We start from the raw sequence: 115343 nt of genomic DNA, 5'->3' as shown, positions 1-115343 counted from the left end.
GCGCCGGCAGGGCGCCACCGTGTTCAGCTCCGGCCGCGTGTTCAATGACTGGCTCACACGCACGCGCGCCGACATCGCGCTGCTGACGACGGATCTGGAGACGGGGCCATACCCATATGCCGGCATCCCGTGGTTTTCGACGGCTTTCGGCCGCGATGGCGTCATTTCCGCCTTGCAGATGCTCTGGCTCAATCCCGAGCTTGCCCGTGGGGTACTGGCCTATCTTGCCCACTATCAGTCGACCGACACCTCTGTGTTCGATGATGCCGAACCCGGCAAAATCATGCATGAAACCCGCAAGGGAGAAATGGCCGTGCTGCGCGAACTGCCGTTCGGCCGCTACTATGGCGGCGTCGACACCACGCCACTCTATGTCTACCTGGCTTCGTCCTACGCCGATCGCACCGGAGACGAGGCGTTTGTGGATCGCATGTGGGACTCGCTGGGCGCTGCCACCGCGTGGATGGAAGAGGTCGGAGCTCGCAACGGGGAAGGCTTTGTAACCTACAACAGGGCCGCCGACACGGGTCTGTTCAACCAAGGCTGGAAGGACAGTTCCGATGCCGTCTTCCATGCCGACGGCACCATCCCCATAGGGCCGATCGCATTGGTCGAGGTGCAAGGTTATGCCTTCGCCGCCTACCAAGGGATGGCGGCGCTGGCCGCCAGGCGCGGCGACGACGCCAAGGCGGCGCACTGGAGCGCCCTGGCAGAGAGGATCCGTCATGCGGTCGAGACGCATTTCTGGATGCCGGACCGCGATTTCTATGCTTTGGCGATCGACGGAGAAGGCAAGCAATGCGCGGTCCGCACGTCGAACGCCGGTCACCTGCTTTATGTCGGGCTGCCGTCGGCGGAACGGGCGCAGGCACTTGCCAGCCAGTTGCTCTCTGCTCATCTTCATAGTGGCTGGGGCGTTCGCACACTGGCCGACGACGAGATCCCATTCAACCCGATGTCATATCATAATGGCTCGATCTGGCCGCACGACACCGCGCTCTGCGCCTCCGGGCTCGCCCGCTATCACGAACGCGACAGCGTCGTGAAGCTGATGAGCGGTATGTTCGAGGCGGCGGTCCGTTTCAACATGCGGCTGCCAGAGCTGTTTTGCGGCTTTACGCGTGCGGCCAGCGATTCACCGGTGGCCTACCCGGTCGCCTGTCTGCCGCAAGCCTGGTCGGCTGGCTCCGCTTTCATGATGCTGCAGGCTTGCCTGGGCATTCGGGTCGACGGCTGGAAACGCGAGATCACTGTGGAACGCCCGCGGCTGCCTATCGGCATCGACAACATCGTTATCCGCCACCTGGCCATTGGCGAGGCGAAAGTCGATCTCATCTTCGAGCGCATTGGCGACCGTGTTGTGTGTTATCTCGACCACCGCCATGAGGGTCTGGTGCCTCTGGTGGTGCGCTCATAACTTTGGCCGGCAAGTGGCCACTGGCGTCAGCCGCTGTCGGCAGAGGGCCAGCAACGGTGCGCGCCGCCCAGGCTCGTCTTGAACCACCTCCCGGAACGCAATGTTGCGGCAAACGTTGCCAAGACAATCGATTGTCTTTGAGGGATGCCATGGCGATCCGTCGAAAAGCTGAGGAAGCTGGTATTTTCGATCCGTCCGAGTTGGCTCTGCTGGCTCGAGCGTTCGAACAACTCAAGCTTGAAGGTCAATCGACTGGTCAGCGTGAGGCGCTCGCGTCTCGGATTATTGCCAATTACATGGCCGGCGTGATCGACGAGACAGAACTGATTTCCCTATCCAGGCAGCCGTTGGGCCGATAGCGCCGCCCGCCCTGCTAGGCGGGCCGTCGCTGCTCATGCGGCGGGGTGAGGGCGCGTAGCGGCTGCCCAGCGAATAGCGGCTGCCGCCATAGGTGAGCTTGTTGACGGTGGCAACGGCCGCGCCCGACCAGCAGGCCGGCTCCCCATGTGCTCCGTGATGCACACTGCCATCAATGACTACGGCGCAACTGATACCTGCGCCGATCGCCAGCGTCCGTGCGGCATCTGCGAGCGCTGGATTGAGTCGCGCCTGGATGAGCCCTCGATCCAGGGTAAGTCGCAATCTGAAGGAATGGCATACACAGCCAGCGCAAACCTGTACGGCGAATCCGCCTGAAGCTCCTTCGGAGCTATGGCTTTCGAGCGCATTGATTGGCCGTGAGTTTAGTTGGTCTTCAACTGGCCGACGCGGTTTTCGGCAATCCAGCGGGCGGCAAGCACCAATGCGCCCATACTGAAATCCTTGCCGTGTTTGGCCACCATTTCTTCCGACAGCTTGGCGAGCCGTTCGAAGAATTCGTCCTTGCTCTCGTCCTCGGGGGTGGGTTCGGTTTGCATTTTGTGCTCCTTTTGCATGCGGCTGCCTTTGCTATTTGAACATCTGTGCGGGAAAGGTCACGATCGCGGCGGTGCCGTCGACTGCGCCCACTGCTAGGTGGCGTCCGTCGCCGGACCAGGCAAGCGCGGTCACCGCGCTGCCCAGCGGCCTGACGAGGAGTTCGTCTCGCGCGCCGATCTGGGCGATGGTGATCCGGCCGTTGGCATAGCCGGCCGCGATCAGTTTTTTCTCCGGGTGCGCAGCCACTGTCTCGACCGGAACCAGCCCGGCTCGGCCAGTCTCCAGCGCGCCCGAGGTGTCGCCGTCAAGTGGCGGAGCGGTCATCGACCAGCCGGCGATCCGGAAGGCGCCCGACGCAAACAGCGCATTCTCCGGCAGGCTCCAGCACAGTGTCCGGACCGGCGATGGAAATCCCTCGACAAGGTCAATCCGGCCATCGGCCGCGCTGACCAGGGCAAAGCCTCCGGCTTCGAGCCCACAGGCCAGCCATGTGCCGTCTCCACTCCAGCGGATCGATACCGGGCGCGCCGAAAAAGAAACGTCGCGTATCGGGGTAGCGTCGCCGTCGACCGCCCAGATCGACAATCCGTCGCCTAGGCCATGGGCGAGGCGCCTTCCGCCTGGCGAAAAGGCAAGCGCATCCGTGGACGGTGTCGCATCGTGTCGCAGTCGTACTGCATCGCCTTGGCCGCGTGCCAGGAAGACATCCTGCCGGTTGCTGACGGCTGTTATGGCCGTCCGGGGGTTGTGGTCGACGGCGACGACCGGCCCGTCGATCTTGACCAACGTCTCCATCATATTGCCGTCCGCGGCCAGATGCACCGCTTCGCCAGCCGCCGTTCCAACGAGGAAGCCGGAGGAAAGGTAGCTGGCGAGCGGGACGTCTCCATCCGCCAACGCAGCGGTCGCGATCAATGGTGCCTGTGGCCTCTCTCGCGGGCGGATCGTTGTCCGGCCGAGATCGCCGCTCACCCTGATCCGCGACTCCGGCGGCTCCTGGTCCGCGACTGCGGCAATTGCGACCGTTCCATCCACGCACGTGAAGGCGACGGTCGAGCCATCGGCGCTGAAGCGCAGGTCGGCGATCGCCGACGGGCGACGCCAGCTTCGCGCCAGCAGGTCGAACAAGGTCAGGTTCTGTATCGCGTGCTGGTTCATGACCATTCCCTTCGTCAGTTACCCACCGTCGCCGCGAGGCTGCGGTCGACGTCCTCGACCTCACCCTCCGCGGCGGCGATGCGTTGCTCGCACCTTGCGCCTTCCTGCATGACCGCCGCGGCTCTCTCCTCCGCCTCATGCAAATCCTGCACCAGTTGCGCGCTGGCGCCGCTCCTGCCGATTTCGAGTTCCAGGCGCAGCACATCCATCTCGATACCGGCGCGTTTCTGATCGAGCCGCAGCGCCTCGGCAGTCAGCGCGGAGACGTTGGCGACAAGATCGAGCCGGCGAGCGAGCAACATGTCACGCTTGGCAGTATCGGACCCTCCTGTCATTTTTCGCTCCCCAAAGATCCGGGCGGTTTTTCGAAAGCCGACAGCAATTTTGGCAATGTGCCGGCCTGCGACTGGAACTGTTTTTCGGCCGTTTCGATGTGGCTCTTGAGCTGATCCCAGATGTCGACGCGGATCATCGATGTCGTATCGCCGGTAAGGCGCTCGATCTCCTCGACGCGGAACTGCCGCGACAGCGAAACGCCGGAAAACACGAAGTCGCGCAACAGGATCGCATGGTTCTCGATGAACAGATGGATCATCGGATGCGTTTCCGTGGTGACGCCGCCGGCGGCAAGCTCGGCCCGGATGAAGTCCTGGAAGTGGCTCTGGAGGCGATGTTGGCTCTCGCCCATAAAGCGCATGACAAAGACCAGATCGCGCTGCATCAGCCTGACAAGATCGCCGGTGACGCCGTCGGTCTGACTGGACATTGGCTCGGGTGGCCCCCGGCTGTCTTTATCGTTTGGCATGGTCTCTCTCCAGCGCGAGGCCCGTCCATGGGCCGTCACCCCCAAATAGTGGAGAAAGACGAAGAATTGAATAGATGATATTCGTTTTTGTACTTGCTGCGCTTGCTAACTAAATATATTGCAGTTGCGAATAGGCGTTAAATATTACAGACGTACGTTACAACTGTAAAAGAATGTTACAGTTGACCATCTGCTTATGTGCCGAAAGAGCAGCGATTTTGTTTTGAGCCCTTGCCATGGGTGCTATTTTCAAGTTGGCACGGCGCTTGCGTTGCTCATTTTCACAAGAAGCCCATCGCGCTTTTGACGCGGTGCCAAAAGAACGAAGGAACGGAGGAAGCAGGTCACGTCCGCTTCGATACGCCCATCGCATATGCGGTTGGCGCCGCGGTCCCTGCCAGATGCCTCGAGAACCTTTGCCACGATCCACTTGAATGGCCGGACCATGAGTCGCGCCTGAACGCGCAACCCTTTGTCGTGCCGTTCGCACTCTCACTAGCGGTGCTGTGCGCCGCTCCATGCCGGGGTCAAGGGACTTGCGGCTCAAACCTGGTGGAGGCTTATGACCATGACGTCTCTGACGCTCAACAAGATTACCTCGCAACGCGGAATTTCCGTCGGCGAGGCAACCAAGAAGATTGCCGATCTCGGCTGGAATCCTTCCTACGTTCAGGAAGCGATGACGTTTCCGACGGACTACAAGATCAACAAGACACCGCGCGACCCGATGAAACAGGTCCTGCGGTCCTACTTCCCGATGCAGGAAGAGAAGGACAACCGGGTCTACGGCGCGCTGGATGCGGCGCTGCGCGGCGACATGTTCCGCAATGTCGAACCGCGCTGGGTCGAGTGGATGAAACTCTTTCTGGCGATCATTCCCTTCCCGGAAATCTCGGCTGCCCGCTCGATGGCGATGGTCGCCCGTATCGCTCCTGGCGAGGAACTCAGGACCGGTTTCACGATGCAGATGATCGACGAGTTCCGGCACTCGACGATCCAGATGAACCTGAAGAAATGGTACATGGAGAACTACATCGATCCGGCTGGCTTCGACATCACCGAGGAAGCCTTCGGCAAATGCTACGCCACGACTATTGGCCGGCAGTTCGCGGAAGGCTTCATCACCGGCGACACCATGACTGCCGCCTGCATGTACCTGACGGTGGTGGCCGAAACCGCCTTTACCAACACGCTCTTTGTCGCCATGCCTTCGGAAGCCGCCCGCAACGGCGACTATGCGCTGCCGACCGTCTTCCTGTCGGTGCAGTCCGACGAGAGCCGGCATATCGGTAATGGCCACTCACTGCTGATGGCGGCTCTCAAGGAGCCGGAAAATCATCTGCTGCTCGAGCGCGACCTGCGCTATGCCTTCTGGCAGAACCACGCGATCGTCGATGCGGCCATAGGCACCTTCATCGAATACGGCACCACCAACCGCGACAAGAACAAGGAGTCTTACGCGGAAATGTGGCACCGCTGGATCTATGAAGACTACTACCGCACCTACATGCTGCCGCTCGAGAAATACGGCATCAAGGTCCATCACGACGACGTCCAGGCGGCCTGGGAACGCATCACCAAGAAGAATTACGTCCACAAGGTCGGGCAGTTCTTCGCGGTCGGCTGGCCGGTCAACTTCTGGCGCATCGAAGCTCAGACCGACAAGGACTTCGAGTGGTTCGAGCACAAGTATCCGGGCTGGTACGCCGAATTCGGCGACTTCTGGAAATGGTACGCCAAGCTCAGCCACAAGGGCGAGAAGGTGCTGCTGTTCAACAGCGACGTCGGCTACGTCTACCCGCACCGCTGCTGGTCCTGTCTCGTACCCTGCCTGATCCGCGAGGACATGGTGGTCGGCGAGATCTACGGCCAGTTGCACACCTTCGCCCACGAACTCGACAAGTGGACTGCTACCGTGGCGTTCGCCGACGAATATCAGGGCCGTCCGACGCCCGCGATGGGCCGCTTCAGCGGCAAGCGCGAATGGGAGACGCTCTATGACGGCTGGGATCTGGCCGATGCCATCAAGGACCTGAACTTCGTCCGCTCCGACGGCAAGACGCTGGTCCCGCAGCCACATATGCGTTTCGACGACAAAGAGATGTGGACGCTGGACGACGTGCGCGGCAACAAGCTCGGGTCGCCGCTCAACGCGCTGCGTGCCATGTCACCCGCGGACCGTGAGAAGCACCTGGCGGAATACCGGGCCGGCTTCACGATCAATCCCTGCAACTGATCAGGCCAAAGGGGGCGGGTTCGTCCCGCCTCTTCCTTTCACTGGAGGTCCGTATGTCGGAAACCCACACGGTCAGGCTCAGCCCGGTCGGCGTCGAATTCGATGTCGAGCATGGCGAAACGGTGCTCAACGCTGCGTTCCGCCAGGGCATCGCCCTGCCGCACGGCTGCAAGGAAGGGCAATGCTCGGCCTGCAAGAGCGTGTTGCTCGATGGCGAAGTCGACATGCTGAAATACTCGACTTTCGCGCTGAACGACATGGAGAAGGAGAGCGGCCACGTCCTTTTGTGCCGCTGCATCGCCTACTCCGATCTGGAAGTCGAGCTTCTCAACTACGACGAGGAGATTTTGGCGAAAGCGATCGCCGTGAAGACGTTCAACGGCCGGATTGCTCTGATCGAGCACCTGACCCACGACATTCGCGGCATCGAGATCGAACTCGGCTCGCCGATAAAGTTCTGGGCGGGGCAATATGTCGACATCACGGTTACCACGGAAAAAGGGGAGACGATTACGCGCTCGTTCTCCATGGCAAATACGCCGGACCAAACCGAAAAACTCTGCTTCATCATCAAAAAATACCCTGAGGGAAAGTTCTCTGGAGAACTCGATTCCGGAGGAATCAAGGTTGGAGCCGAAGTTACCGTCGTCGGACCCTACGGAACCTGTTTCCGTCGGGAAGAACGGCAAGGACCCCTAGTCCTGGTCGGCGCCGGCTCAGGCATGTCGCCGATCTGGTCGATCCTCAACGACCATCTGAAGAGCGGCGAGAAACGTCCGGTCTATTTCTTCTACGGTGCCAGGACCCGCAACGACCTGTTCTATCTCGACAGGATCGCCGAGCTGATCGGCCAGCATTCGGATGTCACTTTCATTCCCGTGCTGTCGCACGCGACTGATGACGCCGAATGGGAAGGCGAACGCGGTTTCGTACACCAGAGTGTCGACGCCAAGCTCAAGCAACTTGCGGTCGACGGGCAGGGCGATGTCCATGCCTGTGGCCCGCCACCGATGATTGATGCGCTTCAGCCGGTTCTGTTCATGAACGGGTTCGAGACTGAGCGGATCTTCTTCGACAAGTTCACCACATCGACAGGTGCTACGCCGACCCACTGAAGGGACGGCCACGCAACTGCAACCACAACTGCAACAAGGGAGTGAAGACTATGCCAGCTATCTCGAGTTCAGTCGGATCCGGAGCCGCCGGCGCGGCGATCTTTGCCGATTCCGACAGCCGGAAGTACCGGTATTTCGACCCGAAGGGCCAGCGCGCCACGCACTACGAAGACATGACGGTCGACGTACAGCCTGACCCGGAGCGTTACCTGATCCAGGACTGGATAATCTCCTTTGCCGACGGCAAGGGCGCTTATGTCAAGCAGAACACTGCTGCGCAGAGCTCCAACTGGCATGCCTTTCGCGCCCCCGATCAGGAGTGGGAACGCACGCACTACCAGCGCCAGTCGAAAATCGAGACGATGGTGCAGAGCGTCATCAACAACGCCCGCAAGTCGGGGGCACCCAAGACCTTCGACAAGGCCTGGGTCAAGATTCTGCAGACGCAACTCGGCGCCTGGAAGCACTCCGAATTCGGGCTCGGCACCTCGCTGATGCAGGCGCAGCGTTACGGCTACACCCAGATGATCAACAACGCGACGCTGACCAACTCGTCCTACAAGCTGCGGCTTGCCCAGGACATCACGCTCTACCTTGCCGAGATCGGCATGGACCTTCCCGGCTGGGACGACGAACTTGGCAAGAAGGCCTGGCTCGAGGACAACAACTGGCAAGGTACCCGCGAGGCGGTCGAAACCATCATGGGCGCGACCGACTATCTCGAACAGTATTTCGCCATCAACATCGTCTTCGAGCCGCTGGTCGGGGAAGCATTCCGCTCAGGCTTCCTGATGCAGATCGCCGCCGCCAACCACGACTTCATAACGCCGGCGGTGATCTCGGCAGCCGAGGCCGACTACGAACGCAACCTCGCCAACACGATCGACCTCATGCACATGCTCGCCAACGACGAGAAGCACGGCGCGGCGAACAAGAAGCTCTTCCAGGGCTGGGTAGAGAAACACGGCGCGCTCGCCGACAAGGCAGCCACCGGCCTGCAGCCGATCTGGTCGATGCCGCATTCCAAGCCGGTCGCCTTTGCGGATGTCCGTGCCAAATCCGAGGAACGGATTGGTCAGATACTCCGCGAACTTGGCCTCAAGCGCTGACACAGGGAGAAACCGTCATGTCAACTGCAGCACGCGACGCATCGCAATCCAACATCTTCAGGGCGATGAAGGACATCACCTTCGAACAGACGATTTCGCATCAGTGCGGCGTCACCATGAACGACTCGGTGGAAGCCAGGGCCATCGCTGAATTCATGGGCCTGAAGCCGAACGTAACCGTAACCTACCAACCGGCGATGATCCGGATCGACGGCACCGGCAAACTGATCTTCAAAATGGACGAGATCAGCGAATATCTCGGCCGCGAGATGACGGCGGAAACCTTCGAGGTCAACAGCTCGACCCACTACGGGCGGATGGTGCGCATCGACGACAACACCGTGATCTTGTTCGGCAACATGGACGAGATGTTCGAATACATCGAATAGCGGCAAAAAATCAGGCGTGCCGCCTGATTGCGGCACGCCGAACCGATCAACACGCATCTTGCGGAGGAAAGAATGTTTAGGACACCGGAAGGCAAGGATATTTTCGTGGTCGACGGCCACACCCATTTCTGGGACGGCAGCCCGGACAACCAGAAAAATGTCCACGGCAAGCAGTTCATCGATTGCTTCTACGCCTATCACACGGGGCTGAGCCCCAAGGACCAGCTGTGGGAGAAGAGCAAGTTCGAGAAGTACAGCGCCGACGATCTCTATCGCGACCTGTTCATCGACGGTCCAGATGACATGGCGATCGTCCAGTCGACCTATCTCAAGGACTTCTACAAGAACGGCTTCAACACGATCGAACGCAACGCCGAGGTGGCCAAGCGTTATCCGGAGCGTTTCATCGTCAACGGCGCCTTCGATCCGCGCGACGGTGAGAAGGCGCTTGAGTACATCCATTTCCTCAAGGAGACCTACAACGTCAAGGGCGTGAAGATGTACACGGCCGAATGGAACGGCGCCTCCAAGGGCTGGAAGCTTACCGACCCCGATGCCTACAAATGCTTCGAACTCTGCGACAAGCTTGGCATCAGGAACATCCACGTCCACAAGGGCCCGACGATCCTGCCGCTCAGCAAGGATGCGTTCGACGTGCATGACGTCGATCATGCGGCGACGGATTTCCAGGGCCTCAACTGGATCATCGAGCATTGCGGCTTGCCGCGTCTTGACGATTTCTGCTGGATCGCGACCCAGGAAACCAACGTCTATGGCGGGCTTGCGGTAGCGCTGCCCTTCATCCATTCCCGCCCGCGCTATTTCGGCGAGGTCATCGCCGAACTGCTGTTCTGGATCGGGCCGGAGAAAATCCTGTTCGGTTCCGACTACGCGATCTGGACGCCACGCTGGCTGGTCGAGAAATTCTGGGCCTACCAGATCCCCGACGACATCGCCGCAGAACGCGGCGTGCAGCTGACCGACGAGATCAAGGAGAAGATCCTCGGTCTTAATGCCGCGCGTCTCTACAACATCGACATCGCAGCCAAGAAGAAGGCGCTCGCCAGTTCGCCCTTCAGCATCGCGGCGGAGTAGGGGCCATGGCAACCGCCGCCAGCGTTTCCGGCAACCGCGAGAAGGAGCTCTGGCGGTGCCTTGGTGAGGTCAACGACCCCGAACTCGACGAACCGATTACCGAGATGGGCTTCGTCGAGCGAGCCGTGATGACGGGCGATGGCAGCGTGGAGATAGATTTCCGCCTGCCGACCTACTGGTGCTCGCCCAACTTCGCGTTCCTGATGCTGGACGGCGTCCGCAAGGCGCTCGACCAACTCTCATGGTCGCCGGCCTATCGCGTCAAGCTGCACGACCACATGTTCGCGGAAGAGGTCAATTGCGGCATGGCAGCCGGCAAGACATTCGGCGATATTTTCGCTGAACTTGCCGAGGATCAGGATCTCGGCGCCTTGCGCGAAACCTTCAGGATGAAGGCATTCAAGCGGCGCCAGGAGGCGGTTTTGCGGGGCCTCCGGCAGCATGGTCTGACGGATCGGGAAATCCTCGGCATGGACCTGCCGGCATACGACGTCGCGCGGCTCGAGGCGGGCGAAGCGGCCAAACAGAAGCCGAGATACCGGGCGGCTCTGATCGAGCGTTTTCCCGACCGCCGGGCGGATGATCCCGTCTTCGTGACCTGGGAAGGGCAACGCATACCGACTGCCGCACTCGGCGCCCATCTCGCTGAACTGCGCGGTGTGCGCGTCAATATGGAGTTCAACGGCGCGCTTTGCCGTGGGCTCAAGCAGACCAGATACAAGGAACTGGATGTGGTCGACGGCGAACCGACACTGGTCGATTTCATCATGGATCGCGTGCCGGCACGAGCCGCGCCGACCGCCTGAAGCAGAGCCGAAAACAACGGCCTCCCTCGCACGAGGCCCCTAACCAACAACCCGCCCGTAAGGCGGAAGGAGGAATCATGCCCAAAGTAATGCTTCACAACTCCGACGCCCGCCGCGCTCTCGCCCGTGGCGTCTTTCGGCTGGCCGCTGCCGTCGAGCCGACGCTTGGCCCCAAAGGCATGAACGCCATGATCGACCGGCCGATCGGCACGCCGATGGTGACCCGTGACGGTGTCAGCATCGCCTCCGAGATCGAATTGCACGACCGTTTCGAAAACATGGGCGCGCAGGTCGTTCGCGAAGTGTCGATGCAAACCAACGAGGTCGCCGGCGACGGTACCACGACTGCCATCGTGCTCGCCAACGCTCTCATCCAGGGCGGTGTGGAGGCGAATGAACGCGGCGTGAAATCCGTCGATCTGTGCAAGGGCATCGACCTTGCCGTGACAGCGGTAGTGGCGGCGCTCAAGGCTTCGGCCAAGCCGGCCAAGGGCAACGGAATTCTCGCCTCGGTCGCCAACATCGCGGCGACCAATGCCAAGCTTGGCGCACTGGTGGCCGAAGCCCATCAGCGGGTAGGGGCCGAAGGCGTCATCACCACTGACTTCAGCGTGACGACCGAGACCACGCTTGACGTGGTCGAGGGCATGTCCTTCGAACGCGGCTATCTCTCGCACCACATGGTGACCGATCAGGAGAAGATGGAGGCGGTTCTCGAACGGCCCTACATCCTGATGACCGATCTCAAGATCAAGGAGCCCGAGGCGCTGGATGCGGCTCGCCGCATTGCCGACGAGGCCGGTCGGCCGCTGCTGATCGTGTCCGAGGAAATGTCGCCGGAAGTCGTGGTGACGCTGCTCGGCAGGCAGGGACCTGGAAAATACCTTGTCGTCCATCCGCCGGAATATGGCCATTGGCGCAAGGCGATGATGGAGGATCTGGCGATCATCACCGGCGGCAAGGTGATCGCGCGCGACCTCGGCGGCCGGCTGGAGGACATCACCGCCGACGACCTCGGAACGGCTGACCGGGTGAAGACCAGTTCGTCTTACACCTCGATCATCCGCGGCGGCGGCGACCACGCGGCAATCGCGTCGCGTCGCGCTCAGGTGCAGCGGCAGTATGAAGCTTCGCCGCCGAATATCGATCAGGACAAGCTGCGCGAACGCCTGGCCAAGCTTTCTGGCGGCACTGCGATTCTCTATGCCGGCGGTGTCACGCCGGTCGAGCAGAAGCGAACCATTCAGCTCATCGAGGATTCGCTGAATGCGGTGCGCGCCGCATCCGAAGAGGGCGTGGTCGCCGGAGGTGGCTCGGCGCTTGCCCAGATCGCGCCGCTGCTCGACAAGGTAGCGGCAGGCGTCGACGGCGATGTCGCCGAAGGCGTGCGCCTGGTGCGATCGGTGCTGTCGCGGCCGCTCTGGCGCATAGCCGTCAACGCCGGCGCCGATCCCGAGGCAGTGGTGGCGGAAGTCACGCGCATCAACGGCGGCTACGGCTACAACGCGTCTGCCGGCAGCTACCAGAACATGTTCGAGGCAGGGATCATTGATCCGGTCCGCGTCACCTACACAGCACTCGCCAACGCAGCTTCGGTGGCGACGCTGATCCTGACCACCGAAACGCTGATCGGCCATCTCGCCGAGGACGAGGACCCGACGGCCGGACCGGCTCGCGGTGGCGGCTCTGAAAAGCTCGGCCGCGCCTGAAGCAATCCGAACAATCTCGACGTTGAAAGGATACGACGATGAAAGCTGCCAGACTGTACGAATACGACCCAAAGATGAACGTCCAGCTCAGGATCGAGGAGGTCAGGGCACCGACTATCACTGCCCCCGACGAGGTGATCGTGCGGGTCGGCGCCGCCGGCCTGTGCCGCACCGATCTCCACATCATAGAAGGTGTATGGAAGCCGACCATGGACCCCGAAGGCACGCTGTTGCCCTACATCATGGGTCACGAGAATGCCGGCTGGGTCGAGGAGGTCGGCAGCGGCGTCAGGTCGGTCAAGCGCGGTGACGCCGTGATCTGCCACCCCTTCCGCTCGTGCGGCATCTGCCTCAACTGCCGCCACGGCGAGGATATGTACTGCGATAACGGCCAATTTCCGGGCCTCGGCATGAATGGCGGTTTCGCGGAGTATTTCATCACCAGCGAGCGTTCGTTGATCAAGCTGAACGCTAACGTCACGCCGATCGAGGTGGCGCCGCTGGCTGACGCCGGCATCACTGCCTACCGCGCCGCCAAGCGGGCGGCCAAGCTGCTAAGGCCAGGGAGTCACTGTGTGCTGCTCGGCATAGGCGGGCTCGGCCACATCGCGCTGCAATCGCTGCACGCGATCTCGGGCTGCCGCATCATCGCCGTCGATCGCGAGCCGGCAGCACAGGTGCTGGCCAAGGATCTCGGCGCCGACTTCGTCCTCGATGGTGGCCCGAACATCGTCGAGGAGGTCAGCCAAATCACCGGCGGCGGCGCCCATGTCGTCATCGATTTCGTCGGTGAACTCGGTGTCGAGAACATCTGCTGGAAGATGGTGCGCAAGGGCGGGCAACTGTTCGTCGTCGGCTATGGCGGCAATATCAACGTACCGACCGCGCATCTCGTCATCGAGGAGATCAACATCGGCGGCAGCCTCGTCGGCAACTTCACCGAGCTTGTCGAACTGATGGAGCTGAACGCCGATGGCAAGGTGAAGATGCACTACACCGAGTACAATCTCGCCAGCATCAACACCGCACTCGACGATTTCAAGAACCGGCGGTTCACCGGCCGCGGCGTCATCGTGCCCTGAAATATATGGACCGGATTTCGCGCGGACGGGTGCGGTGTCCGGTCACATTTTGAGGGAGAGAAAGGGTCCAAGCGGCATCACCAGATCGGCGCTGCTGTGGTGATTTCGCTGGCCTTGGCATGACTTCCCCCCACCCAGCGGCGCGAATGCTGCGGGGCTTTTTCGTCGCCGGTGACGGATTCTGATCCTAGAGGAAACCCCGCCGGATGCCGTATTGGTCGAGTTTGCGATAGAGCGTCGGCCGGGAAATGCCGAGCCGCCGCGCGACCCGACTGAGATTGCCGCCCTCGGCTGCCAAAGCGTTCTTCATCGCCTGGCGTTCCGCCTCGACGAGTGTGCCTCCAGGCAACTCGGCCGACAGGGTCTTACCATCATCGGACGTGGCGCTGGGCGCCGCGATTTCACCGGGGAGATCGTGGAGCCCGATATCTCGGCCCCGCGCCAGGACATGTAACCGCCCGATCAGGTTCTTCAGTTCGCGTACATTGCCCGGCCAATGATAGGCGAGCAGGGCATCGAGCGCTTCTTGCGAAAATTCCAGCGGCTCCTCGCCAGCTGCGGTGGCGATCTGCCGGTTGAAATGTTCGACCAGCAGCAGCACATCCTCGCCGCGCGCGCGCAGCGGTGGAACAGTGATCGAAACCGCGCCAATTCGATAGTAGAGATCGCGGCGGAAACGGCCTGCGTCAATTTCGTGCTTGAGATCGCGATTGGTCGAGGCGACCAGGCGCACATCCACCGGGCGGCCCCGGCTGTCGCCAATGCGGTTGACCACGCGCTCTTCCAGGACACGCAGCAGAAACGGCTGGATCTCGAGCGGCAATTCGCCGATCTCGTCGAGACTGAGGACGCCGCCATGGGCGAGCTCGAAAACCCCCAGTTTGCCTTCACGCGAGGCGCCGGTAAAGGCGCCGGCGACATGGCCGAACAACTCGCTGCCGAACAGGTCCCTGGTGATCGCCCCGCAATTCATGGCGATGAACGGATCGTTCGCCGTGCGCCGGCTGCCGGCATGGACAAGCCGCGCAAACAGCTCTTTCCCGACCCCTGTTTCACCTTCGACCAACAGCGATGTTACGCTGCTCGACCGGGCGACGCGGCAGGCGACGTCGATGGCGGCATGCAGCGCTTCGCTTTCGCCGACGATCATGGCGACAGCATCTTGAAGATGCTTGTTCACTTCCCGGTGGACCACCGCCGCGCTGGAGACTGCCGGCACGGAGGGGAACACCAGCGCCGCGCCGCGGAGGTCGCCATCGAGCTTGAGCGGGGTGATATGGCAGGATCGCAGATGGGCCGGCAGCGCCCTGGCAAGGTCGGCTTCGGAGCCGGAGGACGGAAGGTTCATCAGCCAGCGGCCACGGCCTGGCTCCATCGGGCCGTCCATCATCTCAGTGGCCTCGCCATCAGGCACATTGTTGCAGAAGATGGCACGACCGCGGTGGTCGACGATTACCAGCCCGTCCTTTCGACGGTAGCCGGGAGCCGATGAAATGAAAGCTTCGAGCAGGCGCGTGCGCTGTTCCTGCTGCTGTTCGGCCAATGCCTTTTCGATCTGCCGGGCTGTCGCGGCGACGAGCGCGGTGTTGTGCGGCCTGAAGATCGGCGAATAGCCTGACAGGTCGACCACACCGATGATCTTGCCGTCCAACGGGTCGCGAATCGGCGCGCCGGCGCAGGTCCAGGATTTGATGCCGGCGCAGAAATGCTCGGCCGCATGCACGAAAGTCGGCTCGCCGGTCCACAGCGCCGTACCGATGCCGTTCGTCCCGACGGCATCCTCGTTCCATTTGCCGCCGATGGCAAGGTGGATATCCATGCCGTCATGCAGCGTCTTCTTGTCGCCGATGGCGTCGATCAGCACGCCGTCGCTGTCGGCCAGAACCAGCATCGCGCCGGTCCCGTCCAGTAACTGGCCAAGCGAGGCGAACGACCGCCGCGCCGCCGAAAGCAGTTCTGCATTGGCCCGAGTCAGATATTCGATCGCGTCGCGATCACTGCTCAGCGGCGCTTCAATGCCTTGAGCGTTGATGCCGCCGGTGGCACTGCGGTACCAGGAATCGTGAATGAGGGAGCGGACGTGGCTTGGGACAGGATCGCCGGCGCATTTGGGCTCGTCAGCCAGAAAACTTTCCCAGGCGCGCATGGTGGCACGCTCGTCATAGTCGATGTTGCTCAGAGCCATTTGGCCGGTGGCCAGCGAAGTACGCGCCGGAGGGGCATCGATCTTCATCTGATTGGGGGCTATCTCGCGTTTCATTCAGTCATCACAGAACCTTTGAGGTATGCCATTTCTGTATGATGTCGCGGTCGTAGGCTGCCGCGGAGTGGACGTGAGGAAGCACGCCCATGCCTGTCGCTCAGTCGATGCCGAGTTTCGCGCCGATGTCGGCGGCAAGCTGCTCTTCGGTATAGGTGGCAGCGAGGCGGGATCCGTCCATGTCGGCAAGCGCCTCGGCAACGATTTCGTCAACCGGCGAGAAGAAGCCATTCTGCTTTGTTGCCAGCACGAAGACCTGGTCGCCGCCGCGGTTTCGGATATCGCCGAGGTGATGAAGTTGGCGGCCGGTGTTCTGATCCTTCGAGATGACGCGGCCGTTCATGGTGACATGGATGGACGGTTTGGCTTCGGTCACAGGCGCGGCACTGCCGCCGACATGGATGATCAGACCTTCCGCCTTTGGTTGCTGGCGTGGCTTCCTGGAAGCTGAATAGCCGCCACCGCTGATCTGGTCGGCAAGGCGGACGATGGTCGACCGGTTCTGCTCGATCAGTCTTTTGACTTGTGCGTCCTCGCGCCGCGGGCCATCCCGCTTGGAGATAATCTCGACCATGAATCCTCCCAGATTCGCCCCGCGTCGCCGTTTCTTCGTTTGAGGTGAACCCTACACCGCCTCGGCGAAGTTCGCCATTCATATCAGATAGCGCCAAAATTTGCTTTGCTGGTAGCAGGTGGCTGCTACACGGGATTTCCGATATCGGACGTTTTGAGTAATGCCCGCTTGTCAGGCTGCCTTGTTCGTCAAATTCCGAGGGTTTGCTGTCGAGTTGTTGCCTGTCGCGCACGTCACGCTTTCGCACGACGCCTTCGGCTAGGCCTCGCTCCTACAGTTCGATCACCACGCCCGAACGGGGCGAAACGCCCGCTTGCTCAAATGCACGCCCGCTGCCATGCCGGCCTCGGCATGCGGCTTGGCTTCATTGAGGCGGCGGTGAAAGGCGAGAGGCTCGATTTGCGACGGACTATCTGCTCGCCAGCGTCGCTACAAGATCGCTGAAGCGTTCGCCCTGGATGCTGACATGCTGGCGCAGCAGCGTGCGCGCCTGCTCCGCGTCGCCGGCGAGGATTGCTTCCACGATCGCGCCATGCTCGGCGAACGAGGTGGCAACGCGGTTGCGCACGCGCAGTTGGAGACGCCTGTAGGGCTGCAGACGGCGATGCAGTGCGACGCACTGCTCGGCCAGAAAACCACTGTGGCTGGCAGCGTAGATAGCTTTGTGAAAGCGCTCGTTATCGTAATAGTAGGCGTCGCTGTTGCCGGCCGAAAACGAACGCTCGCAATCTGCATGCGCGGCCAGGATGGTTGTGCGATCGGCATCGGTGAACCGTCGCGCGGCCAGCGAACCGGCCAAGCCTTCAAGTTCCGCCATCACCTCGAACATTTCGAAAATGCGGTGCGGTCCCGGATCGATCACCACGGCACCCCGGCGCGGCCGGATCTCCACCAGCCCGATTGCGTTCAACTGCATCAGCGCCTCGCGCACCGGCGTTCTCGACACGCCGAAGCGTGTTGCCAATTGCACCTCGTCTAGTCGTGCACCGGGGGCGAAGTCGTTCGAGATTATGCCGTTTTCAATCTCGTCACGTAGGCGCTGAACGACATTCTCCGACATTTTTTGGGCCTTTCAATGCAAGATGATAAATCTTGTATGCAAGAATGTTGACTTTGCGTACAAGGTTGTCTAATAACGATACCACAAAAGGCAAGTTGCACACAAATGGGTGGGCGCATCCGAGCACCAGCACGCGTCGAGACCGCGCGGCGGGTCTGCTTGCGCCGATTTCGATTTTGCCAGGAGGGGCTCCGACATGGCAGGCATCTCGTTCTTTAGCGATATGGTGCAAAGCATTACCGATCGCGGCCGCAGGCTGCTTGCGGCAGGGGCGCGCAGCGAGCCGGTCCAAGCCGAAACGAGTATCGAAACCCTCTGCGACATGCTTTTGTCGAGCCGGGGCGAAGCCTCGGGCATGGCGTTGGCCGCCGAGGTCCTTCAGCGCTGGGCTCAACTGGACGCTGCCGGTCAGCAAGACTTCGTGCGAATGCTGCACGAACAGTTCGGCCCAGACATGGCCAAGCTTGACAAAGCCATCGAGCGCTACCGCAGCGACAGGAGTTCGGACGCCGTCATCGAACTGCACCAGGCCGCCGAGCCGCGTCGGCAGGAACTGGTGCGCAGACTCAACCTGGCCCCCAAAGGCACGGCAAGACTGGTAGAGATGCGCGAGCGCCTGTTAGCCATGAAGGATGCGACAGAACCGTTTCGCGCCGTCGATGCCGACTTCGCCCACCTGTTCGGCTCATGGTTCAACCGCGGTTTTCTGACCCTGCGTCCGATCGACTGGTCGACGCCAGCCGACATCCTGGAGAAGATCATCAGATACGAGGCAGTGCATGAAATCGCCGGCTGGGAGGAACTGCGGCGGAGGCTAGCTCCAGCCGACCGCAGGTGCTTTGCGTTCTTCCACCCGCGTCTCGCAGACGATCCGCTGATCTTCGTTGAGGTTGCGCTGACCCGGGCGATTCCGTCTGCCATCGCTGATGTGCTCGATGTAAACCGTTCGCCGATCACGGCCCAGGATGCCACCACCGCTGTCTTCTATTCGATCTCCAACTGCCAGGACGGACTGCGTGGCATCTCTTTCGGGAACTTTCTGATCAAGCAGGTGGTGGAGGATTTGCGCCGCGACTTGCCTGGCTTGAAGACCTTCGTGACGCTGTCGCCGGTTCCGGGTTTCGCTGGCTGGCTGGCAAGACTGCGCAAGGCGGCCGATGCCAGCCTCGATGATCGGACCCTCAAGACGCTCGAGCTGCTGGACGATCCGAGCTGGGCGGACAATCCGCAGAAGGCACGGGTCGTCGAGGCTGTGCTCCTCCCGCTCGCCGCACGCTATTTCATTAGGGAACGAGCCGCCGGCAGACGGCCTGTCGACCCTGTGGCGCGTTTTCATTTGGGCAACGGCGCTCGCCTTGAACGGCTGAACTTCCTCGCCGATCGCTCCGCCAAGGCGATGCGGCAGTCCCACGGCTTGATGGTCAACTACTTTTACAAGTTGGACGACATCGAGGCGAACCACGAAGCCTTGGCGCAGCATGGCGAGATCGCTGCTTCGCCGGAGGTCAGAAAACTGGCGGCAACCGCTTCGACCGACACCGATATCGGCGCCCCGGTTCGTCGACGCCGCACCGAAATGCAGAAAACCTAATAAGCAAGTTGGGAGGAGTTCAATGAGCAATCACCTGTTCGACGCCATGCGAGCATCCGCCAAGTCAGGCGAGTCGATTTTCATCGAGACTATTGATGGTCGGCGTTGGAACTATGCAGATGCGCTGCGGCTCTCCGGACAGATCGCCAGCGCAATTGATGTGCTCGGCGTTCGCCCGGGCGACCGCGTCGCGGTCCAGGTGGACAAGAGCCCGCAGGCTCTGATGCTCTATCTCGCATGCGTGCGCTGCGGGGCGATCTATCTGCCGCTGAATACCGCCTATACGCTGGTTGAACTCGACTATTTTATCGGTGACGCCGAACCGCGGCTCGTCATCGTCTCCTCGAAGTCGCGAACTGATGTCGAAAGGATCGCGCACGGCTACGGCGCGATTGTCGAAACACTCGATGCCGACGGCACCGGGTCGCTCATGGAGTTGGCCCGGGACGAGTCTGCCGATTTTCTCGACGCGGCGCGCGCGCCTCACGATCTCGCCGCGATCCTGTACACATCTGGGACCACCGGCCGTTCCAAGGGCGCAATGCTGACGCACGACAATCTTTTGTCCAATGCAATAGCACTGCGCGAATGCTGGCAGGTGACGGCAGCCGACCGGCTGATCCACGCGCTGCCGATTTTTCACACGCATGGGCTCTTCGTGGCGACCAATGTCACGCTGATTTCCGGCGCCTCGATGTTTCTGCTGCCAAAGTTCGAGCCCGAGGAAATCCTATCTCTGATGCCGCGGGCGACGCTGATGATGGGCGTGCCGACCTTCTATGTCCGGTTGCTTCAGCATGAGGGCCTGAACCGGGAGACGGTCGCCAATATCAGGCTGTTCATCTCCGGCTCCGCGCCGCTGCTCGCTGAAACGCACGCCGCATTCAAACAGCGCACCGGTCACGCCATTCTCGAACGCTACGGCATGACCGAAACCAACATGAACACCTCAAACCCCTATGACGGCGAGCGAAGGGCAGGAACAGTCGGTTTCCCACTCCCGGGCGTGTCGGTGAGGGTCACCGATCCGGCCACCGGCGAGACGCTCGGACCAGGCAAAACCGGCATGATCGAGATCAAGGGCCCGAACGTTTTCCGGGGTTATTGGCGGATGCCTGAAAAGACGGCGGCGGAGTTCACCGAGGACGGCTATTTCATCAGCGGCGACCTCGGCAAGATCGATGAGGCGGGCTATCTCCACATCGTCGGCCGCGACAAGGACCTGGTGATCTCCGGCGGCTACAACATCTACCCGAAGGAAGTCGAGGGTGAGATCGATCAACTCGACGGTGTCGCCGAGAGCGCGGTCATCGGCATCGCACATCCGGATTTCGGCGAGGGGGTGACGGCCGTCGTGGTGCTCAAGCCCGGTGCCACGATGGACGAAAAGGCCGTGCTGAACGCGCTGCGCGACCGCCTCGCGCGCTACAAGCAGCCGAAACGGGTGATCTTCGCCGAGGACCTTCCGCGCAACACCATGGGAAAGGTGCAGAAGAACCTTCTGCGCGACCGGTTCAGCAACCTTTACATGCCCGCCTCCTAGGAGGCGCTGACGACCCTGCGTTGGTGCTTGGGAGCGAGACCAACGCAGGCTGATCTACCACCGATGGAAATGAGAACGGGCGCCTGAAGGCGTTTCCCGAGGGAGGAAGCTATGAACATCCAGATTCTGTCGATTGCGCTGCTGGTCGGCATGTTCGTGATCGCCACCATGCAGCCGATCAATATGGGCGCGCTCGCCTTCGCGTGCGCCTTTCTGGTCGGCTCGCTCATCATGGCCATGAAGCCGGCGGAAATATTTGCTGGCTTTCCGAGCGACCTCTTCCTGACACTGGTCGGCATTACCTACCTGTTCGCCATCGCCCAGATCAACGGCACTATCGATTGGCTGGTCGAGGGCGCGGTCAAACTGGTGCGCGGACATGTGGCGTGGATTCCCTGGGTCATGTTCCTGGTCGCCGCCGTCATCACCGGCTTCGGTGCGCTCGGACCTGCGGCGGTCGCCATCCTGGCCCCGGTGGCGCTGGGTTTTGCGTTCCAGTACCGCATCAATCCGGTCATGATGGGATTGATGGTTATTCACGGTGCGCAGGCGGGCGGCTTTTCGCCGATCAGCGTCTATGGCGGCATCACCAACCAGATCGTCGAAAAGGCGGGGTTGCCGTTCGCGCCGACATCACTGTTTCTCTCCAGCTTCTTCTTCAACCTGGCCATCGCCGTCCTCGTATTCTTCGTCTTCGGCGGCTCGAAGGTGCTGCGTAAGTATTCGGTCGCCTCGGGACCGCTGCCTGACCTCCACCCCGAGGGCGTGACGCAGTCAATCGTCGGCCACGGCGGCACGCCGGCTACTCCGATCAGCCATCACGTCTTTGAGGAGCAGACAAAAAATGTGTCGGCGCTTTCCGGCCTGACTACGGAAAGGTTGACGACATTAGTCGGCCTAACCGCGCTCGCGGTCGGCGCACTTGTCTTAAAATTCAATGTCGGCCTGGTGGCGATCACTGTCGCGGTCGCGCTCGCGCTCCTCTCGCCGAAGACCCAAAAGGCAGCGATCGACAAGGTCAGCTGGTCGACGGTGCTCCTGATCGCCGGCATCATCACCTATGTCGGCGTCATGGAGAAGATCGGCACGATCGACTACGTCGCCCACGGCATTTCAAGCCTGGGCATGCCGCTGCTGGTTGCACTCCTCCTCTGCTTCACCGGCGCCATTGTATCGGCATTCGCCTCGTCCACGGCATTGCTGGGAGCCATCATTCCACTGGCCGTGCCCTTCCTCCTGCAGGGACAGATCAGTGCCATAGGTGTGGTTGCCGCCATCGCGATCTCCACCACCATCGTTGACACCAGTCCGTTTTCGACCAACGGGGCGCTGGTCGTCGCCAATGCCCGGGAAGCAGAGCGCGAGAGCGTGCTGAAGGCGTTGCTGATCTACAGCGCGCTTATCGCCATCATCGGCCCTGTCATCGCCTGGCTGGTTTTCGTGGTCCCCGGGTTGGTTTGAACGGTCGGCCGCTTCCCGGACATTCCCAATCAGTCTGGCCGCTCCGGTGCAACTTGACCGGCGGCCAGGCTTGACACCCGAACCGGATCTGGTCGGCGTCAACAAGAAAAACGGCGGCGCAGCCAGAACCGGTTCCCTATCAAGGCAGCCGTTGGGCCGATAGCGCCGCCCGCCCTGCCTGGCGGGCCGTCGCTGCTCATGCAGCGGGTGAGGGCGCGTAGCGGCTGCCCAGCGAATAGCGGCTGCCGACATAGGTGAGCTTGTTGACGGTGGCGACCGCCGCGCCCGACCAGGTCCGCCGATGCAGGAGCAGGCAGGGGTCGCCGGGTCGGATCATCAAATGGCGGGCCGCCGTCTCTTCTGCCGCGACGGCCGAGATCACATGCTCCACTTCCGTCAGCGGCGTCGCCCGCTGCAGGTAGTCGTAGGTGGTGGTCGCCACGAAATCTTGCCGAAGGTAGTCCGGTGCGAGCGCCGGATTGACAAAGCGTTCCTCGAGCTGGACGGGCACATCGTCCTCGAAATGCACGATGATCGAATGGGCGACCGGTCTGCGGCGCGTGAACTCGAAGGCGACGACGAGGTCCAGCGCCGGATTGCGGATCTTCTCGAGGACGACGACTTCGGCCCTGTGGCGTGCGCCGCGCGCGGCGATCTCGCCGGCGATGTTCCTGATTTCGATGAGGGCCGATTGCGGTTTCGGCGGCGCCACAAACGTGCCTACGCCCTGGATGCGCAGGAGGTGGCCTTCCGAGGTCAGTTCCCTCAGCGCCCGGTGCACCGTCATCCTCGAGACGCCGAGCGTGCTGACCAGCTCGTTTTCGGAAGGCAGCCTGCGGTCCTTCGGCCAGTTGCCGCTGCCGATATTGCCGAGCACGTAGTCCTTGACCTTTTCGTAGAGCGGCCCGGCGGTTTCGGTAAGCCTGATCATCGTCCGCTCTCCATCCGGACGATGGTCTTCAACCCGCCGCTCGCGCCGGCGATCAGGCGCTGGTAGGCGGCGGGAATTTCGCCGATCGCGATCTCGTCGGAGACGAAGCGCGACAGCGAGGCGGCAAGATCGCCAAGCATCGCGACGGCCGGCGCAAGCTCGTCGGCGAAGGCGTGGCAGCCGACAAGCGCGATCTCGCGCTCGACCAGCAAGTTGGGGTCGAGGTCGAGGCGGCCATGCGAAATGCCGACCAGCGCCAGCGTGCCGCCGCCGGCCAAGACATCGAGCAGCCGCGCCATCACCGCCACGCTGCCCGTCGCGTCGATGGCATGGCGCAGATTGGGATCGCAGGGCAGGGCGTCCAGGTCGACGACGGTCGCGCCGCTCACCTTGGCCACAAGCTCAGCACGTGCGCCATTGCGGTCGGCGACGAGGACCTGTCTCTCGCCCGGCCGCGACAGCAGCAGCGCAGCCAATCCGCCGATCGGGCCGCAACCAGCGATAAGCACCGGCGCTCCGGCCGGCGCCGCCAGCCGCCGCACCGCGTGCAGGGCGACCGCCAGCGGCTCCGCCATGGCGGCGGTCGCGGGATCGAGCGTGGGGTCGTGGCGCACAAGCAGCCGCGCCGGCAGCTGCGTCTCTTCCGCGAAGCCGCCGTCGCAGACCTCGCCTACAAAGCCAAGTCTGGCACAGACGTTATGCCGGCCGGCCCGGCAGGCAGGACACTCGCCGCACCAGAAGCGCGAATCGGCCACAACCCGGTCTCCGAGCGCAAACTGGGACACGCCGGCCCCCACGGCGATCACTTCGCCGGCGAACTCATGCCCGGCGACGCTCGGCGCGCGGCTGATCCACTGACCGGTGCGGAAGTTGTGGAGGTCGGAGCCGCAAATGCCGGCGGCCGTCACCTTGAGCCGCACCCAGCCAGGCGCTGGTTCGCCGGGAGATGGCACGTCCTCAACCCGCAAATCGCCCGCCGCATGGAGTCTGGCCGCCTTCATCATCCGCTACCGCACCAGATATCGGTCGCGCACGTCGGAAACGGCGTGTTCGTGCGAGGAAAAGCCTTCATAGCGGGCAAGCGTACGGGCATGACGCGCGAATTCCGGATAGGCCGTCGCCGTCACGTAGCCGATGGAAGAGCGCTTGACGAAATCCGTGACCGAGAGCGGTCCACAGGTACGCGCCCAGCGGCTGGTCGGCAGCACGGCGTTCGGGCCCAGCCCGAAATTGCCGATCGAAACCGGCGTGTGCGGCCCCATCAGGATCTCGGCGGCTTCGGTGATGTGGCCAAGGTGCGCAAAGGGATCGGTGGAGAGGATCTCCAGATGCTCAGGTGCGTAGTCGTTGATGAAACGGTAGCTCTCCTCGATCGATGCCGTCAGCACGATGCCGCCACAGGCACCGGTCAGCACCGCGGTGGAGAACGCTACCCGCTGATCGGTCATGCGCGCCCAGTGCTCGGGCAGCGCCGCCAGTGCCTCCTCCGCCACGCGGCGGCTGTGGGTCACCAGGTAGGCCGACGAGTCCGGCCCGTGCTCCGCCTCGATGAGGAGGTCGAGCGCGGCCAGTCCGCCATGCACGCTGTCATCGGCGAGGATAATCGCTTCCGACGGACCAGCGGGAAGCCCGGGATCGATGACTCCCGCAAGCAGCCGCTTGGCCGCAACCACCCAGGGGCTGCCTGGACCGACGATCTTCAGCGCGGCCTTGATCGTCTCCGTGCCGTAGGCGACCGCGGCGACCGCCTGCGCGCCGCCGCATTTGTAGACCGTTTCGACGCCGGCGAGGCGCGCCGCAACCAGTGTCGCTGCGTCCACCGAACCATCGGCCGCTGGCGGCGTCATGATAGCAAGCTCCGGGACGCCCGCCACGACGGCGGGCACTGCGGTCATCATTGTCACCGAAGGGAACGCCCCCTTGCCGCGCGGGACATAGAGTGCCACCGAGCGGATCGGCGTGAAGCGGTCCCCGGCATAGGCGCCGGGCCGCATTTCCTTAAGCCACATCGCTTCCGGCTTCTGCTCTTCGTGGAAATGCCGGATGTTGTCGATGCCGAAGCGAATGGCGGCGACCACGTCCTCATCCACCATGCCGAAGGCCGCGTCGAACTCGGCGGGGCTGACCTTCAGCCGCGCGGCATCGAGATCTGCCTTGTCCAAGTCGCGGGCGAAGCGGACGAGCGCGGCGTCGCCTTCTGTTCGGACCGCCTCGATGATCGGTGCGGCCTTCTCCATAAAGCCGGAGAGATCTGTCTCTGAGCGCCGCATCAGTGCCGCTCGACTGGCGGCGTCGAGTTGGCTCAAGTCGTGGAACGATACGTTTGGCATAGGATTTCCTTTTCGACCCGGCGGGCCGGCATTCCTCATTTCGATTTCAGGAAGATGTCGAGCCCGACCAGCCTGTCGAGCAGGAAGACGGCGACAGCCGAGCAGGCGATGAAGACCACGGAGATCGCGGCAAGATCCGGCGTGATGATCGAGCGGATGGAGTTGTAGATCAGCACCGGCAGCGTCACGATGCGGGCATCGACGAGCAGCAGGCTGACCAGGAACTCGTTGAGCGCAAGGATGAACATCAGCAGCGAGCCGGTGATCACCCCCGGCATAACCGCCGGCAGGGTGACGGAGAAGAACACCTGGAGCGGCGGCGCGCCGCAATTGGCGGCGGCCAGTTCAAGGTCCGGGTCAAGCCCGGTGGCACTCGCCGTCACCGCCCAGATCATGAAGGGAAGGTTGATGACGCAGCAGGCGATGCCGACCGGCCAGAGCTGGCCGAGAATGCCGGCGTTGCCGAAAATCAGCATGAGGCCGATGCCCGATCCGATCAGCGGGATGGTAAAGGGCAGCAGCAGATAGATCTGGATCGTCTTCTCAAAACGCACCGCATATTTCGCCAGCGCGATGCCAGCCAGCGTGCCCACGGGAATGGCAACGATCGTACAGACCGTCGCAACCTGGAGCGTGCGCAGGAAAGCGTTGCGCAGGTCGGAGGCCTGCGAGATGCGCGCATACCACCGCAGCGACAGCCCGTCCGGCGGAAACGTGATGATGTTGCCGCCGGTGAAGGAAGCGCCGAGCACGACGACCGTCGGCGCCGAAAGCGTCACCAGGGCGATCGTCACCAGGGTCCACAGAACAACCGATTTGCTGCGCGAGCCGCTCACGCCCGTGACCTCCCCATCGCAAGCGTTCCGGCTCCGAACAGCGCGAACACCAAGCCGACGAGGATTGACCCGAGCGCGACCAGCATAAGCGCCAGCGTCGCGCCAAGGCCCTGATCGGACGTTCGGAAGAACTGGTCGTAGATGGCGTTGGCGATGAAGTCCTGAGAGCCGCCGCCAAGGATCGCGGGGACTGCGAAATCGGTGAGCGAAAGCGTCAGCACCACCACGCCGGCGCCGATAAAGCCCGGACGAGCGAGTGGCAACACGACATGGATGAACGTGCGAACCCAGCTCGCGCCGAGCGATCCAGCGGCCGCCTCCAGTTCTTCGGGAATGGCGGTGAGTGCCGGCGCCAGCATCAGTACGGCGAAGGGCAGCATGTACTGGACGAGGCCGAACAGCACGGCGGGATAGTTGTAGATGAGCCGCATCGGGGCGACCCCGACAAGGCCGAGCGCCTCGTTTACCATGCCCTGGTTGCCGAGGATGATCAGCCAGCCATAGGCACGCACAACCTGGCCGATGAAGAACGGCAGGAACAGCGCAATCAGCAGGAATTTGCGCAATCCTGGCGAACGCGTGCGCACCATCAGATAGGCGTAGGGAAAGGCGAAGACGAGTGTCACAGTGGTGACGATCAGGGCGGCGATGAGGCTGCGCTGCGCGACAACCAGGAACAGCGGCTCTGTCAGCGCCCGCCGGAAGTTGGCGATGGAATAGTTGTCCGAGAATTGGAAGGTGGTGGTGTCGAGCGTGCGCAGGCTTGCGTCCGCGATCTGGATGAGACCGAGCACGAGCAGTCCGACCAGCAGCACCGCCGGAAGCAGCATCAGATAGGGCGTAGCGCGCCGGAACCGCGCCGGCCAGATGGCGGCGGCAACACCTTCCAGCGTATCCATGATGCGCCATTTGAGGGGATAGGCTGTCCTGGCTGCCCGCATGAGAAAATCCGTTTCCGACGTCGTGAAGGAGCCGGTGCCGCCAGCGCAGCACCGGCCGACCCGGCGTCAACCCTGCATGATCGCCTTGAACTTGGAAAACCACTCGCTCTCATTCTCAACCTGGATCTTCGACGAGATGCGGATGAGGCGCTGGAAATCCGCTTCGGTGGTCGGATAGGACGGATCGCCCACCAGATCCTTCGGCGGCGTGAGGCCCGGCACCACGCCCGGCAAGCCGAGGCCGTCCAGCCAGACCTGCTGGGCTTCCTTGGTCAGCGCATGGTTGATGTATTGCTTGGCCCAGTAGAGTTCGTTTTCTGGCAGGCCCTTGGGAATCCACAAACCGTCCGTGTCGAATTTCGCACCCTCCTCCGGCACGACCCACTCGATTTTGACCCCGTTCTTGCGGGCCTCTCGGGCGTTGGTCGAGATGGTGCAGGCGGCATCGATCTCGCCGTTCTGGAACCAGGTGGTGAAGTCGGGATCTTCGCCCAGCAGCGGCTGCTGCGCCTTCATCTTGGTAATGAAATCCCAAGCCGGCTGCATGTTGCCGGGTATATCCTCCAGCTTGCCGCCACCGGCGACCTGCGCGGGGAAATGGAAGCCGATGCCGTCATTGTAGAAGGCAAGCCGGCCCTTGAACTTCGGGTCGAGCAGGTCTTTCCACGACTTCGGCGGTCCGTCCGGAAACGCCGCGGGCCGATAGGCCAGCACATAGACATAGCCGTAGGTATTGACGATCGGGAAGCCTTCCAGGCCGGCCGGCTTGGCAAGATCCGTCACATTGGCGAGGTTCGGCAGGTCGGAGAGGTCTTCCGTCACGCCGCGCAGTGCCGATTTCGTGGCATTGGTGGTGGTGTCCCAGTTGATGTGGATCGGCGGGACCCGGTTCTGCGCCACGGCCGCCCAGACCTTGGGCTGGATCTCATTGTCTTCGGTCAGGTCGTGACGAACAGCAATCCCCGTCATTTTGGTGAAGCTGTCGGACACGCCGGCCTTCAAACTATCCACCCAACTGCCGCCCCAGGCGCGCACGATGATCTCCGCCGGCTTTTCCGGCTCCTGCGCATAGGCGCCGCGCAGGCCGAGCGCCGAGGCGCCGCCGAGCGCGGCGGTGGCCTGAAGGAAGGTTCTGCGAGAAAGATGGGATAATGTCGGCTTGAAGCGCTTCATCTGCATTCTCCTCTGGGTTTGACCGGTTTCCGGTTCTATCGAAAAACAAGCATGTCCCTGGCATTCCACCCCAGGAACACGCTTTCGCCTATGTCGAACTGCGTGTGCGCGGCGGGATCATGGTCAAAAACGCGAATGACCTCGTCGCCAATCGCGGCGCAGGCGACCTCGTAGACCATGCGCTCGCCTTCGAAAATCGTGTCGGTGACGGTCCCGGCCAGCACGCAATCGAGCGTCAACAGCTGCGCAGCATCGCCGGCGAGACGGATCTGTTCGGCGCGGATCGCTCCCGATGCCTTGTCGCCCTCGGCCGGCGGATTGGCCGGATCGCCGAGCTTTCCGGCAAGCATCAGATCGCCCCGAAAGATAGAGACGTCGCCCATTTCCGATACGGCCCGTACCGTGCCGGCAATGAAGTTGGTGACGCCGATGAAATTGGCGACGAAGGCGTTGCGGGGCTGGCGGTAGGTGTGGATCGGCCGTGCCTTCTGCTGGATCTCGCCCTGATCCATGACGACGATATCGTCGGAAACCACCAGCGCCTCGCGCTGGTCGTGGGTGACATTGATCGTGGTGACGCCGAGCTCACGCTGGATGCGGCGGAATTCGAGCTGCATTTCCTCGCGCAGCTTGCGGTCGAGCGCAGCCAGCGGCTCGTCGAGAAGCAGCAAGTCGGGCTCAAACACCAGCGCGCGCGCAATCGCGACGCGCTGCTGCTGCCCGCCGGACAGTTCGTGAATGCGCCTGCCGCCGTAGCCTCCGAGCCGCACCAGCGCGAGATATCGCTCGACGCGGTCGGGAATGGTGCGTGCGTCGCGCCGACGCATCTTCAGCGGGAAGGCGACATTCTCGGCCGCCGTCATATGTGGAAACAACGCAAGCCTCTGAAAAACCATGCCGATCGACCGCTTGTGCGGTGGCACCGCGCTCACCGCTTCGCCGTTGATGAAGATCTCGCCGCTGCTCGGGGTCTGGAACCCGGCGATCATCCGCAGGAGGGTTGTCTTGCCGGACCCAGAAGGCCCGAGAATGGTGAGGAACCGGCCCTTCGGCAGATCGAAGGACGCATTCTTGACGGCATGAACCCCATCGAAGTCCATCCCGACGTTGCGGACCGTGACTGCGATTTCCCTGCCGCCTTCCGCTTCGCGTGAAGCTACGGCCCGGAAAGGCTCCTGCATTGCGGTTCCCCTTGTTTGTCGCCGGTCGCATGCAAGAACGTCCGGCGCTGTGAGGTGGTATATACAACCATATACAAGTCGGGTCTACTCGGTTCTTGTTGCACCACACCTCAGTCGCTCAGATGGATGCGAGATAACCGCCGTCGACGGGGAGGCAATGCCCGGTGACATAGGCTGATGCCCGGCTCGCCAGGAACACGACGGCTCCGGCCAGATCCTGCATCGTGCCGAAGCGCCGCTGCGGGATCTTGGCCAGCATCGCCGTCTGCCAGTCGGAATCCTGATAAAAAGCATCCGTCATCGCCGTATGGAAATACCCCGGAGCGATGGCGTTGACGCGGATGCCGAGCGATGCCCATTCCGCGGCGAGTGCGCGGGTCATGCCCAGAAGCCCAGACTTGGACGAGCCGTAGGGTACCGCGGTCGGAATGCCGACATAGGAAGTCAGCGAGCAAAGATTGATGATCGCGCCGCCGCCCTTGTCGGCAGCCATCCGCCGCGCCGCGGCCTGCGCGCAGAAGAAGGCGCCCTTCAGATTGGTCGATACGATGCGGTCCCATACCGCCACGTCCACGTCGAGCGAGGGCTGGACTTTTTCGTAGCCGGCGTTGTTGACCAGAATGTCGAGCCCACCAAAGGCATCCGCCACCTCGTCGACCACCACGCGGATGCGATCGGTGTCGAGCACGTCCAGAGACCGGCAAAGCGCCCTTCGCCCGTGTGCGCTAATTCGGTCCGACGTCTCACGAAGGGAATTTTCGTCGCGGGCGGTCACCGCCACATCGGCACCGGCCGCCGAGAGCGCCTCCGCCATGGCCTGGCCGATGCCGCGGCTGGCGCCCGTCACCAGCGCCTTTTTTCCCGTCAGGTCGAACAGGCGAGCGGCGTCCATGGCGGTTTCCTGCATTCCGAAAAAACCCATGCGGTCGGATTGGAAACGAACACCAGTTGCGGCCGGTTGTCTATACATCTTGCGCTATTGCGGGGGTGCCACCAAAACGGCGCGGCGCCGGTTTGCGGCGATCGGTTGAACGACGGCATCCCGGAATGGCCCCCCCATCAGAACGCCATCAACTGGCGTCTCGCTAGCAAAGCCATTAAGCTCTATCAACGGCAAAGGGAGTCCCACATGGTCGAACCGCGGCTTTCCGTGCGCAGCGCAAAGGCGCGTGATCTTGCGCACCGGCTGGCTCGGCGCGAGAACCGCTCGATCGCCGACGTGGTTGAGCGCGCGCTGGAATCCTATGAGGTCCGGCAAGCCGGTCATGAGCCGGCGTCGACGTTCTACTCGCGTATCGCTAGCGCTTATGGCGTCGAAATCGACCTTGAAGCGGCGATCCGGGGCGCTCGGCAGGTTGATTCGGGACCTGAGCTTTGATCTTCCCGGCTGCCAGGGTCATTTCCGAGACGCTGAAGAAGTCGCCCGAGCCTACCGTGTCGCATGGTTGTTCGCCATGCGCCTCGACACGCTCGCCTGAGATGTTGAATTCACCCTAACGGCGCGATTTTCCTGGGCGCCCTTGTCCAACCACCCCCGCTGAATGCGGGGTGATTGGACAATTTTGCATGGGAGGAAAAGTGCAGCGTATCAACGGCTGCCCGCCCATGGCGCACGACCCCTAAGGACCTTGCCGGGCTGTGGCTGTTCTTCTTTCGGAGCTACCACCGGTTGAGGCAAGGAAGCCGTGTGACTGGTATCCAAGGTCATTCCGCTGTTGTCGACGCCAGTAGCGAAGCCGCGGGTCGGGTCGCGATCCGGGTTTTGATTGGCAGCGAGCGAGACGCCTGTCGACAAGGCGAGGAGGGCGATAGCGGTTACAAGTTTGTTCATCGTACTTTTCCTTTCAATAATGAGCAGGCCCGCCAACGGCGGCTCGCGTTGGATTCACTCCTGCTTGCGAAATCCCGTCGGCTCTCTGTCTCGTCACCATGACGAGGCTTCCTGCTCACGGATGAAACTACGCTACGCCTGTCGCAGAGGTTTGCCCGAGTGCTATCGAAGTGTATCCGAATGTATGAGAATCCATGCGAGGTCCCGTGGCTCTGGGACTTCGACAAATTTGGCTACAATTTTTTTCGGCCGCCTGTCGGTGTTGGCGCAGCCAAATACCTGTCGGCGTCGTCATCAGGTCCGGTAAGCGGCGCTGCCGAAGAACGCCGATGACGTAAAGGCGGGACAATTCCCCTGATTGGGTGAACGCTCAATTTGCTGATCGGGCGACCGCGCGGCGTCCACCGTCAGGTGGTTCGCGACCGTCGCTTTAAATTGTGTGTCGGCTGTGTTGATGCGCCCATGAAAAGATGGTAACGCGGTATTAAAGATTGTTTCGGGTTGTTACCTCTTGGGCGGGGCGAATGGGATTGGTGGTACCGCGGGCATGGCTGTGTGCCGGCCTACTGATAGGCTTGATGATGTCCGCGACGCCGATGGAGAAGGCTTCGGCCGACGTCGTGCCTGGCGCCATGGCCACCGGGCAGCCAACCTCCATCCCTGTCGGCTACATCGAATTCTGCAGACGGCGGGCCGCGGAGTGCGCAATACGGTCAGGCAAGAGCGCTCCAGTCCTTCTGTCCGCGGGCATGGAAGGCAAGCTCGCTTCCGTCAACAAGCTGGTGAACAGATCGATCAGGCCCGCGAGCGATTTGGACGTTCACGGCATGATGGAATTCTGGTCCTATCCTGACCACGCGCTCGGCGACTGCGAGGACTATGTCCTGCTCAAGCGCCGGTTGCTCGGGCAGCAGGGCATATCGCTGTCGAACCTTCTGATCACCGTCGTCAGGAAGCAGGACGGCGAGGGGCACGCGGTGCTGACCGTCAAGACCGACAAAGGCGACTATGTGCTCGACAACCTCAACAACGATGTGAAGCCTTGGTCGGCAACTGGATATCGATTTATAAAAAGGCAGTCGTCTACGCATACCGGGCGCTGGGTCGCGATAGTTGAACACCCCGATGTACTGGTCGGGGCAGTCGACTGAATCTCCCGAATTAGCGGATCGACAACGCTTGGCCGGGCGCCATGCCGAAGAACGGCCAGGGATGCCCGGCTCCGCGTCTGTTTCCGGACCGGCCGAGCAAGTGACCCGTGATCTTGAGTCGCACTCCATGGGAGTTCCATTCTCGGCATAGGCAACTCATCTACAATGGCCTGCGTGGGGTCGAAGTTGATATTTCTGTAAGACGGAACACACGCGATCTGTCTGCTTGTCAAGGCACGTCGAATTTCCTGCGCGAAGCAACTCCCCATCGTGAAGAATATATCGTCAGAAGTGAATATTGAGGTTTTTTGGATTGTAATGGTGCCAGAACTGACAAATTTATCATACTTCTTGTTTGATTTGTTCGATGCCATCAACCGGATCGGTTTAACGTATCCGAGTTGGTGGCGGAGCCGAAGGTACTTTCGTCGAACTCGCTCTAGGAATGTCACTATCGCTCCATGATCATAATAGGTGGCCGCCCACAGCAATGCCTGACACGTAGTCCGCTTCGCCGCTAGCAGCAATCAGGAGGATTCAAGATTGACTATAACTTCGAACGAAGTCAGACGTCAGATATTAGTTTGGCGCATGTGTGACGGCGTCGAGAGAATTTTCATGGATCGGCAGCAGCGAGGGTCGTCAGAAAACGATACATCGCATCGGGAAACGGAATGAGCGCAAAGAAACGAATTTCAGCGGCCCTGGCATACCCGCTGGTCAAGCGCCTGATCATTGAGAACCTGCCGCCGCACATAAAGCTGTATGTCGCCGGTTTGCTGTGTTCGATCGCCGCTGCGGCGGCGACCGCCGCAGCGGCTTGGATCATGAGTGTCATGGTCAATTCCATCTATGTGGATCGGAACGCCGCCGCCGCAACGGGTATCAGCGCCGTGATTATCGGCATTTTCCTGATCAAGGGGATCGCCGCCTACTGCCAGACTATTACGACGGGGAAGATTCGCCGGGCTATCGTTTCGGACCTTCAAAACCGCCAGTTTTCCCGAATGGTGCGGTTCGACATCAGCCGCTTCGCCAACCAGCATCCGGCGAAGTTCGTCTCCAAGATCATGTTCAACGCGCGCGCCGGGGCCGCCGTTATTCTCACCCTCACGAGCAGCACCGTTTCCGATGTGCTGACGCTGATTGGTCTGGCAAGCGTCATGGTCAAGCAGGATCCGGTGATGTCGCTGGTATCCGTGGCGGTTCTACCGCTGCTGTTCCTATCGGTGGGCGTCATAACCAGGAAGCTCAAGGCGCTGGCAAGGGGCGAGACGGAGTTGGCTGCATTGGTCCAGTCGATCGGCACGGAAGCCGTCGAAGGTATCCGCACAATCAAGTCATTCCAACTCGAAGACAAGGCTGCCGCCAGCTTCGCAAAGGCCGTCCGCAAGATGGAAAGGCGCGGCATCCAGATCAACCGGACATCAGCGTTGATGAGTCCATTGATGGAGACCGGCGGCGGCGTGATCATCGGGCTTTTCGTCATTTATGCCAGTTGGCAGACGCTCGGCAACGGCAAGACGCCTGGCGAATTCATGGCCTTCATAACCGCCTTTCTGCTTGCCTATGAGCCCGCCAAGCGGTTGGCTCGGGTCAATGTCGACATCCAGAAGCAAATGGTGGCCGTCGAGCAGATGTATGATTTGATCGATACCCCCGAACAGCGACAACTCGCAACTGCGGGCGAGCATCTCACCGATGTCGAGGGCAGCATCCGTTTTGAAGATGTCGCCTTCACCTATGGCGGCAACAGCCCGGCGCTGCACGGTGTTTCCTTCGCGGTGCGACCTCGTGAGAAGCTCGCGATCGTCGGCCGCTCCGGCGCCGGCAAGACAACCATCGTCAATCTTGTCCTGCGCCTGATGGAGCCGGACAAGGGCAGGATTCTCCTCGACGGAAAGGATATTTCGAAGATCAGCCTGTCCGACGTTCGCGACAATATCGCACTGGTGTCACAGGACGTCTTCCTGTTCGAAGGCTCGATCCGTGACAACATTCGTGACGGACGCCCGAACGCCACCGATCGGGAGATCGAGGCCGCGGCGGACCTCGCCCGGGTCACCAGCTTTGCCTCTAACCTGGAAAACGGGCTCGATACGCTTGTCGGGCCGAGCGGTACCAATCTGTCGGGCGGGCAGAAACAACGCGTTGCCATCGCACGCGCCCTGCTCAAAAATGCTCCCGTGATTGTCTATGATGAAGCAACATCGGCGCTCGACGGCGAAAACGAGCGGGCCGTCATGGAGGCAGCCTTCGACGATGCATTTCAGCGCACGGTGATCTGCATTGCGCACAGGCTTTCAACCATCAAGGCGGCCGATCGCATCCTCGTATTCGACGCAGGCTTGCTCGCGGACTCCGGGACTCATGACGAGCTTGCCGGGCGCAGCGAAATCTATCGCTCGATCTTCCATCTGGAAGCGTCCGCCCCGCGCGTCGAGGGCGGCAAAAAGCTGCGTCAGAGCGTATTGCGCTGAAGGCCGATGACCAGCTTTTACCACGGTTCCTATATCCGGTACGTGATTGGCGGATTGGGCCTGCAGTTGCGCCGATACACAAAGGCCGTGCGGAGGCTGTTTACCGGCTCCAAACCTCGTTCCGTTCTTGAGCAGCAGGCCAGGGCCGACGCGCTGATCGCGCGCAGGGACTGGACAGGGCTTGAAGCAAGTACCAATGAAATGGCCATCATGGCCGATCGTGCCCGCGACCCTGAAATGATGCAGAAGGCGGGCCAGGCATTCGAACGGCTGGGCAACTTCGCGCGCGCGGCCGAGCTTCGGCTTTCCGCTCGCCGGCAACGAAAAGGGAAAGGTGCCAATGAGTGGACTGGAGAAGACCTCGGTTCGGATACACTGCTGATCGATCTTGTAGAGGATGACCCTCGCAGTCTTGGCCGGGTTATCCGTCATGCGCGACTGGCCGGCGCCGCCGCTGCATGTGCGCAAAGCGCGACCATTCGGGTCGAGCCTCGGCTCGTATCACTTGTGCAGCGGACATTCCCGAATGCGACCGTGGTCCCAGCGCAGCAGAATGTCGTAGGCGACAAATTTGCGACCTTCGAAAATCTCGCCTGGGTTTTCGGCCGCGATGCCGAAAGCCTTGCCGCCGATTTCGTGCCGCTGCGAGCTGATCCTGAACTCGTCGAGACATTCCGCAAGCGCTATCGCTCGATGACGGATCTGCCACTGGTGGGTCTTTCCTGGGGCAGCAAATCACACACCAAGGACGTGCCCGATTTCCCCGAATGGGCACGGTTCATCGCCCAGACACGCGCGACATTCGTTTCCCTCCAGTATGGACAGATCAAGCCGGCGCTGCGGCGCCTGCGCAACGGCAATGACGCGCGGCTTATCTATGACGACAGTGTCGACCAGATGGTTGATATGGAGCGTTTTGCCGCGCAGATCGCCGCGCTCGATGCCATCGTAACGATCAGCAATACGGCGGCCCATCTGTCTGGAGCACTCGGTGTTCCGACCGTTTTCCTGATCGATGACAATTTTCAGACGGCGTGGCCAGTGATTGGCGATCGAACGCCATGGTATCCTAACGGCGTCGTCATTCGCAAGGAAGGCCGTGCGTGGCCGGTGGTGCTCGACGACGTCGGCCGCCGGCTCTCGTCGATTTTGACGGCGCGTTCGACGCTGTCTAGCGATAGTTGAGGGTCGCCGTGCCGAACAGACGATCCATCCTTGAAAAGGCGAAAGCCGCCGACCTGCGCCCGCAAGGCGTTGACGGCAAGGGGCTGAAGAAGGTTCTCGATCGGGCGAAAAAGTTTTTTAGGCGTCCCTCGCGCCATGCTGAAGAAAGCGTCGAACGGCATGTCAGCCTGATGGCGCAGAGTGTCGAGCGGCGTGACTGGCATGCGGCCCGGGATCATGCGCTGGCACTCGGCCTGCTCGGTGAGCAGCTTGGCGATCCCGGGCTTGTCAAGAAAGCCGGGCGTGGACTGAGACGCCTCGGCGGCGGGAATCGTGCCTGGCAGTTGATTGCGTCGAGCAAGCAAGTACCCGGCCGGCCCGAATGGGATGGCGGTGATCTTGCAGATTGCAAGCTTGCCGTCGAGCGGCGCGAAGGCGATCTTGCAATCTTCTTCCAGTTCGCGTCGCTGCTTGGCCCGGTGGTCGCAACTGCCAACCGATGCACCGTCTTGGTCGAGCCGCGACTCGCGCCACTTTATCGCCGAACATATCCTGCGCTTGATGTCAGGCTAGAGGGAGAAGGGGAGGTGGCGGCGGTAGACGCCGATGTCTTCGCCAGTTTCGAGACATTGGCGAAGTTCTTCTGGCCGGATGAGCCGACAGCGCGCGCGCCATTCATTCCGTTGGAGCCGGACCGGCGGCTGGTAGCCGAGCTACGCAGCACCTATCTCAATCGTGGCTCGGGGCCTCTGATCGGCTTCGCCTGGGGAAGCCTGAACAAGAGCAAGGATTTGCCGGCTCTGGATGATTGGCGGGCGCTGCTCGGCAATCTGCCGGGACGTCTCATCAGTTTGCAATATGGCGATGTCGGGCCAGCGCTCGCCGAATTCGAACGCTGGGCGCCGGGACGCATCATCCATGACGCTTCCGTCGACCAGCTGTCGGATATGGACCGCTTTGCCGCGCAAATCGCAGCACTCGATGCGGTGGTGACGATCAGCAATACCGGCGCCAATCTGGCAGGAGCGCTTGGCGTTCCGACTGTCGTCATGCTCGACGATGGGTTTCGGCTGTCGTGGCCTGCCTTCGGCGACACAGTAGCCACATATCCAACCGTTCGACTGGTTCGAAAGGGCGGCCAGGAATGGGCGTCCGCAATGCAGGAAGCAGGCGGACGGGTTATGCAAATCGTCGGTGGAGTTGGTGATGGCCGGTAGCCAACTCCTTCGCCGGTTCCGCGGCGTTGTCGCGCTTGCAGGCTACAAATATAAGGTCTGGTTCCGACGCCACCGGCGGCAGCTTTTCCTTCGCTGGCGTGATGGCGACATTGCCGACCAGATGGCGGATTATCGGCGAAGCATCGAGGCGCGCGATTGGTCGGCCGCGCTGCCGAAAGCCCTGGCTCTTGGGTCGATCGCGAAGTCGAGGGGCGAGGTTCACCTGCTCGACGAGCTTAGCAAGGCGTTGATGCGCATGGGCGCGTACGGCCCGGCGGCCGAGCTCAAGATCGCCCGGCGCCATATTGTTGAAGGCCGCGTCAGCGGCGAATGGCTCGGCCAGGATATCTCGGGCCAGGTCCTCCTCGTCGATCTGATGGAGACCGAAAAGCAGGGTCTGGCCACCGCGATCCATCATGCGAGTTCCGTCGGCCGTGCGCTCGCCCGGGCTGCTCGTTTGATCGTCCTGGTCGAGCACCGCTTGGTGCCGCTCTTTCAGCGGACATTTCCCGCGGCCGATGTGCGAGCGGTCGGTCCCGGGAACAAGGCCGCCTATGGCGAGGCCCAGGCCTTTGCGGGCGTTCAGCATCTGACTGCCGTGTTCGAGACCGATGAGACCACGATCCGGGAGCATTTCGTTCCCCTGAAGCCGGATCCGGCGCGGGTCGCTGAACTTCGCGCCCGCTATCGGAAGGATGAACGGCCGTTGGTCGGCGTCGCATGGGGCAGCTCCAATCCTGGCAAGGACCTGCCGCCACTTACGGCATGGCGCGGGCTTATCAGTCGTCCGGACCTCCGGTTCGTTTCGCTGCAATATGGCCAAGTCGAGTCCGACCTGAAGATCCTGACCGATGGCGGGCTCGCGCGTATCCTGCATGACGGGTCAATCGACCAACTCGTCGATATGGACCTTTTCGCGGCGCAAGTGGCCGCGATGGACGCCGTGGTAACCATCAGCAATACCGGGGCGCATCTGGCGGGCGCGCTCGGCATCCCGTCGGTCTTTATTCTTGGTGACGGTTTCAAACGCTCCTGGCCGGTCGAGGGCGATCGCACGCCCTACTATCCTTCCGCCGTGCTTGTCTCGAAACGGGAACGGCCTTGGGCCGCGGTGATGGAAGACGCACAAAACCACATGGGCTTACTCATCAGCGCTATTTGAATCCACCATGCAAGGCATCGCGATCGCGAGTGTGAAAGGCAGCTCACAACCGGCGGAGTGGTCAAGCGCCTTTCTTGACGGCGGGGGGATTGTAAACTACCCGGCGGGCGGCCGTTCTAAATTTCACGGATAAGAGGCGATGCATATCTTTGGGTAGGTTGGGAAACAAGGCGGCTTCTCCTGTCAGCGAAGGCGTCGTGCAGCGGCTCCTCGCGGCGTATCGGCTTGTGCATCCAGGAAATCTGTTGAAGCGTGGGCGTATCTACGCTCGCGGCAGGGCAGCGACAAGGACCGTCTACTTCGTCCCACACAACCGCAACAATGTTCGTCTGCTGGCCGACGCAGCAGAAATTCTGGCTGATCGCGGCATCCGATGCGTGTTCGCGCATCTTGATGGATTGAAACGCGGCGGCGTAGCACGACCTGAACTCGACGCCCGGAAAATGTCGCATATCGGCTTTGCCGAACTCGAGCGGATGATCAGGCCCGGCGACATGCTGGTGACTGGAAATGACTATGCGCCACAATTCTTTAGGCGATTCATAGATTCCATCAACTTCGGCATGGTCCGTGTGGTCGGCCTCATCGGAGGTGCGCGCCTGCTGCAGCCGCATCGATTTGTGAGAGCTGACTACATCCTGTCGATGGGACCAGCGGCGCTGCAGCAAAGACGACAGCCGACATACGTTGTCGGTTCCCCGGTAATTGAGCGCGCCGTCGGAAGTGCCGGCGCCAGGCACGATGAAGGGCTGTTTGTGCTGGTGAACTTCAAAGGGAATATCGAGGATGCCGCAGATCGCCACGCGATTGAAGCCGTGGCAGCCGCCTGTGCGAAACTCGGCCTGGCTCATATCGTTAGCGTCCACCCCACAATGTTCGCAAAAGTCGATATGCCGAACAAATCGCCCCTGGATTTCGCACAGCTGCTCCCCGACGCTCTGGCGCTGGTAACGCGCCCAAGCACCACTGTTTACGAAGCAATCGCCTGCGGCATTCCGGTGGTGCTGTTTCCGCTGGTTTCGCCCATGGTCGAGTTCGATAGGCCCATGGGCGCCTTCAAACCAACATTGTCGGAGCATGACCTCGCCGAGGATATCCATGCTGCGGTCAGGTCAAGACCGACTTATTTTGAGCAAAGCCGGGACTTCCTCAATGCCAATCTGTCGATCGATCCAAAGGTGCCGGCTTCGCAACGGATCGCCAATGCCCTAATCGATATCTACAATCGCTGATCTGCTCGATCAAAGTGCCCGCAATCGGAGTTCGCACGTTGAGTTTGTTGTCCAACTTTTTTGCAAGAAAGCCGTCGCTGCTTGTCGTCTCATTTCCCAAATCCGGGCGGACCTGGCTGCGCGTAATGCTTGACGACCTGGGCGTTGATGCGGCCTACACGCATGACGGTTCCGATCACAAGGATCTGCGTGACATGACGCAGATCAGCGCCGACAAAACCCGCTACAAACGGCAACGGATTCTGTTCCTGACGCGAGACCCCCGCGACACTGCGGTGTCAGGATATTTCCAGGTCAACAAACGCCATGGGCTGGAAGCAGGTCCGATCGGCGATTGCATACGAAGCCCCAAACACGGTGTCGAGAAGATCGCGCTTTTCAATCTGCAGTGGTTCGCAGCCGCAACTCACATGCGAAAGATTGCGCTTCTGCGCTATGAAGATGTGCAGCGGGATACAAACGACGCATTGCGCAGCATCGGAAAATTTTTGGGAAGATCTTTTGACGAGTCCCAGCTTGCCGATGTTGCTGTCAGCAGATCGTTCAAACAAATGCAGCAATCTGAAATCTCAGGAGAACTGGGTGCGCGCTACGGCGGGAGATTGCAACCGCGCGATCCTGACGACCCGGAAAGCTTCAAGGTTCGAAAGGGTAAGGTCGGTGGTTATTTGGACTACCTCAGCGCGGACGACGTAGCCTTCTGTGACGACGTGCTTGCGCGGCTCGATTACTGGAGGCGGCTCGATGAAGCCTTTCAGCGGCATGGCATATCTTATGCCGACGACAGGGCAGGTGTGAATTGATCCGATGCAAAGGCTTTGTCTGCGGATGCGGACATAGCGGCACCACGCTGATAGCGACGATTCTTGCTTCGCATGCCGATGTCTTTTTGCCATTCGAAGAAACCAACGTGTTTTTCAAATGGGCTCCACTTGCGCTGTATCGCTACTCGAAGCTGAAACGGGCGGCCATTGGGGCGGGCAAGTCGGTGCTGCTTGAAAAGACACCGCGTCATATCAGGCGTGTCGACCGGATACGGCGCCTGGTGCCGGGCGCGAAGTTCGTGATGCCGGTACGCGATGGGCGCGATACCGTTGCATCGCTGACCAGGCGGCTTGGCGATGCGACTGAGAGCCTGGATCGCTGGATTTCGGACAACACAATGGTGCTTGCCGAGCGCGGCAGCACGGACGTCCTGATTTACCGCTACGAAGATCTTGTCGATGACCCGGAAGCAACCGTCGAAAAGATCTGCACCTTCCTGGGATTGTCGTTCGACCAGAGTTTGCTCGACTATCATCGGAGCCCGCAACGATGGTTCACACTTGATGCGCAACCCCAACATGCAGCGTTGCGCAACCAGCAGGTGAACCAGCCAATTTATGATGGCCGCGGCCGCTGGAAGACCGAACTGGGTCAGCAGGAATTGACGGAGCTTACCGAGGGGCGTGGGAAATCCTTGATGCAGGCGTTCGGATATCTTTGAGACAGCGGCGCGACCGCTTTACGCTGGAAGCGCGCGCGCATAGCCAAACTGATCGAAGTCGCGCTCATACGCACGATAGATGGTGTCCGCCAGTTCCGGCGTGAAATAGTCGGCAAGCCTGCGGCGCGAGGAGGTGTGCAGAGGTGGCATCGCCGCGTGTCGCACCTCGTCGCTCGCATCGACATGATCGAGAACCCGTTCGAAATCCTTTGCGAAAGTTTCGGTCTTGCCAATAAGGTCGAACGCAACGCCTGGGAGGTCGACGATGTCGCTTTGGCTCTGCCAATGCTTGTCGATGCGCCATGTGGACGTCGTGCAGGCAAAGGCGACGAAATCTGCAAAGGACAGGCTCTTGTCAGCACCTACAGGCAGTGCCGGATCAGCCATTTCGCGGTGGGCTAGATAGACCTCCACCCTGCCGTAACCAGGCACAAGAGGACGGTCGCGATATTGGTCGGCCCAGCACGACAACAGCCTTGTATAGGGATTGCGAACGAAGGTGAATCGCAAGGCGTCGGGACTTGTGGCCATGCGATAGAACTGCACGACGCCATGGCGAGGCGCCTGCAAGTTCGACGCCTTTCGGTTGTGCACCTTCCAGTTTTGGTCGCTGCGCCACCCCGACACGGTGTCGTTTCCGATCATGGCTGCAAGGTTGCTTCGAATGCGGCTGCTCGCCGCCTTCGGCATGGCGAGGTACAGGATTTTGAGTTGCGGCACCACGTCGATCAGGTCGTCCGGCAGATATGCGGTTTCCATCGCCCTGCGGTAGAATGCCAGCGCCTCGGGATTGCGCCAGCTCAAAACCTGCTCGACAACCCGCCACCGGAGCGACCGCAGCTTGGGCCTCAACTGGCGCTCGATTCTCCTCAATCCACGAGCCTGCTTCGATTTCGGGACGGGAATCTCATACGAGAGGTGGGGGGTGCTGGTGTTCATCCGCTGTTTCCTGTTGATTTCTAAATGCCTCACCAGTGGGAAAACCGCAAGCAACACCCGCCGCCATGATTGGAAAGCGCTTACGGACGAGGCGCGACAAAATATGTGGTTGCTCATTGGCTAAGTTTGATCGAGATCACCCGTCATGTCATAAGGCCCGGAAGCCGGGTCCCTAGCAGCCGGCAACTGATAGGGTGTTTGCGAGGTGATCATGAAATTACTGCGGTGGCTCAGGCCGAAGGCACAAGAAAGCTCCAGTAATTTGGGCCTTTGCATTTCCTACCCAAAGTCAGGGCGGACGTGGTTAAGAGTCATGCTTGACCAGCTTGAGGTCTGCCTTGATTATAGCCACGGCGGCAGCGCGTTTCACAGCAAATCTTTCCGCTCGGCCGAAGCTTTTTTGGGAAAACGGCCCTTGCTTTTTTTGCATCGCAATCCGATCGACACAACGATTTCCGGATATTTTCACGTCACCAAACGCGAAGCATGGCGCGACTTATTCCAAGGCGATTTGTCAAGCTTTGTACGCGACCCACGGTTTGGTATCGAGAGGACCCTCCGCTTCAACGCAATGTGGCTGGCGGCAATAAGCGAAAGGGATGATGTGTTGATCACACGCTACGAAACGCTCCACAGCGATGCCGTCTCCGAGCTTAGACGAATCGCAAAATGGTTGAAAGTAGAACCAGACGAGGACAAAATTGGGAAAGCAATTGACGCCGGTCGATTTGACTCCATGAAAAGCAAGGAGTCCTCGGGGCAATACGACGAGCGCTATGGGCATCGCTTAAGAACAGCAGACGCAACCGATTCCGATAGCTTTAAAGTTAGACGCGGCCTAGTTGGCGGGTATAAGGATTATCTTACCGAAGAAGAAATTTTATACTGCGAAAAGGTCATGGAAAGTTATGGTGTATCTTCCTATAAATGAATAGTCTTTACTCCAGCAGCGCGCGGATAACCAAACTGGTCAAAGTGCGCTCATGTGCGCGACTGATCAAATTCGCCAGTTCCGGAATGCAAAAGGGCGTATCGAGATCGCATGGGTTTGTCACGGCATGATCAACCGGTTCAAGCTGAACCGAAGACGCCTATCCTGTTTGTACGCCAGCGCTATGCGCCTTTTGGCGGAGGCGAGATCATGCTGGAAAACATCATGGCCGCGTTCGCCGCGCGGCAACGACCGGTGGCCGTGCTGTCCGGCGACTGGCCGCGACACGAAGGCATAGAGTTCATTCAGTGCGCCGGCCGCCGCTTTCCCCGCTACCTGCGGGCGACGTCCTTTGCACGAGCCGTCTGCCGCAAGATCGCCGAAATGCCGCCGGCCCTGGTGCAGAGCAACGATCGCCTTCCGTGCTGCGACGTCTTCCGGGCCGGGGAAGGCGTCCATGCCGCCTATCTTGCCGAGCGACGGCGTTTCGAGACGCGGCTTGGCAGGGCAGCGATAGCGCTGAGCCCGTTTCACCGCCAGACGCTGCGCCTCGAGCGCGCGACCTATGCCAGCCCACGGCTTAAAGCTGTGATTGCCATTTCGAAAATGGTGGCTGAGGACGTTGTCCGTCACTACGACTATCCGGCCGAGCGCGTGCACCATATTCCCAACGGGGTCGACCTGGACCGCTTCAACCCTAAGTTGCGCCAACAGCATCGGGCCGCGGTTCGCTCACGGCTTGGCGTCAACGATGACAGGTCGGTCGTTCTCTTCGTAGGCTCGGGTTTTGCGCGAAAAGGACTTCTTGCCTTGATGAAGTCTGTCGCAATGCTCGATGGTGAGCCGGAGTTATGGGTCATTGGCCACGATTCGCGCGCCGATGCCTTCCAGCGGGCCGGCGACAGGCTTGGTCTTGGTGCAAGGCTCCGCATGCTGGGGCCGCAAAAAGATACGCTGCCATGGTACGGCGCCGCCGACATTGCGGTGCTGCCTTCCATCTATGATCCATTCGGCACAGTGGTGATCGAAGCCATGGCCAGCGGCTTGCCCACCGTGGTCAGCACCGGGTGTGGGGCGCGCGAGCTTGTCGATCGCTTCGAGCCGACGCTTGTTTGCGACGCAGCCAGCGTAAACGACCTCGCCGCCGGGCTTGCCCGCGCGCTGCAGCTGTCGTCACGGCCTGGGACTGCGGCCAGGGTCAGGGCGGCAGCCGAACACTACGATTTCAACGTCATGATCAGGAGAATGATAGCGCTGTACGAAAGTCTCGACCTGAAATGATTTTCGACATATTTTTTGAATCCGTTAGTATCACCGGAGCGTCAACCGGCCGGGGGGGCAGTTTCATTTGAACGACAGTTGCAGTTTTGATGCCGGAACCGTCTGACCGTGCCGGCGCTCTCAGTCGTCATAATCAGCCGCAATGAGGAAGCGTGCATTGCACGTTGCCTTCGCTCGGTACATTTTGCCGACGAAATCGTCGTCCTCGACAATAACAGTACCGATCAGACCAGGGACATCGCCAGTGGGCTCGGGGCCAAGGTGCTGATCACCCTCGATTGGCCGGGTTTCGGTGCGCAAAAAAACCGCGCCCTCGCCGCGGCGACAGGCGATTGGGTCCTTTCGCTTGATGCCGACGAATGGGTCGAGCCGCCGCTGGCCGCGGAAATCAGGGCCGCCATCGCCAACCCGAAAGGCTGTGACGGCTTCGAAATACCAAGACGATCGCGCTTTTGTGGGCGCATTGTCCGCCATGGCGGCTGGTCGCCGGATCTGGTGCTTAGGCTTTTCCGTCGCCAGTCCGGCCGCTTCAGCAACGACACCGTGCATGAGAAGGTGGTGGTGAATGGCAAGGTCTCGCGATTGTCCCATCCCATGGAGCATGACTCGATCGCCGACCTGGCGGACGCGCATGACAAGATCGGCAGATACGCGCAAGCGTCCGCCGCGCGGATGCTTGCCGAGGGGAAAAAAAGCTCGATCAGCAAGGCGGTTTTGCGCTCGGTCTGGGCTTATATGAACAGCTATGTCTTCAGGCTGGGGTTTCTGGACGGTGCGACCGGTGCGATGGTCGCCGCTTATTCGGCCGGCTACACCTATCAGAAATGGGCGCTTGTCGCTTTGGGCCGCAAGTCGAGGTGCGCCGAGGAAAGCCGGGCCGGGGTGAAGGGCAAATCCGCGGGCTTCAGAAATCGCCCTGGCTAATTTCCGCGCCATTGTTGCCGAGTTGTTGCCAGACAGTTAGTGTATGACCGTTTTGAAATTGGAGCCAAGGTACTGAATATGACTGATGCGTTTAGGGTATTCGTTGGATGGGACAGCCGTGAGCCGATCGCCTACGACGTGGCGCGGCACTCTTTGCTCAAAAACGCTTCGGTGCCTGTCTCCGTCATTCCAATCAAACAGGACGAGCTGCGTGCCCGTGAACTGTATTGGAGGGAAAAAGATCCGCTCGCGTCAACAGAGTTCACTTATACGCGGTTTCTCACGCCTTTTCTCGCCGACTATACGGGCTGGGCTTTGTTCTGCGATTGCGACTTCCTGTGGCTCGGCGACGTCGCCGGTTTGCTGGAATACACGAAGTCGAACAAGGCGGTCTATTGCGTCCAGCACGACTATACGCCGAAGGCCACCACCAAGATGGATGGCGTGGTCCAGACATCCTACCCTCGAAAAAACTGGTCCTCGCTGATGCTGTTCAATTGCGCGCATCCTGCGGTTAAATCGCTTACGCCGGAGGTCGTGAACCGCGAAAGTGGCGCCTACCTCCACCGAATGCAGTGGGTCGCCGATGAGGATTTGGGCTCGCTGCCGGTAGAGTGGAACTGGCTTGAAGGTTGGAACGAAAAGCCGGCGCATGGCACACCCAAGGCGGTCCACTATACAAGCGGCGGTCCGTGGTTTGCCGAGTGGCAGAATGTCGATTATGCGGATCTGTGGATAGCCGAACGCGACGAAATCCTGAGCAGTGCCGATCAAGCAGACGCTGCTCTTTCGCGCTCGGCGAGCCGGTAGCCAATCCAACCGATCGGCTCGACTATATCGGACGTTTCGTCGAGGTCGTCGGCAAGGCGGTTCGTGCAGATATGTGAACTGACCGCGCGTGCTTGCCAGGCTTGGCTAACACGCCGCGCTGACGGCCGGTCTTCGCTATTTCGAGGTCGCGCTGTTCTGCGGCATGGCCTCGCCGAACACCGGGTTGGACGGGCTCTTCGCGGGCACCGGGACGGCCCGTGTCGTTTCGACCAGGGTCGGGTGCTGCTTCGTCCCGGCACAAGCGCCCTCTACACCTGCCCGTCCAGCCATTCCCGCAAATCGCGGTCCTGCTTGTTTTCGGCAATGGGCAGCGAGGGCCGCCTCCAGACATACCAGATGGCAGCAAGCGCCCCGGCAGCCCACGTGCCGGCGAAAACATTCGCAATGAGGTCGATTGGAACCTCCCAAGCCGGCTAGAACATTAGCACGGCATCATTTAGGAGGGCGATACCAATTAGGAGTAGAGCGGGTGGAGTAGTAGGAGCGTCACCGCCATCCAACCAGCTATCGCTTGCGAGGTCGCGCCCAAGACGGCGATGAGCAACAGCCATGCGGTCACCTTGGAAGACGGCGCGTAACATTCCTTCGTCAATGGCAGCGATCGGACGCAACGCTGCTCAACATATCAAGGCGCCGAGCAATCCAGGCGTGGCAGATTGGTGGATCTGCTCACGAAACAGGTCATATCCGACGGTTAATCAATTCGGCTATGTCCGAATGTAGTAGCAGGCTTACTGACCGTTTCACGATAGTATTCGACCTTGGCCTCTGGCAAGGTTCGGAAACATTATATGGAACGCAATGTCCACTACCACGTCATGGACTTCTTGCGCATCTTTGCAGCGCTCTTGGTGTTACTGAACCATTTCGCGACATTCGCCTGGAGCAGTGCGTCAGTCACCGAGGGAAGCGATGTCGCCTTCGGTTTTCTGTCGGCGTTTGCCGGTTTGGGTGCTGTAGGGGTCGAAATTTTTTTCGTAATTTCCGGGTTCGTCATTGCCATGAGCGCCGCAGGCGAAGGCGGCGCGTCGCAAGCGCTGCGTTTCGCGCGCATGCGCGCTACACGTATTTTGCCCGCCTTGTGGCTGTCCGCGCTCATCAGCTTGGCCGCACGAACTCTCTATGGCGAGGATTTTTCCAATCTGCTGATGGATTTTTGCAGATCGGTAACCTTGTCTCCCAAGGGCCCTTACATCGACGGGGTCGTATGGTCTCTCGTCGTCGAGGCCGTATTCTACGTCCTGGTGGCCGCGTCAGTTTTGTCGAGGTTTCGCGTATCACTCTATGATCTGGCCAAAATAATAGGGTTTTCGAGCTCGGTATACCTTCTCATTCTCTCCGGGTTGCACTTTCTGCCGCCGTCCACGCGGCCGGAAGAAGCGATATCAGTGCTTTCGCGGTTCCCCTTCAAACTGCTTCTGCTGCAGCACGGCGTTTTCTTCGCGACAGGCATGATCTTCTTTCTTGTCAGGAACGGCGGTGATGGCCGTAGCGAAATGGGGCATGCGGGGAAGACAGGATTGATGTTGTTTTTTGGCTGTATGGGCACCGCTGAGATTTTTGTCTCGGTTGAACGCGGTTATGCGTATAAAACCGCCGCCGTGATCGTGTGGTTGATGTGCATGTATGCAATGGCAGCAGGAATAAGGTATAATGAAGTTATAAAGTACAAGATTTCAGGCTGCCGTAATTTCGTTAGATACATTGGGGGAATTAGCTATCCAGTATATTTGAATCATTACTCGGTTGGCATGGTTGTGGTCTGGTGGTTATTTTCGTTAGGTTTTCCGACGCCCATTGCATTTGTACTGTCTGTGCTATGCGTTTTGGCTTTGAGCATGGCGGTCATGTCGCTGGAAAAGCGGATTCAAAACGCCATCAGGCGAGGGTTCCCTAGACCCGACGCCAAACGAGATCAAATGGCAGTTTAGCGTCTCCGAGAGGAGGGCAGGAAATCCCACGGCTTTTGCGTGGTGAGCAGTGGGATGCCGGCCGACTACGTCAACTCCAGCGCCGAGCCTGGCGACAATTTCGGATACATCTCTTCCGGGTACCGGGTACGTGGCGAGCGGTCTGTTCGCAAGTGCGAGGCAATCAGGGGGCTCATAGCTAACGCGAATGGGGTATATACCTCGCCCCCTTGTGTCGCGGCTGAACCCGGAGACAGGGTTGGGGGCGTCAATCGGCCTGCTCCGGTCCTGGAACTGCAGCCAAGGTTAGTCATCGAGCCGAAGTGGCCCGAGCCTGTGAACGAACGCTCTTGTCCGTTGAAACGTCGTCACGGCAATGAGGAATTCTCGTCCCAGGCCCAGCGCGACCTGCCGGTTTTGTGAGGCATCTGACCTGCAGCGGTTGCACCAGGTCTGCGGGAACCCCGGGGGAACCCGAGGTGCTATCTGCGAGTGAAGTCAGAAGGTTGCACCCATGGGGTAGCGGCACGTTCCGCCCGATTTGAACGACCGTCGGTTCGCCCCGACAACGTCAGCGCGACCGCAAGTCAGCAGCAATGCCTGGGCTGCAGTCGGTAGGGCGGCCAGTCACGCCGAAAGCCGTAAGCGATCCGTAAGAGTGGCGTGTTCGAAAGTTGCACGGTGTCACCATGCGCTTCCCACCGCCGGAGACCTCGCCATTCGAATGGATGGTGCAGAAAGTCGATCGAACTTTATGATGAATTCGGGTCCTACTGCGCTCGATCAGGCGTGATCCTTGCTTTCTTGTGAGAGTGCAGTGCAATATCACCCAATGGTTGTAGCCCGTGCAGGGTACTCAACACGTCAAAGCTGGAGTACGTTTTTGCTTAGGGAGGTATCTAGGGGAGGATTGGCGGGGTTCGAATGACGTATGCTACAAGCCTTTCATTGAGTGAGAATGAAAACCGTCCGACGTCAGTCGCAGTCAAAAGCGACGATAAGGCGTATATCAAGGCGCTAGGCTTCGTACCGAAGCGATATGCGGCGGAAACCGCTATCGTCAATCAGGGGGAGGACGGCGATCGCGTCTTCATAATCGAGTCTGGCTGGGGTTGCATTTCTCATGACTTTGCCAGTGGACAGCGACAGATTTTGGACTTTGCCCTGAAGGGCGACATTGTCCTGCCACAGACGTACACCGGCGCTGCTCTTCAGACATTTGTGGCTCAAACCGACCTTGCGGTGCTGGAAGCCTCGGCCAAGACGCTTGCTCTTGGAGCGGCGAAGTCGCCCCACATAGCCTCGCTTTTTCTTGAAACGCTCGCGCGCCAGCGAGCGCTTGTTGCCCAACACCTCACCAATATAGGCCGACGCAGCGCCTTGGCGCGTACAGCGCACTTGCTGCTCGAACTGAGAGCGCGCCTGGAGCGCGTCGGCGCTGCCAGCAGCACTGGCTTTGCATGCCCTCTTACCCAGTACGACCTCGCGGACGCGCTCGGCCTGACGCCGGTCCATGTCAATCGAATGCTGCGGGAATTACGGGAACGCGGGTTTCTGGAGTTCCGCCAAGGTCATGTCCGCGTGCTGGATCGGCTGGGCGTAACGAAGTTTGCCGAGTTCGATGACAGGTATATCGATGGCTGACACTTACCTTGGCGCACGATGCAAAGGCGGCGCGACGCACCTTGAAGCCGCACTGCCATCGGCGACGCCGGCTGTCTTTACCGACGGACCACCCGCGCCTGGCAAACAACGCGAGGCCCAGATTCCAGTCGGGTGTTCTCTGGCTACCCTCCTCCTAGACCAAATTGGTAGGGCCAAGTGAAGGGGTAAAATTTTTTTTACGTTTTATTAACCTAAATTAGTGAAGGCGCACCTTTTCGGCGATAAACATTATTGACGGGGTAGTGCTGTCCAAGGTGGGGCTTGGGAACTCCCGCAGATATAGTGAAGGCGACGCGAACAGAACATCGTTCGCGGGAAATAGTATTTGCCTGCAGTACATCTCGTACTGGTCTCGAAACGTTGGGTAGAGTTTGGGGAGTAAGTTCATGGTTCCGACAATTCAACTGGATAGCAAATCACCCGGTGCACTTGAATTCGTATCGCGCAAGGCTGGGAATGGAATACATCTTCATAGACATGGCTTGACCGAATCTTGCCTGGCTCTGCTGGACGAGCGAGTGCTTGACCGACAATGTCTTGCGCAATGCCTGACCGCCTATGGCATCGGGAAGGAAATCCTGTCGTTCGGCTCGATCGAAGAGTGGCGGCATCAAGAGAATGCACTGTCGATATCGGCTATTCTGCTGAACGTGGGCAGCCGAAAGGTGACAGATGCAAGGACCGGCAGCGAAATCGCCGATCTCGTGAATGAGGCCCACCCGGTTCCAGTGGTGATTTTGGCCGATACCGACGATCTAGAGCAGATTCTGAAGGCGTTGAATTATGGCGCAAAAGCCTACATCCCTTCATCGATCCGTTTCGAGATCTGTGTTGAAGCCGTAAATCTTGTCCTCGCCGGTGGCACATTTGTCCCTGCAAGCAGCGTGCTTGCCCAGCACAAGGCAATCGACACAACGGTCGAAATGACAAGGCCCATGGCGAGTGTGTTCACGGAGCGGCAAGAAGAGGTCGTCCAGGCTCTCAGGCGTGGGAAGGCGAACAAGATAATCGCTCATGAGCTCAACCTTCGAGAGAGCACGGTCAAGGTCCATATCCGCAACATCATGAAAAAGCTGAAGGCGACGAACAGGACGGAGGTCGTCTACAAGCTCAACGAGATGTTTCCTGGCGCCCAGCTGTTGGGCCGATCGAGCTAAACGGTTGTCATCGTAACAGTGGCGCGGCTGCATGCTCGTAGCGGGACCCATCGGTGGCGATGCTGCTCGACCGTTGCAGTTCGCCGCTCTTTTTGTTGCAGATATGGATTGAAGCCATGCTAGACCGGCCGTCCGCGGCAATTGCTCACAAGCCATGGCTCGAGGCGGATGCACCGCAGGACTTTATCAGCCTCGCTGACGTTGTCTCGTTTGCTCGGCAGTATCTTCTCTCGATTCTTGCGTTCGTCGTCGCCGGAATCGTTTGCGCCACGTTTTACTTTGCTACCTCGGATCCTATTTATTCCGCGCGCACCCAGATCCTGATCGAACCGAAGATACCCAGAAACCTTCAGCAGCAACCGGCCGAAGTCAACCTGTCGCTCGACACCGCTCAGGTCGAGAGCCAACTTGCAGTTCTGCGCTCCCAGAAGATCGCGATGATGGTGATCGATGACCTTGGACTCATGGACAATCCAACCTTCAGGGGGCTGGGCGGTCCGACCATCGGCGAGAGGTTTCGCAGAGCCTGGATGAGCATCGTTGATGCCGGCGGACTGACGGATTTCTTCCATCGCGTGCTGCCCTGGCCGGATCGAATGGAGGCGAACAGCCCGCAGCTGGAATCCGAGCGTCGGCGTCTCGCAGTGGAGATATTCAGCGATGGCTTGGATGTCCAGCGTGTCGGTGTCTCCTATGCGATGGACATTACATTCCAGTCTCAGGATCCGGCGTTGGCGGCACGCATCGCAAACGCCACAGCGGAAGCGTTCGTGCGCGAGCAAGTGCAAACGACAACAGCAACGGCTAGCGAAGGCATCGCATGGTTGGAAAGGCGGATGCGGGAGGTCGGTGATCAGATGAACAGGGCGACCCGGGTCGCCCAGGAGTTTCGCGCAAAACACGACTACAGCATCGGTCAGGACGAGACGCCCGTCGCGGGACAGGACCCCGCGCTCAGCGAAGCACAGCCAACACACCAGATTACGCTGGAGCAGTTGGAGGTTACCGCCGACACTTATCGAAAGATGTATGAAAGCCTGCTCGCGGCGTATACAAACTCGGTCGACCAACAGCCTTATCTGATCGCCGATGCTCGCGTCATCACGTCCGCGACGAGTCCCAAGAAGGCAAGTCGGCCGCGCAAGACGCTGATCCTCGCCTTTGGCGCGCTTGCCGGAATGGTGGCTGGCATCGGGTTCGCCGTGGCGCGGCGCGGCCTCGATCGGAACGTGAGGACCCCGCGTCAGATCCGTCGCGAACTGGGCCTGGCCTGTATTGGAGAATTGCCGACGGTCAGTTTCAGGCGCGGTGGTTTTGGCCGGTTTGACGAGGTGCTCAGGAATCCGGACTCTTCATTCAGCGGCAGCCTCAGGAGCGTCAAGGCGATCATGGGCCTGGCCGGGGCCACCCCTTCAAGGCGTCGCATCGGAATTACATCCGTGTCCCCCGGTGACGGAAAGAGCACCATTGTAAGCAATCTGGCGGCGCTGTGTGGGGCGACGGGCACAGCGACCCTCGTGATCAACGCCGACGATAAGTCGGCACTGGCCAACGAACGGCTCTTTTCCGCCGACTTCAACGCGATCGATCGGGATTCCGCGAGCCCTAAAGACATCGGCAAGCAAATCCGATTCATTGAAAAGACATCGTTTTATTACCTGAAGAACGATGTGTCGAATTCGGCGAATTTGCTGGTTCCCGATAATATGGAGAAATTGCTGGGCGAGGTCGGTAGTTACAGTATCGTCATTGTTGAACTGCCACCGTTTAGTTCCGGTGCCGAAGGGCTTGCTCTCTGCCCGCTTCTTGATGGCGTGATTGTGGTGGCGCAGTGGGGCGAGACGTCGCTTGATCAATTGGAAGACCTGACGCAGACACTCAAAAACACCAATTCCTCCGTCCTTGGCGTGTTGATGACACGTGTTCGTACTGTCTCGGCACATCGTTACCGGAAGCGCGCAGGTCAAGCGCCGCGCTGACATCCTGTCTTCCTCGCGGCGGTGTCGATTTAATGCATGTCGCGCAAAAGCATGCCCTCGGGATTGAACCGAGGGTGCGCAGCGGTTTTGTGATGACGACATGTAGCAAACAAGAACTTAAAGCGCGCCGCCTGAATCCGTTCAAATGCGACGCGCTTTAGAGCCCAGCGGCAAGTCTCGACACCGCCCCCGAAACACCGCTTACGTCAATTCGACACTTGCCAGTCAAAGTGAATCCGCCTCCCTTCAGGGCGTCGCGAGCCGAACGATCGATTCCGATACCGTGCCAGGCTTTGGACGGAGCAGCCATTCGTCCGTACCTGGCCTAGCAACTAAGGGGTAGGCCACGCTGCCAAACACCCCCGATCTACCACCTTTTCCTTGCTTGCCGGAGATCATCCGTCGTCGACAAGATGCAAACGGTAAGTTGAAAATCGAGCGCAAGCGGAAGATGTCCAACGTGATCGAAAGCAACCTGCGGCAGTGCGAAGACCTGGCTGTTGAAGGCTGGGCTCTGTTGGTCGGAGCCAAGCCCGCCGCGACTTCGCTTCTTCGGGGTGAAAGCGACGCGGCCGCGAGATCGAATACGCCAGACCTCTCGTCGCCTCAACTCAACGCAAGCCATGACCATGGCGCCGTTCCGTTTGAGCCGGATATGCGCACGGCAAGCATTGACGACGATGCGCGGAGCGAAAGCCGACAGCCGCTCGGCGGTTGGGCCAAGAGGCTGCTGGATCTGATGGTAGCCTCGACAGCGCTCATCCTGGCCGGTCCGATCCTGGTTCTGATCCCGCTTCTGGTCAAGGCGTCCACAGGCGGTCCGGTGCTGTTCGTTCACCGGCGCATTGGGTTCAATGGAAAGGCCTTCGACTGCTACAAGTTCCGCACCATGGTGCCGAATGCCGAGGAAGTGCTCGAACAGCATCTGCGTTGCAATCCACAAGCCGCCCAGGAGTGGGCGGCCAATCAGAAGCTGAGCTGCGATCCGCGTATCCTGTTTTTCGGAAAGATGCTTCGCAAATCGAGCCTGGATGAGCTGCCGCAGTTGTTCAACATCTTGCGGGGCGACATGAGTTGCGTCGGCCCGCGTCCTGTCGTTGCCGACGAATTGCAACGCTATGGTGCCGCATCGCATGAATATTTGAAGACGCGGCCAGGACTGACCGGCCTCTGGCAGATAAACGGGAGAAACACGACCGAGTATTCTCATCGCGTATTGCTGGACACGCAGTACGTTCGGACATGGTCTCTGCGCTGCGATCTTTCGATCCTGATGCGGACGATACCGGCCATGATGAAGTTCGATCAGACCTCCTGACCTTGGCTATGTCAGGGGGGGCTATGTCAGGGGGCGCGGCAGAAACGGCCTCAAGCGATTATCGCCCACTCGATTGTCGCCCGCTCTATTGTCGTCTTGGGCGATGCCGCAGCACTGCAATTGCAAGGCCGACCAGGTAGGCAATTTGGGTGACGACAACAAGATAAAATGTCGAGCGGATGGTGTTTGGAACAGACAGGTGAAGAAAACTGCCTACAGCGACGCTGCCGACGATCACCACCAAGGTCGCCACTATCAGCGCCGGCGCGCGCAACGTAAGCCCTATTGCCAGGGCAAGACCGGCAACGCCGACAATGGCAAGCAACACGGCGACCTCCTCCCTGGGTCAATCTACGCTGCGAGAAACCAACCTTATCCCAAGGAAATCAGAGTCGCTGGTTTTTGTGAAGCCAACCATTCAGCTCAGCGGTTCCGGCGGCGCAGTCAGGGTCTGGATCATTGATCGTCGGGGTGTGAAATGCAGGTTTCCGTCGTTGGGGCACTGATTTGCACGGGAATCCTGGGCCTCGTCGTCTATATGCGCTGGTCGATGATCACTGCGCTGATTGCCTCTCTGGCTTTTGGTGCGACGGCAATCGGGACAATAACCTCGCTTGGCGGTTCATCGCCGCTTATCTTTACCGTCTTTGATATGCTCGTGATACTAGCCGCGCTGGCTCGACGGGGAATCTGGAGGGAAATAGGAGCGGTCTTCGTTCGTATAGGTGCCGCATGGATCGTCTGCGCGCTGATGATCTATGTCTGCATCGGAGCGCTGTTGTTTCCGAGGCTCTTTGCAGGGCAGACGAGCGCCTTCGTCGCGTCCCGCACGGGCAGGGGCGTCTACGAAGCGGCCTTGGCGCCCGTGTCAGGCAATATCTCTCAGGCGGGTTACTTTGTTCTGGGCGGGTTGACCTTCCTGGCGGTCTGTCTGCTGCTTCAGCGCAGCGGCACGTTAGCGGATATCAGGCGGGGCTTCTTCCTATGGTTCAGCTTGCACGTGCTGATGGGCGTCCTGGATTTGCTGGGCAAGGTGCTTGGTGCCGGCGACATCCTTGCCCCGATCCGTACCGCCAACTACGCCATGCTGACGCAGGTCACCGCAGGCGGGTTTTGGCGGATCGCGGGCGCGTTTTCAGAGGCATCGACATTCGGCGCGGGATCGCTGGCAGGGCTGGCGTTCACTTACGCCTATTGGCGCAAGACCGGATCCAAATTCGCATTGGGGTTAGGAGCGGCCCTGTTTGTTCTCCTGCTGCTGTCGACATCGTCGACCGCCTATGTCGGTCTTGCAATCGTAAGCGTGCCTGTTGTCTTTTCTATCGTGAAGTCGCTCGCTTCAGGTCGGCTGAGGTCGGCGGAGGCACTGCTTATCGCGTTGCTGCCGCCCTTGCTCCTCTCCGCGATGGCGGCCGGTCTGTTCTATCCGCATTTCTTCGATCCGGTCTTGCAACTTTTCGACACCACGGTAGCCAACAAACTCACATCAGCTTCCGGCCAGGAGCGCAGCTACTGGAACTACAAGAGCCTGCAGTCTTTCTTCGATACAGGTGGACTGGGGGTCGGGTTGGGAAGCTCGCGCGCCTCGAGTTGGCCGATCGCTCTGCTTTCCCAGTTGGGGCTGTTCGGCACCGCGATGATGGCAGTTCTGTTGGCAATGCTGGTGCGGGGGCTGCGGGGTTGCCACGGTCGCATCGATCCCGAGGTCGACGCGATCGCGTCGAGTGTTCGCGCTTGCGCCTTATCGGCGCTAGTGGCCGCCTCCCTTTCAAGCGGCAGCGCCGACCCGGGTATCGTTTTCCTGATTCCTCTCGCCGTCATTCTTGTCAGCCGGATCCTGGTTGTTGAATACAGCCGCGATACTCGGGCTCCATATCCCCATGGTGACGGCCGGCTCGCTGAGGTAGGTGACGGCTGCCAATCCTAGTGCAAGCACTAGCAGTTGCCTGCGACGAAGCATCAGATCGAAGTGATCACGTCGTGGCCCCGGTCCGTTGACCCAGGCGGTGTGCTGGGCGCATGCACGTTGCAAGTTCTTCGTGCTCGACGTCATCGCTGCTAATGGCAAGCGCGGCAAGGATGCCGCACCAATCTCCCCGATCGCGTTCGAGGTGGTCAAACGCATGGGCGCCCTGTTCGAAATCGAGCGCGACGTCAACGGCTTGCCGCCGACGAACGACTGCAACGACGCCAGCAGGCCGGCCGATCGCAGAGGCGGACCGAGCGGGCAAAATTGTCCCGAAGCTCCGTCCCAGCGCTTCAGCACATAGTCGATTGGCTCAGCAACCGGCGAAGCTTTGGCTGTTGCGGGCTCCGATCGTGGTGCCGATCGGGCCGCCTTTCATGGGCGACGCCGATCAAACCGCCAAGCTCAACGACGTCGATGGGCAGGCCCGACCGGCCGATATCCTCGCTCGCGTCGCCGACAAGTCGATCACACGGCTCGAGGACTTGCTCCCCCTGGAATTGGAGCCCATTGGGCTCACATGCAACCAGATCGTTGGGGCCACCAGATGGGATATCGCATCTCCGGCTCTTCACACTCTCAAATATGTGGCCGAGATGCTCGAAGAGGACGAAGCCTTTTTGCGCGATTGCTCGATTGAGATGTCCTCGGAAGACGGTTGCCTGAGCGCCTACGACGGCTATCTCGCAATCTCGCGACCGAATCAAGCGAAACTCCCCTGGCAGCGGCCTACAAAAGTTCAGTTGCTTGCATAGCGAAGTCTCTTTTCCTATCAAAAGAGCGCAATGACGATTGAGCTATATAGTGCATGTGTTGGTCAAGAAAGTTACCTGGTCGGCCGTGAACTATCCGCAAACCGTTGATCTGGCATGCTGATTAGGGCAGAGGTCGGCTTTGGAATCGCATGATTTGCGGTGTTTGGGCACTGTTTTCCTGCAATTTGATTTTGCGATTCCCTTGTGCTGTGGAGCGTGATCACTTCGGTCGGCGGCGAATCGAGGGGGACGCAGTGTCCAGGCCACGCGAGAAGCGCGAGACGGGAGAGCAGGATCTTTTCCGCCCAGGCTCGATCAGATCATCAACATGAAGCACGAGCTGGTGCGCCTGGCGCAGGCGATGGAGTGGCCGGTGCTGGAGGAGCGTTTCGGTGCGCTGTATTCGGACTGTCCCGGCATGCCGCCGCTGCCGACCCGGCTGATGGCGGGGCTGGCGATCCTCAAGTACACCTTCAACCTGTCGGACGAGGTGCTGTGCGAGCGCTGGGTGGAAACCCTACTTCCAGTATTTGTGCGGCGAGGAGTTCTTCCGCCACGCACTGCCCTTCGACCTCTAGCCCATACCTCGCATGGCTAAATTGACTTTCCTTGCGCCGTTTCCTCCACTGGCGGCGTGGCGTGCGCGCTTCCCAAGCTCATCAACAGGGGGATGATGGCATGACGATAATCCAAACGGCCCAAAAGGCGCGTCACCATCGGTCGGCGCACGCGATTTTCAAAGGCTTGATGAACCCGCAGAACATTTCGGCTGTCGCCAAAATACTCGGACAATGCAACCGTCCAATTGATTTCCTCCGTCGCTACCTGTCCTTGGGCGGAGGTGAGTACCCGGTGTCATACGTGATCTCGACACCCACCGGGAAGGCAAAGGTTACGGCGTTCAATGCCGACGACATCATAACAATTAACGAGATCTTCTTCCGTGGAGATTATGGAGACAGCAGGAAGAAGGAAGTCATCGTCGACTTTGGCTCGAATGTCGGCATATCTGCTATCTATTTCCTGACCAGGAACTCCGGTAATTTCGTCTACTGCTTCGAACCTCTGCCACAGAATGTCGAGCGCCTGAAAAAGAACTTGAAGGCGTTTGAAGGTCATTTCGAGATCAATCCAGTGGCGGTAGGCTATGCCAACGGAACCGTTGAGTTCGGGTGGGAGCCATCCGGACGCTATGGCGGCATCGGCCAGCCTCTCGCCGACAAGATGACGGTTCAATGCGTTGATTCAAACAAGGCGCTCGAGAGGGTGATTAAAAAGCACAGTCGAATTGACTTGCTGAAGATCGACATCGAGGTGCTCGAACGGGAGATCACCGAACGCATTCCAATGGAACTGTCCAGATTAATCGAGAGGATCGCGATAGAATGGCACTTTGTGAACAATCCATTGCCCGCAACGCACGAGATGGCTTGGCGGAGGCCGATTACGACGCTTGTTCGCCTGCCAACACTGTGATGGATTGACGCCTTTGAGGATTCCCACGCGTGTTGCCAAACGGGCGGGGCGCCAAGCCTATTTGCGGGTCGCCAGCGCGGCCGCAAAATCTACAGCTTGCATGCGCACGAGGTGGAATGAATCGGTAAGGGTAGGGCGCATGACGAGTTCGGTGTGAAAGTGTCGGTGGCCACCACACTGAAGCGCTCAAAGGGTGGCCAGTTCGCCCTGCATGCAAAAGCGCTGCCCGGCGATCCCTATGACGGCCACACGCTCGCAGCGATCATCTCTGATATGGAAAAGACCCATCGGATCAGCCGCGTTCTCGCCGACGCCGGCTATCGCGGCCACAACGCACCGGAGGCCACAAGTTCAGGGTCTTCACCGGCGGCCAGAAACGCCGTGTCACCCCAGCCATCAAGCGCCAGATGCGCCGGCGCTCCGCGATCGGGCGCGTGATCGGCCACATCAAGGCTGAGCACCGGATGGGCCGCAACTAGCTCGCCGGCAAGCAGGGCAACGCCGTCAACGCCATCCTTGGCCGCCGCCGGCTACAACTTCTCCCTCCTGCTCAGGTGGCTGAAGGCTCTTTTGTGGCTTCTCCTCGCCGCCGATCAGTCGCGCGCTTCTACCTCATCCCGCTAGCAAAGTCCGAACGGAAGGCTACGGAATGCCTGCAGTATCGCCGGCGGTTTCTGCCTTGAGTTCTATTCCCGGCGCCTCGTGCCGCTCGGTCGATGTCAGGTCCAGCGCGCCCGTTTCATCCTCAGCCAGTGGTATTTCAACCTTGATCGTGTCTCCGGGCTCGACGGCACTCGTTTCGCTAGCTTGGATTTGCACTGTCGCACCATCCGCCGACGGCCGGAAAATCGTGTAGATCGGCGCAGCCAGCTCCGCATCAGTTCGGCGGGCAAGAAGGCTCGGGGCAGATACCGCGGACTCGTACAATAGCCGCCTTGCCGTCTCTGTCTTGCTTTCGAGAGCATCGAGCTCAGCTTGCGTTTGACGCAGGTCGATCGTTACCTCATTTTTGCGCCCATCCTGGAGCTCGAGAATTGATATGTCAGTTTTGCTGATTTCCTGACGCCCACGCAGCAGACTGGTTTCCGCCGACAACCTCTCGCTCTGCGCCTGGGCAAGGGCCCGCTCTAGAGAAAATTCCCGCGGCGCCGCCGCCAGACCTTTGACCACCAGCGCCGAAACCGCTGTCAACTCTTTCTGGATTGAGCCGATCTGCTTGTCGAGGAAAACGAGTTGCGCTTCCAGCGAGGCAAGTTCCTTCTGGAGGAACTCGCGCAGACCATGAAGCGCCCTGACCTGAGTGTCCAATCCCTCGCTGCGCGCCTGGAAGATCAGGCGCTCCTGCTTCAAGAGCATGGCAAAGACGTCGTCTTGAATGCGGGAGGTCAATTGGGCCGGAAACTGAATGTCGCTGGCATGCGAGAGTTCTGCCTCGAGTCGTGCCTTGCGAGCGAGGAGACTGGCCTCGTTCAGTCTGAGCAGGCTCACATCCCCTTCGCCCTGGATCACTTCGCGCTCGAACCTGGCGTCCCTGTCCTCTCGAGTCCGCAACCCGCCCGCGATGCTCAATGCTTGCAACACGGTCAGCCCAGGCCGGTATGCGAATTCTCCCGACTGCGTCACCTTGCCGACAACATAGAACGGTCGGAACTGGACAATTTCCACCGCCGTATTCGGTTTTCGGGCAAGGCCGGTACTTTTCATGAGGCTGTCGCCGATCGAGTTTGCGATCTCACCGGTGGTGAGTCCGGCAGCCTTGATTTCGCCGACCAGCGGTAGCGAAACGGAGCCATTGGGACCGACCGTGTACTCGTCGTTGAGAGCATCCCAGCCAAAAATCTTGTCGCGTGACGCACGCCATTCGTAGACCTTGACGCGGAGCTTGTCCTGCGGGCCGAGCACATACTCTTTGGCGTTTGCAGCCGAGGCACCCAACATGCCGGCCAAGGATATCCCCGCATACACCACGATGTGGAGAATGCGCCAACCTTTGCGCCGAGCCGACAGCTGGCCCAGGCGCCGAACTCGATGATTTGAACGAGCGTCGCTGTCGACTGAAAAGGGCAGTTCCTGGAGCATCTCTTACCTCTGCACTAGATCTTCAGAATATACTCGGGCTCCACCCGGCCCCTTGCCACATGTGAAAGGGCCAGGAGATTGCCGCGCAGACGCCCTCGCCGGTCGACGTAGGATTCCGGCCAGAGGCTGCGCGCGAGATTGGCGAGCAGATTCTTGCCCATCAATCTAAGTGCGAAAGTCGATGGAACGGTCCCTTTGCGGACGAGGTAGATCGGATTCGCCACTTGGGAATAGCCGAAACGGATGCCGTTTACGCGACCGCTCTTGATGCCGAGGTGAACCCCGCGGATCGACGGCAAACGGACGACCCGCCCTCTGACTCTCAACTGGCTGGTGAAATCAACGTCTTCCTGCCAGCCATAGAGCGCAAGCCGTTCGTCGAAGCGCAGTCCGTCGATGAATGCGGCCCTGATCGACATGTTGCATCCATAGGCGCTGAGTTGATCCACCCCACGCGATTCAGTCGCAGGGCCGGCTTCGCGAAGCGCCTGGATACCCTCGTCCCACGTGAGCCCTGCGGTTGTCGCGCCGTCCTTCAGCACGTGTCCCGTCATCACCGCCCAGTCGGGTTGCTGCTTGAACGCCTTCGATACGCCTTCGAGGTAGTCGTCCGCCGGAATGAAATCGTCGTCGAAAAAGGTGATTATGTCGAAACGGTCGCCTGCGACGTCGAGGGCGATGTTGCGCTGCGCCGGCAAGCCGGTCTTTCCGACGACGCGCGATACGGGAAACCGGCAAACCGTGTTGCTGGGAATATGGCTGGCGTCGGGGGCCGACAGTATCACGGCGTCTGGCAGCAGGGTCTGTCGCTCAAGCTGTGCGAGAAGCCGAGCCACGTGTTCCTTGCGACCAAACGTTGCGACGATCACGACCACTTTCATCGACGATCAACTCTCCTCGCGAGCAATGCATTACAGATACGGCGTGCGACCACTGCTTGCGAAGTGAGCGCGCGGTGATCCTAATCCGCCGGCCGCGCCGATACAGCCTGCGCATAAGGTTAGCGTTGATGCGTGCTTAGGCCCATCGAAGTAGGAGACGTACCTCGTTGGAGTACATCCGGCCTCGGGAGGGTGCGGCGCTTAACCCGATAGGCAACTTGTTTGGACGGGACGGACGGCACACAGTCGCTGAGCATCCGGGCAACAAGAATTCCCGAAAAAAAGGTGCCAACATTCCGTGAGGGGCAAAGCATGCGCCATGTGCGACAGCCGAAAGCAACCACCATGGTGGGCCGTGATGCCAAACATTTGCGATCCATCAGCAAGACGCCATTTGCCGCGATAGACCGCAACGCCCGCATCGCCGTCGTGCATGATTGGTGCCCGAATTTTCGGGGAGGGGAGCAGGTCCTTGCCCGGATCTGCAAGATTTTTCCGAGAGCCGAGGTCTTCACCCTGTTTGATTTTCTCCCGAAGGAGATCAAGGAAGAGTATTTTCCAGGCGTAATTTTCCACGTTTCCGGCTTGAATCGACTTCCCTTCGTGGAAAAGTACTACAGGTCACTGTTCTTTCTCTGCCCGTTTATGATCGAACAATTTGATGTCACAGGTTATGACGCGGTAATTTCCTCGTCGGCCGCATTCTCGCGAGGCGTTCTGACCCGCCCGGACCAACCACATTTGTGCTATGTGCACAGTCCGGTGCGGTATGCGTGGGACGAACAATTCTCCTATTTGCAGCAAGCCCGCTTGGGATTTGGCCCGAAAGGTCTTGTCTTTCGCTATATGCTTCACAGGCTGCGGACCTGGGACACAAGAACGGCACATGGTCCTGACCTGATGCTGGCAAATTCGAATTATGTCCGCTCTCGAATCGAACGGATTTATGGCCGCGACGCGCGGGTAGTCCATCCGCCCGTCGCCATCGAGGATCTTGAACTCGTCGTCAACAAGGATGACTACTACGTCACGGCCGCGTTCCACGCCCCGTATAAACGCACGGATCTGATAATCGAGGCGTTCAGCAAAACGCCGTCGCGTCGCCTGGTTGTTGTCGGCGACGAAGTACAATCCCAGCATCTGCGATCGCTTGCCGGCCCCAACATAATCTTCACCGGCTATCTGCCGCGGCATGAATACATCGAGAAAATCGCCAATGCTCGTGCGATGGTGTTTGCTGGATGCGAGGATTTCGGGATAACGCTTGCCGAGGCCCAGGCGTGCGGCACGCCATTGATCGCCTTCGGCCGCGGCGGCGCACGCGACATTGTCCGGCCGCTTGGCGAGAGCGCCCATCCGACAGGTGTGCTCTTCGACCGTCAGACCATCGATTCCGTAGCTGGGGCCATTGATCTATTCGAGAAAAATGCGGTGTCCGTTACGCCGCACGCCTGTCGTATGAACGCGACCCGGTTCTCCGAGGAAAGGTTCGACGTCGCAATACTCGACGCCCTTGGCCTGGCCCAGTCTGTCCAACTCGCTCGCGCAACCGAGTACAATGAACTCTTCGGAGCCGAGAGCTCGACGCGCGATATAACCGGTTCACTTATCGAGCCAATTCTACAATGAACTCATTTGACCTTCACATGGCAAGCAACAAAAAAGCGCTTGGACCGGCCGCGTGCCCGTGCTGCTCGGCGCCAGTCAGCCGGTCAATCTACCGGGTCGAATCAATCCCGGTGCATAGTTGCGTCCTGCTGAACTCGGCCCGAGAAGCGCACGCCTTTCCCCGCCGCGATCTTGACCTCGCATTCTGCGAGGCATGCGGATTCATATTCAACAGGGCCTTTGACGAAACGATCATGGGGTACTCGACCAATTTCGAGGAATCCCAGCATTTTTCCAGCACCTTCAACGGTTTCGCGAAGGGACTTGCACGCGAAATTGCACAAAAATGTGCGATAGCCGGCAAGCACGTGTTGGAGATCGGCTGCGGCAAGGGTGAATTTCTCCGCGAACTTTGCATATCGGGCGGCGCCACCGGGCTCGGTATTGATCCAGCCTATCGAGCCGACAAAGGCCGCAATGATGAGTACGGCGACGTCAAGATCATCGTCGACTATTTCGGACCGGACTACCAGCATCTCCAGGCGGATACGATCCTCTGTCGCCACACGCTCGAACACGTAAGCTCGGTGTCGAGTTTCGTGCGGCTGATCCGCAAGATGATCGGCAAAAGGACCCAGGATTGGGCGGTCTTCGAGACGCCTGATGCAAAACGTGTGCTCGTAGAGAGCGCGTTCTGGGACATTTACTACGAGCATTGCTCCTATTTCAGTCCTGGCGCGCACGCACGCCTGTTTCGCCAGGAAGGTTTCGACGTTACCGATCTGGAGGTCGTCTATGACAACCAGTACATCGTTCAGTACGCCCGGCCGTCGGCCGGCCGGACGATGCCGAGACTACCGCTCGAGCACGATCTGGAATTGATGCACCGTTTGGCGGAAACCTTTCCCGCCCGCGTGCGAGCCGCTCAGAATGCCTGGCAGGAGCGCATTCGCGCCGCACACGCCGCCGGCCGGCGGGTCGTCCTGTGGGGCGGCGGCTCCAAGGCAGTGTCGTTCCTGACGACCTTGCAGCTTGGCGACGAAGTCTGGGCAGCAGTCGACATCAACCCCTACAAGCAAGGCAAGTTTACGCCCGGAACCGGTCACCCGGTCATCGCGCCAAACGACTTGTTGGACGCTCCCCCTGATCTCGTCATCGTCATGAACCCCATATATCTGAATGAAGTGGCGCAATCCTTGATTGCGCTGGATCTTCGACCGGAAGTCGTCGCGGTCTGATTGCGCTCTCGTCAAAGAAGAACCCGAAATGCAAGATTCCAAGTCGCCGCAAGTGTCCCTTGGCATGCCTGTCTATAACGGCGAGAATTTCGTCTCCGAGGCGATCCGGTCGATCCTCGAGCAGGACTTCGATGATTTCGAGCTCGTCATCACCGACAATGCTTCGACAGATAGAACAGCCGATATATGTCTGGAATTCGCGCGGCAGGACAAGCGCGTCCGCTATGTCCGAAACGCACGGAATTTGGGCGCCGGTGCCAATTTCAATCGAGCTTTCCAGCTGAGCACAGGCGAATATTTCAAATGGTGCGCGCACGACGACCTCTTGAGCGGTGGTTTCTTGACAGACTGCGTGCGTGCACTTGACGCGAATGCTCGCCACGTCATTGCCTACCCGCGGCTGCTGGGAATCGACGAGACCGGACAGCTGACTTCCTATGTCGAAAGGGTGCTGCCGGACATGGGAGGATCGAAGCCCGCATCCCGATTCCGGTTGATGGTTGCTGCGCACGGTTGGGATGCTGCGATGTTCGGCCTCTGGCGTCGGGATTCCTTAGCCAAGACGACATTGCACGAGCCCTACTACGGCTCCGATTGTGCGCTTCTGGCCGAGATGGCTCTTCTCGGGACGTTTGTTCATGCGCCCAACGCGATACTATACAGCCGTGACCATCCGACGCGCTCGGTGCGGTTGCCAAGCTCCGAGCGATTGGCTTGGCAAAATCCTGGTGGCTCGACGGCGAATGCCTTTGAATTATCGAGGCGGATAAAACACCTCGTCGCAATTGCCTATCGGCACAGGCGCACAGCACCGTTGGGCATGACACTGCTTCATCTGGTTGCGTGGATCTTGGATCCGCTGCTTATCGCGAGATTGTTCCTGGAACTTGTAGGCGCCGTATCTCCGCAACTTCGTACCAAGCTCCGCGGCGCCGGCGTGGGAGCGCTGAAACGCATTCATGCCGTGTCAAACAGATCGCCTGGCTAGAAACGAGTGATCTGGTGCGACGCCCGCCGGGAGGCTTTGTATGAACCTTCGCCAAGTCACGCCCGCGGCCTCAGCAGTATCAGCCTTCCGAAAATTGCCGGAGGGCTCGGGCAAGAGAAATCTGGTCATCGTCCGGGCGGGGCGTAGCTCTTTGCATGCCGGCTGGACTGAGGGGGTGGGCGACGCCGACTTCGATCTTCTCGTCGCCGCCTACGAGGCTGGCGTCTCCCATGGACAGAACGATTTCAGCGTATTTCTCCCGGGGCGCAAGATCGCCGGCTATCATGCCTTGTTTCAATGCTACCCTGAAATTGCAACGCGATATGATCTCATTGCACTGATCGACGATGACATCGAGACGACGAAGCTGGACTTGAATCGTCTGTTCGCCATCGGCCGCCACTATAAACTTGATCTGTTTCAGCCAGCACTGTCTTGGGACAGCTATTTCTCCTACGCAGCGACGCTTGTCAGCGGCAAGCGATACTTGTTGCGATATACCAACACGGTCGAGATGATGTGCCCGGTGTTCAGCGCCAGGTGCCTGCAAACGGCGTTGAAATTGTTCGGGCTCGGCTACGAGACGGGAATAGACCTTCTTTGGACACGTCTGACTGACACGCCATGGTTGCGGTACGCCATCGTTGACGATGTCGTTGTAAGACACACGCGGCCGGTCGGGACAACAAAGTCGCTTCAAGGTTTCGCCGCCGACGAGCGTTATGACGTGCAGGTTGATGCTGTGCTGAAGAGGTTCGGCGCTGTGTTTCGCGGGTTCGTAACCTATGCAGCGGTGGACCGGCGCGGACAGCTCATACGGTCTCGCTTTCTGATCGGCCTTAACTCCCTGTCGCTTTGGCGGGCGTTGGTCAAGACGCCACTTAGATGGCCGCAGTTTATGCGCCGCTCGACCGACTATACGCGACACTGCTGGCTGAGGCCGGTCAACCTGCAACGGATCGACGTCGATGGAGTGGTAAACTCAGGCCGTCAACCGCAAAGTCTGGATCGCCGGCTCAGGCAACGATGATATCGGGCGCAAGACCAAGCTTTGGTGCCGCCTGGGCAACTTCGTCTCGATAGAGCGGGTTCATCACGATGATTGACCGCACGCGTCGGCCGCGCAGGCTCTCCGGCCCAACCACAGCTGTGCCTGTACCTGGAGCAAAGCACCCTTGCTTGTGCGTTTGACGTCGACCAGAGCGCTGATCCGCGCGCCTCGGGAACGACGTTGACGAAAGTGATACCGTTTAATCTCGCACCCCAGGCAAGGTAATGGGTAATCGCGCCACCAGGCGACTTTGTCGCGATAGTTTTGGTCGAAACGGCGGACCAACGTATCAATCCTTCCAGGTCTTGAAAGACCAGCGGTCATCCCGGTTTCGGGAGGCTTGCTTCGATGAAGAGGCACTGGTCACGGTCGCGTCCCCACAGGTGGTGTAGCTCAGCTCGGCGGTAGCGACGCCGCTCGCGAGCGCGCCCTCGATAGCGCTGTTGCGATCGAGCGGCTTTGCGGTGGTCATCGACAGAACCTGCGCGCGCTCGAGGAGAAGACTCCGGATTCCGATCTCTTGCGCGAGATGATTGGCTTTGCCGCCAAGCGGCTGATGGAGCTGGAGGTTGGAGCCGCCATCGGCGCCGGCTATGGCGAGAAGAACCCGTTGCGCACGGCCCAGCGCAACGGCTATCGCGAGCGCGACTGGGAGACGCGCCGGCACCGTCGAACTGCGCATCCCCAAGCTCAGGAAGGGCTCCTATTTCCCGGGTTCTTCTACAGGGTCGCGCCCGGACACCAAGCTAGCCGCGAAGCCTGAGGAACAAGTCTCGCGCATTGAACAGGTCAGAGCGCACCAGCACGAAGAGAGACGTACAATAGACAGCGGCTCCAAGGACAATTGCGCTAATAAGAAGCGTCTCCTGCGCGGCGTGCTCAGGCGCGCTGCTTAGCCACGCACTGACGGCGCCGAACATCAGGAGGGCGGCGAGAGCCAGTCGTGGGAAGATCTCAAGGGGTCTCAGCACGTCGATACGCGCGATGCGCTGAGCGTAGAAGAGGAAGATTGGTAGGAGGACCAGGCCGCAGGCTACGAGCGCCACCATCGTCATCTCAAGGCTGATCTGCGCAGTGACGGACAACAGCATCGTTGCGACAACGGAGTAGGCTATGTTCAACTTCAGGATCAACCTGGAGTGACCCATTGCGAGGATCGTAAACGCGCAGAGGCTGTCAATCGTGCGTTGCAGGCCCAGCAGCATGAGAATCTGGACAGCGACGACCCCGCTAGCCCATTGCGGGCCGAAGATAAAGGGAACCGCGATCGGTGCGATCGCGGCAAATCCGATGAATGCAGGGAAGCCCGCTATCCCGGCGATACGGACGGTCGTGTCGAAGAAGCGGTCGATCTTTTCGGGTTGATCTTGAATCCGTGCCACCGTGGGCATAGTGACAGCCATCAGCGGACTGAGGAATACTTGCACCAGAAGGTCGAGCGGACGACGGGCGAGAGCATAGACTCCGACCGCGTGGGGGCCGAGGAACGTACCGAGTAGGACCTTTGGAATTTCCTCATTCAAAAAACTCCAAAAAGTCTGGACGATAAGCGGGCCGCCGAATCCTAATAGGTCACGAACCTTTGCATAGGAGAAGGTCAGACGGGGCCGCCAAGAACTGCCAACGAGAAGTACAGCGGTTTCCACAGCCGCTTTTGCAAGGTGCATCCAAATCATGCTCCATACGCCGAAACCGGCTATTACCAAGACGATGCCGAGTGTGCCGCCGACGACTGTGCCGGCAAGTGTACGCAACGCGAACAAGCGGAACTCGAGTTGGCGCTTCAACACAGCCGCAGGTACCGACGAGAGGGCCTGAATTACGACGACCACGCTGCTCCAGCGGATGAGATCTTCGAGAATGGGCTGTCCGAACGCTGCAGCAATCAAACCGGCAGACATCCAGATGAGCCCGCTAATCACCGCGCCGCTCGCGGCGAGAAGCCAGAAGGCCGAGTCAAAGTGTAAGGACTCAATTTTGGGGTGCTGAATGAGTGCCTCCGGTATTCCGGTCGTGACCGGAACAGCAAGAATGACGGGTACAACCATGGAGAGGGCGGCGAGGCCGAATGCTTCAGGTCCGAGGTGCCTGGCCAATACGACAAAAACGGCAAACATGGCTGCTTGCCGCCCCCATGTTTCGACTGCTGTCCAAGCTGCGCCGCTGACAATCTTCGCGCCGATCGATGTCATCGCATGCCTCTTTGTCCGTTGGAGGACGGAACTGCGACTTTCGATCGCGCAGTCAAGGCTTTCCGTCTTCGTCTCACGGCTGCGCCGCTAGCGATCTGGCCTGGTCTACGTGAATAAAAACGAGAGCCGGCGATCTCTCTCCGGCTATCGTTTATCGAGCTGGAATCTCGCGAACGCAGAGTCGTCGCGGGACACAGATGGCGTTTCTCATGCTTGCTCGTCATTCTATTCCACCACCCCACAAGCACGCATGGCTGAGGATGCTGTGGTTGGCGAGGAAAGGTGGCTGCTTCCAGTTCTTATTGGTCATAGGCAGCTCCTCTGGAAATCCTCTTTGTAGCGCAATCAAATTAGGCAGTGTTAAGGCTGATATCCTGATGTTATCGCTGCGGGGCTTGCCGGGATTCGAATTCGTTCGAGTGCATCTTGCCAAACCTTACGCCGGAGCGTGGGAACGTAAACGTCCCCAAACGACGTATGTCTTACGCCCCCGGGGCAGTTTGGTGCAGCCCGATTACCGATGGACCATCCCGCGTCCCACACGCCCACCCGCGCAGGCGATCAAGAAGCGGGAGCTACCTCTTTCCGCGCTGGCTGATATTCAAGGGCAAACGAGGTGCCCGCGGCAATCAAAGTGAGAGCGCACTCTGCCAGATTGTCGGGCTATAACGAGACGAGAAAGTCCGATGACCCTTGGTGGAATGGCCGTGTTGATCCCGACCGGCACGGTCATTGGAGTATCCCCTACCAATCCCGTTCTGCGCTTTCGTGCCGCCACGGTTGAATTGAACTTTCATGCAACCGCAATCTCCGGTGTGAAGCCGAGCTCCGCTACAATACTGGTGATCTCCTCGCGGTAGAGCGGGTTCATGACGATGATTGATTCGACTGGCTGGCCGCGCAACGCCTCCGGAGCAAGGACCGGAGTGGCGGTTCCTGGGGCAAAGCGACCTTGCTTGTGCGGATTCACGTCGATGATCGCGCGGATCCGATCGGCGCCTGGCACTACGTTGACGAATGTAATGCCCTTCGATCCCCCTCCCCAAACGACGGTCTGCTGGGGATTGCGCCTCGCGATGTAACCACCCAATCGCTCGATCTTGTCGCGATAGGCGCGCTCGAAATCGCGGACGAGCATCTCGATCTCGCGGCTGTCAACGGAAGTAGCGTACTTGGGGGCAGCCGGCCGCGCCTCAATGTAAAGATACTGGTCGCCGAAAGACGTCCCTGCATCCAGCACTCGAAAGCCAGCTGTCTCGAACGCCGCGTTCAGCGAAGCGGGCGTGAAATAGGAGGCGTGCTCATAAATGAGGTCCCAGATTCCCATATCTCGGAGCGTGTAAAGGACATTCGGGACTTCAAAGAAGAACACCGTCTCCGGTCCGATACCCGGATGGGCGCGAAGGGCGCGCAGGAATTTCACCGGCTCGGCGATATGTTCGAGAACCTGGCGGCATACCACTAGGTCAGGACGCAGATCCGCGTAGGAATCGCCGAACCAGTCGTTGATAAATCGTACGCCAGGGACCGCCTCCCCCCGATTGTCCTCGAAGCTCTTGTCGAAACCGATTCCCTGCGCACCGCTGATCAAGCTTAGCCGCTTCAGGAAATCCCCCTTGCCGCATCCAATATCGACGATCGTCTTCCCCGACAGCGCGTAGGTCCTGCTCAGGCGCTCGGCCAGCGTTTCGACAAACGCCACGAAACGGGGGGAGAAATGAAGCGAATTCTCGTAGCTTTGCGTATAACCAATGCGATTTTCCTCGAACGAGGCGTTGAAGACGTGCGTGCAGCCGAGGCAGAAGGTAGTCGCAAATCTGCCGGTCTGTGCCGCGCGCGCCGATGCCGCGTCCGCACAAAGCGCGTTGCAGAGCAGGGGCAACGCTTCGAATAGCACCGAATTGAGCAGATTTCGCTGACCGCAGACCAAGCAATCAGTTCGAATGGAACCCGTCGACTGCGTCGGTCCATCGGCTTTCAGGCAAGCCATTTGCGCGCGGTCCGCCTGTTTTGTCATATGATTCTCGGCGTTGGGACGGGGAGGATGAATTTTCCGCCGCGTGCACGATACTCGGCCTGTTGATCGAGAATTTCGTCTACGAAATTCCAAGCAAGGAGAAGGACGTAATCGGGTTGCACCTCGAGGAGCGCTTCAGTCGAGCGGATCGGCAGGCGCTGTCCGGGCATATATTTGTTGTGTTTATGGACGTTGCGATCCACAACGAAGTCCACGAGGTCGCACCCGATGCCGACGGTGTTAATCAGCGTTGCTCCCTTGGCTGCCGCTCCATAGGCGGCAATCGTGGCACCCTGCGACTTTAACCGGCGCAAGAGCGTGGAAAGGTCGCGCTTCAGCGCGTCGACCTTGGTGGAGAAATCGCGGAAATAGCCGATCGCATCGATCCCGCGCGAGGCTTCATGGGCAAGCTGTTCCTTTACTGTCGCCCCCACGTTCTCGCGCGATTCCACATAAAGGCGCAGCGAACCGCCGTGGATTGAAAGGTGCTTGACCTCATTGAGGTAAAGCCCGTGACGGCGAAAGAGCTTATCCAGTGCAGTAACTGAAAAATAGCAAAGATGCTCATGATAGATCGTATCGAACTCACAATGTTCGATCAAAGGTTCGACATAGGGTGCCTCGATAACCGCCACACCGTCATCCTTGAGAAGTCGGGCAATTCCTGCCACAAATCCGTTGGTGTCGGCCACGTGGGCGAGCACGTTATTGGCATGGATAATGTCCGCGCGCATGCCTTGGGCGCGCAGCGTTTCCGCGAGATCGCGGGTGAAGAATGCACAGCGCGTGGGCACGCCGGCCCTCTCGGCAGCGGCGGCAGGTCCGTCGGCCGGATCAATTCCGAGCACCCGCATTCCCGCCTCGACGTAGTTCTTCAGCAGATAACCATCATTGCTCGCCAATTCGATGACAAGGCTCTCCGGGCCAAGACCGCGGCGGTTGATCAGATCAAGCGCATTCGCACGCGAATGCTTTAAGAGAGCAGGGGAGAAAGAAGAATAATATGGATAAGAATCGGCAAAAAGAACTATCGGATTCACCGTCTCGGTGATCTGGACGAGGCTGCAGTCTTTGCAGAACGCGACGCGCAGCGGAAAAATGGGCTCCGGTTCGCCGATGTCGCTGCTGGTGAGAAGGCGATCGGCCAGTGGCGTTTTACCGAACTCGAGAAACGTCTCAATGCCACTTCCACCGCAAGATCGGCAGGCTCGCTCGGTCACCGACTTCGCATCTAGGCACATCATGTCCATATCGTCCCCCTTAGCCCGGCTCAGTCTGCTTTGGGCAGAACGGGAACGCGACCAGGTGCTCGTCCAGTTCGCAATCGCGGATCAGCTTTTTCACGTGGGCGATGCGCCTGACGCGCTCCCCCTCGAACTCTTCAAGCAAGAGACCAACAGTGCCGAATGCCTCGTAGCGCTGCGCGACGCCGCGTCGGGCCGTCCATTGCGGCTTGAACGCGTGCAGGCTCTCTGTTTCCTCGGCCAGCCGTGTCCCAAATCCTCCCGCGAGGATACCCACTTTCATAAAGTCTTCCCCACCAACAAACACAGGTCTCAAACGCCCGTGAGTTCTGTTACCATGGGCGATCGGCGTTCAACAATGCGAGCGAACGGATGATGGAAGCGCACCAATGTGGACCTTCAGCACCATGCTTGATAGTCAATTGCGACTGCGACTAAGCCGTTTGACGTAGGCGACTGGTCAGCGTCGGCTGTCATTGTTGCGCCGCATCTGGATGATGAGACGCTGGGTTGCGGTGGAGTTGCGGCCAAAAAGATTGCCTCGGGTGCCTAGGTCCGTTTGGTTTTTGTCACCGATGGCGCCGCGTCGCGACCCTAGGCATCCTGAAACCTTGCGGACGACACGCGAAGCCGGAGCCATAGAAGCGGTTCGTCGTCTTGGCGTTTCATCCGAAAGTGTTACATTCTTACGCCTTCCAGGCGGGGCGGCCAAGCATCACGTTCATGAGATAACACATGCGGTCGTGTCGATGCTCAAGTCATGGCGGCCGCAGAGCGTTTTCGTGAACTATGCAAAGTATCCGGCTTCCGATCATGTCGCCGTCAATGCAGCAGTTGGCGCGGCGCTTCGTGGTTATGGTCGCCCTTGTTACGGTATTCGAGTATCCAGTCTGGATTGGTACCATTGCGTCGTCCACGCTCAATAGCCTCGCCTATGTTGGCGATGTTATCGGCGTAAAGCGTGAAGCGCTGGCGGCGCATGCGTCAGATGCGGCGCCTGGAGAACTAAGATGAATGGCGGGCGCTGTCGGATTTGTCGGGGGGAGATTTCGTCGGGCGGTTGGCCGACTACGAAATGTTCACACGCTACGAAATCAACATTTACCATGTTTGGCCGCCTGATCGCGGTCCTTATGATCGGGTGCACTCTCGCAAGTTGCGACGCCGCTCAGGGACAGGGACCTCCCGAAGAAATTCTAGAGTCGGGTCTTGTTTTTGAACGCAAAGAGATTGCCCCCTATTCAGGAGACGTAAAGCTTGTTGGCGACATAGACGGCGATAATCGACTAGATTTCGTTCTTGGCGGCTTCCCCGAGGATGCGATGTCTTGGTGGCGGTGGCCCGATCTGGTCCACACCGTAATCGCGAGGCCCCGCGTCGAGTTCACCACCGACGGCGTGCTTGCCGACATCGATGGGGACGGTGATCCCGACATCGTCACGGCCGATGGGTCCGATGCTGTCAATCTCGTCTGGTTCGAGAACCCGCGGCCGAATGATAACCCGACCCACGGTCCCAGCTGGAAGCGCCGGGAAATCGGTGCAGTCGGCAGCTGGGGCAAAGACATCAAGGCGGCCGATTTCGACGGGGACGGCCTCGTTGATATCGTCGTTCGGGCGCCTGGCGAAGTGATGATTTTCTTCCAAGAAAGCCCCAGCTCCTGGACCCGCGTGGGCTTGTTCTTCTTCAACCTTGGCGAAGAGGGAATGGCAATCGGTGATATTGACGGCGATGCTGATGTCGATCTCGTCCTGCACGGAGTATGGGCCTCGAATCCAGGCGCAGCGGCAGCACGCGATCCAGCACTATGGCGCAGCTACGAGCTTGGTCCGTTCAATCCTGCATTCAAGGCGCTCGTCACCGACCTTGACCAGGACGGCCGCGCCGACATTCTGACTTCGAGTTCCGAGCACACTGACGACGTCGCCTGGTTCCAGCCCCTCGCCGGACCGACGGGCCGCTGGATCCGCCATGTCATTCAGCCTTCTGTCGCGGGCGCCCATACGCTGCAGGCAGCCGACATGGACGGAGACGGGGACAACGATGTCGTTGTCGGGCAGATGCATACGACAGAGGAGCGCAAGCTCGCGATCCATTACAATGTCGACGGGCGAGGAACGCGCTGGTCCCGTCAAGTGATCGACGATGTGGGCCTCCACAACGGAATCGTCGCCGACGTCGACAGGGACCGCGATTTTGACATCTATGGGGCGAACTGGGTGGGCAACCCGCCTGTCAGAGTGTGGATCAATCGCCTGGATCCGCCTGCATCGGTCCGCCTCGACCGCTGGACCTATCATCGCATCACGAACGGGCACGTCCGCTCCTTTGGGATCGCTTTTTCCGCCATGGATGGTGATGATCTCACGGACATCATCTCGGGTCCGTTCTGGTACCGTCAACCGGTCGAACCCTGGAACACAGAATGGGAACGGGCCCCGCTTGCCGAGGGTGTGGACGCGGTCGCAGCCCTGGATCTCGATGGTGACGGGCGCGGGGAGGTCATAGCACAGCGCGGCGGAGGCAGGGCGCTGCACCTGGTGTGGCTCCATGCCGAGGACATTGAAGCGCACCGCTTTGAAGAGCACGAGATCGGAGAGGTTCCCGCCGCCAGTCATGAGCTCGGCTCCCAGGGCCATGCGCTAGCCCAGGTCGTAAAAGGTGGGAAGCCGGAGGTGGCGGTCTCGAGTGGCGGTGGGGTTTTCTATTTTAAGATTCCTGACGATCCAACAGTCGAGCCATGGCCGCGCACCCGCATCTGCGCCGAAGCGTCTGATGAAGGGATCGCATTCGCCGATATCGATAGGGACGGTCTACTTGACCTTGTCGCCACGACCGGCGATGCAAAGACGGCCGCATGGTGGCGCAATCCGGGTGACGGCTCGCCAGACTGGAAGCTTCGGCATGTTGGAAAAGTTCCTGAAATGGTCTATCCCGACCGCGTCGCGGCCGCCGATCTTGATGGCGACGGGCGTGCGGACATCGTCGTGACCGAGGAAAATGGCAAAGCCGACAGCGCTAAGGCGTATTGGTGGCACAACCCCGGCGACAGCTCCTCCGACTGGGAGCAACACGAAATCACCTCGCGCGGTTCCCTTAATAGCCTTTCAGTGTCCGATATGACTGGGGACGGCAGGCCGGATCTTATCATGGGCGAGCATCGCGGCGCACTTCGCCTCTCGAGCTGGCATAATCTGGGTGGGGGACGGTTCATCGAGCAGCTGGTCGGCGAAGGGATGGAAAACCATCTGGGAGCAAGGACGGTCGACCTCGACGGTGACGGGGATCTCGACATTGTGTCGATCGCATGGGACGCATTCGAAGCGATCCATGTCTGGCGGAATGGCGCGGTCGGCAAGGATGCTGATGGCGACCAAAAGGCCCGCTGACGGGGAGGGGTGAGCATCGGCCGGCGCGCCGCATGAACCGTAGCGACCTCGTCCGGCACCACCTGTTTACACCGCTGCGCGGGCGCTCATGCTTCGACGCTCAAGTCCGGGAAAATTCGATGCGCTGAATGAATTCAACCGCTCGACGTGTTAAACCATTCGACGTTGTCGATAGCAGGTTGACCAAGCCAGTGCGCAAGTCGGGCCGCTCACGCCTTTACGACGTTGTCGGTGCGTGACTGACTGCGCGCACAAGCATTTCTCGTATCGATCACCAGCTTTGCGTACTTGGTGATGTTCTGCCAATCAATCGCATCATGATCTGTCGAGATGACAACGGCATCATACGATGCCAAACTGCTAGCGCAGATATCCACAGAGGGGCGACCTGCCAGGGTGGCGTACTCTCTTGTTCCGGGTATCTCCGGTACGTAGGGGTCGTGGTAATCAACGACTGCCCCGCGTCGCTCCATGATGTCGATCAGCTTCAACGATGGGCTTTCTCGTGTGTCACCCACGTTTTTCTTGTAGGACATCCCGATCACCAAGATCCGCGAACCCCTCAGGCCGCGGCCGGCTCGCCGGTCCAAGGCCTCTACAAGGCGGTCAACCACATAATGCGGCATGTTCGTGTTGATTTCACCGGCAAGCTCAATGAAGCGTGTTGTTACTTCGTATTCTCTTGCCTTCCAGGTCAGGTAGAATGGGTCGATCGGGATGCAGTGCCCGCCGAGGCCGGGGCCAGGATAAAACGCCATATATCCGAACGGCTTGGTCTTGGCGGCTTCGATCACCTCCCAGACGTCGATGCCCATCCTGTCAAAAATCACCTTTAGCTCATTGACCAACGCAATGTTCACAGAGCGAAATATGTTCTCGGTCAGCTTCACAGCCTCTGCCGTTGCGGTGGAGGCCACGGGAACGGTTTGCACGATGATCTGATCATACAGTTCCTTGGCAACCTGTAGGGACGATGAGTCGTCGGCGCCTATCACCTTTGCAACTGTGGCGGTGGTGTGTACGTCGTTGCCTGGGTCCACCCGTTCGGGCGAATAGGCGAGAAAAAAGTCCTTTCCTAGAGAAAGATTCGTCGCCTCGAGCAGCGGCTGCACGACCTCTCGCGTCGTTCCTGGCCAGGTCGTCGACTCCAGAACGACAAGTTGACCAGGGCGCAGCCGCTCCGCGATCGCACGTGCGCTGTTTTCGACGAACGACAGGTTCGGCTCCCGGTTTTTGGTAAGCGGCGTTGGCACCGCTATCAAGATCGCGTCGGGTTCGCTTAGGTCGGCGAAATCGCTGGTGGCGCGAAACCGCTTGCTGTCGACAGCCACTTTGATGGCAGCACCAGGCAAATGATCTATGCCGGTTTCTCCGCGGTTAAGAAGTGCAACCCGAGACGCGTCGATGTCGAAACCGATGACTTTGAACCCCGCGTCCAGCGAGATCATGGCGAGCGGCAAACCAACGTAGCCGAGGCCCATGATGCCAATGGTGTAGTCCCGCGTTCGGATGCGGTTAACCAGTTCCTGAAGGTCTGGAGCAGTTTGCATGAGATGCTGGCAACTTTCGCTTCAATGTCGACAATAAAGGATCGTCTCAATTACCGCGGGGAAGCAGTTCACAGCAATCAGCAAAATGTATGCGCTTAGCCAACCCCGGAGCTGAAAATAGCATGGATTGCACCATTGGGAGAACAGCCGAAATGCTTACCCCAAGCCACGTTGTCAAATAAACCTTGCGCTGCCACATTTAACTTTCAAACGACGTCCTAAAGGATCTGGGAGCCACCTTCGCTCGCGAGATCGAAGATGCCGCGTTTGGCGAAGGGACGCACACTGCGTCAGTCGATTAAACTGTTCGGTCGAGGTGGGGAATATGACGCAATCGATCCTGGTAACTGGTGGAGCGGGCAATATCGGCAGTGCCCTCACTCGCGCGTTGGTCAAGCTACCTCAGACCCAGGTGGTCGTCGCTGACAACCTGTCGACCGGAAGTCGAGACAAGGTACAAATAGACGCGGGCAATCTGACCGTAGTAAAGGCGGATGCGAACGATTTCGACGACATCTCATCGTTGTTCTACCGCTTCCATTTCACCCACGTCTTTCACTTCGCAGCCGTGGTCGGTGTGCAGCGGACTTTGGCAAATCCGTTGCTCGTGCTGCGCGACATCACCGGTATCGAGAACGTGCTGAGGCTATGCAAGAACACCGGCGCCGAGCGTGTCTACTTCGCTTCGTCATCGGAGGTATATGGCGAGCCTTTCGAGATTCCTCAAAACGAGAGCACCACGCCGCTTAACTCACGTCTGCCGTATGCAGTGGTGAAGAATCTTGGAGAGGTCTATCTGCGCACTTTTCAGCGTGAGTTTGGACTGCCATTTACCATTTTTCGCTTCTTCAACACCTACGGACCACGTCAGAGCGAGGATTTCGTTCTGCCGCGATTTGTGCGTGCCGCCCAGCGCGGCGAGCCCTTGACGATTTACGGGGACGGTTCGCAGACCCGCACCTTCTGCTATGTCGACGACACGGTTGACGCTTGCATCGCGGTTCATCGAACGCGCGCGCACGAGAACGAAGTGATCAACGTGGGCAGCGACGTGGAAATGAGCATTCGACAGCTGGCCGAGTTCGTCATCGAAGTGCTGGGCTCGTCATCGAAGTTGGAATTCCGACCGCCCCTTGCGGAGGGCGACATGACGCGCCGCTGTCCTGACACGAACAAGATGAAGGCTATATTGAACCGTCCCCTGGTGCCGCTCGAAGAGGGCATTCGCCGCCTCGCCGACCACCTCTCCCGACCGGAAGACCGCCCTGCACTTAGAAGAGTCGCCTGAACGAGCTGACGGTGGGGAGTGACATGAAGCTCGTATACGTCGGTCAGCCGTACGATAGACTCTTTCCGCCTGTTCAAAACTCAATCGGTCTGATCGTCTACAATACGGCGCTGCGGCTCGGCGAAGGCCTGCAGATTACGCTCTATGGCAAGCATTATCGAGACGACACGGTGCCCGCGGACCTGCCGTTCGCGGTGCGGCGGGCTGCGGCGCGGCGTGACCGCGCGCTGCAGCGGATCATCCACCAGTTTCCGCGCCTGGCGCGCTGGCTGCGGCTGGATCGGAAGGCCGATGACCACTCGCAATATCGTAACAAGGTTCGTCGCTACCTCGCCGTCGATCAACCAGATATCGTCCATTTGATGAATTACTGGGCATGGTGCCGGGAACTGAAGGCAGCCAGCTCATCTCATCGGCTCGTGCTTGAGATGCAGTGTGAGTGGCTGTCACAGCGTGACCGCGATCAGGTGGCCCGTCAGCTCAAGGTGGTGGATGCGGTGGTCGCCGTCAGCGACCACATCGCAAGCACCTTTCGTTCTGCATTCCCGGACTACCCTGGCGTCGTTGCCACTGTCGGTAATGGCGTGGACGTTTCTTACTTTCGGCCGAGCGAGCAGCGGGCTTCCGCATCCACCAGAACCCGACGTGTCATCCTGTTCGTTGGGCGGGTGTCGCCAGAGAAGGGGCTTCACACACTGATCGAGGCCTTCAGTGAGGTTGCGGCCAGGTTCGCGGACGTGGAACTTCGGATCGCAGGGCCGCATTCGCCGCTTCCGGTGGACTTCGTGACCAGCCTCTCGTCGGATCCGCGGGTTACCGCGTTGAGCCGTTTCTACGATCGCTGGGGCAATTGCAAATATCGGGAACACTTAGAGGAACTCATCGAGAGCCACGGGTTACGTGATCGAGTTCACTTCGTGGGCAACGTGCCCCACAAGGACCTCGTAGCGACGTACCATGAGGCCGACATCGTGGTGAATCCGTCACTCAGCGAGAGCTTCGGAATATCGGTCGTGGAGGGCATGGCCTGCGGGATACCGGTGGTGGGAACGCGCGTGGGCGGGATGTGTGAATCCATTCTAGCTGGCAGCACCGGGATGCTGGTCGAAGTCGATGCTCCTGGCGAGCTCGCCCAGGCATTGATCACGATGCTGGAGGATACGGTCCGGGCAAGCGAAATGGGAAGCGAAGGGCGCAAGCGTGCCGTCAAGCTGTATTCGTGGGAGGCGCGCGCAGAACGGCTCAAGTCCGTCTATCAGAAACTGCGCCCAGGCACGCGGGTCCATGTTTCCACAAAGATCGTGAGCCATTGAGCCTTAGCGGTGGGCGGCGATCGCCAAGTAGCCTCGCAGCTTGTAGGCCGATGTGATGCTCATGCGGCGACCCTCAGTGTAGCGCTCAACCCAGTGAGAGTATCGGTCTACGGCCAACCCATGTCGGATTGAAATAGGCCCGTCAGGCCCGCCGTTCTCTTCCCTAACGGGCGTCAGGGGCACCCAGCCCAAAGGGCGGAGAGAGGCCGAGTGAACCTGGCTGTAACGCTCCGCAATCTGTTCTCCAAATCGCAACGCAATTGCTGGTGGCGAGGCGGGTGGCCTCAGGATCGTAACGAGAGGCGGCGACCCAGATTTTGCGCGGGGCGCCTACGAGCCGCCGGTCCAGCAGCTACTTGCATCGAACCTGAACGCAGGTGACGTATTCTACGACATCGATTGCGGCGCGCCCGCGTGGGGGGCGGCAGGGCGCGTCCATGCATTTGAACCGGTGCGCAAAGCGCTGCCGCGATTGAGCAGAGCGCTCGGCCCAACAGGTTCGACACCATCTGCGTGTTCGCCGAAGCGGTCGGTCCTAAGTGCGCACCGCCCACAGGTGATCTGATCTATGAACTCGACGACGCCAGGCGCGAGGGGCTTCAGCGGAAGGTCCGGGACGATCGCGTCGTTTATGGCATCGATGGACGATGGGTAACCATTCTGCCCGCCTCCTACGCCAATGGGAACTGGCACGTCGAGCATGTGATGGCGGTCCGGCGAGAAACCGCGTCTATCCGACGGGCGGAGCCGTCGCCTTCGACCGAGGTCGTCTTCAAACATGGGCACCGGCCCAACGACTGCCGAACTATGCAGTGCGGAGGATCGGCAGCCGCATATGGATCGCGCGTTTCTCAACAAGATGCCAGCTGAGAAAGCCCGCGCAGACTGCTATAGGCAAGGTCAAGATCGTTAGCTGCGTAGGCGTGATTGCCGGAACATACATGATCAGTAGCTTCTGAATCGGCCATGCGTAGAGATACACGCCGTACGATATATCATTCCTTCGGTTAATCGAATTTAAGACGCTGTTCTCGTTTAGAAACGCCAAATACAGGACCAGATAACCTCCAAACACGCCCACTGCGAGGGGCGCTAGCCGTTCCGAGCACATCCCGCCTATGAGAAGGATACAGCACAAAAGCGCTACCCGATTGCTCCTCCTCACGTTCTCCTTGAGCAGCTGAAACAACGCCCCAATGGAAAATATCATCGTAAAACGTACGGCATCGTCCACGTTACCGATGGGCTCAAAGTTTCCAAGGTCGTAGCGAAAGTAGACACCTTGCGAAATGGAACTAACGAGGATTATGGCCAGTGACATTGACATGATCGAAAAGATAAGCGTGGCGCGACCGAGACAGAATACCACAATTGCCACAAGCACATAACAGCGAAACTCGTATGCAATAGTCCATAGTGATCCATTAACATCTGGTGCATGGGACCCGGCAAACGCCGATCCTACCTGCGCCGGATTCAGCAAGAGCGCCATTTTGGAAAGCTTAGCCGCCCACTGGCTCGGAGATAGTTCATCAAAGTCACCACCTCCCAGCCAAAATACCAGAGTAATGCTGATCAAGTATGCCACAACAAATCCCGGAACTATACGAAGTACACGTCTGGACACAAAGGCATAGATGCTGCTTCGCATCGCGCTGTCGAGCACGAGGAAGCCACTAATGAAGAAAAAGCCGTAAACAGCTACCTGGCCGGAGGTCAACGTGCCGAAGATGTTCTTCAGCACCTCACGATTCGAGTTCCCATCTATAAGTTCCGGCGAGTGGGATATAATAACAAGCGACGCAAAGAATAGCCGGAAGAAGCTTAGAGCGTTGGGCCTTCGTAAGTCGAAATCACTCATTTGATAGCCTTCGAGAAGTGATCTCTTGCGTTGGGCATTGCGATCTCAGCAAGGAGACCCGTTTTTGGGCAGAGCGCGTCAAAGTGAGCTTAGAGACCGCCGATGGGCATTGTAAGTTCGTCCTTTGAGAGCCGAATTCATCCTTTCGAAGGTACGTGCCTCACGACCTAGCGGATTGATTCCAACGTTTGGAACCTGCGGTTTCGGGCGGCGATGATGTCATCGGGGTTGGCTTTCCAGATGAATGTTCGCGGGTTCTCGGCATTGTATTCGCGGATGAAGCGGTTGATGGCGGCCTGAAGATCGACAACGAAATGGAAGACGCCGTGCTTGAGCCTGCGCCGGGTGGGTTTGACGAAGAAGCCCTCGACGGCGTTGAGCCAAGAGCAGGATGTTGGGGTGAAATGGACGCTGCGGCGCAGCATCTTCGCTGCCATCTGACGCAGACGACTGCAAGACTTCTTTCCGTTCCGACAAAGGATCAATTCGCAACACATTGCGGGTGGCGAGGCGGTGGCCTCGGAATGGTAACGCGACGCGGCGACCGGATTTTGCGCGACGCATCCAGAAAACCGGCGAAAGCCGGCGTATGGCTGGTCGGAGTTCGAGACCCGGACGGCGCGCGGGTCGGGAAGAGCCGGGTGCGGGAATGCCGCACGCCCGGATCTCCGAGGGCGAAAGCCGAATGGCTGAGCTACTCGACCACGACCACACTGAGCGGAAAGACAGGCTCTTCCTCGCCGTCGTCGACCTTCAGGGAAAGCCGATCGGCAAGCGGCGTCGTGCCGAGCTTCAGGAAAGTGTCGATGTGACTTCCGCCGCAGGAGCGGCAAACCTGCTCCGCAACAGAGGCTGCACCAGCAATCATCCTGGCCATGGCTCCCGGCTGTGTTTGCTCAAACCGCTACCGCTAACTGCGGTGTGCGGCGCAGATCGGTATCCAGTTCGCCATCCTGGATCAGCTTCTGCACATGGGCGATGCGCTTGAATCGCTCCCCCTCGAAATCCCCAAGTGCAAGGCCTGTGGCGCGAAATGTGTGGTAGAGCTGTTCGACACCGCGCCGTGCTGTCCATTGCGGCTTAAACCCGTGCAGGCGGCGACCAATATAGTTGCAGTCGACGCGATAGCACCGTTTGTCTGGCCCGGCGTCGGGCGCGAACTTCACCCGGCTGTCGGGAACGATCGTCTGCACCAACTCCGCGATATCCCGAATCTGATAGTTTTCCGTGGTCAAGCCGACATTGAATGCCTCGTTGTGGACCAGCTCTCGCTCGGCTTCGAGCACGGCGATATAGGCCCGCGCAATGTCCTCCACATGGACGATCGGACGCCATGGCGAGCCGTCGCTCTTGAGGTAGACCAGGCCGGTCGTGTAGGCCCAGGCGGTCAGGTTGTTGACCACGAGATCGAAGCGGATGCGAGGCGACAGGCCGTAGGCAGTGGAAGCACGCAGGAATGTCGGGCTGAACGATCGATCCGCCATCGGCGCGACCGCTCGCTCGACATTTGCCTTCGAGGCGCCGTAAGGCGTGACCGGGTTGAAGGGAGCATCTTCAGTTAGAAAGCTGTCGCCGGCCGCGCCGTAATTGCTGCAGGAGGAGGCATACAGGAACCGCTGGACGCCGGCGGCCTTGGCGAGCTGCGCAAGCCTGACCGAAGCGCCGCAGTTGATTTCCTCGGTAAGCAGGGGTCGGTAGTCCCCCAACGGATCGTTTGACAGTCCGGCGAGATGGATGATCGCATCGAAGCCGGCGACGTCATCGGTTTCGATGTCGCGGATGTCTTTCTCGACCGTCGGCACGTCGGCCAACGTTCCTACGAAAGTGCATGATCGGAAGATGTCGCTGTCCAGGCCCGTGACGTCATGGCCGCGTTCAAGCAGCATCGGAGTCAGGACGGAACCGATGTAGCCGAGGTGGCCTGTAACCAGAACTTTCATCGATCAATTCCCATGTTTTCCAGGGCGCTTGCCCGCTGTCCCACAATTTCTGAAGGAGATGCTTTTCGCGGATGGTGTCCATGCATTGCCAGAAGGATTCGTGGCGATATGCCATCAGTTGGCCGTCAGTCGCGAGCCGCTGCATTGGCGCGTGTTCGAACATGACATCGTCGCCGTCGATATAGTCCTTTATGCCCGGCTCGAGCACGAAGAAGGCGCCATTGATCCAACCCTCTGAGGCCTGTGGCTTTTCCGTGAAGTCGACAACGCGATGGCCGTCGAATTCGATGTGCCCGTAGCGTGCTGGCGGACGCACCGCCGTCATCGTTGCAAGCTTGCCATGCGATTTGTGAAAGGCGATCAGTTTATCAAGGTTGACGTCCGAAACCCCATCGCCCCAGGTGAGCATGAATGTCTCGTCGCCCATCCAGTCGATCAGGCGTTTTATGCGGCCGCCCGTCAGTGTATTCAGTCCCGTCTCCACAAGATCGACGGACCAGTCAGGCAGCGAGTTCGAGTGGCGCTTGACGCTTCCCGATGCAGCATTGACAGTCAAGCTGCCATCGAATGCGACATAGTCGCTGAACCAGCGTTTGATGTATTCGCCCTTGTATCCCAACGCGACGGCGAATTCGCGGTGTCCATAGGCATAATAATGCATCATGATATGCCAAAGGATCGGCTTTGCTCCGATTTCGACCATTGGTTTCGGCCGGATCTCGGTTTCTTCGGCTAGCCGCGTTCCCAGTCCGCCAGCAAGAATTCCTACCTTCATTGTTTTCTCACCCCAATCGCCTACAGTGTTTTGCTACCATGCGCAGGTCGGGTTGAACCACACCGAAGAAGGGATGATCGGAACCATCGATGCATGACGTCAGGCATACGATTGGCGCTATGCTCGATAGAGCGATGCGTAACCGGTCTCATCCTTTCGACGTAGCAGACTGGCAGGCGTCGGCGGTCATCATTGCACCGCATCCCGATGATGAAACGCTGGGATGTGGAGGGGTCGCCAGCAAGAAATTTAGCTCGGGCGCCGATGTCCGGTTTATTTTCGTCACCGACGGCTCGGCATCCCATGCAAATTGGATTGACAGGGAGGCGCTGCGGATCGCCCGCGAGGGCGAAGCGATCGAGGCGGTTTGCCGGTTGGGCGGGTCGGCCGATCGGGTGAGATTCCTGCGTGTTCCCGACGGCATGGCAAAGCATCATACCGGCAGGATCGCAGAGGCGATCGCTGAGTTGCTTTTCGTTTGGCAACCGCAGAGCGTGTTCGTCACCCATGCAAAAGAGCCGCCCGCGGACCATGTTGCCACCAATCTTGGCGCCCGAGGCGCGCTGCAACTGTATGGCCGGCGCGTGACCGTGTTCGAATATCCCGTCTGGTACTGGTATCAGTGGCCCTGGGTCCGTCTGCACGATCGAGTGCTTGGATTCAACCGCACCGCATTGCGGCAAACGGTCCGGACCCTTGCCGGCTTGCGCAGCGTTAAGATGTTCAACTCCCACGCTTTTATCGGCGACGTGATAGATGTAAAACGTCACGCGCTGGCAGCTCACCGGTCCCAGATGGAGCGGCCGGCGGGACTCGACGACTGGCCTATCCTGGCGGATGTAGGTGGGGGCGATTTGCTGAACCGGCTGCTGAGCGAGCACGAGATGTTCACGCGATACGAGCTTAATGCGCGAACGTAGGCGGCCTGAAGCGTCTCGGGAGGAAGTCGGCGGGGCGGCCATGACCTCTTCGGGGTTCGACCAAAGCTGCGGTGCGGCTTCGATCCCTTTGCGACTTTACTTGCGGCCCATTTTGGATGCGCCGCCGCTCCATCCAAGACAGAGCCTCGGGTCCGTTCGGTATCGCCGGCCGACCGGTCCTTGGCAAGGTGAATGGGAACAGATCCGGCTCGGCGAGGGAATGGATGCGATCGCTACAATCGAAGTTGACGACGACGGACGCGCGGAAGTGATCGCCCGGCGCAGCGGGGGCGAGACACTGAACCTGGCGTGGCTTCAGGCGCAGCAGGCGTCAGCGCGGGGCTTTGAGGAACATGCGATCGGCGAGGTTCCCGCCGCCAGCCGCGAAATCGGGGCTCAGGGCCATGCACCGTCGCAGATCGTCGAAGGCGGCCGGCCGAGCTTGCGGTCGCAAGCGGTGTCGGAGTGTTCTACTTTCCCATCCCCGACGACACGGCGGCGGGGCCGCTAACCCGCATTTGCCCTGAGGCCTCTGACGAGGGGATCGCGTTCGCCTATATCGACGGCGACATCCTGCTTGACCTTGCGGCCACTACCGGCAACGCAAAGGAGATCGCGTGGTAATCCGGGGATGGCTCTGCCGACCGGCAGCGCCGCGACGTCGCCAATGTCCCCAACATGGTCTATCCGGACCGCGTGGCGGTCGCCGATCTGGACGGCGACGGACGAACCGACATCGGCGTGAGTGAAGAAAACGGGCGGGCCGACCACGCAAAGGCCTATTGGTGGCGCAACCCCGGCGACATCAGGCAGAACTGGGAGCAGCAGGAAATCACCTCGCGCGGCTCGCTCAACAGTCTTTCGGTGGCCGATATGAATGACGATGACCGACCGGATCCCATCATGGGCGAGCACCGCGGCGCCCTGCGCCTTTCGCTTTGGCGCAATCTCGGCGGCGGGCGGTTGATCGAGCAGTTGGTTGGCGAGGGCGTCGAGAGCCATCTCGGCGCCCGCACGGTCGACCTCGACGGCGACGGCGACCGTGAGATCGTCTCGATCGGGTGGGATGCTCCCCAGACGATCCGTGGCTTGCGCAACGATGCCACCGTTCCATCGGACCGGGAGGCCGGGCAGGTACCCCCAAGATGAGATATGGGTGCCACAATCGGAGTAGCGATCAGCCGGAGGAGGTAGGAGCCGGCCAACCGTTGTCGGGCTCGATCCCGGGCGCGCAATCTGTCACCTTCGCGGCGAGCGGCACGGCTGGCCCGCGTCGCGAGGCGTTGCAGAATGGGGAAGAGCGCGTGAGATTGACGGCAAAGGTCCTCGGCGTGTTCGGCGACGCGCGCGTCATAGCCAAGGGAGAGGCTGCCGGTCTCAAGCTTATGGCGCGGGGCGCCGACCCGAACTTTGTTCGCGGCACGTACGAGCCGCCTATCCAGCAGGCGATCGCGGCGAACCTGGCGCCGGGGGACGTCTTTTTCGACATCGGCGCGAATATCGGTTTCTTCAGCCTCATCGCCGCGCGCCGCGTCGGGCCGCGCGGTCAAGTCTATGCGTTCGAACCAGTTCCCCGCAACGCCGAAGCTGCCGCGGAAAGTGCGCGGCTCAGCGGGTTCGACACGGTACGGGTGTTCGCCGAAGCCGCGGGCGCGACAACCGGCCGTGGCCAGCTTCTCCTGGCCGACCATATCGGCGGCGCCGCGCTTGCCTCGTCGGGAGCACCGCCTGATATGAGTGGCCGCCTGGAAGTCAGCATAGTCGCCATCGACGATGCCATCGGCCAGCGAGGCCTCAGGCCGCCCTCGCTGGTCAAGATCGACGTGGAAGGCGCCGAAATCGATGTCCTGGGCGGTATGACGGAAACGCTGCGGCGACACCGTCCGAAGGTGATTTATGAGGTCGACGATGCAACGCGCGAGGGGCTCGACCGCAAGGCCCGAAAAATCGCGGAACTCCTGACTGCTGCCGGCTACGCGTTGAAACCGCTGCCAGCCTCCTATGAGAATTGGGAATGGCAGGTAGGACACGTCTTCGCGCAGCCCATGAGCGCTTACGAACTATCTTAGTTGCGCCATGGCAGGGAATCTCATGCAAGGACAGCAAGCGTGATCAAACGGGATAAGCGAGGCGGTGCGCGACTTCTGCCCGGGGCAGCGACGCGTCGATGCCTTGAAGAATCTCGTACGATTCTCGCGCAGCCCATGATGACGTGAGGAGGGTCTTAGTTGTTGCACCGCCATGACTGGGCAGAAACTGCTGAAGAGGCTGGGTCCGGCGTTGCCCGGCCGGAGGTTCTTGTCGCAGACGATTTTCAGGATGAACGCGCCCGCGGTGCGGTAATCGGCACCTTGGCAGTCAAGGGAGGTGTCAGGCGAGGATGCGACATCGAACGTCAGATCGCGATCGATCACGGCGCACTTCGTTTCCAACCGCTCGTCAGGCCAGGCTGGGGCCGGCAAGGGATCTCCTATGGTCCCTTTCAGCGAGAGGCTGGTCTGGTGCTATTGGTCTCGATCACCAACGGCCACAACACATCGCAGGGATCGCCATTGCCTGAAGACCTCGCCAGGCGGCTCTACCGTTGGCTGCGAGGACCCGGCATTGACCCATGGCCCGGCCGTCTGGTTGCCCTGATGCGTGCGCCACGAAAGAGGCTCACCCTTCGCCGTTTTTGGTGGTGGACGCTTAGCACCTCCAGGACCTACCGGGGAACTAACATCGACGAGAACCTGGCTGTCGGTTGGTTCCCCAGTGAGTCGCCGATTAATCCCGTGGAAGAGGGCTGCGGCTTTGTTGTGCATGCCGCAGAAGGCGAAAACGGCGAGCTGTGGGCTCGTGTAGGAAAGCAATGCCTGAGTGCGTTTCGGCGCCTAAAGAACGTTCATATCTATTATGTCGTGGCGTTGCGAGAGCAGGGCGCTGTCTATTATGCGGCCGCCGACCAAAAAGCTCACGGTCTTGCCGCTTTTCCGATGATGCGTCCGATCGCGATCGATCCTTTCAACAAGGACGAAAAGCTGTTTGCGGGTGTTCATCAGGCGGCACTTGGCCAGATCGGGTTTCGGGTCGACACACGCGTCCAAGCGGTTCAAGTCGGGCGGATACCTCAATTTTCGACGCTGTTTGGCACCGCCCACGCTGCCGATGCACTCGTCGAAGGCTGGCCGGGGCAAATCGCTGCAATCGGGGGGCGGTGGCATTTTTCGCAGGACGCTGGCGATAACCTATCCGTCGTCGATCCTGGTCGCCCTTCAGGATTGATCCACGGGCTGCTGGCAATTGGCGCCGTCTCGGATGTGTGTGGTCTTGTCTGTCGGTTTCGGGACAACGACAATTTCTGGGTGCTGAAACTGTCGACGCTCGGATGGACCCTGGTGCGCAAGCAATCGGGCAAGGAGATTACGATCGCGACCGGTACGGAACACGCTTTGCGCATGTGTTCTACCCATTCGGTCCAGATTCTTGACTGGAATGGTCAGGTGAGCTGCTTTCTTGACGGGGTTCGCCTTTTCGAAGCGTCTGCCAATGCCGATTCAGTTGAGAACGCTACAGGAGTAGGTATATGGAAGAGCTTCGATAGCGAGCCGCGCTGGCATAATTTCGAGGCTCATCCTTGCGAAGTTCCCATCCCATTGATGGCGCCTCTGGGGGCACCTTGGAACCAACTCGGAGCAACCCTGTCCTATGCCGACGGTTTTAACGGTACCGCCGGCGAACTGGATCGCCGCACGCCGGAGCTGGGCGGCGGGCAATGGGCGAGAACACTGGGCACCGGGGTCATCGACGTCGACGGGCTGGGCTGCGCCCGTGTGCGCGCGAGCGTGGACAGACCGAACCCGGGTCGAACATTCTATTCGCTGCCATGGGACCTACCGGGATTCGCCGACCTCGAGGCCACAATCGAGCCTCCCGGGGAGCGCCGAGGACAAGATCAGCGCAGCCGGGCAGGACTGCTCTTCTGGCAAGACAGCGACAACTACGTTTGTGTCACGACTTGGCTCGACGACGTCTACCAGGGTGCATCGATTTCGGTGTTCATCAAGCGGCTCGGCTTTGAGGAACTTTATGACGCGGTTTGGACAAATGTGGCGGACAAGGTCGTTTGGGGAAAACCTTTTCGCATGCGCGTTGCGTTCGACGGAAATCGGTTTGCAATCTTGATCGACGACGAACTGGTGATGCAGCGAAGCCTCACCGATATCTATCCCGACGATGCCGCCCTTCAAATTTTGCGGGTCGGACTCGCGGTCAACTGGGAGTGGGGAGATGACACGGGCTCGGTGTTCACGTCGTTCAGGGCCCGGCGCTGAGCGAAAGAGCGATTTCGCTTTGTCGGCCGAAAAAAATCATTGGACCGCCAGCTAAGGCTCGTTGGCAAACAGAACCGTGTGTCTGGAGCGAAACTCATACGAATGGATGAATTCCGCCACGATCTGTTCTCCACTCGCCTCGTCGCTGTCCAGTCTCGACACGTAAGTAGAAAGCCCATGGCCGTCTGGCTCCCGTCCCAGCAACGTCCGATAGAGAAGGGTCACAAATTGCGCATTTCCAAGCCCAACCGGCTGATTGTCAGTCCTGAATTCGACCGAAAGCAACATCTTCGTCAGTGTCGGAAAGATAGATGGATCCTTCTTCATCGCGACGACCGCGCGCCACTGTTCGGCCGGAGATGGCATGCGACGCAAGATTAGGCAGTAAGCATATGCAATCTGGTTGGCGTGGTTGACGACAGACTTGTCGAACGCATCAAGCGAACAGGGGTGAGATGCACCGATGCTGGGAACGCGGGGTCCCGACGTCTGGTCCGCAGGCGGCAAGCTCTCCCTCGCGACCGTCGACGAACTCGAGCCTGCATTGCCGTTCGCAATGGTCTTTTTTACGGCATCGTATGCCGGCTTTCGCCCGCTCGGCGCCCATAGCCCTTCGCCGCGCTTCTTCAGGCGCACGAGGCCCATAAAGGCCTCGTAGCTTGGCGCCCAGTACGGCTCGTCGAGCAGTTCGTAGATATGGGCAGCTTCCAATCCATATCGAGATTGATATCGGCGCAATAGCGTCATCGTCTGGACCAGACCGTCCGCCTGCTGCTTTTCCCCTCGTTGGCTGCCCCCGGCGTAGTTGAATTCGGTTAGCCAGATTGGACGACCGAGAGTGGCCAGGAACTTGAATGCTTCCTCGGGATCGCCCTCGTAAAGATGCCAGACCGATATATCCCATCTGATGCCGTCCTGCAGCATGCGGGTGAACGCTGCGCGGTGACCCCAGCCGGCCGTTCCCATTGCTTTTCTTATGGTCGGATCCACTGCGATGGTTGCATCCGACAGGCCGCGCAGCACTGCGCTTACCTTCGCCCAGCGTGGACTGAAATAGTCGGACGTCTCGGTGCCGCCGGCAGGGCCCCAGGAGCAGTTGTATTGTATTCCGCTGTCCTGCATCTCGCAGGGCATCAGGATGGCGTAATTCTCCATCTCGTTGCCAAGCTCCCAAACGCGGATGTCGTCCTTGAAACGGGATACCAGTGTCGACGCGAGATCGTAGGCCTGCGCATAGAGGTCATCGACGGTCCCATTGTCTAGGTCCAGCTCGGGGATGATTACCGGCAGGATCTGGACTCCGCGCTCCTTGCCCGCCTTGACCAGTTCGGCAAGTTTGGTGGCGCTATCGGCGCTGGAAACGTTGACGCGATACGACTTCATGCCGAGGTCGCTGACATAGTCGAGTTGCTGTTCGATCGATATCCCGGGATAGGCGTTGAAGGGATGGCCATTCACCCCCCAGAGCAGATCCGCTGCGCCCGAAGCTGTCATGCCCAGCAGGCATGCCAGGGTTGTCCATAGGCGTCTGGTCGCGGCGGCGGCCCGTCCAACGGAACCTGGTTGCGATGGATTGGTCGGCCGCTGCATCAGCGCGAACTTGCCTGTTTTGCGCCGGACATCATGCGGCATCACTCCATTCGCTCAACTCGCCTGACATCCCTCCGAGCACGACGATCGAGATCTGCCGCACTGCCTGACGCAGTCTATCAAAACCGCGCCACGCAGAACCGCACACATTCGGCGTAAACGCCGATGATTGGCCTCGCCATTCGGATGAGAGCTGCCGGGAAGCCTCTGAAGCAAACAACCGGGTACGTCCCAAAGGCCAGGATGACCCAGCTGTCCTGGTCGTCCAAAGTCGTGCAACTGAGGCATGGCGCTGGTGACCAAAAACCCTGTGATGACACGACATTGGACAATCAACGGCCGGTTTCTCGCGCAGCCGACCACCGGAGTTCAGCGCTACGCACGCGAGATCGTTTCAGCGCTGGACGCCTTGATCGTGGGCCAGGCTGCCTTGACACGGGATCTGACGGTCGAGTTGCTGGTCCCGCCGGGGGCGCTTGATAAATTGCCCCTGGCGGCGATCCGTGTCCGCACTGTCGGCAGCTTTGGCGGGCATTTATGGGAACAGGCTGTGCTTCCGGCCTATCTTCGCGGCGGGCTGCTTAGCCTCTGCAATACCGGCCCTCTGACGATTCGTCGGCAGGTGCTGTGCATTCACGACGTCAATACACGGGCATGCCCGCAGAGCTATTCATTGCCATTTCGGCTTCTCTACCGGACCTTGGTTCCTGCCTTGGGCCGGGCCACGCTTAAGATTACGACGGTGTCGAAATACTCTGCGGGTGAACTGGCGCGCTATGGCGTGTGCCCGGCGGCAAAGGTCGAAATTGTAGGCAATGGGCATGAACATGCGTTGCGATGGGCTCCTTGCCACTCTGAACAAACACTGGCAGTGGCCGGCCCTGGTACGATCGTCGTGCTTGGCAGTTCCATCCCGCACAAAAATGTCGGCTTGATCATCGGCATGCACGACCGACTTGCCGCGGCGGGGCTGCAGATTGTTGTCGTGGGCGCGTCGACGTCCCGCGTTTTCGCCAGCAGCGGCGACCAGAAGTCGCCGAACGTCATTTGGCTGGGAAGAAGGTCGGACGCGGAACTCGGCGCGCTTCTGCGCGATTGCCTATGCCTCGCGTTCCCCTCCCTGGTCGAGGGTTTCGGACTGCCGCCCCTCGAAGCCATGACACTGGGATGTCCGGTGGTCATGTCGGACCGTGCCAGCCTGCCCGAAATCGGCGGCGATGCGGTTTTGTACGCATCACCTTGCGATGAGAATGCATGGTTTGATTGTTTCATGCGCCTGGTCCACGAAGAAGGCCTCAGAACCAGCTTGATCGCACGCGGTCGCGCAAGGGCGGCGCAATTTCAGTGGGCCGCGTCGGCTCAGCGCTATCTGGAGCTGATGGCCAGCGTGGATGGACTTCCAGAAGTGCCGCCACCACCGCTTAGGGAAGTCGAATGCGATCCGAATGAGCGACTTGCGGCGGCGGCCAGTATCATTTGAGATAATCTCGAGCCTAACGGCATCTGCCATTCAGGCGCATCACTCCCGTTCAGCCTGCCTGCGATGATAGGCTGGATGGCGAGGCATGAGGCGATGGCGAAAAGAAGTGCGGGCATCCTGCCTTACCGCAGATCGACCAACGAACTGCAGGTGCTGCTTGTCCATCCGGGTGGGCCGTTCTGGCAAAGCCGCGATCTTGGCGCATGGTCGATTGCAAAGGGCGAGTATGGTGATGACGAACCGCCGGAAGCTGCGGCGCGTCGCGAATTTGTGGAGGAAAACCGGCTGGGAGCTCTCGGGAGCGCTGCTTCCGCTGGGAGCGCTGCGCCAGCGCGGCGGCAAGCTTATTACGGCCTTCGGCGTCGAAGGCGATTTCGATGCCGGCACCTTGCGCAGCAACATCTTCGAGATGGAATGGCCGCCGCGCAGCGGTCACATGCAGACATTTCCAGAGATCGATCGCGCAGGGTGGTTCGGCCTCGAAATGGCCCGGGAAAAGTTGCTTGTCGGCCAGCGGCCTTTTCTCGACCGGCTTGTGGTGTCAGTCTAAGTGTAGAGTCAATGGCCGACTGACAACTTCAACTGGTCGTGTTGATCGCTACGCCTAATGCATGCCGCGCACAAGCATGCCCTCGGGCTTGAACCGAGGGTGCGGTTTTGCGACAACGACATGCATAAAAACAAGGAACTTAAAGCGCGTCGCATGAATCCGTTCAAATGCGACGCGCTTAGCGCCCATGAATCGAGTCAGCGCAGCGATGGCTGAAAACGGCGGGTGATCATCCTACGGCACGAAGATAAGGAACAGATAGGCGACGAATACGACGAGATGAACGAGCCCCGTCAGCATCGTTGTTCGGCCCGTCCCAAAGCTCACGATGCTGATGGCAAGCGCGAGGAGGAGAAGCACGGTATCCCCCGGACCCAGACCAAGAGTGAGGCTTCGCCCGGTGAGCAGGCTCGCCGCACCGATTGCCGGGATTGTCAAGCCGATTGTGGCGCAGGCGGAGCCGAGGGCGACATTCAGCCCTCGCTGAAGCTCGTTATTGAGCGCTGCCCGAACCGCCGACACCGCCTCCGGCATAAGCACCAGCGCAGCGACGAAGAAGCCCACGATTGCGTCCGCCTGGGTAACTTGAAGAAACTCGAGCCCATTCTCGATGCTGCCGGCCACCTGCTCGGTCAGAAGAACGATCCCTGCCAGTCCGACAAATAAAAGGAGCACGCTGGTGGTCACTTTCCCGCCCTCAGACACATGCGCCTCATGTTCCGCGCTGGACGTCAGATCTTCGATAAAATCGCCCCGATGGCGCACCATCTGGGCAAAGACGAAGGCACCATAGAGGAGAATTGAAAGAACGCTCACGAAAGCGAGCTGCGATGCGGAGAACGTACCGGGGCTTGTTGCATGAGTGTAGTTTGGAAGGATCAGCGCAAGAACCGTCAGCGCCATAATGACGGCAAGCGAGGCGTTGGTGCCCTGTCGTTTGATGTCCTGATATCGATGCTTCAGCCCACCCAGGGTGAGGCAGACCCCGACGACGCCAGCGCATACGATCATGACCGTCGAAAACACGGATTCGCGTGCCAGCGTCGGGTTGTTCTCGCCGTGCAGCATCATCGAAACGATGACCGATGCTTCGATGGCCGTCACCGAAAATGTCAACAGCAGCGTGCCATATGGTTCACCGAGCCGCAGTGCGACGGCTTCTGCATGATGCAAAACCACAAACACTGTCGCGAAGATGAAGATAGCGACGACGATCAACGCCAGGATTTTGACCGAGAGCGGCGAATGCTCGATCGACGCGGCGCTGAAATGAATGAGTGCGGCCAGGCCCAAGGAGCCGATTGGGAACAGATATTGGCCGATCGGTCGCCGATGAGCAGCCAAGACGGAATTCCTTCATCGCGATCGACGGTCGCAGATCGGGTATTAGAGAAATTGACCGAAACCCACTGTATCAGTCTACTTGCGGCTGCCGGCCCGTTCAATGGCCGCGTGGCCGGTCGACCTGGCTTAACCAAACTTGCCGAGCTCGATGCCGCATATGCGGATCACAATTAAGCCTTGAGTTTTTGCGCTTAGGGCAATAGCTAGGAGCTACCAGGCCGGGCCCCTCTGGCAGTCCATCAGGATTGCGATGTCGGACTGGAATTCCAATCCGGGTGGCCTGGCTTTGAGTTTTCTTCAGCTGTAGCGGCATTTCTCTTGTCATACGCGGTGTCCGCGTTGCTCTACGGTATGCTCGCAAGCCGCGTCACCCCTAGCTGAACGCAAGGGTGCCGTATGACAGAATTTTTCAGTCCCGAAGCAATGACCGCTCTCTTGCAGGTCATCATGATCGACCTGGTGCTGGCCGGCGACAATGCCATCGTTATCGGCCTTGCCGCGGCCGGACTACCCAAAGAGCAGCGCAGAAACGCAATCGTCGTTGGCATAATCGCAGCGGCCGTTCTGCGCATCGGCTTTGCGGCCGCGACAACGCAACTCCTGCAGATCGTCGGGCTGCTGTTCGCCGGCGGTCTATTGCTGCTGTGGGTATGCTGGAAGATGTGGCGCGAACTCCGGCAAAACCATGCGCAGGAAACACAGGCGATCGAAGCGCTTTCGGAAAGTGACGTCGACTACGATGGCATCGTAGCTGGCAAGGCTCCGCGCAAGACCCTGGCCCAGGCAACCTGGCAGATCATCATCGCCGACGTCTCCATGTCACTCGATAATGTTCTGGCGGTAGCCGGTGCTGCGCGCGAACATCCGAATGTGCTGATCTTCGGCCTTGTCCTCTCCGTCGCGCTGATGGGCATCGCTGCAAACCTCATTGCCAATCTGCTTCAGAAGCATCGCTGGATCGCCTATGTCGGGCTGGTGGTCATCCTCTACGTAGCTGGCGACATGATCTACCGAGGTGCGCTTGAACTTCTGCCTCACGTCCCGGGCGCGTGAGTCGAAAAAGATGGGCCGGCCGGAACGACGTCGTTCCGGCCGGTGTCTGCCCCTAATGCATGTCGCGCGAATGCCCTCGGGCCTGACCCAGGGCCTGACCCGAGGGTGCGCAGCGGCGACGCGCTTTAGGCGGTAGGGCGGTGAAAAGAATCCTCTTGCTCAGATCCGTGTGAATCGCGGCTTGGCCCCACGCAAACGACCAAATCGGAAGGCATCCGACACGGCTGAGCGGATCATGAGCATCTCGCCTATGGTTTCGTGTGTCATGAGCCCGACCAGCCGGTCGGAATTGTCGACGACGGCTACAGCAGGCACGTCTGCCTGCTGCATCAGCCGCAGGCTTTCCTCGAGACTTTTGCGGTAATGTATTTTCGGGATATCGTGCCGCATTGCGCTCGCGACCGGTGCGGCGGGTCCCTTTTCCTTCAATGTCCGGATCATGTCGTTGCGTGTCACCAATCCTTCAAGACGGCCAGCGGAGTCGACGACAGGGAATTCGTGCTGGGTGGTCGCGAGCAGCATCTCGATTGCCTGGTCGAGCGTCGCCGACCGTTCCAGCCGGGCGAACTCGGTGATCATCACATCCGCGACAAGGACGCTTGTGGCTACCTCCCGGATCTGTGCATTTTGCGCTTCCGCTGCCGCGGCGAGATAGACGAAGATGCCGATGAAGATCAGCAGCGGATTGTAGAACAGCCCAACGAAACCGAAGACGAAGGCCAATCCTTGCCCGATCGTGGCTGCGATCTGGGTCGCGCGCGACCACGAGAGGCGGGCGGCGAGTGCGGCGCGCAGGATACGGCCGCCATCCATCGGGAAGGCTGGGATCATATTGAAAAGGACAAGGAAGACATTGACGCCGGCAAGCCTGGCGAGAAAACTCATACGCGGATCCTCGATCCCGGCCATCTGTTCGACGCGCGCCGGCCCGCCGAGCAGGACGAAGATCAGCGCGGCGATCGCGACATTGACCAGCGGCCCGGCGACCGCGATAACGAACTCCTGCCCCGGCTCTTCGGGCATGCGTTCGAGCCTGGCGACGCCGCCGATCGGGAAAAGCGTAATGTCCGGCGTGCTGATGCCGAAATACCGCGCGGCGGCGATGTGGCCGAACTCATGCAGGACCACGCAGGCAAAAACCGCAATGATGAAGGCAACGCCTTGCCAGGCTGCTGGTGTGCCGCCGATCTGATAGTGCGTCAGCCAAATCCAGACGAGCAGAAGCAGGAAGGTAAAGTGAACGCGCACGGTGGTGCCGGCGATCGTCCCGAGGTTCAGCGACCAACCCAAATCCGTCCACTCCGAGAGACCCGACCTTCGCAGGAGGCCCCACCTTCGCAACAGGCTTTGGCAGGACGCTTGCAATCGTTCGAGAACATCAGGTGCTCAAGCTCATGGTCTGCGATTAGGGGCTGCGCGGCCGCGAGATGCCCGCCTCGGTGTCGCGCGGTCCCGTCGCAAGAAGAGCTTATCACGACACGACGTCCCCGTGAACGTCTCGGCGCGTCGTGATCCGACGCGTCCGCGCCTGCACGATGATCTCGCGCTGCCGCGCTTTTTTCGGCGCTGAAGGACACGGTGCTTCGGATCGTTGTCATGGATGCTCCTGAACCTTTGCCGAAGAACATCGCAATGCAGAAGGCTCCGGCGGGGCGCCGGCATTAGCCGACGCACCGCGAAACAAGTGATGTTGACCTTGCACTAACATGTCGCGGCGTCAGTCAGTGGGCAGTCTGCGAATGCTCGCCGCCCGGCTTCGAGATGTCGCTTAAAGCCTCTCCCGCCTCTGCCGATTCGCCATTCGTCGCGAGATCGCCAAGAGAGACGATGCCGACGAGCCTCTTGTCGCGGTTCAGAACCGGGAGCCGACGTACCTGCAGGTCGCCCATGTTTTCAAGCACATGCTCGACGTCTTCATCATCGAAGCAATATTTGACCTCAAGGCTCATGACATCACGCACCTTCGTGTCAGGTCCCTTACCCAATGCTACGCCGCGGATCGCGATATCTCGATCGGTGATCATCCCGACCAGCCGGTCGTGGTCGCCCACGGGCATCACTCCGGCGTCAAGCCTGCCCATAATTTCAGCTACTTCACGGATGGACTGTTCGGGGTTGGCGACCTGGACATTCCTCGTCATGCAGTTGCCGACTTTCATGGCAATCTCCCTTAACTTGCGAAGCCCCGCCGCCGGTTTCGGTGTTAACCTAGGAAACGAACTCTTCGGCGGTAACGTTCCCTTGAATCTGAATGCCCCGCGGGAGGTTTTTCACCTGTCGCCGGCTCCCCCGATGTCGCGGCTCCAATGAGCCTCTCTCGGTTGGAACCCTGACGGGCGATACGACGTTCCAGGAGATCGGCAGCCAACGGAGAAGTCGAATGCAGCCCTTAGCCGCAAATCCCATCAGCCGTCCCGGCGCGCTGACGATTACCCCGTTCAATGGAACCGTGACGGTCAGGTTCTCCGACGCGATCATTGCCTCGACCGAGCGGGCAAAAGTGCTCCATGAAGATGGGCACGATCCCGTCTTCTATATCCCCTTCGAGGATATCTATTTCGACCTTCTGGAGAAGACAAACACCACAACGCAATCCCCGCTGAAGGGCACGGCCAGTTACTGGCGGGTCCACGCGGTCGGCGGAGCGGCTGACGACTTCATGTGGGCCTACGAGACGCCCGACACGCCGGCTTTGGCCATCGCCCGCCATGGCGCCTTCGATCCCAACAAGGCGCGGATCGATGCCGATCCTGCCGAGGACAAGCGGCATACGCCTCACATCCCCGAATAGAGCCTCGCATGAAGGTCCCACATCGGCCGATCACGCCACAGGCGACAATCCTTTCGTCATTCGGAGAATTCTTCGTCGAGAATCCGCAGTCCGTCTTCATATTTCGATGTCGACGCGCCAATCTGCTGTGCCTGCCATAGGTTGTCGGTAAGATCGGCGCGCTTGACCGGCAGCGCCAATGGGTTGGCTGCTGCTCTGCGCACGAAAGCGAGGTTGTCCTCGTCCGGCCTGCGTGTCATCGCATCGACTGCCGATACGATGGATGTTCCGAAACCGGCCGCCTCGAGCCGCTCGCGATCCCAATCGTCGCTTTTCTCAACAACGTCGTGGAGGTAGGCAACGGCCTTCTGGTCGAGCGTTTCGACGGCATCAACGACCCGGCGGCAATGCTCGATATAGGGCCGTCCGGTCTTGTCCGTTTGCCCCGAATGAGCTTGCTCGGCGATTTTTGCCGCGCGGTAAAGGAAGCTCACTGCCTCGATCCTTGCTGGCCTGTGTGACGATGCAACCGGCCTTGTTCCGGTCCACAACATGCCTCACCGAACGCACGACGATTGCCTGAAGTTCCACAGAATGGGCAAGGCTCCGGCACGCTGTTGCCGAAGCGTCTCTAGAGCCGCGAGGCAACCTTATAGCTTACCGCCCTAGTCGCTCGACACTCCATCGACAATGTCGGAATTGGGCAGAATTCCAAAATCCTGCGACTTGGCACCTTGTGCTGCCGTCAAAAATCCGTCGGCATGGAGACCGCGCCGCAGCAACTCTCTTACGGCCGCCGACCGGCTTGGCATGCGCCTTTCGAAGCGCCAGTTTTCCAAAGCAGCCAACTCGTCCGACGTTAGCATGATCTGCAGTCGTTCGGGTCTTTCCAGTTCGGCCATTTCTGCCCTCCAGACGCTCAAAGTTAGTATTTGTCTAAGAAGTAGGAAAAGCCTCGTCAGCCGTCAAGACCGGCTCATTGGCCATCGGCGTGAAAGGCTCACAGTTACTGTCAAGCGTCGATCGTGTAGCCTGAGCGGTATGCTAACTTGTTGATTTTGTGTGTTGTTTGATGGATTACGCTTGTCATTCGAGCTGCTATGGCACATGCTGATCTCGAGGGACAAACCGCTCCTGAAAGGAAGGGTTTTCCATGAGAGACGGTTATTCGGCCCATTTGTGTCACGACGTTAACCTGCAAGTTTGGACCGCCGCCCGGTGCAAGGGGATAGTCAATGTCACTGCGGTGGCCGAGGCCGTGCGGCTGCAAAACCTCGCAGAAAACGTCGCACTCGAAGACATTGAGAGCCTGGTGCTGCAAGCGGCCCAGTTCTACGGGGCAGCCATGGAATTCGACAGCCTGACCGTCTTTGAGTTGGGTAACGTCTATCGGCTCTCAGTTCATCGCGACGCTTTGCCTGGGAGAGGCACCCTCGACGTCCTGGAGGACAGGGCAGTTTCGCTCTATCTTCACCAGCCGGACCGAACGCAATAGGTCCGGCCGAGCGTCAGCACAGTCGGTTGGAGGGGAAGGGTTCAGTTCACGGGCGGCTTTCAATCGGCCGCGTTATCCGCTACTGACGCCTGGACGAAATGCAGCGGCGCCTCGAGCGTCCAGGTGACGCCTCGGGCGTGGAACTCCAGCCGCCCGCTGCCGCTGAGAGCCTGCGGCGCCACTCGCTCGAGGACGACCACTCCGAAACCGCGCGACCTGACAGCGTCCAGGATCGGCCCGTCCAACTCACGCCAGACCAGTCGAAAGGTGTCGGCGCCGTCGCCGGCAGGGATCACATTCCAATCGATTTCGACGCGTCCGCCGCTGCACGACAGCGCTCCATGTTTTGCCGAATTGGTGGCGAGTTCGTGGAAGGCGATACCGAGATACTGCACGGCGTTCGGCTGCAGAATCAGCATTGGCCCGGCCATCGACACGCGGGGCTGCGCTGCGAATGCCTTTAGCTGTGCATGGATGAGCTCGCCGACGGTCGCGCCGCGCCACTCGGCATTGACCAGGAGATCATGGGATTCCGAAAGCGCCGCGATACGCTCCCGAACCTGCCCGAGGAAAGCCTCAGGTGTGCTCGTCAGCTTGCTGGTCTCGCGGATCATCGAGATGATGACCGAATACTGGTTCTTCACCCGATGGTTGACCTCGCGCATGAGCAGTCGGATGCGCCGTTCGTTTTCCTTGTGGGAACTGATGTCGCGCGCGATCTTGGAGGCGCCGACGACCCGCCCGATGGTGTCGCGGATCGGCGAGACGGTGAGCGAGACCGAAACGAGCGTGCCGTCCTTGCGCAGGCGCATCGTCTCATAGGAGGGGACGCGTTCGCCGGCGCGGATGCGGCTGATGATCGAGACTTCCTCGTCGAGACGATCGGGCGGAATGAGCATCGTCACCGGCCGGCCGATCGCCTCGGCAGGCGTGTAGCCGAACAGGCGTTCTGCAGCATCGTTCCAGCTGGTGATAATCCCATTCATGTCCTTCGAGACGATGGCGTCCATCGACGACTCGACAATGGCGGCAAGACGCATGCGGGCTTCATCGCCCAGCGTCTGCGTGCGCAGGTCGAGCAGCGTGTTGATGGCACCGACAACATTGCCCGCTTCGTCGCGAAGCAGGCGTGGGTGAGCCCTGAATGGGACCAGTTCGCCATCCGGCCGCTCCGCAATCGCCTGGTCCCAGGAGACATCCCGCCCTTCGCGCAGCGCCACGGCCATCGGACACTCGCCATGCGCCATATCCCGACCGTCCAGATGACGAAGCTTCCACGAGCCGCACCATAGGTCCCGACCGATAACAGGACGATGGCCCCAGAGCTCAGCTGCGGCTTCGTTGAAGAAGGTGATGCGTCCCTGCCCGTCGACGGTGTAGATGGCGACCGGCAGTGCCTGCATCAGATCGGCAGTGGGAATGCCCGGAACTCCGAGGCCGACATCGGCTTGTTCAACGAAGTTCACTTATGGCGCCATTCTCGTGGATTTCTGAGCGGCTATAATGCACCTGGGCGATTTCGGTTCCGTCCGGACAATCACGTGCGGCCCCCTTTGCCCGCAACCGCGGCGACATTCCTGGGCAAGGCATCAGGCCGACACAGGATCATCGCCAAATTGTCCGCCTAATCGTGTACTAAATGCGCCCGAGAAGGACTAGGATAATCAGGATCAGCAGCACGAGACCGAGGCCGCCACCGCCATAATAGCCGGTGCCGTAGAACGGTCCACCACCCAAACCGCTGAACCCGCCAAGCAAGATAAGGATCAAAATGATGATGAGTATGGTTCCGAGGCTCATGGTTGTTCTCCCATTCGTGCGCTGCCGCGCCGTACAAGGGCACGTCCATGCGCCTGTTGATGACGGTATGAACTCCCAGAGGGGGCTTCCTGTTCCACCGGAAGTAGCATCGTTGTCGCTCGTCTAGCGGGAAAAACCGGTGGCCTCACGAGAAAGCCCGCCGGCCGGGAGCCAGCGGGCATCAGGCTTTTCAGCCTCGGACCACCTGGAGGGACGGGCGATCACAGCAAAAATGCGTGACGCGGTCCGAAGTTGCGGCGGTAAGCCGAAAAAGGCCACAGCCACTCCGAGGCGGTGCTCACAGTCGACGGCCGGATGATGCTTGGCACCTCGCGAATTCAGCAGAAAACGCGAGGTGCCCGGCCGCACGCTTCGCCGGGGACGTGAACACAATTCACCTTCCTTTGTGTGCCGGCCGGGTGCCGCCGCCCTTCTTTTCGGGGTCATGAGTATGGTGGCTGTCGCGTTCGCCTCCGCCGCCTGAGATCTTGCTGCGGCTGCGCAGATCGGAATCGGCTGGCGGCTTTTCTATCACCAGCGGCTCCTTGGCATTTTCGTGCGATGCGCCAAGACCGCCATGGCGAATGCTGGCGCGGGTCTTCTTCGACGTGGACATGAAATCACCTAACGGTCCTGCTGGTGGCCTTGATGGGTCGTGTTGACCTTCGTGTTGCCCTGCTGGCCCTGTTTGTCGGGATTTGGGGCGGAATGGCTGTGCTGCGTTTGGTCGACAGGAACCGACTTCTTGTCGCCCGGACCCTTTGGGCTCCGGTTCTCTGCCGGAACGGGTGGTGGTTTTGTGCTCATGACCTTCTCCTTTTCTAGCCAAAACAAGCAGGCCCCCGGGAAGGTTCCTGATACGAACCGTGCGAGCGGCTCCTAACATTGGCAATTCCGGCCTTGCCGGCGCGTCTCAGCGCAATAATCTTTTGTCAGGGCGTGGGCGCTTCGACCTATTGAAAGGAGCCGACCATGAAACACCAAACACTGGAACAACTACAGACAGTTGCGAAAGTTGAGCCCTCGGGGACATACCCGGTCATGACTCGGGCGCAGCGGATCGAGCGTTGGGCAGAGCTTCTCGAACGAAATCCACGGCGGTGCCTCGGAGCCCTTTCAGGCACCGAATATCTCAGTCCTGAAGCCCGTGCTGTAGCGCGTGGCGCGGGGTCGCCGATCGCTGTGGCCTACGAGGATCCGGTGCTGCGCGCCATTGGTCTGAAAGATGATACCTACGGTGAGGCAAAGCGCTTCTTCGAGCTAAGTGACTCGCAGTTGCACAACATCGTCTGTCACTGCCATGTTGGTGCTACGATGCAAGCGCGATGGGCTGCCGCCAGAGTCCGCCGGACGATTGCCGGGAACAGACTTCTGACTTGGCTGAGGGCCAAGTTTGTCCATTGATGCCGGCGCAGAACGGTGACGACAAGTCTTGATCGTTCTCGTTAGCGGCTGGCCGGCAAAGGCTGGTGGCATCGCCGGCGCCGCAGTGTTGATCGAGCCGACGCCCTGCATTCAGGGCGGCCGGGCGAAGGCTTATGGCCGGGTTCCTTGTCGGCGGGGCGCAAATCCGAACGGATCCACGTAGAGGGTGACCAGGAAGCCCGATGCATGTGAACACGGCCGGCGCCCGTGATCCATGCCACCACAGATGCATCGTTGGCGGAATCTCGTCCCCGTGACATGCCCGCAGATTTCGTCGGGGAACCTTTCTTGAGGGACATGGTTGGAATGTGCGGCTGAAAGAATCCGGGCCTGTGCCAACAGGTCGTATCCAAGGTGCTCGCTCACCATGTGGGAGAGGGGCAGATGATCAAGGTTTGGGAATCCTTGCCAGCAGAAATCAGGCGCGTCGCGGCAGCTCAGCAAGCGGCGTGAAATAGCGCCAGATATAGCTGGCTGTAGCGCTTCTTCTTGGGGAGATGGAAATGCCACTCACCCTTATCAGCCCGGCGTTCCCGGCGGGCGGGAAAATCCCTGAAAGGTATACCCGCGACGGCCAGAATGTCTCACCACCGCTAAAATGGTCCGGTGTTCCGGACGGTACCAAGAGCCTTGTTCTTGTCGTGCAGGATCCCGACGCGCCGAGCAGGATTTTCGGGCACTGGGCGGTGTTCAATATCCCGCCCGATGCCGGCGAGCTCGCCGAGGCGCAAGACGGCAAGCCAGGCCCATCGGCACTCAGGCAAGGCACCAACGATTTCGGCAACGCCTATTACGATGGCCCGCAGCCGCCGGTGGGACATGGCGTCCATCATTATCATTTCCGGCTGGCCGCGCTCGACGTGCCGAGCCTCAGTGTGCCGGGACAGGCGGGCGTGCAGCTTGTCTGGAAGGAAGCCCAGAAGCATGCGCTGGAGCAGACCGAGTTGGTCGGAACCTACGCACGGTAACACCGGGCCGTGTCAGTCGCCGCCTTTTTTACAGCGCGGCCGGGGCAAGCGGTTTTCGAGCCGGGCCATGGATGACCGAACCGTCGGCGGCGAAAATCGAGCCATGGCAAGGACAATCCCAGGTGTTGTCCGCGTTGTTCCAGGTCACGGTGCAGCCCTTGTGGGTGCATGTCGCCGAAACGGGGTGGAGCACCCCTTCAGTGTCTCTCCACGCCGCGATCTTTTCGTCACCCCTGACGATCACACCGCCCATGCCGGGCACGATGTCGTCGAGGCTTGAGACAAACGATTGGCTGCGGCCATTCTTGTGAAAGTCCTCGGGATAAGACCGCGCCGGGTCGTAGAGCTTTTGCCATGGACTCGGCCGCGCGCAGATCAGATCCGCGATCATCGTGCCTGCAGCCGTTCCATTGGTGATGCCCCAGGCGTTGAATCCCGTGGCGATATGAAAACCGGAGGCTTTGGCCGGATCGGGTTCGCCGGCATACGGAACCCTATCGGCCGTATCATAGTCCTCATTGCACCAGCGCCACGCAACGTCCCCAACTGGAAGGCTCATTCGTGCCCATTGTTCCAGCTCGACAAACCGTTTCGCCACATCGCCGTCCTGGCCCGTGTCGAACTTGGGGCCGAGTGCGACAAGCAGCGGGCCTTCGGCGTCGCGGCCGGTGCGGATGGAATGCGTCGGATCGTCGATGCCGATGAACATGCCGTCGACAGCAAGAGGGTCATCGATCCGAAACGCCATGGCAGTGTGGCAGCGCGGCTGGGTGCGGTTCGCCATTCCTACGGGGCTCTTCACTGTCATGTTGGTGGCGACGACCACATGCTCGGCGTGAACGGTGCCGCTGTCGGTGACGACGCGCCAGCGGCTTGCCTCGCCGATCGAGATCGCGCGGCTGTTTTCGAAAATCCGTCCGCCACGGGCCGTCACCGCTTGAGCCAGGCCAACCAGATACATCGCCGGATTGAACTGAGCCTGGTCGAAAAAACGCAGAGCGGCTGCCGTTTCGAAAGGCAGCGGCGCGCGCTCGAGAACATCGGCGTCCAGGCCAACCTGGCGTGCGGCCTCTGCCTCGGCCACGATCTGCGTGCGCCGGCTTGCATCGCAGCTGTAGGTATAGGCGTCCTTGGCCTCGAGATCGCAGGGAATGGCATAGTTGCGAACCCATTCCCGGATCTGGACGGCGCCGGCGGAATTCGCATCGGCATAGGTCTGCGCCAGGTCCCGCCCAAAGGTGTCGATGAGATGGCGATAGATCAGCGCGTGCTGCGTCGTGATCTTGGCCGTCGAGCGGCCGGTCACCTGGCCGCCTGTGCGCAAGCCTTCGACGACGATCACCGACCGACCGGCCTCGCAAAGGCGAAGCGCCGTCGTGAGCCCGACAATCCCGGCGCCCACGACAACGGCATCGGCATGGATCGAGCCCTCGAGCGGGGGATAGTTCGTAGCGGTGGCTGCCGCCACCCAACAGCTTCCCGGTTTTCCCGAAAGAATGGCCATTTCTTCCGCGTCCCATGCGTTTCGATGCATCTCCATCGACAACCCGCGCCGGCGCGAAAACGTTCCGAGATCTACGGTCTTCAATCGTGGTTTCTTATTGTGATTAGGCTGCTTTCCTTCGCGTCCGCTTAACAGTTCCGCTGCCTTGGGTTTGCGGTTGAGGCCCATTTTCTTGGCGAGTCCTGAACGCGCAGCCGCTTGCTGGGGCGTCGCGGCTTCGGCGATTGCCGTCAGGAAAAAAGGCGCACAGGAATCTTATCCATCAATGATGGAACTCCAGCAGATGATCGCGTCAGTCGAACGCTGCTACGGACGTGAATTGGTATAGGCTGATGCTATTACTATCAGGCCGGCGGCCGAAGACTGTGCCGTTACGGCCTGTGGCGAAGGTCACCTGCGCGCGCCCGGCAAAGCCTAAAGAATGGTTCGAGCCACCCGCATCCAGTATTTTGGCGATAAAACAATTCGTACCTTGTTTTTTCCTACTGCTATTGCCAACCATGTAAATGGGTTGATTCGGAGCTTGTCTATGCGTGGACTGCAAGTGGCCCTGGCTGCGGTGATCTTGAGCATTTCACTCAGTTCTGGACTCGCCGATGACAATTCTCCCTTTATCTATTTTGCGACCCAAGACCCTTTTGCTGACGGTTTGCCGACCAAGAATGATGTTTATGTCTTTGGTGGCGTCTTTGCGCGCGGGGCCTTCGGCGACGCGATCAACGTTTTGGGTGCCGACTACACGGACAACTATATAATCGGAGCTGCATACGGTCGCGATTTCGTCGATATCGGCGCTGGCTTCGTTCTTGGTGGCGTCACCGGCGCGGCCGTAAGATTTGGCGAAGACGATGATACGACTGGCGAACTTTGGGCCGGAGCGCGACTGCCGTTACAGGCCCTACCGAGATCGAGCTCGATCGCGAAATCGTCTACGATGGCGATGCATCATTCCTCGGCTTCGTTGGCGCGGAGCTTACTTTCAGAGCGAGGCAAGCCCCCAATGTCGAACTTGTCTACCAGCTCCACCATAGATCCGGCGCCAATGGTACAATTGGCGATATGAAAGAGGGTTCCAATGCGAACACTCTTGGCATCCGTTATCGCTTCTAAGCTCGCTGCTGTAGACCTTTTTACAGGCGCCTACGCGCCCACCCTGTTGGCTCACGGTGAGGACGGCGACACTCTCTGAGGTCGGCACGATCAACCTTTGAAAATCTCAAGGTTGGGATCGCCCTATAGCGCCGATTCACTCTCAGGCTATATCCTTCAGACTGTCGAGCGGCCCTTTCAGCGCAGACCTGGGCTGGATCAACTCTGGCGCAATCAGGAAGGTCTGCGGTGCCGTCGGCGGTTCATCGATCAACTCGAATGCCTTCGTGATCATCGCCTCAACATTCTGCCGCACCATGATTACGGGGAAGGGCAGGAAGGAGCCGAACGGGTCATAGTCGTAGCAACCGACGACGAGCTCGCTGAACATTTCCGCTGGCCGGCCCGCCATGAAACGCAGCAGACCTTCCATATTGATCGACGAATTGATGAACAGCGCGCGCGGCAGCTTGCCACGGCTTTGGTAAAACGCCTCGAAGGCACGCAAAGTTATATCAGGCGAGTACCCGGAGGACTGCACACCATCGTCAGGGTCGGTGCCCAGCAGCGCCTTCTTGGTCGCATGGAAAGCGGCGATGCGTTCGCGGCTGGCGTGGTCGTTGCGGCCGCCAAACAGAAACAGCTCGTCCGGCCGCAGAGGATCATCATTGCTGAAGCGGCGGATGATTGCTTCGGTCAGCATCCGCGCGCCCTCATAATTGTCGCTGATCACCGAATGCGCCTTCGCTCCCGGCAGGTCGATGTTGATATGCCTCAGCCCCGCCGGTTCGCAGACCTCGTGCACGCCGTCCGGATCGGTGGCGCCGACGATGAAGAGCTGGTCGATTGAATAGGAGATCAGCGTCTCCGCGGTCCGCCGTTCCTCTTCCGGGTCGCGGCTGGCGCTAACCACGACCGGGCATTGGCCGCGGCTGCGCACATGCCCCTCAAACGTCTGCGCCATGGAGGAGAAGTAGCGATTGTCGTGGACGGGCAGCATCAGGCCGACCAGGCCCGATCGCGAGCGTCGCAAGCCTCGCGCTTGCAGATTGGTGGTGTATTGGTGGAGTTCGGCGAGGCCGAGAATTGTTTGCGCCGTACTTTCCTTGATGCGGCGCTTGCGCCAAGTGCCGTTCAGGACGGCACTCACGGTCGACGGCGAACTGCCCGACAGCACGGACAGGTCATAGATCGTCGCCTTCTTCTTGACCCGCTGATCCATCTGGCGCCTCCGGCGCGTCTATTAGAGCAAAATCCCGCTTGACGAGAGCTTCTCGATGCACAATAGTTTATGCACCATCGATTGTGCAAGCGAAACCGGTGGATGATCGATGGGGAGGTGCCCCGTCTCTTTCGGGGGAGGTTTCTAACGGCCGCCGTCGTTCGACGGCTCGAGTGTGTTCCCACTTGGAACGTTATGGGAGGAGTACAGATGAAAAAGCTCATGATCGCGGCGCTTGCCGCGACCCTTATGATTGGCGGGTCATTCGCTGCGATGGCACAGCAGGCCGGCAAGGTCGGCGTCGTCGTCAAGATCGGCGGCATTCCGTGGTTCAACGCAATGGAGGCGGGTATCAAGGAGCGCGGCCAGAAGCTCGGGATCGACGCATTCATGGTCGGCCCGACCAGCGCTGATCCAGCACTGCAAGTTCGCGCCATCGAGGATCTGATCGCGCAGGGCGTCAAGGTCATCGGCGTCGTGCCGAATGATGCGAAAGTGCTTGAACCAGTCCTGCAGAAGGCCAAGGACGCCGGCATCATCGTCATCACGCATGAATCGCCTGGCCAAAAGGGCGCCGACTGGGACTTCGAACTCGCGTCTGCGACCGGCTTCGGCGAGGCTCATGCCAAGCTCCTGGCGGAGAAGATGGGCGGCAAGGGTGAGTACGCAGTGTTCGTCGGCTCGCTGACGGTGCCGCTGCACAATGCCTGGGCCGATGCGGCAATCGAATATCTGAAGAAGAACAACCCGGACATGAAGCTTGTCGGCGAACGTTATGGCGTCGCCGAGGATGTAGACAAGAGCCGCAGCACTGCGCTTGACCTGATCTCCGCAAATCCAGGCTTGAAGGGGTTCCTCGCCTTCGGCAGCCAAGGCCCGATCGGCGCTGGCCGCGCAATCGAAGAGCGCCGGAAGGTGGGCGAAATTTTCGTGCTCGGACCATTCTCGCCAGGCCAGGGCCGGAAGCTCATCAAAAGCGACGCGATCTCCGGCGGCTTCATGTGGAATCCAAAGCAGGCGGGCGAGGTTTTCGTTACGCTGGCCGACCATCTCATGAAGGGCAACGAGATCAAGGATGGCGATACGATCGAAGGGCTAGGGACAGTCAAGCCGGACTTCGAAAACCGTAACATCATCGTCGATCAGCTGGTCCCCATCAACAAGGATACTGTCGACGATCTCGCGGCGATGGGCCTGTAAAGCCTCCCAAGGCTAATGGCAGTCGGGCCCGGCCTCGCGCCGGCCCGGCTGCAGGATTGCAAACGCGATTGGATCCGGGGTTTCGACTCGATGGCTGATCAGGCACTCGATGGCGCCGCACCACGGCCGCTGCTGTCGCTCCGCAACGTCAACATGACGTTCGGCGGCGTGAAGGCGCTGAAGAATGTCAGCTTTGAGGTGCTGCCGGGCGAGGTGCATTGTCTTGCCGGCGAGAACGGCTCCGGCAAGAGCACGCTGATCAAGGTCATTACAGGCGTGTACAAGCCCGAGGCGGGCGCAGTGATCGACTATGATGGCCAGAGCTACTCCCATATGTCGCCGGTTACGGCGCAGGCCAGCGGAATTCAGGTCATCTGGCAGGACCTCGCCCTGTTTCCCGAGATGACTGTCGCCGAGAATATCGCGTTCCAGACCGTCATCGGCCGCTGGCCGCGGCTGGTGAACTATGCCGAGATGCGCCGTGTCGCGATCAACGCCTTGCAACGTCTTGGTGTTACCTTCGATGTCGATCTAGCACTCCACCACTTTCCCATCGCACAGCGGCAGATCGTAGCAATCGCGCGCGCCCTCGTCGGCGAGGCAAAGCTCGTCTTCATGGACGAGCCGACAGCGTCGCTCACCCAATCCGAAACCGACTATCTGCTGGACATTGTGCGCAATCTGTCGGCGTCGGGCGTCGCCGTCGTGTTCGTCAGTCATCGCCTGGCGGAGGTTCTTGAAATCTCCAGCCGCGTCACCGTGCTGCGCGACGGCGCCCTGGTTGGCGTCTATCCAACCAAAGGCCTGACCCAGTCGCGCATCACCGAGTTGATGACGGGCAAGACCTTCGACTATTCCGTCCTGCATCGGGATTTGAGCAGGAGCCCGGTCATGCTTGAGGTCAAGGGACTGTCGCGGCCCGGCGAATTCGACGACGTGTCCTTGACGGTCCGGCGCGGCGAGACGCTCGGCATCTCCGGGTTGCTCGGGGCAGGGCGCACCGAATTGGCGTTGACATTGTTTGGCATGCGCAAGCCGAAATCGGGCTCTGTCGTCCTGGATGGCAGGCCCGTTCGCTTCGGTTCCAACCGTGACGCGATCGCCGCCGGCGTCGCCTATCTTTCGGAGGACCGGCTGTCGCTCGGTCTCATTCAGCCCCAGGCAATCGCCGACAACATGGTCATCGCCTCGCTGGACAAGATCCTTTCGGGCGGTTTCATTTCGAGCGATCGCAAGCGATCTCTGGTCAATCGCTGGATAAGGGATCTCGGGGTCAGGATCGGAAAGCAGGACGACGCGATCTCGACCCTGTCAGGGGGAAATCAGCAACGTGTCGCCATTGCAAAATGGCTGGCGACCGACCCGAAGCTGCTTATCCTCGACGCACCGACGGTCGGCGTCGATGTCGGCGCGCGCGCCGGCATTTTCGACATCGTTTCCAAGCTGGCGGACAGCGGCCTGGCCATTATCCTGATCTCGGACGAGGTGCCTGAAGTCTATTTCAACGCGGACCGTGTGCTGCACATGGCTCAGGGGCGCATTGTCGGCGAATTTACGCCGGGCGCTACGACCCCCCAGGCGATCGAGGAGGCGGTCTATGCGTAGGTTTGTCCGCTCCCACGCAACGGAACTGGCTTTGCTCGCCGTTATCGCCGTCATCTGCGTCTTCCTTTCGTTCGCGACGGACCGGTTCTTCACCCTCGGCAACGCGTTTGACCTTCTGAACACCAGCTCGGTCAACATCATCTTCGCCGTCGGCCTGCTGGTCGTGTTGATCGCCGGCGGCATTGACATCTCCTTCGCGGTTGCTGCCTCCGTTGTGCAATATCTGACCGCGACCGTCCTCGGCTGGATCGGCGGCGGGAATTGGATTGTCGGCTTCATCATCGCTGGCGTATTGGGCGTGGCGTTGGGCTGCATCAACGCCTTGCTGATCCACGGGTTCAGGATCATCTCGATCGTCGCCACGATTTCGACTTTCAACATTTTCTTCGGCTTGCTGATGTTTTTCACAGGCGGCGTGTCGATCTACAACCTGCCGGACTGGCTCACCACTCGCGTCGTGCTGTTCGAGCGAGAGATGGCTGACGGGACCTGGGCGGAGATCACCCTGCCTGTGCTCATTATGGCCATATGCGTGTTCGCTACCTGGGCGTTGATCACCCGCACCACCACTGGCCGCCAACTCTACGCATTTGGCGACAACCCGGAGGGCGCGCGCCGCTTCGGCATCAATATCGGTGCCATGCAATTTATCGCCTTCGGCTGGCTTGGCCTGATGGCGGGTATCGCCGGTCTCGTCCAAGCGCATTACGCGCAGGAGGTTGTGCCGAATGCCCTTTATGGGCGCGAACTCGACGTCCTGGCAGCCGTAGTCCTTGGCGGTGCGCGGCTCGGCGGCGGCAAGGGCAGCGTGCTCGGCTGCATTCTGGGCGTTCTGTTGGTCTCGATTACCCAGAACGGACTCAATTTGATGGGCGTGTCGCCTTTCGCGTTCAAGATGATCGTCGGCGCCATCATTCTTGCCGCAATCACGCTTTCGAATACCAGCATCGAACGCCTGCTGCCGTTCCTGAAAAGCCGACGGGTGCCTTCATGACGGTTTTGATTGAACGCGTCCGCAACGCGCTCGGCCCCGAACTTGCAGGTCCGTTTGCCGCGTTCGTAGCTGTCATGATCGTGTTCGGTTTTGCCGCGCCGAACTTTCTTTCCCGCGCTACCTTTGGATCCGTCGCCTTCCAGCTGCCGGAACTCGGCCTCCTCACACTCGCCATGCTGCTGCCGATCCTGACCGGCGGCCTGAACCTGGCCATCACCTTCACGGCCAACATGGCCGGCCTGACGCTGGCTTGGGTACTGCAAAGCCAGGGAGGCGTCGACGCGGGCATCGGCGCCTTCCTCCTTGGCTCAGTCCTTGCCATCGCGGTCGGCGCACTGAGCGGGCTGATCATGGGGTTCGTCATCGCCTACACCAAGGCTCACCCGATCCTGGTCTCGCTGTCGATGATGATCTTCCTGCGCGGTCTCGGCGAATTCCTGACGCGCGGCGGCGACGTGTCCGGCATTCCCGGCTTCCTGGCGCCGATCGGCTACGGTTCGATTTTTGGCATCCCGGTGCCGTTGCTCATCTTCATCGCTTGCGTGCTGATCTGGCACGTCTTGCTGACGCGCATGAAGCTAGGCTTCAACACCTACATGATAGGTTCCAATATCGAGGCCACGCGCTATTCCGGTATCAATACGCGCAAGGTGCAGGTTCTCGTCTACACATTGTCCGGCGCGATGTGCGCGGTCGCCGGCATCATCATGCTGGCGCGCTTCAATTCGGTGCGTGTCGGCCACGGCGAGTCTTACCTGCTGATCACCGTGCTTGCCTGCTTCCTTGGCGGGGTCAATCCGTTCGGCGGCTTCGGTCGGGTGATCCCGGTCTTCGTTGCGCTGGTCGTGCTCCAGCTTCTGTCCTCGGGACTCAATCTGATGGGCGCAAGCCAGCATCTTGCGACGGCAGTCTGGGGCATCCTGATGATCACGGTGATGATCCTGCGCTGGCTTGCCGGGCGCCTCAAATTCCTAAACACAAACAGAGGGTGAGTTAGATGCATGGTTTTGGGGTCCACACCTCGATGTGGACGATGAACTGGGACCGGGCCGGCGCGGAGAAGGCGATCGCGGCTTCCGTCAAATACGGGATGGACTTTATCGAGATCGCGCTTCTGAACGCGCCGGCGGTCGATGCCGCGCACACACGCGCGTTGCTCGAAAAGCACAATCTTCCTGCCGTTTGCTCGCTTGGCCTGCCGGAGCGCGCTTGGGCCTCGGTGCGGCCGGATGCCGCCATCGAACATCTCGAAGTGGCGATCGACAAGACTGCGGAAATGGGCGCGCTGGCGCTTTCCGGCGTGATTTTTGGCGGTATCGGCGAACGCACCGGCCTGCCACCGACCGAAAAGGAATACGACAATATCGCACATGTGCTGACCGTCGCCGCCAAGCACGCCAAGAAGCGCGGCATCGAGCTCGGAATCGAGGCGGTGAACCGCTACGAGAACCATTTGATCAATACCGGCGCGCAGGCCGTCTGGATGGTCGAGAAAGTCGGGGCCGACAACATCTTTGTTCATCTCGACACCTACCATATGAACATCGAGGAGAAGGGGGCCGCCAACGGCATTCTGGCCGCCCGCGATCACCTGAAGTACATCCACTTGTCTGAGAGTGATCGCGGCACACCAGGCACCGGCAACTGCCCCTGGGACGAGATCTGCGCGACGCTGGCGGCGATCGGTTTCAAGGGCGGACTTGCCATGGAAAGCTTCATCAACATGCCGCCGGAAGTCTCCTACGGCCTCTCGGTCTGGCGGCCGGTTGCGAAGGACGAGGCCGAAGTGATGGGCAATGGCTTGCCGTTCCTGCGCAACAAGGCTCGCCAATACGGTCTGATCTGATACGATGGATGACGGGCAGAAGGCGGACGGCGCAAGGATCGCCGTCTTCGACGTCGGCAAGACCAACATAAAGCTCTCAGCGATGACGCTCGACGGCGTGCTCGTGGAGAGCCTCTCTGTCCACAACGAAGTGCGGCCCGGCCCGCCTTGGCGGCAGCACGATCTCGACGGCATTGGTGACTGGCTGTTCGGCTCGCTCGCCACTTTGTGCCGGCATCATCCGCTGGAAAAAGTGGTCGGCACCGGACATGGCTCCGCGGGGGTTCTGGTGAACCAAGATCCCGACGAGACTTGCGCCCTGCCGATGATTGACTATGAGCAGGATCTTCCGCCTGCAATTCGCGATGGCTACGCGCCGCTTTCGGGCGATTTCTTCGATCGCGGCAGCGCGATCATGCTGAAGGCTGCCCACCAGGCGCGCCAGCTGTACTGGATGCAGCAGGTTGATCCGGAGCGCGTCGCTCAGGCTCGGTGGTATCTGGGCTTGTCTCAATATTGGGCCTGGCGGCTGTCGGGCGTGCCATCGGCCGAAACGACGATCCTGTCGGCGCAGTCACATCTATGGAACAATGTGCGCAAGCAGTGGTCGCCCATTGTGGCGGGGCAGGGGTGGCAGCGCCTCATGCCACCATTCCATCCGGCTTGGGAGGCGCTGGGGCCAATCCGGCACGATCTGGCGCGCCGGCACGGCATACCGGAAAAGCTGTCTGTCTTGACAGGCGGGCACGACAGCAGCCTGAACCTCTACCGCTACCAGGCGGCAGGCATGCGCGACGCCTGCGTGATCTCTACCGGAACCTGGATTGTCGGAATGTGCGCGGCGACACCTCTCGACCAACTCGATGAAAATCGCGGAATGGTGCTGAACAGCGACGTGACAGGACGCCCGGTCGGCGGCGTTTTGAGCATGGGCGGGCGAGAGTTCAGTCATGTGGCAGGGCAGGGGGTGGCAGGGCAGGGGCAAGAAGGAACTGCGGCCGACGCTGCGCTGGTCAGTTTGCTGATTGAGCGCGGCACCTTCGCATTGCCCTCGTTCAGCGACGATGACGGCCTGTTTCCCGGCAGCGCTGGGCGCGGCCGGTTTGGAGGGCCGCCTGCAGAAACCCCTGCTGAGCGCAAGGCGCTCGCAGTGCTCTATGCCGCGCTGCTGACGGTGGAATGTATCGATGCGCTGAACGAATTCGGGCTGGTTGCATTGGATGGCACCTTCCTGCGAGACCCGCTCTACGCCACGCTGGTTGCCGCGCTGCGGCCAAACGCCGAAACGGTCTACAACCTCGACTCCTATGGCACCGGTTCGGGTGCGGCGTTACTTGGCGAACATGAAACTCGTGACACGCCGGCTCCCATCGCAGTCAGCCTGCCGACCGCTTTCGCCGGCGATCGTGAGGCGCTCGCAGCCTATGCACAGCGGTGGCGCGAACTGGCGAAGCGAAACAACTTGCAACAGCGCAAGACCAAAAAAAGGAACGATCGATGACTGATGACAGCGCTCTGCGCCGCGAGATGGTGGATGTTTGCCGCCGGATGAACTCAAGCGGCATCAACCAGGGCAATGCCGGCAATTTGTCGGTGCGCTCTAGCGACGGTTTCCTGATCACGCCCTCGTCGCTGCCCTACGAAACGATGACGCCCGAAGACATCGTCGAGATGGGCTTTGACGGCACCTATGTCGGCCGACGGCCCTCCTCGGAGTGGCGCTTCCACCGTGACATTTTGAGAGAGCGGCAGGAGATCGAGGTCGTGCTGCATTGCCACTCGCTCTACGCCACGACGCTGGCCTGCCATCACAAGACGATCCCGAGCTTCCACTATATGACGGGAGTGGCTGGCGGCACCACCATCCGCTGCGCGGGCTACGCGACCTTTGGCACGCAAGCTTTGTCCGACAATGCTTTGGTTGCACTCAAGGATCGCCTCGCCTGCCTGCTCGGCCAGCACGGCCAGATTTCGCTCGGCAAGACCATGGAAGCGGCGTTGTGGCTGGCGAACGAGGTCGAAACCCTGTCGCGCATGTATGTCCAGGCGCTTAGCCTTGGCGAGCCGCCGGTCCTTTCCGACGAGGAGATGGCGCGGGTGATCGAGCAGATGAGGAAGATGAGCTATGGCCAAGCGCCGGATCCGGAGGGAACGAACGATTTGGCGCGGCCGCGCGACGCTGCGGTCTAGAGCGGGATGAATTTAGG

The 115343-nt window shown here is 60.0% G+C and carries 102 protein-coding genes and 7 pseudogenes (1 of these 109 running past the window's edge); 65 read left to right on the top strand and 44 right to left on the bottom strand.

Annotation, left to right across the window (positions count from 1 at the left end):
- Both BQ8794_RS24410 and BQ8794_RS24405 read left to right on the top strand, forming a co-directional pair.
- A protein-coding gene (locus tag BQ8794_RS24410) for an amylo-alpha-1,6-glucosidase (RefSeq protein WP_077381167.1) crosses the window boundary here: on the top strand, positions 1–1417 show its 3' portion. The gene continues 752 nt to the left of window position 1, outside the view; 1417 of the gene's 2169 nt are visible here — the last part of the coding sequence; its start codon lies beyond the left edge, outside the window; its stop codon occupies positions 1415–1417.
- A 149-nt stretch (positions 1418–1566) separates the two neighbouring features.
- A complete protein-coding gene (locus tag BQ8794_RS24405) occupies positions 1567–1776 on the top strand; it encodes a hypothetical protein (RefSeq protein WP_077381166.1) in 210 nt (69 codons plus the stop codon).
- A 384-nt stretch (positions 1777–2160) separates the two neighbouring features.
- Here BQ8794_RS24405 and BQ8794_RS35735 read toward each other — a convergent pair whose 3' ends face one another.
- From BQ8794_RS35735 to BQ8794_RS24385, 4 genes are read right to left on the bottom strand one after another with little or no spacing between them, the layout of a single operon-like run.
- Complete coding sequence (locus tag BQ8794_RS35735) at positions 2161–2334, bottom strand: hypothetical protein (RefSeq protein ID WP_167366274.1); 174 nt, start codon at positions 2332–2334, stop codon at positions 2161–2163.
- Between the two features lie 31 nt (positions 2335–2365).
- The gene (locus tag BQ8794_RS24395; RefSeq protein ID WP_077381666.1) at positions 2366–3493 is read right to left on the bottom strand and encodes a WD40 repeat domain-containing protein; all 1128 of its coding nucleotides are present in this window, start codon (positions 3491–3493) and stop codon (positions 2366–2368) included.
- Positions 3494–3507: 14 nt separating this feature from the next.
- A complete protein-coding gene (locus tag BQ8794_RS24390; RefSeq protein WP_077381165.1) occupies positions 3508–3828 on the bottom strand; it encodes a hypothetical protein in 321 nt (106 codons plus the stop codon).
- A complete protein-coding gene (locus BQ8794_RS24385; protein ID WP_077381164.1) occupies positions 3825–4298 on the bottom strand; it encodes a hypothetical protein in 474 nt (157 codons plus the stop codon). Before BQ8794_RS24385 ends, BQ8794_RS24390 begins: the two co-directional genes overlap by 4 nt.
- 562 nt (positions 4299–4860) lie before the next feature.
- Between BQ8794_RS24385 and BQ8794_RS24375 the strand changes: the two genes are divergently transcribed.
- From BQ8794_RS24375 to BQ8794_RS24340, 8 genes are all read left to right on the top strand, one after another.
- Positions 4861–6534: an aromatic/alkene/methane monooxygenase hydroxylase/oxygenase subunit alpha gene (locus tag BQ8794_RS24375; RefSeq protein WP_210189858.1), complete on the top strand. Its 1674-nt coding sequence runs from the start codon at positions 4861–4863 to the stop codon at positions 6532–6534.
- A gap of 53 nt (positions 6535–6587) precedes the next feature.
- Positions 6588–7649 carry an NADH:ubiquinone reductase (Na(+)-transporting) subunit F gene (locus tag BQ8794_RS24370; protein ID WP_077381162.1) on the top strand — a complete coding sequence of 354 codons (1062 nt, stop codon included), beginning with the start codon at positions 6588–6590 and terminating at the stop codon, positions 7647–7649.
- Between the two features lie 50 nt (positions 7650–7699).
- Positions 7700–8758: an aromatic/alkene monooxygenase hydroxylase subunit beta gene (locus BQ8794_RS24365; RefSeq protein WP_023799650.1), complete on the top strand. Its 1059-nt coding sequence runs from the start codon at positions 7700–7702 to the stop codon at positions 8756–8758.
- A gap of 17 nt (positions 8759–8775) precedes the next feature.
- Complete coding sequence (locus BQ8794_RS24360; RefSeq protein ID WP_023799649.1) at positions 8776–9147, top strand: MmoB/DmpM family protein; 372 nt, start codon at positions 8776–8778, stop codon at positions 9145–9147.
- A gap of 72 nt (positions 9148–9219) precedes the next feature.
- Positions 9220–10242: an amidohydrolase family protein gene (locus BQ8794_RS24355; protein WP_077381664.1), complete on the top strand. Its 1023-nt coding sequence runs from the start codon at positions 9220–9222 to the stop codon at positions 10240–10242.
- A gap of 5 nt (positions 10243–10247) precedes the next feature.
- Entirely contained in the window at positions 10248–11048 is an 801-nt protein-coding gene (locus BQ8794_RS24350) for an iron-sulfur cluster assembly protein (protein WP_077381161.1), read from the top strand.
- A gap of 77 nt (positions 11049–11125) precedes the next feature.
- Positions 11126–12757, top strand: coding sequence for a molecular chaperone GroEL (gene groEL, locus BQ8794_RS24345; RefSeq protein ID WP_077381160.1), 1632 nt, complete (start codon positions 11126–11128; stop codon positions 12755–12757).
- Between the two features lie 38 nt (positions 12758–12795).
- Complete coding sequence (locus BQ8794_RS24340; RefSeq protein ID WP_077381159.1) at positions 12796–13839, top strand: NAD(P)-dependent alcohol dehydrogenase; 1044 nt, start codon at positions 12796–12798, stop codon at positions 13837–13839.
- 187 nt (positions 13840–14026) lie between these two features.
- Here the strand turns inward: BQ8794_RS24340 and BQ8794_RS24335 are convergent, their stop codons facing one another.
- The 3 genes from BQ8794_RS24335 to BQ8794_RS24325 all read right to left on the bottom strand — a co-directional run bounded on the left by BQ8794_RS24335 (position 14027) and on the right by BQ8794_RS24325 (position 17733).
- Positions 14027–16099 carry a sigma-54-dependent Fis family transcriptional regulator gene (locus BQ8794_RS24335; RefSeq protein ID WP_077381158.1) on the bottom strand — a complete coding sequence of 691 codons (2073 nt, stop codon included), beginning with the start codon at positions 16097–16099 and terminating at the stop codon, positions 14027–14029.
- A 100-nt stretch (positions 16100–16199) separates the two neighbouring features.
- Positions 16200–16673: a hypothetical protein gene (locus BQ8794_RS24330; protein WP_077381157.1), complete on the bottom strand. Its 474-nt coding sequence runs from the start codon at positions 16671–16673 to the stop codon at positions 16200–16202.
- Positions 16674–17082: 409 nt separating this feature from the next.
- Positions 17083–17733: a GntR family transcriptional regulator gene (locus BQ8794_RS24325; RefSeq protein ID WP_077381156.1), complete on the bottom strand. Its 651-nt coding sequence runs from the start codon at positions 17731–17733 to the stop codon at positions 17083–17085.
- Positions 17734–17929: 196 nt separating this feature from the next.
- Here BQ8794_RS24325 and BQ8794_RS24320 point away from each other — a divergent pair, with 196 nt between their 5' ends.
- From BQ8794_RS24320 to BQ8794_RS24310, 3 genes are all read left to right on the top strand, one after another.
- Positions 17930–19324: a malonyl-CoA decarboxylase gene (locus BQ8794_RS24320; RefSeq protein WP_077381155.1), complete on the top strand. Its 1395-nt coding sequence runs from the start codon at positions 17930–17932 to the stop codon at positions 19322–19324.
- Between the two features lie 22 nt (positions 19325–19346).
- Complete coding sequence (locus BQ8794_RS24315; protein WP_077381154.1) at positions 19347–20867, top strand: malonate--CoA ligase; 1521 nt, start codon at positions 19347–19349, stop codon at positions 20865–20867.
- A 111-nt stretch (positions 20868–20978) separates the two neighbouring features.
- Positions 20979–22328, top strand: a complete 1350-nt coding sequence (locus tag BQ8794_RS24310) for an SLC13 family permease (RefSeq protein ID WP_077381153.1) — start codon at positions 20979–20981, stop codon at positions 22326–22328.
- A gap of 196 nt (positions 22329–22524) precedes the next feature.
- On the opposite strand, the gene hutC is transcribed toward BQ8794_RS24310, so the two are convergent.
- The 8 genes from hutC to BQ8794_RS24270 all read right to left on the bottom strand — a co-directional run bounded on the left by hutC (position 22525) and on the right by BQ8794_RS24270 (position 30612).
- Positions 22525–23259: a histidine utilization transcriptional repressor HutC gene (hutC, locus tag BQ8794_RS24305; protein WP_077381152.1), complete on the bottom strand. Its 735-nt coding sequence runs from the start codon at positions 23257–23259 to the stop codon at positions 22525–22527.
- Positions 23256–24260, bottom strand: coding sequence for a zinc-dependent alcohol dehydrogenase (locus BQ8794_RS24300; protein WP_077381663.1), 1005 nt, complete (start codon positions 24258–24260; stop codon positions 23256–23258). The genes hutC and BQ8794_RS24300 overlap by 4 nt, the downstream gene beginning before the upstream one ends.
- A gap of 6 nt (positions 24261–24266) precedes the next feature.
- Positions 24267–25589, bottom strand: a complete 1323-nt coding sequence (gene hisD, locus BQ8794_RS24295) for a histidinol dehydrogenase (RefSeq protein ID WP_077381151.1) — start codon at positions 25587–25589, stop codon at positions 24267–24269.
- A 35-nt stretch (positions 25590–25624) separates the two neighbouring features.
- On the bottom strand, positions 25625–26425 hold the full coding sequence (locus BQ8794_RS24290; protein ID WP_077381150.1) for an ABC transporter permease: 801 nt from the start codon (positions 26423–26425) through the stop codon (positions 25625–25627).
- Positions 26422–27366: an ABC transporter permease gene (locus BQ8794_RS24285; RefSeq protein WP_077381149.1), complete on the bottom strand. Its 945-nt coding sequence runs from the start codon at positions 27364–27366 to the stop codon at positions 26422–26424. Before BQ8794_RS24285 ends, BQ8794_RS24290 begins: the two co-directional genes overlap by 4 nt.
- Before the next feature lie 66 nt (positions 27367–27432).
- Positions 27433–28539 carry an ABC transporter substrate-binding protein gene (locus BQ8794_RS24280; RefSeq protein WP_077381662.1) on the bottom strand — a complete coding sequence of 369 codons (1107 nt, stop codon included), beginning with the start codon at positions 28537–28539 and terminating at the stop codon, positions 27433–27435.
- 35 nt (positions 28540–28574) lie between these two features.
- On the bottom strand, positions 28575–29720 hold the full coding sequence (locus BQ8794_RS24275) for an ABC transporter ATP-binding protein (RefSeq protein WP_244555087.1): 1146 nt from the start codon (positions 29718–29720) through the stop codon (positions 28575–28577).
- A gap of 118 nt (positions 29721–29838) precedes the next feature.
- Positions 29839–30612 carry an SDR family NAD(P)-dependent oxidoreductase gene (locus BQ8794_RS24270; RefSeq protein WP_077381660.1) on the bottom strand — a complete coding sequence of 258 codons (774 nt, stop codon included), beginning with the start codon at positions 30610–30612 and terminating at the stop codon, positions 29839–29841.
- Positions 30613–30849: 237 nt separating this feature from the next.
- Between BQ8794_RS24270 and BQ8794_RS24265 the strand changes: the two genes are divergently transcribed.
- On the top strand, positions 30850–31098 hold the full coding sequence (locus BQ8794_RS24265; RefSeq protein WP_077381659.1) for a plasmid stabilization protein: 249 nt from the start codon (positions 30850–30852) through the stop codon (positions 31096–31098).
- Between the two features lie 210 nt (positions 31099–31308).
- Here the strand turns inward: BQ8794_RS24265 and BQ8794_RS24260 are convergent, their stop codons facing one another.
- A complete protein-coding gene (locus BQ8794_RS24260) occupies positions 31309–31551 on the bottom strand; it encodes a hypothetical protein (protein ID WP_143744669.1) in 243 nt (80 codons plus the stop codon).
- 524 nt (positions 31552–32075) lie between these two features.
- Between BQ8794_RS24260 and BQ8794_RS24255 the strand changes: the two genes are divergently transcribed.
- The 8 genes from BQ8794_RS24255 to BQ8794_RS24220 all read left to right on the top strand — a co-directional run bounded on the left by BQ8794_RS24255 (position 32076) and on the right by BQ8794_RS24220 (position 41443).
- Positions 32076–32702 carry a transglutaminase-like cysteine peptidase gene (locus BQ8794_RS24255; RefSeq protein ID WP_077381147.1) on the top strand — a complete coding sequence of 209 codons (627 nt, stop codon included), beginning with the start codon at positions 32076–32078 and terminating at the stop codon, positions 32700–32702.
- A 674-nt stretch (positions 32703–33376) separates the two neighbouring features.
- Positions 33377–35182: an ABC transporter ATP-binding protein gene (locus tag BQ8794_RS24250; RefSeq protein WP_077381146.1), complete on the top strand. Its 1806-nt coding sequence runs from the start codon at positions 33377–33379 to the stop codon at positions 35180–35182.
- 6 nt (positions 35183–35188) lie between these two features.
- Complete coding sequence (locus BQ8794_RS24245; protein ID WP_077381145.1) at positions 35189–36367, top strand: glycosyltransferase family 9 protein; 1179 nt, start codon at positions 35189–35191, stop codon at positions 36365–36367.
- 8 nt (positions 36368–36375) lie between these two features.
- Entirely contained in the window at positions 36376–37563 is a 1188-nt protein-coding gene (locus BQ8794_RS24240) for a glycosyltransferase family 9 protein (protein WP_143744668.1), read from the top strand.
- 247 nt (positions 37564–37810) lie between these two features.
- Complete coding sequence (locus BQ8794_RS24235) at positions 37811–38725, top strand: glycosyltransferase family 9 protein (RefSeq protein ID WP_143744667.1); 915 nt, start codon at positions 37811–37813, stop codon at positions 38723–38725.
- Between the two features lie 197 nt (positions 38726–38922).
- Positions 38923–39957 (top strand): hypothetical protein, encoded by a 1035-nt coding sequence (locus BQ8794_RS24230; RefSeq protein WP_167378823.1) that lies wholly within the window; start codon positions 38923–38925, stop codon positions 39955–39957.
- A 38-nt stretch (positions 39958–39995) separates the two neighbouring features.
- On the top strand, positions 39996–40760 hold the full coding sequence (locus BQ8794_RS24225) for a sulfotransferase domain-containing protein (RefSeq protein ID WP_143744666.1): 765 nt from the start codon (positions 39996–39998) through the stop codon (positions 40758–40760).
- A complete protein-coding gene (locus tag BQ8794_RS24220; RefSeq protein WP_167378822.1) occupies positions 40757–41443 on the top strand; it encodes a sulfotransferase family protein in 687 nt (228 codons plus the stop codon). Before BQ8794_RS24225 ends, BQ8794_RS24220 begins: the two co-directional genes overlap by 4 nt.
- An 18-nt stretch (positions 41444–41461) precedes the next feature.
- Here the strand turns inward: BQ8794_RS24220 and BQ8794_RS24215 are convergent, their stop codons facing one another.
- The gene (locus BQ8794_RS24215; RefSeq protein WP_167378821.1) at positions 41462–42382 is read right to left on the bottom strand and encodes a sulfotransferase family 2 domain-containing protein; all 921 of its coding nucleotides are present in this window, start codon (positions 42380–42382) and stop codon (positions 41462–41464) included.
- Between the two features lie 313 nt (positions 42383–42695).
- Here BQ8794_RS24215 and BQ8794_RS24210 point away from each other — a divergent pair, with 313 nt between their 5' ends.
- The 9 genes from BQ8794_RS24210 (at position 42696) to BQ8794_RS24165 (ending at position 54378) form a co-directional block, all read left to right on the top strand.
- Positions 42696–43313 (top strand): sulfotransferase domain-containing protein, encoded by a 618-nt coding sequence (locus tag BQ8794_RS24210; protein ID WP_167378820.1) that lies wholly within the window; start codon positions 42696–42698, stop codon positions 43311–43313.
- Between the two features lie 111 nt (positions 43314–43424).
- On the top strand, positions 43425–44594 hold the full coding sequence (locus tag BQ8794_RS24205) for a glycosyltransferase family 4 protein (protein WP_077381137.1): 1170 nt from the start codon (positions 43425–43427) through the stop codon (positions 44592–44594).
- A gap of 108 nt (positions 44595–44702) precedes the next feature.
- Positions 44703–45518, top strand: a complete 816-nt coding sequence (locus BQ8794_RS24200) for a glycosyltransferase family 2 protein (protein ID WP_077381136.1) — start codon at positions 44703–44705, stop codon at positions 45516–45518.
- 78 nt (positions 45519–45596) lie between these two features.
- Positions 45597–46328 (top strand): glycosyltransferase, encoded by a 732-nt coding sequence (locus tag BQ8794_RS24195; protein ID WP_077381658.1) that lies wholly within the window; start codon positions 45597–45599, stop codon positions 46326–46328.
- Positions 46329–47140: 812 nt separating this feature from the next.
- On the top strand, positions 47141–48280 hold the full coding sequence (locus BQ8794_RS24190) for an acyltransferase family protein (RefSeq protein WP_077381135.1): 1140 nt from the start codon (positions 47141–47143) through the stop codon (positions 48278–48280).
- A 903-nt stretch (positions 48281–49183) separates the two neighbouring features.
- Positions 49184–49903, top strand: coding sequence for a Crp/Fnr family transcriptional regulator (locus BQ8794_RS24185; protein ID WP_077381134.1), 720 nt, complete (start codon positions 49184–49186; stop codon positions 49901–49903).
- Positions 49904–50310: 407 nt separating this feature from the next.
- On the top strand, positions 50311–51081 hold the full coding sequence (locus tag BQ8794_RS24175) for a response regulator transcription factor (RefSeq protein ID WP_077381132.1): 771 nt from the start codon (positions 50311–50313) through the stop codon (positions 51079–51081).
- A gap of 59 nt (positions 51082–51140) precedes the next feature.
- A complete protein-coding gene (locus BQ8794_RS24170) occupies positions 51141–53060 on the top strand; it encodes a GNVR domain-containing protein (protein WP_244555111.1) in 1920 nt (639 codons plus the stop codon).
- 427 nt (positions 53061–53487) lie between these two features.
- On the top strand, positions 53488–54378 hold the full coding sequence (locus BQ8794_RS24165) for a sugar transferase (protein ID WP_280174617.1): 891 nt from the start codon (positions 53488–53490) through the stop codon (positions 54376–54378).
- 85 nt (positions 54379–54463) lie between these two features.
- On the opposite strand, the gene BQ8794_RS24160 is transcribed toward BQ8794_RS24165, so the two are convergent.
- A complete protein-coding gene (locus tag BQ8794_RS24160) occupies positions 54464–54706 on the bottom strand; it encodes a hypothetical protein (RefSeq protein WP_077381131.1) in 243 nt (80 codons plus the stop codon).
- Positions 54707–54856: 150 nt separating this feature from the next.
- Here BQ8794_RS24160 and BQ8794_RS24155 point away from each other — a divergent pair, with 150 nt between their 5' ends.
- From BQ8794_RS24155 to BQ8794_RS24130, 5 genes and pseudogenes are all read left to right on the top strand, one after another.
- Positions 54857–56305 carry a hypothetical protein gene (locus BQ8794_RS24155; RefSeq protein ID WP_174654522.1) on the top strand — a complete coding sequence of 483 codons (1449 nt, stop codon included), beginning with the start codon at positions 54857–54859 and terminating at the stop codon, positions 56303–56305.
- Positions 56306–56357: 52 nt separating this feature from the next.
- Positions 56358–57010 (top strand): annotated as a pseudogene (locus BQ8794_RS36725) (transposase domain-containing protein); the annotation flags it as partial.
- A gap of 343 nt (positions 57011–57353) precedes the next feature.
- Positions 57354–57671: pseudogene (locus BQ8794_RS24140) on the top strand (transposase); the annotation flags it as partial.
- Positions 57672–57777: 106 nt separating this feature from the next.
- The gene (locus tag BQ8794_RS24135; RefSeq protein ID WP_077381128.1) at positions 57778–58575 is read left to right on the top strand and encodes an FkbM family methyltransferase; all 798 of its coding nucleotides are present in this window, start codon (positions 57778–57780) and stop codon (positions 58573–58575) included.
- A 69-nt stretch (positions 58576–58644) separates the two neighbouring features.
- Positions 58645–59199, top strand: a pseudogene (locus tag BQ8794_RS24130) (transposase); the annotation flags it as partial.
- Positions 59200–59217: 18 nt separating this feature from the next.
- Here the strand turns inward: BQ8794_RS24130 and BQ8794_RS24125 are convergent.
- Both BQ8794_RS24125 and BQ8794_RS24120 read right to left on the bottom strand, forming a co-directional pair.
- Positions 59218–60654, bottom strand: a complete 1437-nt coding sequence (locus tag BQ8794_RS24125; protein ID WP_077381127.1) for a polysaccharide biosynthesis/export family protein — start codon at positions 60652–60654, stop codon at positions 59218–59220.
- Positions 60655–60668: 14 nt separating this feature from the next.
- Positions 60669–61535: a glycosyltransferase family 2 protein gene (locus BQ8794_RS24120; RefSeq protein WP_077381126.1), complete on the bottom strand. Its 867-nt coding sequence runs from the start codon at positions 61533–61535 to the stop codon at positions 60669–60671.
- Between the two features lie 345 nt (positions 61536–61880).
- On the opposite strand from BQ8794_RS24120, the gene BQ8794_RS24115 reads away from it, so the two are divergent.
- From BQ8794_RS24115 to BQ8794_RS24100, 4 genes are all read left to right on the top strand, one after another.
- Positions 61881–63164: a glycosyltransferase gene (locus BQ8794_RS24115; protein WP_425293584.1), complete on the top strand. Its 1284-nt coding sequence runs from the start codon at positions 61881–61883 to the stop codon at positions 63162–63164.
- Between the two features lie 233 nt (positions 63165–63397).
- A complete protein-coding gene (locus BQ8794_RS24110) occupies positions 63398–64381 on the top strand; it encodes a class I SAM-dependent methyltransferase (RefSeq protein ID WP_077381655.1) in 984 nt (327 codons plus the stop codon).
- 28 nt (positions 64382–64409) lie between these two features.
- Positions 64410–65369 (top strand): glycosyltransferase family 2 protein, encoded by a 960-nt coding sequence (locus BQ8794_RS24105; RefSeq protein ID WP_077381124.1) that lies wholly within the window; start codon positions 64410–64412, stop codon positions 65367–65369.
- Between the two features lie 40 nt (positions 65370–65409).
- Entirely contained in the window at positions 65410–66399 is a 990-nt protein-coding gene (locus tag BQ8794_RS24100; protein ID WP_077381123.1) for a hypothetical protein, read from the top strand.
- A gap of 310 nt (positions 66400–66709) precedes the next feature.
- Here the strand turns inward: BQ8794_RS24100 and BQ8794_RS35955 are convergent, their stop codons facing one another.
- On the bottom strand, positions 66710–66892 hold the full coding sequence (locus tag BQ8794_RS35955) for a hypothetical protein (protein WP_077381122.1): 183 nt from the start codon (positions 66890–66892) through the stop codon (positions 66710–66712).
- On the opposite strand from BQ8794_RS35955, the pseudogene BQ8794_RS24090 reads away from it, so the two are divergent.
- Positions 66869–67133 (top strand): annotated as a pseudogene (locus BQ8794_RS24090) (transposase); the annotation flags it as partial. The gene BQ8794_RS35955 and the pseudogene BQ8794_RS24090 sit on opposite strands and share 24 nt — an antisense overlap.
- 33 nt (positions 67134–67166) lie before the next feature.
- On the opposite strand, the gene BQ8794_RS24085 reads toward BQ8794_RS24090, so the two are convergent.
- The 4 genes from BQ8794_RS24085 to BQ8794_RS24070 form a co-directional block, all read right to left on the bottom strand.
- Positions 67167–68612: a lipopolysaccharide biosynthesis protein gene (locus tag BQ8794_RS24085; protein ID WP_077381121.1), complete on the bottom strand. Its 1446-nt coding sequence runs from the start codon at positions 68610–68612 to the stop codon at positions 67167–67169.
- Positions 68613–69405: 793 nt separating this feature from the next.
- Positions 69406–70629 carry a class I SAM-dependent methyltransferase gene (locus BQ8794_RS24080; RefSeq protein ID WP_244555085.1) on the bottom strand — a complete coding sequence of 408 codons (1224 nt, stop codon included), beginning with the start codon at positions 70627–70629 and terminating at the stop codon, positions 69406–69408.
- Positions 70626–71879: a class I SAM-dependent methyltransferase gene (locus BQ8794_RS24075; RefSeq protein WP_077381120.1), complete on the bottom strand. Its 1254-nt coding sequence runs from the start codon at positions 71877–71879 to the stop codon at positions 70626–70628. The genes BQ8794_RS24080 and BQ8794_RS24075 overlap by 4 nt, the downstream gene beginning before the upstream one ends.
- Positions 71880–71889: 10 nt before the next feature.
- Positions 71890–72156: a hypothetical protein gene (locus BQ8794_RS24070; protein ID WP_077381119.1), complete on the bottom strand. Its 267-nt coding sequence runs from the start codon at positions 72154–72156 to the stop codon at positions 71890–71892.
- Positions 72157–72367: 211 nt separating this feature from the next.
- Here BQ8794_RS24070 and BQ8794_RS36720 point away from each other — a divergent pair.
- Positions 72368–72658 (top strand): annotated as a pseudogene (locus tag BQ8794_RS36720) (hypothetical protein); the annotation flags it as partial.
- 37 nt (positions 72659–72695) lie between these two features.
- Here the strand turns inward: BQ8794_RS36720 and BQ8794_RS36715 are convergent.
- A complete protein-coding gene (locus BQ8794_RS36715; RefSeq protein WP_244555122.1) occupies positions 72696–72854 on the bottom strand; it encodes a hypothetical protein in 159 nt (52 codons plus the stop codon).
- Positions 72855–72979: 125 nt separating this feature from the next.
- On the opposite strand from BQ8794_RS36715, the gene BQ8794_RS24060 reads away from it, so the two are divergent.
- Positions 72980–75262 (top strand): FG-GAP repeat domain-containing protein, encoded by a 2283-nt coding sequence (locus tag BQ8794_RS24060; RefSeq protein ID WP_244555084.1) that lies wholly within the window; start codon positions 72980–72982, stop codon positions 75260–75262.
- Positions 75263–75471: 209 nt separating this feature from the next.
- Here the strand turns inward: BQ8794_RS24060 and BQ8794_RS24055 are convergent, their stop codons facing one another.
- On the bottom strand, positions 75472–76812 hold the full coding sequence (locus tag BQ8794_RS24055) for a nucleotide sugar dehydrogenase (RefSeq protein WP_077381117.1): 1341 nt from the start codon (positions 76810–76812) through the stop codon (positions 75472–75474).
- Positions 76813–77137: 325 nt separating this feature from the next.
- Between BQ8794_RS24055 and BQ8794_RS24050 the strand changes: the two genes are divergently transcribed.
- Positions 77138–78100 (top strand): NAD-dependent epimerase/dehydratase family protein, encoded by a 963-nt coding sequence (locus BQ8794_RS24050; RefSeq protein WP_027153593.1) that lies wholly within the window; start codon positions 77138–77140, stop codon positions 78098–78100.
- Between the two features lie 23 nt (positions 78101–78123).
- Positions 78124–79413 carry a glycosyltransferase family 4 protein gene (locus tag BQ8794_RS24045; protein ID WP_077381116.1) on the top strand — a complete coding sequence of 430 codons (1290 nt, stop codon included), beginning with the start codon at positions 78124–78126 and terminating at the stop codon, positions 79411–79413.
- 805 nt (positions 79414–80218) lie between these two features.
- Here BQ8794_RS24045 and BQ8794_RS24035 read toward each other — a convergent pair.
- The 5 genes and pseudogenes from BQ8794_RS24035 to rfbF form a co-directional block, all read right to left on the bottom strand.
- Positions 80219–81274, bottom strand: a complete 1056-nt coding sequence (locus tag BQ8794_RS24035) for an acyltransferase family protein (protein ID WP_077381115.1) — start codon at positions 81272–81274, stop codon at positions 80219–80221.
- Between the two features lie 167 nt (positions 81275–81441).
- A pseudogene (locus tag BQ8794_RS24030) lies at positions 81442–81687 on the bottom strand (IS630 family transposase); the annotation flags it as partial.
- A gap of 281 nt (positions 81688–81968) precedes the next feature.
- Complete coding sequence (locus tag BQ8794_RS24025) at positions 81969–82142, bottom strand: hypothetical protein (RefSeq protein WP_143744661.1); 174 nt, start codon at positions 82140–82142, stop codon at positions 81969–81971.
- 28 nt (positions 82143–82170) lie between these two features.
- Positions 82171–83214, bottom strand: a complete 1044-nt coding sequence (locus BQ8794_RS24020) for an NAD-dependent epimerase/dehydratase family protein (protein WP_077381113.1) — start codon at positions 83212–83214, stop codon at positions 82171–82173.
- Positions 83150–83989 carry a glucose-1-phosphate cytidylyltransferase gene (gene rfbF, locus BQ8794_RS24015; RefSeq protein ID WP_077381112.1) on the bottom strand — a complete coding sequence of 280 codons (840 nt, stop codon included), beginning with the start codon at positions 83987–83989 and terminating at the stop codon, positions 83150–83152. Before rfbF ends, BQ8794_RS24020 begins: the two co-directional genes overlap by 65 nt.
- 89 nt (positions 83990–84078) lie before the next feature.
- Between rfbF and BQ8794_RS24010 the strand changes: the two genes are divergently transcribed.
- The 5 genes from BQ8794_RS24010 (at position 84079) to BQ8794_RS23995 (ending at position 89222) form a co-directional block, all read left to right on the top strand.
- Complete coding sequence (locus BQ8794_RS24010) at positions 84079–84909, top strand: PIG-L deacetylase family protein (RefSeq protein ID WP_077381111.1); 831 nt, start codon at positions 84079–84081, stop codon at positions 84907–84909.
- 220 nt (positions 84910–85129) lie between these two features.
- Positions 85130–85420, top strand: coding sequence for a hypothetical protein (locus BQ8794_RS36710; RefSeq protein WP_244555083.1), 291 nt, complete (start codon positions 85130–85132; stop codon positions 85418–85420).
- A gap of 185 nt (positions 85421–85605) precedes the next feature.
- The gene (locus BQ8794_RS36705) at positions 85606–86058 is read left to right on the top strand and encodes an FG-GAP repeat domain-containing protein (RefSeq protein ID WP_244555082.1); all 453 of its coding nucleotides are present in this window, start codon (positions 85606–85608) and stop codon (positions 86056–86058) included.
- 155 nt (positions 86059–86213) lie between these two features.
- Positions 86214–86978, top strand: a complete 765-nt coding sequence (locus BQ8794_RS24000) for an FkbM family methyltransferase (RefSeq protein WP_077381653.1) — start codon at positions 86214–86216, stop codon at positions 86976–86978.
- A 159-nt stretch (positions 86979–87137) separates the two neighbouring features.
- Positions 87138–89222, top strand: coding sequence for an oxidoreductase (locus BQ8794_RS23995; protein ID WP_244555081.1), 2085 nt, complete (start codon positions 87138–87140; stop codon positions 89220–89222).
- A gap of 51 nt (positions 89223–89273) precedes the next feature.
- Here BQ8794_RS23995 and BQ8794_RS23990 read toward each other — a convergent pair whose 3' ends face one another.
- On the bottom strand, positions 89274–90854 hold the full coding sequence (locus BQ8794_RS23990) for a DUF4214 domain-containing protein (RefSeq protein ID WP_244555080.1): 1581 nt from the start codon (positions 90852–90854) through the stop codon (positions 89274–89276).
- Between the two features lie 271 nt (positions 90855–91125).
- On the opposite strand from BQ8794_RS23990, the gene BQ8794_RS23985 reads away from it, so the two are divergent.
- Both BQ8794_RS23985 and BQ8794_RS23980 read left to right on the top strand, forming a co-directional pair.
- Positions 91126–92292: a glycosyltransferase family 4 protein gene (locus BQ8794_RS23985; protein ID WP_077381650.1), complete on the top strand. Its 1167-nt coding sequence runs from the start codon at positions 91126–91128 to the stop codon at positions 92290–92292.
- 93 nt (positions 92293–92385) lie between these two features.
- Positions 92386–92842, top strand: a pseudogene (locus tag BQ8794_RS23980) (NUDIX hydrolase).
- Between the two features lie 234 nt (positions 92843–93076).
- Here the strand turns inward: BQ8794_RS23980 and BQ8794_RS23975 are convergent.
- Positions 93077–94186: a calcium:cation antiporter gene (locus BQ8794_RS23975; protein ID WP_077381110.1), complete on the bottom strand. Its 1110-nt coding sequence runs from the start codon at positions 94184–94186 to the stop codon at positions 93077–93079.
- Positions 94187–94582: 396 nt separating this feature from the next.
- Between BQ8794_RS23975 and BQ8794_RS23970 the strand changes: the two genes are divergently transcribed.
- Complete coding sequence (locus BQ8794_RS23970) at positions 94583–95239, top strand: TerC family protein (RefSeq protein WP_077381109.1); 657 nt, start codon at positions 94583–94585, stop codon at positions 95237–95239.
- 159 nt (positions 95240–95398) lie between these two features.
- Here BQ8794_RS23970 and BQ8794_RS23965 read toward each other — a convergent pair whose 3' ends face one another.
- Positions 95399–96529, bottom strand: coding sequence for a site-2 protease family protein (locus BQ8794_RS23965; RefSeq protein WP_077381108.1), 1131 nt, complete (start codon positions 96527–96529; stop codon positions 95399–95401).
- Positions 96530–96960: 431 nt separating this feature from the next.
- The gene (locus BQ8794_RS23960; protein WP_077381107.1) at positions 96961–97398 is read right to left on the bottom strand and encodes a CBS domain-containing protein; all 438 of its coding nucleotides are present in this window, start codon (positions 97396–97398) and stop codon (positions 96961–96963) included.
- 221 nt (positions 97399–97619) lie between these two features.
- On the opposite strand from BQ8794_RS23960, the gene BQ8794_RS23955 reads away from it, so the two are divergent.
- Positions 97620–98030, top strand: coding sequence for a DUF427 domain-containing protein (locus tag BQ8794_RS23955; protein WP_077381106.1), 411 nt, complete (start codon positions 97620–97622; stop codon positions 98028–98030).
- A 56-nt stretch (positions 98031–98086) separates the two neighbouring features.
- On the opposite strand, the gene BQ8794_RS23950 is transcribed toward BQ8794_RS23955, so the two are convergent.
- Positions 98087–98503 carry an HD domain-containing protein gene (locus BQ8794_RS23950; protein ID WP_077381105.1) on the bottom strand — a complete coding sequence of 139 codons (417 nt, stop codon included), beginning with the start codon at positions 98501–98503 and terminating at the stop codon, positions 98087–98089.
- A 171-nt stretch (positions 98504–98674) separates the two neighbouring features.
- Positions 98675–98911: a hypothetical protein gene (locus tag BQ8794_RS23945; protein WP_077381104.1), complete on the bottom strand. Its 237-nt coding sequence runs from the start codon at positions 98909–98911 to the stop codon at positions 98675–98677.
- A gap of 251 nt (positions 98912–99162) precedes the next feature.
- On the opposite strand from BQ8794_RS23945, the gene BQ8794_RS23940 reads away from it, so the two are divergent.
- Positions 99163–99504, top strand: coding sequence for a hypothetical protein (locus BQ8794_RS23940; RefSeq protein ID WP_077381103.1), 342 nt, complete (start codon positions 99163–99165; stop codon positions 99502–99504).
- A gap of 59 nt (positions 99505–99563) precedes the next feature.
- Here BQ8794_RS23940 and BQ8794_RS23935 read toward each other — a convergent pair whose 3' ends face one another.
- The 4 genes from BQ8794_RS23935 to BQ8794_RS23920 all read right to left on the bottom strand — a co-directional run bounded on the left by BQ8794_RS23935 (position 99564) and on the right by BQ8794_RS23920 (position 102111).
- On the bottom strand, positions 99564–100970 hold the full coding sequence (locus BQ8794_RS23935) for a PAS domain S-box protein (protein WP_244555079.1): 1407 nt from the start codon (positions 100968–100970) through the stop codon (positions 99564–99566).
- Positions 100971–101139: 169 nt separating this feature from the next.
- Positions 101140–101304: a DUF3309 family protein gene (locus tag BQ8794_RS23930; RefSeq protein WP_077381102.1), complete on the bottom strand. Its 165-nt coding sequence runs from the start codon at positions 101302–101304 to the stop codon at positions 101140–101142.
- A 394-nt stretch (positions 101305–101698) separates the two neighbouring features.
- Entirely contained in the window at positions 101699–101920 is a 222-nt protein-coding gene (locus BQ8794_RS23925) for a hypothetical protein (RefSeq protein WP_077381101.1), read from the bottom strand.
- An 8-nt stretch (positions 101921–101928) separates the two neighbouring features.
- On the bottom strand, positions 101929–102111 hold the full coding sequence (locus tag BQ8794_RS23920; RefSeq protein WP_077381100.1) for a hypothetical protein: 183 nt from the start codon (positions 102109–102111) through the stop codon (positions 101929–101931).
- A gap of 165 nt (positions 102112–102276) precedes the next feature.
- Between BQ8794_RS23920 and BQ8794_RS23915 the strand changes: the two genes are divergently transcribed.
- Positions 102277–102708, top strand: a complete 432-nt coding sequence (locus tag BQ8794_RS23915; protein ID WP_077381099.1) for a hypothetical protein — start codon at positions 102277–102279, stop codon at positions 102706–102708.
- Between the two features lie 524 nt (positions 102709–103232).
- Complete coding sequence (locus BQ8794_RS23910) at positions 103233–103697, top strand: YbhB/YbcL family Raf kinase inhibitor-like protein (RefSeq protein ID WP_077381648.1); 465 nt, start codon at positions 103233–103235, stop codon at positions 103695–103697.
- Positions 103698–103725: 28 nt separating this feature from the next.
- Here the strand turns inward: BQ8794_RS23910 and BQ8794_RS23905 are convergent, their stop codons facing one another.
- Positions 103726–105201 (bottom strand): FAD-dependent oxidoreductase, encoded by a 1476-nt coding sequence (locus BQ8794_RS23905; protein ID WP_077381647.1) that lies wholly within the window; start codon positions 105199–105201, stop codon positions 103726–103728.
- Between the two features lie 421 nt (positions 105202–105622).
- Between BQ8794_RS23905 and BQ8794_RS23900 the strand changes: the two genes are divergently transcribed.
- Entirely contained in the window at positions 105623–106264 is a 642-nt protein-coding gene (locus BQ8794_RS23900) for a hypothetical protein (protein ID WP_143744660.1), read from the top strand.
- Positions 106265–106453: 189 nt separating this feature from the next.
- Here BQ8794_RS23900 and BQ8794_RS23895 read toward each other — a convergent pair whose 3' ends face one another.
- Positions 106454–107512, bottom strand: coding sequence for a LacI family DNA-binding transcriptional regulator (locus tag BQ8794_RS23895; RefSeq protein WP_077381097.1), 1059 nt, complete (start codon positions 107510–107512; stop codon positions 106454–106456).
- Between the two features lie 210 nt (positions 107513–107722).
- On the opposite strand from BQ8794_RS23895, the gene BQ8794_RS23890 reads away from it, so the two are divergent.
- The 7 genes from BQ8794_RS23890 to BQ8794_RS23860 all read left to right on the top strand — a co-directional run bounded on the left by BQ8794_RS23890 (position 107723) and on the right by BQ8794_RS23860 (position 115326).
- Positions 107723–108712, top strand: a complete 990-nt coding sequence (locus BQ8794_RS23890; RefSeq protein ID WP_077381096.1) for an autoinducer 2 ABC transporter substrate-binding protein — start codon at positions 107723–107725, stop codon at positions 108710–108712.
- A 90-nt stretch (positions 108713–108802) separates the two neighbouring features.
- Positions 108803–110317, top strand: a complete 1515-nt coding sequence (locus BQ8794_RS23885; protein WP_077381646.1) for a sugar ABC transporter ATP-binding protein — start codon at positions 108803–108805, stop codon at positions 110315–110317.
- On the top strand, positions 110310–111311 hold the full coding sequence (locus BQ8794_RS23880; protein WP_077381095.1) for an ABC transporter permease: 1002 nt from the start codon (positions 110310–110312) through the stop codon (positions 111309–111311). Before BQ8794_RS23885 ends, BQ8794_RS23880 begins: the two co-directional genes overlap by 8 nt.
- Complete coding sequence (locus BQ8794_RS23875) at positions 111308–112303, top strand: ABC transporter permease (protein ID WP_077381094.1); 996 nt, start codon at positions 111308–111310, stop codon at positions 112301–112303. Before BQ8794_RS23880 ends, BQ8794_RS23875 begins: the two co-directional genes overlap by 4 nt.
- 5 nt (positions 112304–112308) lie before the next feature.
- Positions 112309–113157, top strand: a complete 849-nt coding sequence (locus BQ8794_RS23870) for a sugar phosphate isomerase/epimerase family protein (RefSeq protein ID WP_077381093.1) — start codon at positions 112309–112311, stop codon at positions 113155–113157.
- Between the two features lie 4 nt (positions 113158–113161).
- On the top strand, positions 113162–114637 hold the full coding sequence (locus tag BQ8794_RS23865; protein WP_077381092.1) for an FGGY family carbohydrate kinase: 1476 nt from the start codon (positions 113162–113164) through the stop codon (positions 114635–114637).
- Entirely contained in the window at positions 114634–115326 is a 693-nt protein-coding gene (locus BQ8794_RS23860; RefSeq protein ID WP_077381091.1) for a class II aldolase/adducin family protein, read from the top strand. The genes BQ8794_RS23865 and BQ8794_RS23860 overlap by 4 nt, the downstream gene beginning before the upstream one ends.
- Positions 115327–115343: the final 17 nt, after the last annotated feature.

Source organism: Mesorhizobium prunaredense (genome assembly GCF_900156895.1).
Taxonomy (GTDB): Bacteria; Pseudomonadota; Alphaproteobacteria; order Rhizobiales; family Rhizobiaceae; genus Mesorhizobium; species Mesorhizobium prunaredense.
This window is presented reverse-complemented; position numbering and strand designations above follow the sequence as displayed.

Coding starts and splice junctions, on each gene's coding strand:
- BQ8794_RS24405 (WP_077381166.1), top strand. CDS start 1,567: ATGGCGATCCGTCGAAAAGCTGAGGAAGCTGGTATTTTCGATCCGTCC.
- BQ8794_RS35735 (WP_167366274.1), bottom strand. CDS start 2,334: ATGCAAACCGAACCCACCCCCGAGGACGAGAGCAAGGACGAATTCTTC.
- BQ8794_RS24395 (WP_077381666.1), bottom strand. CDS start 3,493: ATGAACCAGCACGCGATACAGAACCTGACCTTGTTCGACCTGCTGGCG.
- BQ8794_RS24390 (WP_077381165.1), bottom strand. CDS start 3,828: ATGACAGGAGGGTCCGATACTGCCAAGCGTGACATGTTGCTCGCTCGC.
- BQ8794_RS24385 (WP_077381164.1), bottom strand. CDS start 4,298: ATGCCAAACGATAAAGACAGCCGGGGGCCACCCGAGCCAATGTCCAGT.
- BQ8794_RS24375 (WP_210189858.1), top strand. CDS start 4,861: ATGACCATGACGTCTCTGACGCTCAACAAGATTACCTCGCAACGCGGA.
- BQ8794_RS24370 (WP_077381162.1), top strand. CDS start 6,588: ATGTCGGAAACCCACACGGTCAGGCTCAGCCCGGTCGGCGTCGAATTC.
- BQ8794_RS24365 (WP_023799650.1), top strand. CDS start 7,700: ATGCCAGCTATCTCGAGTTCAGTCGGATCCGGAGCCGCCGGCGCGGCG.
- BQ8794_RS24360 (WP_023799649.1), top strand. CDS start 8,776: ATGTCAACTGCAGCACGCGACGCATCGCAATCCAACATCTTCAGGGCG.
- BQ8794_RS24355 (WP_077381664.1), top strand. CDS start 9,220: ATGTTTAGGACACCGGAAGGCAAGGATATTTTCGTGGTCGACGGCCAC.
- BQ8794_RS24350 (WP_077381161.1), top strand. CDS start 10,248: ATGGCAACCGCCGCCAGCGTTTCCGGCAACCGCGAGAAGGAGCTCTGG.
- groEL (WP_077381160.1), top strand. CDS start 11,126: ATGCCCAAAGTAATGCTTCACAACTCCGACGCCCGCCGCGCTCTCGCC.
- BQ8794_RS24340 (WP_077381159.1), top strand. CDS start 12,796: ATGAAAGCTGCCAGACTGTACGAATACGACCCAAAGATGAACGTCCAG.
- BQ8794_RS24335 (WP_077381158.1), bottom strand. CDS start 16,099: ATGAAACGCGAGATAGCCCCCAATCAGATGAAGATCGATGCCCCTCCG.
- BQ8794_RS24330 (WP_077381157.1), bottom strand. CDS start 16,673: ATGGTCGAGATTATCTCCAAGCGGGATGGCCCGCGGCGCGAGGACGCA.
- BQ8794_RS24325 (WP_077381156.1), bottom strand. CDS start 17,733: ATGTCGGAGAATGTCGTTCAGCGCCTACGTGACGAGATTGAAAACGGC.
- BQ8794_RS24320 (WP_077381155.1), top strand. CDS start 17,930: ATGGCAGGCATCTCGTTCTTTAGCGATATGGTGCAAAGCATTACCGAT.
- BQ8794_RS24315 (WP_077381154.1), top strand. CDS start 19,347: ATGAGCAATCACCTGTTCGACGCCATGCGAGCATCCGCCAAGTCAGGC.
- BQ8794_RS24310 (WP_077381153.1), top strand. CDS start 20,979: ATGAACATCCAGATTCTGTCGATTGCGCTGCTGGTCGGCATGTTCGTG.
- hutC (WP_077381152.1), bottom strand. CDS start 23,259: ATGATCAGGCTTACCGAAACCGCCGGGCCGCTCTACGAAAAGGTCAAG.
- BQ8794_RS24300 (WP_077381663.1), bottom strand. CDS start 24,260: ATGAAGGCGGCCAGACTCCATGCGGCGGGCGATTTGCGGGTTGAGGAC.
- hisD (WP_077381151.1), bottom strand. CDS start 25,589: ATGCCAAACGTATCGTTCCACGACTTGAGCCAACTCGACGCCGCCAGT.
- BQ8794_RS24285 (WP_077381149.1), bottom strand. CDS start 27,366: ATGCGGGCAGCCAGGACAGCCTATCCCCTCAAATGGCGCATCATGGAT.
- BQ8794_RS24280 (WP_077381662.1), bottom strand. CDS start 28,539: ATGAAGCGCTTCAAGCCGACATTATCCCATCTTTCTCGCAGAACCTTC.
- BQ8794_RS24275 (WP_244555087.1), bottom strand. CDS start 29,720: ATGCAGGAGCCTTTCCGGGCCGTAGCTTCACGCGAAGCGGAAGGCGGC.
- BQ8794_RS24270 (WP_077381660.1), bottom strand. CDS start 30,612: ATGGACGCCGCTCGCCTGTTCGACCTGACGGGAAAAAAGGCGCTGGTG.
- BQ8794_RS24265 (WP_077381659.1), top strand. CDS start 30,850: ATGGTCGAACCGCGGCTTTCCGTGCGCAGCGCAAAGGCGCGTGATCTT.
- BQ8794_RS24260 (WP_143744669.1), bottom strand. CDS start 31,551: ATGAACAAACTTGTAACCGCTATCGCCCTCCTCGCCTTGTCGACAGGC.
- BQ8794_RS24255 (WP_077381147.1), top strand. CDS start 32,076: ATGGGATTGGTGGTACCGCGGGCATGGCTGTGTGCCGGCCTACTGATA.
- BQ8794_RS24250 (WP_077381146.1), top strand. CDS start 33,377: ATGAGCGCAAAGAAACGAATTTCAGCGGCCCTGGCATACCCGCTGGTC.
- BQ8794_RS24245 (WP_077381145.1), top strand. CDS start 35,189: ATGACCAGCTTTTACCACGGTTCCTATATCCGGTACGTGATTGGCGGA.
- BQ8794_RS24215 (WP_167378821.1), bottom strand. CDS start 42,382: ATGAACACCAGCACCCCCCACCTCTCGTATGAGATTCCCGTCCCGAAA.
- BQ8794_RS24210 (WP_167378820.1), top strand. CDS start 42,696: ATGCTTGACCAGCTTGAGGTCTGCCTTGATTATAGCCACGGCGGCAGC.
- BQ8794_RS24205 (WP_077381137.1), top strand. CDS start 43,425: ATGGGTTTGTCACGGCATGATCAACCGGTTCAAGCTGAACCGAAGACG.
- BQ8794_RS24195 (WP_077381658.1), top strand. CDS start 45,597: ATGACTGATGCGTTTAGGGTATTCGTTGGATGGGACAGCCGTGAGCCG.
- BQ8794_RS24190 (WP_077381135.1), top strand. CDS start 47,141: ATGGAACGCAATGTCCACTACCACGTCATGGACTTCTTGCGCATCTTT.
- BQ8794_RS24185 (WP_077381134.1), top strand. CDS start 49,184: ATGACGTATGCTACAAGCCTTTCATTGAGTGAGAATGAAAACCGTCCG.
- BQ8794_RS24175 (WP_077381132.1), top strand. CDS start 50,311: ATGGTTCCGACAATTCAACTGGATAGCAAATCACCCGGTGCACTTGAA.
- BQ8794_RS24170 (WP_244555111.1), top strand. CDS start 51,141: ATGCTGCTCGACCGTTGCAGTTCGCCGCTCTTTTTGTTGCAGATATGG.
- BQ8794_RS24155 (WP_174654522.1), top strand. CDS start 54,857: ATGCAGGTTTCCGTCGTTGGGGCACTGATTTGCACGGGAATCCTGGGC.
- BQ8794_RS24135 (WP_077381128.1), top strand. CDS start 57,778: ATGACGATAATCCAAACGGCCCAAAAGGCGCGTCACCATCGGTCGGCG.
- BQ8794_RS24125 (WP_077381127.1), bottom strand. CDS start 60,654: ATGCTCCAGGAACTGCCCTTTTCAGTCGACAGCGACGCTCGTTCAAAT.
- BQ8794_RS24120 (WP_077381126.1), bottom strand. CDS start 61,535: ATGAAAGTGGTCGTGATCGTCGCAACGTTTGGTCGCAAGGAACACGTG.
- BQ8794_RS24115 (WP_425293584.1), top strand. CDS start 61,881: ATGGTGGGCCGTGATGCCAAACATTTGCGATCCATCAGCAAGACGCCA.
- BQ8794_RS24110 (WP_077381655.1), top strand. CDS start 63,398: ATGGGGTACTCGACCAATTTCGAGGAATCCCAGCATTTTTCCAGCACC.
- BQ8794_RS24105 (WP_077381124.1), top strand. CDS start 64,410: ATGCAAGATTCCAAGTCGCCGCAAGTGTCCCTTGGCATGCCTGTCTAT.
- BQ8794_RS24100 (WP_077381123.1), top strand. CDS start 65,410: ATGAACCTTCGCCAAGTCACGCCCGCGGCCTCAGCAGTATCAGCCTTC.
- BQ8794_RS35955 (WP_077381122.1), bottom strand. CDS start 66,892: ATGACCACCGCAAAGCCGCTCGATCGCAACAGCGCTATCGAGGGCGCG.
- BQ8794_RS24085 (WP_077381121.1), bottom strand. CDS start 68,612: ATGACATCGATCGGCGCGAAGATTGTCAGCGGCGCAGCTTGGACAGCA.
- BQ8794_RS24080 (WP_244555085.1), bottom strand. CDS start 70,629: ATGACAAAACAGGCGGACCGCGCGCAAATGGCTTGCCTGAAAGCCGAT.
- BQ8794_RS24075 (WP_077381120.1), bottom strand. CDS start 71,879: ATGGACATGATGTGCCTAGATGCGAAGTCGGTGACCGAGCGAGCCTGC.
- BQ8794_RS24070 (WP_077381119.1), bottom strand. CDS start 72,156: ATGAAAGTGGGTATCCTCGCGGGAGGATTTGGGACACGGCTGGCCGAG.
- BQ8794_RS36715 (WP_244555122.1), bottom strand. CDS start 72,854: ATGCGCCGCCAGCGCTTCACGCTTTACGCCGATAACATCGCCAACATA.
- BQ8794_RS24060 (WP_244555084.1), top strand. CDS start 72,980: ATGTTTGGCCGCCTGATCGCGGTCCTTATGATCGGGTGCACTCTCGCA.
- BQ8794_RS24055 (WP_077381117.1), bottom strand. CDS start 76,812: ATGCAAACTGCTCCAGACCTTCAGGAACTGGTTAACCGCATCCGAACG.
- BQ8794_RS24050 (WP_027153593.1), top strand. CDS start 77,138: ATGACGCAATCGATCCTGGTAACTGGTGGAGCGGGCAATATCGGCAGT.
- BQ8794_RS24045 (WP_077381116.1), top strand. CDS start 78,124: ATGAAGCTCGTATACGTCGGTCAGCCGTACGATAGACTCTTTCCGCCT.
- BQ8794_RS24035 (WP_077381115.1), bottom strand. CDS start 81,274: ATGAGTGATTTCGACTTACGAAGGCCCAACGCTCTAAGCTTCTTCCGG.
- BQ8794_RS24025 (WP_143744661.1), bottom strand. CDS start 82,142: ATGATTGCTGGTGCAGCCTCTGTTGCGGAGCAGGTTTGCCGCTCCTGC.
- BQ8794_RS24020 (WP_077381113.1), bottom strand. CDS start 83,214: ATGAAAGTTCTGGTTACAGGCCACCTCGGCTACATCGGTTCCGTCCTG.
- rfbF (WP_077381112.1), bottom strand. CDS start 83,989: ATGAAGGTAGGAATTCTTGCTGGCGGACTGGGAACGCGGCTAGCCGAA.
- BQ8794_RS24010 (WP_077381111.1), top strand. CDS start 84,079: ATGCATGACGTCAGGCATACGATTGGCGCTATGCTCGATAGAGCGATG.
- BQ8794_RS36710 (WP_244555083.1), top strand. CDS start 85,130: ATGGATGCGATCGCTACAATCGAAGTTGACGACGACGGACGCGCGGAA.
- BQ8794_RS23990 (WP_244555080.1), bottom strand. CDS start 90,854: ATGCCGCATGATGTCCGGCGCAAAACAGGCAAGTTCGCGCTGATGCAG.
- BQ8794_RS23985 (WP_077381650.1), top strand. CDS start 91,126: ATGACACGACATTGGACAATCAACGGCCGGTTTCTCGCGCAGCCGACC.
- BQ8794_RS23970 (WP_077381109.1), top strand. CDS start 94,583: ATGACAGAATTTTTCAGTCCCGAAGCAATGACCGCTCTCTTGCAGGTC.
- BQ8794_RS23960 (WP_077381107.1), bottom strand. CDS start 97,398: ATGAAAGTCGGCAACTGCATGACGAGGAATGTCCAGGTCGCCAACCCC.
- BQ8794_RS23955 (WP_077381106.1), top strand. CDS start 97,620: ATGCAGCCCTTAGCCGCAAATCCCATCAGCCGTCCCGGCGCGCTGACG.
- BQ8794_RS23945 (WP_077381104.1), bottom strand. CDS start 98,911: ATGGCCGAACTGGAAAGACCCGAACGACTGCAGATCATGCTAACGTCG.
- BQ8794_RS23940 (WP_077381103.1), top strand. CDS start 99,163: ATGAGAGACGGTTATTCGGCCCATTTGTGTCACGACGTTAACCTGCAA.
- BQ8794_RS23930 (WP_077381102.1), bottom strand. CDS start 101,304: ATGAGCCTCGGAACCATACTCATCATCATTTTGATCCTTATCTTGCTT.
- BQ8794_RS23925 (WP_077381101.1), bottom strand. CDS start 101,920: ATGTCCACGTCGAAGAAGACCCGCGCCAGCATTCGCCATGGCGGTCTT.
- BQ8794_RS23920 (WP_077381100.1), bottom strand. CDS start 102,111: ATGAGCACAAAACCACCACCCGTTCCGGCAGAGAACCGGAGCCCAAAG.
- BQ8794_RS23915 (WP_077381099.1), top strand. CDS start 102,277: ATGAAACACCAAACACTGGAACAACTACAGACAGTTGCGAAAGTTGAG.
- BQ8794_RS23910 (WP_077381648.1), top strand. CDS start 103,233: ATGCCACTCACCCTTATCAGCCCGGCGTTCCCGGCGGGCGGGAAAATC.
- BQ8794_RS23905 (WP_077381647.1), bottom strand. CDS start 105,201: ATGGCCATTCTTTCGGGAAAACCGGGAAGCTGTTGGGTGGCGGCAGCC.
- BQ8794_RS23900 (WP_143744660.1), top strand. CDS start 105,623: ATGGTTCGAGCCACCCGCATCCAGTATTTTGGCGATAAAACAATTCGT.
- BQ8794_RS23895 (WP_077381097.1), bottom strand. CDS start 107,512: ATGGATCAGCGGGTCAAGAAGAAGGCGACGATCTATGACCTGTCCGTG.
- BQ8794_RS23890 (WP_077381096.1), top strand. CDS start 107,723: ATGAAAAAGCTCATGATCGCGGCGCTTGCCGCGACCCTTATGATTGGC.
- BQ8794_RS23885 (WP_077381646.1), top strand. CDS start 108,803: ATGGCTGATCAGGCACTCGATGGCGCCGCACCACGGCCGCTGCTGTCG.
- BQ8794_RS23880 (WP_077381095.1), top strand. CDS start 110,310: ATGCGTAGGTTTGTCCGCTCCCACGCAACGGAACTGGCTTTGCTCGCC.
- BQ8794_RS23875 (WP_077381094.1), top strand. CDS start 111,308: ATGACGGTTTTGATTGAACGCGTCCGCAACGCGCTCGGCCCCGAACTT.
- BQ8794_RS23870 (WP_077381093.1), top strand. CDS start 112,309: ATGCATGGTTTTGGGGTCCACACCTCGATGTGGACGATGAACTGGGAC.
- BQ8794_RS23865 (WP_077381092.1), top strand. CDS start 113,162: ATGGATGACGGGCAGAAGGCGGACGGCGCAAGGATCGCCGTCTTCGAC.
- BQ8794_RS23860 (WP_077381091.1), top strand. CDS start 114,634: ATGACTGATGACAGCGCTCTGCGCCGCGAGATGGTGGATGTTTGCCGC.